Source organism: Pseudomonas sp. Pseusp3, assembly GCF_047304225.1.
Lineage (GTDB): Bacteria > Pseudomonadota > Gammaproteobacteria > Pseudomonadales > Pseudomonadaceae > Aquipseudomonas > Aquipseudomonas fluorescens_CD.
Genome location: NZ_JBGLYV010000011.1, coordinates 1 through 91753 on the forward strand (window position 1 = coordinate 1; position 91753 = coordinate 91753).

A 91753-nucleotide genomic window follows, 5' to 3' on the forward strand; every position below is an offset into this window, starting at 1 on the left:
GTGCCGGCATGGCGCTGACGCTCCAGTCCTCGCCCACCACCTGGGCCAGCGCCGGCCGCAGTCGCTCGGCCTGGGCGAGGATATCGGCCTGTGGCCGGGTCAACAGGCGCAGGCTGGGCAAGCGCTCGGCCAGTCGGTCCGGGTTGCGGTACAAACCCAACACCGCTTCCAGGGCAGCCAGGATCATTTTGTCGACCCGCAGCGCACGCTTGAGCGGGTTTTTCTTGATCCTGGCGATCAGTTCCTGGCGGCCGACAATCAGCCCGGCTTGCGGCCCGCCGAGCAGTTTGTCGCCACTGAAGGTGACGATGTCCGCGCCATCGAGCAACGCCTGACGCACCGTCGGCTCAGCCGGCAGCCCCCAGCGGGTCAAGTCCAGCAGGCTGCCGCTGCCGAGGTCTTCGAGCAGCGGCAAACCGTGCCGGTGGGCCAGTTGCGCCAGTTCGGCGGTCGGCACGCTCGTGGTGAAGCCTTGAATGCTGTAGTTGCTCGCGTGCACGCGCATGATCAATCCGCTGCGCGGGCCGATGGCGGCCTCGTAGTCGCGGGCATGGGTGCGATTGGTGGTGCCGACCTCAACCAGCTTCACCCCGGCACGGGCCATGATGTCGGGAATGCGGAAGGCACCGCCGATTTCAATCAGTTCACCGCGGGAAATAATTCCTTCCTTGCGCGCGCCCAGGCTGTTGAGGGTCAGCAAGACCGCTGCGGCATTGTTGTTGACCACGGTCACCGCTTCGGCGCCGGTCAGTTCGCGGATCAAACCTTCGATCAGGTCGTCGCGGTCACCGCGCTTGCCACTGCGCAGGTCAAACTCCAGGTTGAGCGGATAGCGGGCAGCCATTTGCACCGCTTCAATCGCTTCCTCGGGCAGCAATGCCCGCCCGAGGTTGGTGTGCAGCACCGTGCCGGTGAGGTTGAATACCCGGCGCACATGGCTGCGATGCTCGATTGCCAATCGTTCGCCGACCCTGCCGGCCAGCACCTCAGCGCTGACCTCTACAGGTTCGAGCAAACCGTGCTGCACCCTTTCCCGCAACTCATCCAGCAAACACCGCAAGGCCGTCAGCAGGACGTCGCGGCCATAGCGCTCGGCCAACGGCAGGCACGCCGGGTGACGTAACAAACTGTCGATGGAAGGTAGACGCAGGGGTTGCCTGGCACCGTGTGCAGACATCTGGCGCTCCTGAAAACGAATGACCGTCGCGCCAGAGTGTAGACGCTGCGGTTACTCGTCTCCCGGAGCCAGCAACAGATTCGGTGCCAAACGCTGATAACCGTCCTGGGCCAGGCGCATGTCGAGCATCAGGCTGGACAGGTCTGCCGACAGCGCTTCGGCATCCGCATCGTTTTCCAGATAGAGCAACTTCAGATAGCTGTTGCAACCGGGGCAGACTTCGGCGCGCAACGGCGCCTGGTTGGCGGCATGGCGGTCATCTTCAAGGCTGAGGTACTCCAGGCCTTTGCTCTGCTCGCAATACACGCACTTGACCCGCACCACATGCCACTCGCAGGCGCACAGCGAACAGACCAGATAACGCAAGCCATTGTGCTTGCCGCGATGGCGGATGACCCCGGCCATGGCCGGCGAGCCACAGGCCGGGCACTGGCTGAGGCTGTCGCCGGGAGTCAGGGCCAGGTTTGGCGTACTCAACAGCCAGTGACTCCACGCTGTTTGCAACGCCGCACCGAGAAACGGCACCAGCGCCGCTGGCACCAGCGAATACTGGCCGCTGAGCAACGCCACCGCCCAGGCGCGGCGTTGCCCGGCACCGGCCAGGCGCAAGGTTTCCAAGGCATCGGCCACGGCGCAGGGTTGCGGTGCGCTATAGCGCTGCAGCAAGGCATCGAGGTAAAGCTGCCAATCGTCTTCGCGCGCCAGGCTGTCGGCTGCGAACGGCGGCAAGCCGTGTTGCTGGCACAATTCGATGCGTTGTCGGTCGAGGGGATCGCCAAGTGGCGGGTCGTTAAACACCTGTTGCTGTACCCGGCACAACCCGGCAATCAAATGAAGGTAATCGGCCAACGGATGCCCTTCGGCCAGCGTCTCCAGACGTAAGGCGCGCAGGCTGAACAGGTTATGTGGTGGCATGTACAGAAACGGCGGCGAACTGGCCGCCGCTTCGATTTCTCCGGGTTCGAGGATGGTTGGCAAATGTCAGCCCTTTTTGGTGATCGGACGCTGGGGTGCTTCGTCGCGGGTCTCATCTTGAGTCACTTGGCGATACCAGAGTTCGTGGTGTTTCCTCGCCCAGCCACGGCTGACCCGGCCGTGCAACATGGCGCTGACCGAGCCTTTGATCCAGATCCCGGCATAGATGTGCACGATGATGCTCAGGATCAGCACAAAAGCGGCCAACGCATGCAGCAACATCGCCCAGCGAATCGTGGTGATGCCGAACCAGTCGCTGAAGTACGCACGCCAGATCACCAGACCGCTCAATAGCAGCACCAGCATGCACAGCAGTAAAGTCCAGAACAGCAGCTTCTGCCCGGGGTTGTATTTGCCGATGGGTGGCACGCCCTCCTCTTTGTTCAGCATCACCCGGTCGATGCGCTTGAGCCACAGGCGGTCATTGGCGATGAAGTAATTGGCGCGCCAGAAGCGCAACACCAGGCCGAGGAACAGCACGAACATCAGCACGCCCATGAACGGGTGGAGGATGCGTGTCCACGGTCCACCGCCGAACAGGTTGCTCAGCCAGAACAGCGCCGGATGGAACAGCGCCAACCCGGACAATCCGGCCATGAAAAACAGGATTGCCACCAGCCAATGATTGGTGCGCTGGTTGCTGGTGTAGCGCAGGATCGTCTTGTTGCTCATGGCCTGCCCTCCCCACGGGGATCGAAGGTATGCACCGACGGATCGACTTCGTGCACGGCGTTGTCCGGCGGGGCCGGATGTTCATCCTCTTCGACGATTTGCGGGCCGACGCGCACGTAGTGGAAGAACCCGGCCAGCACCGCTGCGCCCATGGCCAGCAGCGCCAACGGCTTGCTGACGCCTTTCCACAGCCCTACCAGCGGGCTGATTGCCGGGTGATCGGGCAAACCGGCGTACAGTCTTGGCGTATCGGCGTGGTGCAACACGTACATCACGTGAGTGCCTCCGACGCCTTCGGGGTCATACAGACCGGCGTTTTCAAAGCCCCGGCTTTTCAGATCGACGATACGTTCGGCGGCATGCACCTTCATGTCGTCCTTGGAGCCGAACACGATGGCACCGGTCGGGCAGGTTTTCACGCAGGCCGGTTCCAGCCCCACCGCCACCCGGTCCGAGCACAAGGTGCATTTGTAGGCCTTGTGATCCTTTTGCGAGATCCGTGGAATGTTGAACGGACAGCCGGTGATGCAGTAGCCGCAGCCGATGCAATGGTCCTGGTTGAAATCGACGATGCCATTGGCGTGCTTGATGATCGCGCCGGGGCTGGGGCACGCCGCCAGGCAACCGGGCTCGGCGCAGTGCATGCAGCCATCCTTGCGGATCAGCCATTCGAGGTTGCCGGCGTCGGTCTCGTGCTCGGTGAAGCGCATCAGCGTCCAGGTTTCTGCGGTGAGGTCCTGCGGGTTGTCGTAGGTGCCATGGTTGTGACCGACCTCGTCCCGCAGTTCGTTCCATTCCGAGCAGGCGACCTGGCAAGCCTTGCAGCCGATGCATTTGGTGGTGTCGATCAGCTTGGCGACTTCCTCCTGCTGGCGTATTGAGGACGGGGCTGTGGTGGTGGCCGAACGGGCGATGATGTCTTGGCTGGCCATTTAGACTTTCTCCACGTTGACCAGGAATGACTTGGATTCCGGGGTCTGGGTGTTGCCATCGCCGAGGAACGGCACCAGGGTGTTGGTCAGGTAGCCGTGCCGCGTGAGCCCGGTGAACCCCCAGTGCAGCGGAATGCCGATCTGGTGCACCACCTGATTGTTGACCTGCAGCGGGCGAATCCGCTTGGTCACCACGGCCGCCGCCTCAATGAAGCCACGCTTGCTGCTGACCCGCACACGATCGCCGGCGACGATGCCTTTTTCCTTGGCCAGCACCTCGCCGATTTCCACGAACTGCTCGGGCTGGGCAATCGCGTTGAGCTTGCAATGCTTGCTCCAGAAGTGGAAATGCTCGGTCAGCCGGTAACTGGTGGCGGCGTACGGGTAATCCTTGGCCACGCCAAGGGAATCCCAGACCGAATCGAAGATCCGCGCCGCCGGGTTGCTGGTGGCTTTCTTGTTTTGCGGGTGCAGCGGGTTGATGCCGATCGGAGTCTCGAACGGCTCGTAGTGCTCGGGGAACGGGCCTTCGTTCATCTTGTCGACGGCGAAGAATCGCGCCACGCCCTCGGGGTTCATGATGAACGGATTCATCCCGGCTTCCGGCGGCACGTCAGCCTTGTAGTCCGGCACATCGGTGCCGCCCCAGGCTTTGCCGTTCCACCACACCAGGCGTTTTTTCGGATCCCACGGTTTGCCTTGCAGGTCCGCCGAGGCACGGTTGTAGAGAATCCGCCGGTTGGCCGGCCACGCCCAGGCCCAGCCTTGATGCTGGTGCATGCCGTACGGGTCGCTGTTGTCGCGGCGGGCCATCTGGTTGCCCAGTTCGGTCCAGCTGCCACAGAAAATCCAGCAGCCGGACGCCGTGCTGCCGTCATCCTTGAGCTGGCCAAACCCGGCCAGTTGCGAATTGGCCTTGATTGCCGCGCCCGTGGCGTCGGTGAAGTCAGTGGTGGCGTAGCCGTTGATTTCCTTCGCCAGCTCCTCGGGCGAAGGTTCGTTCGGGATCTTGTACGGCCACGACAGTTTGAGCAGCGGATCGGGGAACTTGCCGCCTTCGGCCTGATAGCGCTGGCGCAGGCGCACGAACAGTTCGCTCATGATGCGGATGTCGGTCTGCGCTTCACCCGGCCCGTCGGCGCCCTTCCAGTGCCATTGCAGCCAGCGACTGCTGTTGACCAGCGAGCCATCCTCCTCGGCAAAGCAGGTGGTGGGCAGGCGAATGACTTCGGTCTGGATGTCGGCACTCTTCACATCGTTGTACGACCCGACGTTGCGCCAGAATTCCGAAGTTTCGGTGGCCAGCGGGTCCATCACCACCAGCCACTTCAGTTTGGCCAGTGCCGCGGTCACCCGGTTTTTGTCCGGCAACGCGGCAATCGGGTTGAAGCCCTGACACAGGTAGCCGTTGACCTTGCCCTGGCCCATCAAATCAAACACCTTGAGGATGTCGTATTGGGGAATGTCCAGTTTCGGCAGGTAGTCGTAGGCCCAGTTGTTCTCGGCCGTTGCGTTGGCGCCATACCAGGCTTTCATCAGGCTGACGTGGAATTTGCCGTAGTTCTGCCAGTAGGACAGTTGCCCCGGACGCAATGGTTTCTGCGTGCGCTTGACGATATAGGCGTTGTAGTCCTGTTCGGCATCGCCGGGTAGCGAGAGGTATCCCGGCAGTGAATTGGACAACAGCCCCAGGTCCGTCAGCCCCTGGATGTTGGAGTGTCCGCGCAAGGCATTCACGCCCCCGCCCGGCATGCCGACGTTGCCCAGCAGCAATTGCACCATCGCCGCGCTGCGGATCATCTGCGCGCCAATCGAGTGTTGGGTCCAGCCCAGCGCATAGAGGATGGTCATGGTCTTGCCCGGTTGCGAGCAAGTGGCGATTTCCTCCCATATTTTCTGCATGGCATCGACCGGCATGCCACAAATCTGGCTCGCCAGCTCTTTGCTGTAGCGGCTGTAATGCTGCTTCATCAACTGATAGACACAGCGTGGGTCTTGCAGGGTCGGATCGACCTTGGCAAAGCCGTCCTCGCCCAGTTCATAACCCCAGCCGGACTTGTCGGTGTAGAGGCGTTTGGCCGCATCGTAACCGCTGAAGATCCCGTCCTCGAAGCCATAACCGGCTTTGACGATGAACGATACGTCGGTGTAGTTGCGCACGTATTCGTGCTGGATCTTGTCCTCGGTCAGCAGATAATTGATCAACCCGCCCATGAAGGCGATGTCGGTACCGGTACGGATCGGCGCGTAATAGTCGGCCACCGAGGCGGTCCGGGTAAAACGCGGATCGACCACGATCAGCCGCGCCTTGTTGTGCGCCTTGGCCTCGGTCACCCACTTGAAGCCGCACGGGTGCGCTTCTGCTGCGTTGCCGCCCATCACCAGAACCAGATTCGCGTTGGCGATATCGGTCCAGGTATTGGTCATGGCTCCACGGCCGTACGTCGGGGCAAGACTTGCCACCGTCGGGCCGTGTCAGACACGCGCCTGGTTATCGAACCCCAGCATGCCGAGACTGCGAACCACCTTGTGGGTGATGTAGCCCGCTTCACTGGAGGCCGCCGATGCCGCGAGGAAACCGGTGGTCAGCCAGCGGTTTACCGTTTGGCCCTGGGCATTCTTCTCGGTGAAGTTGGCGTCGCGGTCGGCCTTCATCAGGTCGGCGACGCGATCGAGCGCTTCATCCCAGGAGATGCGGGTCCACTCGGTGCTGCCGGGTTTGCGCGTCTGCGGGTATTGCAGGCGGCCTGGGCTGTGTATGAAGTCCAGCAGGCCTGCGCCTTTGGGGCAAAGGGTGCCGCGGTTGACCGGGTGGTCGGCGTCGCCTTCGATATGGATGATGTTTTGCGCGACATTCTTCGCCGTATCGCCCTGGCTGTACATGATCAAGCCGCAACCGACCGAGCAATACGGGCAGGTGTTGCGGGTTTCATGGGTATGGGCGAGCTTGAAGTGACGCACCTGTTCGGCAAAGGCTGGCGTCGGGGCCATACCCAACGCGCCCAGGCTAGAGCCTGCAAGGCCGATGCCGGCGACCTTGAAGAACTGACGACGGCTGAGATCCATCGTGCACTCCTGATCAGGTGGCGCCCGGTACATGGCCGGGCTTTTTTGAACAACCACGGTCGCGGCAGTCTGGCTGCCGACACTACAAACTGTAGTCAATGCTGTCGAATTCACCATGACAGCCGACCGTCGGCCCTGCAGACATAACCCCCTCTGTAGGAGCGAGCTTGCTCGCGATGGTGTATCAGCTGAGTGAGTGTCGACTGACACTCCATCGCAAGCAAGCTCGCTCCTACAAGGGATTGGCGATTATCATGGCGCCATAACCAACCTGCCGTTACGAGACCCCGCATGACTTTCGATTTTGATCAGGTGTTCGACCGCCACAACACCGGCAGTACCAAGTGGAGCCGCTACCCGGCCGACGTGTTGCCGATGTGGGTCGCCGACATGGATTTCGCTGCGCCGCCGGTGATCATCCAGGCCCTGCAGAAGCGCCTGGAACACCCGATGGTCGGTTACAGCGTGGCCCAGGATGACCTGCGCGAGGCGATCGTTGCCGACCTCTGGAACAAGTACGCCTGGCGCGTCGAGCCCCAGGAGCTGATTTTCCTGCCGGGCGTCGAGTCGGGCTTCAACATGGCATTGAAGGCCCTGGTGCAGCCGCAACAGAACGTCGTCGTGCAGGTTCCGAACTACCCGCCGCTGCGCCACGCACCCGGGCATTGGGGGCTGAACAAGGTCGAGCTGAATTTCGACGCGCAAGCCGATGGTACCTACGTCACGCCGCTGGATTCCTTGAGCCAGTCACTGCAAGGCGGTGGCGCACTGCTGCTGAGCAACCCGCACAACCCACTGGGCAAGGCCTTCCCCCGCGCAGAACTGCAAGCCATCGCCGACATTTGCCTTGAGCATGATGCCTGGATCATTTCCGACGAGATCCACGCCGAGTTGTGCTTCGACGGCCGCACGCACATTCCGATGGCTACCCTGAGCCCGCAAATCGCCCAGCGCACCATCACGCTGATGTCGGCGAGCAAGGCCTACAACATCGCCGGCCTGAAAACCTCGTTCATGATCATCCAGGACCGTCACCTGCGCGAGAAGGTCAACCACGCCCGTTGCGGCATGGTCGACAGTGTCAATCCGCTGGGCATGGAAGCCACCCGCGTCGCCTACAGCGAAGCTGCGCCATGGCTGGCAGCGCTGAAGGTCTACCTGCAGGACAACCGCGATTTCCTCGCCGAGGCCGTGCGCACCCGCCTGCCGGGCATCACCATGAACCTGCCGCAAAGCACCTACCTGGCATGGCTGGACTGCACGGCACTGGGGCTGGACAACCCGCAGCAGTTCTTCCTGGAACAGGCCAGGGTCGGATTGAGCGCCGGTCTGGACTTCGGCGATGACTGCAAGCAGTTCGTGCGCCTGAATTTCGGCTGCCCACGGTCGCTGCTGGAAGAAGGCATTGCGCGGATGGAGCGCAGCTTGCGCAATCTGTAGGAGCGAGCTTGCTCGCGAAGGTGTGTCAGCTGAGTGAGTGTCGACTGACACTCCATCGCGAGCAAGCTCGCTCCTACAGATACCGGGCAATCTGGTCTGCCGCGTCACTTCATCGCCAAGGCAATGACTTCCACCAGGTTGAGTTGGGTAAAAGGTTTCGACAACCGTGGCAGATGGGCGGCAAAGCCTTCCAGCCGTTCGGCATAACCGGTGGCGAGGATGATCGGCACGCCCGGTCGAATGATCCTGATGGCATTGGCCAGTTGCGCGCCATTCATCTGTGGCATGGCCATGTCGGTGATGACCAGATCAATCTCCGGTCCACTTTCAAACAGCTCCAGCGCCGTGGCACCGCAGGCCGCACTGATGACCCGGTGCCCGAGGTCCTCGAGCAGCAGGCTGGTGCTGGTCAACACCAGGCTGTCATCGTCCACCACCAGTACGCACAGGCGAGGCACCGTCACGGCCGATGCCTTGGAAACCGGTTGGACGGCCGAGCCACTGGCGGCGACCGGCAACCAGAGTTCGGCGGTCGTGCCCTGATCCTTCCGGCTCTTGAGGATGAAGCGGCCACCCAATTGCTCGATAAAGCCGTGGACCATCGACAACCCCAGGCCCGTGCCTTTACCCACGCCCTTGGTGGTAAAGAACGGGTCCATCGCCGAGGCCAGCGTGGTTTCGTCCATGCCCTCGCCCGTATCGGCAATACTCAGGCAGACGTAACGCCCCAACGCCAGGGATGAGGTGGAGCTGTCGGTCACTTCATCGGTTCTGGCACTGAAGCTGAGGGTCCCGCCGTGGGGCATGGCATCACGGGCATTGGTCGCCAGGTTCAGGACCGCCAGTTCCAGCTGGTTGAGGTCAGCCATCACGGGTTCGAGCCCCTCGGGAAAACGCGTTTCGATTTTCACCGAAGGCCCGAGGGAGCTGCGCAACAGCCCGGAAATGCCTTCCACCAATGCCGGTATCCGCACCGGTTCCGACTTGAGCTCCTGGCGTCGGGCAAACGCCAGCATGCGCTGGGTCAGGGAAACACCGCGCAAGGCACCTTGGGTGGCGTTGTCGATCAAGCGGGTAATTTTGGGATCGTCCGTCACCCGCTTGCGCAGGATTTCCAGGTTGCCGAGGATCACCGTCAGCAGGTTGTTGAAATCGTGAGCGATGCCGCCGCTGAGCTGACCGATGGCCTGCATTTTCTGCGCCTGGAACAAGGCCTCCCGGGTTTGCTCCAGCGCCTGCTGCGCTTGCGTGACCTCAGTGATATCGCGGGTAATCTTGGCAAAACCGAGCAAGGTGCCGGTGTCGCCCCAGATCGGGTCGACAATGACATGGGCGAGGAACCGCGTACCGTCCTTGCGCATCCGCCAGCCCTTGTTTTCAAAACGCCCTTCACGAACGGCGATGTCCAGCGTCCGTTGTGGCTCGCGGGCTTCGCGATCCTCCGGGGTATAGAACATCGAAAAATGCTGGCCAATGACTTCTTCCGGCAAGTAACCCTTGATGCGCTGGGCGCCAGGATTCCAGTTGCTCACGCGTCCGTCCGGCGAAAGCATATAGATCGCGTAGTCAGTAACGCTCTGCACCAGCAGGCGGAATTGCTGCTCGCTCTGTTTGAGGACTTCCTCGGCCATTTTGCGATCGGTCAGGTCCCGGGTGATCTTGGCGAACCCCAGTAACGTGCCCGACGGGTCGAGAATCGGATCGATGACCACATGGGACCAGAAACGCGTACCGTCCTTGCGCACCCGCCAGCCTTCGCCCTCGAACCGCCCTTCACGAATCGCCGTGTCCAGTGCCCGCTGGGGCAAGCCGGCACGACGATCTTCATCGGTATAGAAACGCGAGAAATGCTGGCCGAGGATCTCGGCCTCCTCATACCCCTTGAAACGCCTGGCGCCGGCATTCCAGCTGGTGATGATGCCATCGGGATCGATCATGTAGATCGCGTAGTCGATCACCGCATCGATCAATAGCCGAAAACGACCGTCTTCGATGGCACTGACCCTGGTTCGATCTTCGCTCATTGATCCCACCGCTTCATTGTTTCTCTGGAGTATGCGTCATACCGGGTTTTTGGAAAGCCCACCAACGCGGCAACAACTGCTTGACCTTGCTCTCGCCAAAACGGTCATCGATCAGCATCACCACCCCTTGGTCCTGTTGCGTACGGATGACCCGTCCAGCGGCCTGCACCACTTTCTGTACGCCGGGAAACAGATACGTATAGTCGTAGCCGGCGCCAAAAATGGCGGCCATGCGCTGCTTCAGTTGCTCGTTCACCGGATTGAGCTGTGCCAGCCCCAACGTAGCGATAAATGCGCCGATCAACCGGGCACCGGGCAAATCGATGCCTTCGCCAAAGGCCCCGCCCAGTACCGCAAAGCCGACACCCTGGCCGTCGGCGTGGAATTGATCGAGAAACTGCTGACGTTGCGCTTCGCCCATGCCCCGGGACTGCGACCACAGGCTGATGTGCGGATGTTTCTCTGTGAGTAACTGCGCCACTTGCTGCAAGTATTCGAAGCTGCTGAAAAACGCCAGGTAGTTGCCGGGACGCTTGCAGAACTGTCTGGCGATCAAATCCACAATCGGTTCGAGAGAGGACTGGCGATGTACGAACCGCGTGGAGATCTGGCTGACGATGTGCACTTGCAATTGATCGGCATGAAACGGCGACTCGACGTCGATACATACCGTGTCCGCCGGTGTTCCCAGTAAATCGGCGTAATAGTGCCGGGGGCTGAGGGTCGCGGAAAACAGCACCGTGCTGCGAGCGGCAGTCAGGCGCGGGCGGATGAACCCGGCGGGAACCACATTGCGCAGGCACAGCTGCGAGAGATTGCGCTTGCGTTCAAGGTCGCGCTTGCTGATGTCGAACAGGAAATTTTCGTCGAAAAGCTCGGCCACCCGGCAAAAATGCAGCATGTCGAAGTAAAAGCCCTGCAGTGTGCTGTCCAGTCCTTGCGGGTGATCGTTCAGGTAGTCACCAATGCTGGCGCTGCACGATGACAGTGCCTGAAGGAGCTTTTCCGGCGCCTTGTCATAAGCCTGGTAGGCGCCGGTTTGCGCGTTATGCAGGGCATTCCACTCGCGGTTGACTCGCTGCATCGACTTTTTCAGCAATTCGGGTGCGGTTTGGCGCACACCGTTGAAGGTCGCCTGATCAAGGCTCGCGCTGTACATCTGCCGGCCGCGTTCCACCAGGTTATGGGCTTCGTCGACCAGCACCGCGACTTTCCAGTTGTTGGCCTGGGCCAGACCGAACAGTAGCGCGCTGAAATCGAAGTAATAGTTGTAGTCGGCAACCACCACGTCGGCCCAGCGCGCCATTTCCTGGCTCAGGTAATACGGACAGACATCGTGTGCCAGGGCGACCTCGCGCAAGGCGCCCTGGTTCAACAGGCTCAGTTGACTGGCCGCCTGCCGTGCGGCGGGCAGGCGATCGTAGAAACCCCGGGCCAGTGGACAGGACTCGCCGTGGCAGGCCTTGTCCGGGTGTTCGCAGGCCTTGTCCCGGGCGATCATTTCCAGCACCCGCAACGGCGGCGCATCGGTGCTGGCCAGAATCACTTGCGCGGCGTCCAGGGCCAGTTTGCGTCCCGGGGTTTTCGCCGTGAGGAAGAACACTTTGTCCAGTTGCTGCGGCGCCAGCGCCTTGAGCATGGGAAACAGGGTGCCCAGGGTTTTACCGATTCCAGTGGGCGCCTGGGCCATCAGGCAGCGCCCCGTGCTGACAGCCTTGAACACCGACTCGGCCAGGTGGCGCTGCCCCGTCCGAAAACCGGCGTGGGGAAACGCAAGATGCTGCGCCGCGAGATTGCGCCCCTCGCGATGGGCGACTTCCTGTTGCGCCCATTGGAGGAAACGCGCGCAGTGCCGCTCGAAGAACTGTTGCAGCTGCGCGGCCTCGAAGGGCTCGACCAGGCAGGTTTCCTTTTCGCTGACGATGTCGAAATACACCAGCGCCAGGTTGATCCGGGGCAGATCCAGTTTCCGGCACATCAACCAGCCGTAGATTTTCGCCTGGGCCCAATGCAATTGACGGTGGTTGGCCGGTTGTTTGCTCAAGTCTCCGCGGTAGGTCTTGACCTCTTCCAGGCAGTTCTGCCCAGGGTCATAGCCATCGGCCCTGCCCTTGACCGTCAAGGTCTGATACTGGCCTTCAAGGGCGACTTCGCTTTGATAGCCCTCGCTGCGCCGTGATGCCACCGTACGGTGCCCGACGATGCCCTCCAGCGCGGTGGGCGACGGTGTGAAGCGCAGATCGAGGTCGCCGGTCTTGGCGGTGAACTCACACAACGCCCGTACCGCAATGCTGTAGCTCAAGCGCCCTGCTCCGCCCATTGCACGTAGCACACGGCAATCGGCATCTGGTGCTCATGGCAGAATTCCAGCCAGCGCAACTGGTTGTCCTGCAGGCGATCGCCCGGGCCTTTGACTTCGATCATGCGGTAGGTCTTTTGCTGCGGCCAGAACTGGATCAGGTCCGGCATGCCGGCGCGATTGGCCTTGATGTCCAGCAACAGGCGGTTGAACCAATGCTTGAGGTGCTCGGCCGGGAGGCAATCCAGTGCTTGCTCCAGCAGTTCTTCGTCGAGCACGCTCCAGAACACGAATGGGGACTGCACGCCCCACTTGGCGGCATACCGTTCGCGGATGGTCTGCCGATAGCGCCCGTCGTCGAGTTCGGCCAGACAAGCCTGAAACAGTTCGGCCCGACGTCCATGGAAGTCTTCGCTGAGCAAATCCACCGGCCCGCGCTGGAACGGGTGAAAAAAGGCCCCCGGCAAAGGCGCGAAAATCGCGGGCCAACACAGCAGGCCAAACAGTGAATTGACCAGGCTGTTTTCGACGTAGTGCACCGGCGCCGAATCTTGCGCCAGATGCGCCTGAACGTGAAGTTCCACCGATACCGCCGGGTCTGTCCTGGGCAATTGCAGGTCCAGACGCTGCATTTGCCGAGGCGCTGCCCGCTTGATCGGCGGCCCGCCGAGCTTGCGCCGCAGGCGTGGCAGTATACGGAGCAACTGCTGGTGTTCTGCGGCACTTTCCGGAGCCTGTTCGGCCTGTGTGGCCAGGTCCATCGCCAACTCAAACTCGCCACTGCGTTCCAGCACGCGAATCAATCGCGAACGCGCGCCCGGATAGGCACATTCGCGGTAGAGGTTCAGGGCCATGGCGAAATCCACGATGCGCTCGCAATACTGCCCCATCTGGAACAGCAGCTTGCCACGCCGCCGTTGCAACCATGGATTGTCCAGCACCAGCCCCTTGATACGCTCGACCACCTCTTCCAGCGCTTCACCGGCCTCGAATTGTTGCTGGTACGCATGCAGGAGGACACAGGCGTCCACGTCTTCCCGGCTGCGTAAGCCACGGGATTCGGCACAGAATTCGACTTTTTCATAGGTATAAATGCCGAGATCGGCCAACACGAATTCCGACCAGTCCTGGTACAGGTTGCCGAAGAACATCAGGCGCAGGCGATCGCACAACTCCATGATGGTCAGGCTGAACAGGCGCTCATCCAGCCACGGGCACCAGGCGTTGAAGCTTTGCGCCTGGGGAAATTGCTCGCAGAGCGTCGGCAACCAATCGGCTTTCTTGCCTTTGGGTTGATCGATGACAGTGGCGAAGGTCTGGAGGATTTCTGCCTTGAGCAGCACCTCGAACAGTTCATCGATGGCGATGGGCATTTGCCCGTCGACCCAACCCAGTTCGAGCAGCGGGCCGGCGGCTATGCCGATATTGCCGATTTCGTCGTAATGCAGCTTGCTCGCCCGGAAATGTACGCCTTTGCGCATCACCATTCTGACCAGCAGTGCCTGCGACTCACGGGGCAACCGCTTAAACTCATCAATAAAGCGCTGCTCTTCGACGCTCAACACATCGCTGGAGCGCTGCTCAAGCCAATCAAGCACTTGCATGAAGTTGTTCAAGTAGTAGAACGGATCGTCGAGGGGATTTGCAGTCACAGGGAAATGGGCCATGGCGAGCGAGTACTGGTTATGCGTACAGATACCAGTTCCGCCCTGCCCGGTGCAATCGGAAAAGGATAAATGGCGGCGCTGTACGGTATTTTTCAGGGCAGTAGAACTTTCTGCGCCCCGGCAGCACCAACCGCCAGAGAGATGCGGTGACAGCCTCGAACTGACGGCACTGCTTCAAAACGTACGGGAGGTGATCATGGACATCAAGACTTTGGGCTTGCCCCTGGCGGCAGCGGCCCTGCTGATGCTGGCCGGCTGCTCGACGCCAACGGTGGTGACCCTGCAGAACGGCACCCAGTATTTGACCAAGGACATGCCGAAAACCAAGACAAAGGATGGCTTCTTCGAGTTCGAAGATATTTCCGGGGCGAAAGTGAAAGTCAAGGCTGATGAAGTGGCCACGATCCGCAAGGAAGACTGAATTTCGCGTTATCGTTCATCGCGGGAAAGCCCGCTCCCACAAGGTATGCGCCAACCTTGCGGGAGCGGGACTGGTCCGGGCGGCGCTCCGACGAAGAGGCCCTTACCGGCGCCAACTCACCATCAGGCGATCACAATCCCCACACCCGACAAACTGTCCAGCCCGACCCCGACCAATGTCACTGAATCATTGCCAAACGTCAGCACGGTATCCTGCCCCACCACGCTGGCATGGGCCCGGAAGTCGTCGTCCGGCGTAACACCCTGTACCCCGAGAAACACCAGTTTGTCGTTCGCCTGATAACCCAGCACCCGGTCGTGGCCAAACGCACCGCTGAACAGGAACGTATCGATCCCGCCCCCCGATTCCAGCAGGTCGTTGCCGGCCCCGCCGATCAACACGTCGTTGCCCTTGCCTGCGATCAAATGATCGTTGCCGTCGAGACCGAACAACCAATCGCCGAGCGCCTGCGCCTTGAGCGTATCGTTCCCCATGCCCCCCTTTATCGACGACTCGTACCGGGTCAGCTGGTTACCGTCCGCCAGCCCGTTGGCGGTGACGCTGTGGGTCACGTCATCCTTGACCAGCCCCCATAAAAAGCCCGGCTCCTTGCTCATGATGCTGCCGATGTCACGGGTGATACTGATGCCGCCATTGGCATCGCGGATGTACAGGTTGCCGGCGCCGTCGTTGGCAAAGTCGAAGTTTTTCACCGACTGCTGCAAGTCGAGCACGTTGTGCCCCTTGCCGCCCAAAAGGACGTTGTAGCCACCGGCATCGCGGAAGGTGTCGTTGCCGTCGCGGCCTTCCAGATAGTCGTTGCCCTTGCCGCCCTGGATCAGGTCGTTGCCGTCACTGCCGATAATGAAAGTGCTGCCTTTGTGGGTGTCGGCATTGCGGTTCAGGTCCTGGACCCAGGTGTTGGCCCGCGCCGGGTCCGAGAGGTTGGCAACAATAATGGTCGAGTCTTTGCTGGTGAGGTCGTAGAACCGCGATTCCAGCACCCGGGTCATGCCGTCGCCGTAACCGGTCGGCAAGTGGGAAATCCAGGTCGGGATGTTGAGGATGGAAAACGGCAGCAGATTCCATGCGGTCGACGCGTAGTGGTCATTGAAGCTGACAATGTTGTTGGTGGCCGAGGCTTGATTGGCATCGTGCACACCGACCGATGCCAGGTTGAACGCCGAACCGTCCAGCGCACGGAACACTGGATCGTTTTCATAGCCGATGTTCAGCACCTTGTCGCTGCTGCCTTGAGTTGGCGAGGCGTAGGCAATGTAGTTGGAGTCCTGGAAGAAGCCGCCCCATTTTTCGCGGCTCAAATCCGCCAGGCTATTGACTGCCAGCCCGCCGAGACTGTGACCGCTGACCAGCACGTCATTACCGGACAGCCCGTTGGCCCGGGCAAACGCCGCGACGTCGGCGAGCAGCTTCCCGAACGCTTCACCCACATAGTTTTTCGCGTAATCCTGTGGACCCAATGCCGCCAACAGGTCATTGATGACATCGCCGATGGAGTCACTGATCTGGTTTTCACGAGGGCCACTGGTGCCGCGAAAGGCGATGCCGATTTCCGTGAGGTGCCCTTGGGCGTCGTATTTACCGAGGATTTCCACCTGGGCGCTGGTATAGCCGGCTTTTTCGCCGAAGAAGGTTCCCCGTGCATCGACTTTGCCGTCATAACCCAACTGCGCGGCGGTGATGGGTGTCCAACCGGCTTTCTGTACCGCCTCCAGTGCAGCTTTTTCCGAATCTGGGTTCCAGGGGATACCGGGAATCACCCCTTGGGAGTCGGTGCCGCCAATCAGCGCGGTCACCAACGTTGCCGGCAGGCCCACGCCGAAACCGTTGTGCTGGTAACCGGTGGCAAAGCCGTTGTCGAGGTTGTGATAGGAGTACAGCGTGATTGCCATCGCGTCGGTGAACAACGCTTTGGCGTCTGCTGTACCAAGGTTCTTGTAGTCGTACACACCCATGGGTATTGCCTCTCTCTTTGTTGGAATTGTCAGAGATAGCTCACTGCCGGGACACCTCGATCGCGAGATGCCCGGAGCCTCCAGTGCTGTTACAAAAATCTGTCAGGCAAACACAAAGCCGGAAGTCGACAGGTTATCCAGCCCCACCCCGACCAGGGTCACGGAAAAGTCGCCAACCTTGAGCACCGTGTCTTGACCGGCCTGGGAGGCATGCTGTCGGTAGTCATAGCCCTGCCCCGCGCCTTCAACGCCCATGAACACCAGGGTGTCGCTGCCCTGGTAGCCATTGATCGCATCAAATCCGAAAGCGCCGCTGAACAGGAAGGTATTGCTGCCGTCCCCGGTGGAATGCATCACGTCGTTGCCGTTGCCGCCGACGAAGGTCACGTGGCCCTTGTCGCTGCGCAATACGTCATCGCCGCCGTTGCCGAACAGCCAGTCACCCTGGACGTCGGCTAACAGCGTATTGCCGAGGGCATCGCCGTTGAGCGAATGACTGTAGCGGGTCAGTTCGTTGCCATTGAGCAGGCCGTTGCCGGTGACGGTCCAGGTGATGTCCCTGGTGCTCCACCATGATCCGGATTCCTGGCTCACCAGCGCGCCGATGTCCCGGGTCATGCTGATGCCGCCATAGGCGTCACGTACGAACAGCGTGCCATCGCCATCGTTGGCGAAGCTGAAGTTCTGCAGTGGCTTGAGCAGTTCGAACGTGTTGTTGCCCTTGCCGCCCAAAAGTATGTTGAAGCCGCCGTCGTCGCGGAAACGGTCGTTGCCGTCCCGGCCTTCGATGAAGTCATTGCCGGCGCCGCCCTTGAGCCAATCGGCGCTGTCGGTGCCGATGATAAACGTGCTGCCTGTGTGCGGCTCGCCACTGCGCCCGAGGTCCTCGACCCAGGTGGCGCCGCGAGTCGACACCGACAGGTTGGAGACGATCAGGGTCGAATCCTTCCCGGTCAGGTCATAGAAGGCAGAGTCGATCACCCGGTTCAGTCCGTCGGCGTAACCCAGCGATCCATGGGCCGACCAGTTCAGCGGGTTGAGAATGCTGAAGGGCACCAGGTTCTGCGCGGTGGAGGCGTACTGATCATTGAAGTTGACGACGTTGTTGGTCGCTGAATCCTGATGACCATCGTGCTTGCCCAGTGAGCCACTGCTGAAGGTAGTGCCGTCGAGCACCCGAAACACCGGGTCGTTCTCGTAACCGATGTTGAGCACGTTGTTGCCGGTGGCGCTTTGGGTTGGCGAAGCGAAGGCGATGTAGTTGGCGTCCTTGAAGAAACCGCCCCAGTTATTGCCACTCAACTCCGCCAGGCTGTTGACCCCCAACCCGCCAAGGCTATGCCCGCTGACCACAACGTCCCTGGCACTCAGGCCGTGGGCGATAGCGAATGCAGCGACGCTCTTGAGCAGGCTGTCGAAAGCGTTTTTCGCGTAGTTGCTCGCATAATCCACCGGGCCGACCGCGGCCAACAGGTTGTTTTTCATGTCGCCAAAGGTGTCGCCGTACCCCAGGCCACCGGTGCCACGGAAGGCGATGCCCAGGCCAATCAGGTTCCCGGCGCCGTCGTATTTACCGAGGATTTCGGCTTCGGCGCTGGTGAAGCCGTCCTTCTCGCCATAGAAGGTACCTTGGGCGCCAACCTTGCCCTGATAGCCCAGCGTCGTGGCGCTTATCGGCGCCCAACCGCCGGCTGGTAGTGGCTGGCCGGTGGGCGTGTACGCATAAAGCGTCAAGGCGATGGCATCGCTGTACAACGCCTTGCCGGCTTCGCTTCCGGCGTTTTTGTAATCAAACAGTCCCATGTCGTTACCTTTCCATTTATTTCCGGCTGTATTTCGCTTTTTGCAGGAGCTGCCGAAGGCTGCGATCTTTTTGCGTCAACGAAAACGCTGAAGATCAGAAGATCGCAGCCTGCGGCAGCTCCTACGGGGGCAATCATCGGGTTTGAAGGCCTTGTCCGAACGCCTCGTCGACCCTGGCCAGATCCTGTTCATTCAAGGTCCCGGCGTAGTAATGCAACTTGGTCCAGGCCATCAGATAGTCGTAGCGCGCCTGGGCCAGATCCCGGCGGGTGGTAAACAATTGTTGCTCGGCATTGAGCGCATCGAGGTTGACCCGCTCACCGCCCAGAATGCTTTGCCTGGTCGAGACCACCAGCGCTTCGGCGGAGGTCAGGGCTTTCTGATAGGCACGCAGCTTGCTCACCCCTGTCAGGCAGGCGCTGAACTGCCGTCGCAACTCGATCAGGGTTTCCCGGGTCTTGCCATCCAGTTCGTACTCGGCCTGCTCCATCGCACGGCTTGCCTGGCGGGTCGATGCAGAAACACCACCGCCGGCGTACAGCGGCACATTGATTTCGATGCCGATGGTGTTGGTGTCGTAGCGCTGGTTGTAGGTGTTGCCGCTTTCCGATTCATTCTGACGCACCGAGGCGTAGGCGCTGACCTTGGGCAGGTGCCCGGCCCGGTTGCGCTCGACCTCGTAGCGCGCCACTTCAAGCGCCTGGCGCTGGGAAGCCAGGTTGGGGTTATTGGCCACGGCCATCTCATGCCAGGTGTCGTAATTGGCCGGCTGCAGGGTGAAGGTCTGGAAGTTTTGATCCAGTGGTGCAAGGTCGGCAATGTCGATCGCCGGCACACCGATCAGCGCGCCAAGTTCGCGCAGAGATGCATCCTGTTCATTACGCGCTTCGATTTCTTCGGCGATAGCCAGTTCGTAGCGCGATTCGGCTTCGAGAATGTCGGTGCGAGTACCTTCGCCCTGGCGAAACATCTGCTCGTTCTGCTGGAACTGCTGCTCGAAAGCTTTCTTCTTGGCCAGGGCGATATCGATCTGGTCCTGGGCGAACAACGCCTTGGTGTAGTTTTCCAGCACCCGCACCAGCAATTGCTGGCTCTTGCCACGAAAATTTTCGTCGGCAAACAGCGATTGCGCGACGCCCTTGCGATAAGCCGCGTAGGCCTCGTAGTCGAGCAACGGTTGTTGCAAGGTCAGGCTGGAACCGTAACTGCTGTAGTTGCGGTCATCGCTCTGGTTTTGCCTGCGCTCGTCGAGGTAGGTGACCTTGGAGCTATTGCGGCCCTTGTTGTAGTTGTAACCCAGTCTTGGCAACAGCCCGGCGCGGCCGATGGCACGGTTCTCAAGGCCTGCATCACGTTCCTTGATGGCGCCGAGGAATACCGGATCATTGCGCAATGCCTGTTCATAGACCTCGAACGGTCCCATGGCCGCCACGGCCTGGTTGCCCGCGAACAACATCCACGCCGCCCCGAGCATCGAAAGCTTATTCATACTGCCGAACATCCTTATTCCTCGGTCAACGCGGAGCCTGCCCGGTCGAGCAGCGGTTTGAACAAATAATTGAGGAGCGAACGTTCACCGGTACGCACGAACATCTCCGCTGGCATGCCGGGCTTGATCACCAGGCCATTGAGTTTCTCCATGGCCTGGTCACTGACGCTGCTGCGCAGCACGTAGTACGGTGCGCCGGTTTTCTCATCGAGCAACTGGTCGGCGGAGACCAGGCTGACTTCGCCCGGTACACGCGGGGTGCGGCTCTGGTTGAAGGCGGTGAACAGGATATCCACCGGCAGGTGCGGACCGACCTTGTCGATCAGGTTGACCGGCAGGTGCCCTTCCACTTCCAGGCGCGTGTCCTGAGGTACGATCTCCAGCAGGTTGTCGCCCTGACGCACCACTGCGCCTACCGTGTGCACCCCCAGATTGACCGCAATGCCGTCAGCCGTGGCAATGATCTCGCTGTGCTGCAGATCGAACCCGGCGGAGTTCAACTGTTCTTCCAGCGTCACGCTTTTGAGCTGCGCTTCGGCCAGTTGGGTGCGTACTTCTTTCTGGTACTCCTCGATATGCTGTTGCAGCTTCAAGCGAGACTCGACAATACCCTGCTCCACCCGGCCGCTTTCGCCGAGATTTTCTGCCAACTGTTGTTGCACTTGCGACAGTTGCCGCTGGTACTCCATCAACCGATTGCGCGGGATGTAGCCGTTTTCCGCCAGTGGCGTCAGATTGCTTAGCTGTTGTTGCAGGGAATCGGCTTGAGCGTTCAAGTCGGTACGGGCGCGGCGCATGCCGGCCAGTTGCGCGCCGGCGCCTTCGATGCTGGCGCGCAACGCGGCCTGCTCGCGGGCGAATGCATCGCGGCGGCTGCTGAACAGCTGGCGCTGGCCTTCGAGCACCAACGCCAGACGCGGGTCGGGGTCGTTGCTCAACTCGGCGGGGAAACTCACCTGCTTGAGGTTGTCCCGCTCGCTTTGCCAACGGGCAAGGCTGGCCCAGGCCATGCGGTACTGCGCTTGCAGCGATTGCACGTCCGCGGCGACCTGAGTCTGGTCGAGCCGGAACAGCGGCTGGCCCTGTTTTACCCGCTGGCCTTCGCTCACCAGTATCTGGCTGACCACGCCGTTGCTCATCGACTGCACGGCCTTGCGCTTGCCCGAGACCACCACTGTGCCCTGTACCGGTATGCCCTGGTCGAGGGGGGCCAGGCTGGCCCAGGTGAAGAAACTGCCAGCGCCGACAATCGCCAGTATCCAGCCCAGGCGAGCGAAGTAACGCGCGTCGCGTTCAGGCTGTCCAGCCAGGTGGTCGTGCTCCATCGTCGCTTCGTTTTGAGGGTTTACCTGGCTACGGCTCATACGCCCGAACTCCTTGTCGCGGGCTGAGACTGCCAGCTCATGCTGAGCCCGCCCGGCGCTTGCGCGGTTTTTTCATGTTGTGCTTGCTGAGCCCCCGAGAGTGCCTTGAGCACGTCCTGGCTCGAACCAAACGCCTGCAAGCGCCCGTCGTTGAGCACCAGCAACTTGTCGGCCTGGGCCAACGCGCAAGAACGATGGGTCACCAGGATCACACTGGTGCCCTGGGCCTTCATTTGCACAATCGCGCTGGCCAACGCCGCTTCACCCACGGTGTCGAGGTTGGAGTTCGGCTCATCCAGCACCACCAGGCGCGGCTGGCCGTACAGCGCACGGGCCAGGGCCACCCGTTGTTTCTGCCCGCCGGAAAGGCCGCTGCCGTCTTCGCCGAGCGTGGTGTCGTACCCCTGCGGCAGGCGCAGGATCAGTTCATGCACCCCGGCCTGCTGTGCGGCGGCCACGACGCTATGTGGATCGGCCTCGCGGAAACGCGCGATGTTTTGCGCGATGCTGCCGCTGAACAACTCGATGTCCTGCGGCAGGTAACCGATGTAAGGCCCGAGGTCGTCGCGGTTCCAGCGATGGATGTCCGCACCGTCGAGCCGCACAGTACCGCCGAGCGTCGGCCAGACACCCACCAGTACCCGTGCCAGTGTCGATTTACCGGAACCGGAAGCACCGAGCACGCCCATTACCTCACCCGCAGCGAGGCTGAAACTGACCAGGTGCAGGGTCGCCGCCCGTTGCCCCGGAGGCGCCGCGCTGACCTGCTCAAAAGTGATCTGGCCCTTCGGCGCCGGCAGCGCCATGGCCTCGTCGCCCGACGGGAAGGCTTGCAGCAAGGCGTCGAGACGGCGGTAAGCCAGCTTGGCGCCGCTCCACTGCTTCCATACGGCGATCAACTGATCGATAGGACTCAACACACGGCCCATCAGGATCGAACCGGCAATCATCATTCCGGCGGTCATGTCACCCTTGATCACCAGCAACGCGCCAAGGCCCAGCACCAACGATTGCAGGCACAGGCGCAGGGTTTTGCTCAAGGAACTGATGACGGCGCCCGTGTCGCTGGCCTGGTTTTGCAGGCCGAGGAACCGTGAATGCACCTGGAACCAGCGATTGCGCAACGCCCCCAGCATACCCATGGCCTGAATGGTTTCGGCGTTATGCAAATGGCTGGTGGCCAATTGGCTGGATCGCTGGGAACACGCGGCGGCTTCACCCAGCGGTTTTTTGGTCATGGACTCATTAAGCCAGGCCAGCGCAATCAGTAACAAAGCCCCCGCCGTGGCAAAAACGCCGAGCCAGATGTTGAACAGATAAATCACCAACAGGTACACCGGGAACCACGGCGCATCGAAAAACGCGAACAACGCAGGGCCGGTGACGAACTGGCGAATATGTGTCAGATCCCCCAGCGCCTGTCCCGCATTGCCTTCGCCTTTGAACAGGTTGCGCTCGAACGCCGCCCGATAGACCCGCAGATTGAACCGTCGCTCCAACTGACTGCCGATACGGATAACGATGAAACTGCGGACAGCTTCCAGCAAACCGATAAAGGCAAAGAACCCGACAATCATCAGCGACAACATGACCAGTGTTGTTTCATTCTGCGAAGACAGTACCCGGTCATAGACTTGCAGCATGTAGATAGAGGGCGCCAACATCAGAATATTGATCAGGGCGGTAAAACAACCGACGCTGATCAAGATGCTCTTATAGTCCCCCAGTGCCTTGATTAATGGTGCGGTGGCTGGGGCCTTCGCCATCTTCATTGGTTATTCCTGAGCTGATATTTATCGCCACGCGTGGGCGAGGTTCCAGTTAACTGTCCACACACGGTCGAGACATTGTTTGCCCGTTATCGTTTACAAATAACGAACAATGTTTTGTGATCGATAAAGTGCCGGGGGATTGCGCTGACTGCTTTTGCGGCTATCGCGTCGACCGCTTGAGGGTAATGGTCTGCCCCGACTGCAAAGTGCCTTGATAAAGCCCTTCGAACTGGCGGCTGAAGAACAGGATTTTTGAGCCTTCCCTGCCGGTGATTGCAATGCCGTCCGGTTCAGGAAACCAGCCGATTGCCTGCTCCCCAAGCCAGGCGGTAAAGCAGTCCGCGCCGGCGCCCAGGGTCTGGTTTGGCTGAAGCTCGATCAAGCAATCATTCGACGCAACGAACGGTGATTTGTCCGTGTCTTGTGCGGCATTCAACGTGGCCAGCCAATTGCCAGCCAACTCCGACGGATCCGCCAGTTTCAGACTGCTTGCCATGGTTGCATCTCCAGTAGAAATCATCAGCGCTGCCAGAAGCCACGCGCTTGCCTTGCGGGAAAAGACGCTGTGCGTCATAGGTTTTTGTACTCCGGGCCGCAACCCTGCTTACGGTAAGAGAGCGGCGCATCGAGCGCCGCCCTCCTTGTTCACCTCACATCAAGCCACGATGTCCGAGTACGCCGCCTGGCCCACGGTACTGACCAGGAAATCAGCCACGCCATGCCCGGAGAAGTCGACCGACAACAAACTGTTGCCGCCCGAGGTGCTGAGCACCGCATCGCCCACCGCCCCGGTGAAGGCGCTGACAAAGTGCAGGCCCGCGCCGCTGGTGATGCCGGTCAGGTCGATCTTGTCCAGACCGCTGACAAAGTCGAGGATCTGGTCGACCGTACCAGGCCTGGAGTCACTGCTGGCCGCAAACACGAAGGTGTCCGAACCTGCGCCGCCCCACAGTTTGTCCGCGCCGCCAGCGCCGTAAAGGATGTCGTTGCCGGCACCGCCTTTGAGCTCGTTGGACACGTTGTTACCGATCAGCAAGTCGTTGCCCGAACCGCCAATGGCGTTCTCGACGGTGACACCCTTGGCGATGGAGACGTTACCCACCAGGCCGCCGACGTCCGAGAACGACGTTTCATTGAGGTTGATCTTCTGGTTCTGGGTAAACCCGGAAAAGTCCAGGGTGTCCTTGCCGCCTGCATCCCAGACCGAAAACACCACCTTGTCCGCCGACGAAGACGCGCCAAGGAAGTCGCGACCGGCGTTGGAGTTGAAACCGTAGGTAGTGTCGCCGGTGCGAGTGGTGGTGTTGGCACCGTAGAGCTGCTGGATGGCAGCGATATCGTCAATCAGCGGGCCGGACGCGTAGGCTTCGACGCCGCCCTTGCTGAAGTTCTGACTGGTGTTGCTTTCACTCCAGTAGCTCATGACGCTGTAGCCGCGGGTGTCTTGCCCGTAGGACGCGTCATTGTAGGTCGGTGCACCCTCGCCGGCGTTGTAGTCGCCGGGGTGGGCCAGGCCCAGGGAGTGGCCGATTTCGTGGGTCAGGGTTTGCCGGCCATAGTTGTTCAGGTCCGGGGTCTTGTTGGGCGTGTAACTGTTGTTGATCAGGTACCAGGAAGTCCCGTCGTAACCGGCCCCGGTACCAGGCAGGTAGGCAAACGCAGCCGCGCCGTCCTGACCGCCGCTGTAGTTGCCGAAGGTCATGTGGCCATCGCCGCCGCTGGCCTTATCTGTGAAGGTAACATTGGCCACGTCGGCCCAGGATTGCATGGCAAGCACGGCCTGGGCTTTCTGCTGCGCGCTGAACTGACTGAACCCGGTAATCCCGTGTTTGTACATCGTGCTGGACGATGCCGAAGTCAGGAAGGTATAGGTCAGCTCTATTTTGCCGCTACCATCCTTGTCCTGGTAAGCAGCGCCGTCGCGCAGCAATTGGTTGGCTGCCTGATCGACGGAGAACGACGGTTTGCCATTGACCGTGAGGTTGCCGCCCCGATCATACTGCTGGCTGAAACTATTGATCTGATTAAATGCAGAACTGCTTGCCGCCAATGCTGACAGTGGCAACAGCACCTGTTCGGCGGAATCAATAGCGTGATCTTTTACTTTCGACATAAACACACTTCCTTGTTTAGCTATGGAACAGTTTTTTGTCAGATAGCGACGATCCCTGGCGAGATCGTCCTATCACTCGCCCATTGAAGGCGTAGGAAAACTGACACAATTAGAAATCAAACGTCCACTACTTTTTTGACGTCAAATTTGTGCATTCAGGAATGTGCCCGTAAACAGTGGGTTTACTGAGAAAGTATCGAGTTGAAAAATATTAGACGGGAGTTATTGTCGGACAATCGACAATTTAATTATTAAATATAGGTAAGTTTCCGGGCACTCGAATCGTCCGACTATTTATGTTTAATCCGTTAAACATTCCAATGAGGTGATCACCTCTGAATACCGGGTTATCGTTCTTCGCGAGCAGGCAACGAATGACCATCAGGCAATAACCATTTCAGCTCCGCAAAGGCTGCACAACCGGCGTTGTCGCCCCACTGGAACCCTCCCCGGTGTGGCAGGTTTTGCACACTGCCTTAAACTGCGATACAGCCCATGAACGAATGACGGTGCAAGGGTTCGATGGATTGCCTTACACCACGGGCCTCACGAAATGATCCGGGTGAAGCCGACATGAAAATGGTCACGCCACTTCTGGTCTCTGTGCTCGCCGTCAGCGCGTGCGTGACGGCGAGCCTGTGTGACGCCGCCACAAAGACAAAGGCCAAGCCAAAGCCCTTGCCAACGTACAAAACCAGTTTCGATTGCGCCAACCCCCAGGCATCCGCCGAAAAACTTGTCTGTCACGACGCGCAACTGGCGCGCATGGACCTGGAACTCGATCGTCTTTATCTCCTGGCGCTCACCGATGACCATTCAGTGCCGCGCCCGGATAAAGTCGAGATTGATCAGCGGTTCTGGATGGAGTCCCGTAACCAGTGTGGTGGCGGGACTCAAGCCAAGGCGTGCGTCATCCGAAGTTATGCCGAGCGTGCGTTCCAGCTGCGCCAGGGCTCGGCCATTGCGAGAACCAAGGACCCAAGCAGGCTCACGGAAGGCCCGGTGGCTTATCGTTGCGCAGGGTTTAACGCATTGGTTGCTGCGACCTTCTTTACGGTCGAACCGGGCGTTGTGTTCCTGAAATGGGCGAACACCTCCATCACCCTGAACCAGGTGCCGAGCCATTCCGGAACCCAGTACACGGGCAAGGATTACAAAGGCAACTACAGCTTCTGGCAAATCGACAATGACGTGTTTTTGCAGATTCCCGGCTCAGGCCAGATGAGTTGTGCAGCCGAGCCGGTCAGTTGATGACGATGGCATCGGGACGTCCGGTCCCGATGTCCGCTCAACGCTTCAGCTGCCGGTACGGATCTTGTTCCAGACCCGGGTACGCACCCGGTCGATGTTCAGTGGCATCGCTTCCAGCGCAAACAGCTTGCCCATCATTTCAGGACTTGGGTAAACCTTGGTGTCGTTCTTGATCGCAGGGTCGATCAGGCTGTCGGCTTTCTCGTTGCCATTGGCGTAATGCACGTAGTTGCTGACGCTGGCCATGACGTCCGGGCGCAGCAGGTAGTCCATGAAGGCGTAGCCAGCCTTGTCGTCCGGGGCGTCGGCCGGCATCGCGACCATATCGAACCAGATCGCTGCGCCTTCCTTGGGAATCGAGTAGCCGATGTCGATTCCATTGTTGGCTTCCCTGGCGCGGTTTTCCGCTTGCAGGATGTCGCCGGAGAAACCGACCGCGACGCAGATGTCGCCATTGGCCAGGTCACTGGTGTACTTGGACGAGTGGAAATAGCTGACATATGGCCGCACTTTCATCAGCAGCGCTTCGGCCTTTTTGTAGTCTTCCGGGTTCTTGCTGTGATGCGGCAAACCGAGGTAGTTCAACGCGGCCGGCAGCAGTTCGGGGCCGTTGTCGAGGATGGCCACGCCGCACTTCTGCAACTTCTGCATGTTCTCGGGCTTGAAGATCAGGTCCCAGGAATCCACCGGGGCGTTGTCGCCCAGCACCGCTTTGACCTTGGCAATGTTGTAGCCGATGCCGGTGCTGCCCCACAGATACGGGAAGCCGTGCTCGTTGCCCGGGTCGTTGGTCTGCAATGCCTTGAGCAATACCGGGTTGAGGTTCTTCCAGTTCGGCAACTGACTCTTGTCGAGCTTCTTCAGTGCGCCGCCTTCAATCTGCCGGGCCATGAAGTGGTTGGACGGAAACACCACGTCGTAACCGGATTTACCGGTCATCAGCTTGCCATCGAGGGTTTCGTTGCTGTCGTAGACGTCGTAGGTGAAGCCGATGCCGGTTTCTTTCTGGAAATTTTTCGTGGTGTCTGGCGCGATGTAATCCGACCAGTTGTAGATTTTGACGGTTTCGGCGGCCTGGCTGATGGATGCAACCAGCATCAGCGGAGCCAGAGTCAGGGTCTTTCGGATCATGAGTCGATTCCTGTAGAGGTTGTTGTTATTGGCAGGCAATCAAAAGATCAGCTTTCAAATTTCAAAAGCATTCAAAAAATCAAAACGTAGGTCTTGCGCACGGTTTCCTGGATGTCCCAGATACCGAGGCTATTGGCTGGCAGCATCAGCGCGTCGCCGGCCTCGATGTGCATCGGTTCGCCGCCGTCGGGTGTGAAGGTGCAGCGGCCCTGGATGAAGTGACAAAATTCCTGGGCGACGATCTGCCGCCGCCAGCGCCCGGGCGTGCATTCCCAGACACCGGTCTCGACGCCGTCGTCGCGTTCGACGCTGATGGTCGAAGCCACGGCCACGGGAGTCCCCAGGGGCACGGCGACCGGGTTGGACTCTTGCAGTTTCAGGGTTGCGGTGTTCTTGAATTGTGTGATGCTCATGGGAATACCTGTCGATGTGGCCTGTAGATGAAGAGCGCGCCGCTCAGTGCATGAAACCTTCCATGAAACCGGCAACCCCGCTGGCCAGCTTGCGCCGCCAGGGTGCAGTGGCCGGGTTGGCCAGGGTCTGGTCCTCATGGACAAAGCTGCGGATGATTGCGTTGTAGCCAAGCCAGCGGATGGGTTCCGGCTCCCAGGCCCTGAGCGCGTCCAGGCCTCGCTGCGGGATGACCCACGGTTGGCGTACCAGATCGGTGTCGCGCCCCAGGATCAGGTCGGCCAGCGTCCGTCCTCCCAGGTTGCTGGCGCCGACGCCCTCCCCGCCATAGCCGCCCGACAAGGCGATGCCGTTGACCCGGTCGCAGAGCATGTGCGGCTTGAAGTGCCGGGACATGCCCAGGTTGCCGCCCCAGGAATGGGTGATCTGCACGTTCTTCAACTGCGGGAACAACTCGCCGAACAGATAGCGCCGCAGCTCTTTTTCATCCGTGGTCAGGTCGAAGTCGTGGCGCAGCTTGCCGGCGAACTGATAGCCGCCCCGGGCGCCAAAGATCAAACGGTTGTCAGCGGTACGCTGGCCATAGGTGACCTGGCGACTGGCCTCGCTGAACGCCTGGCCGCGGTTCAGGCCGATTTCGTCCCAGGTGGCCGCAGACAACGGCTCGGTCGCGACAATCAGGCTCTGCACCGGCATCTGATAACGCCCCAATGGCGGCAAGGTGACGGAGTAGCCTTCTACCGCCGGCACTATCCAGCGGCTGCGCACCGAGGCTTTCGCCGTGCGCAGGCTACCGGACTGCCAATGGGTGACCGGGCTGTTTTCGTAAATGTTGACCCCCAGCCGCTCAACGGCCCGGGCCAACCCGCGAACCAGCCTGGCCGGGTGGATGGTCGCAACGTGCGGTGCGTAGATACCGCCATAGGGTTTGGCGACGCGGATCTGTTGCGCCAGTTGTTCCGGGCTCAGCCAGCGATAGTGGCTGTCGTCGAGGCCCTGGCGGTGAAGATCGTCCAGGTAGCGGCGAAGGCTAGCCTCCTGCTCCGGATAGCGCGCCGCGCAATACAGCACCCCGCCTTTACGGTAATCGCAGTCGATGCCCTCGCGTTTGAGGACAATCTCCACTTCATCCGGAATGCTGTGCAGCAAATCGTAGGAAGCGCGGCGCTCTTCGACCGCAAGATCGGCCAGCAGGCGATCTTCACCCAGCAAATTGCCCATCAGCCAGCCGCCATTGCGCCCCGACGCGCCGAAACCGGCGGTTTGCGCTTCGACGATGGCAATGTTCAGTTCAGGTTTCTGCCGCTTGAGGTAGTACGCAGTCCAGAGGCCGGTGTAGCCCGCGCCGATGATTGCCACATCCACATCCAGATCCCGCTCCAGCGCCGGACGCGCCAATAGCGGCTCGTCGAGCTGGTCCATCCACAAACTGATAGTGCGCCACGCCGGCATGCAAGACTCCGCCACTCAAACTTCGATGACGTCGATCCTAGTGCGTGGGCTCAGGGGCTGTCTTGCGCGCGTGCACGCAAAGAAATTTGTTTGACGTAGGCCTTGGGTGACTGGCCGGTGTGCTGGCGGAAACAGCTGTAGAACGCCGACAGCGAATTGAATCCGGCGGCGAAGGCCAGTTCATCGATACGCAATGGCGGTGTGGCGGCATCCAGCGCTGCAAGCAAATGTTGCAGGCGCGCCTGGTTGACGTAGCGATAGAAACTCTGGCCCAGCACCTGATTCAACAGATAGGAAATCTGATTGCGGCTGTACCCACACTCCTTCGCCACCCGTTGCAGATCGAGCTCCGGGTCAAGGTACGGCTGTTGACCCTGGAAATACTGCTGCAGGTCATCGGCCATGAAGCTCAATTGGCGAGGCGACAGGCCGAGTCGGCTGACCGCCGGACGCTGGTTGCCGGAAGTCTTGCTGCCCGGTTGCTCGTGCACCAGTGAAGCATATTCATTGACCCGCCAGATCAGCCCGTCCTTGACGGTGATCGCTTCGCTGGCGCGGAACGACACCAGGCCTTCACCACCGCGCAAGGTGATTCGGTATTGAATGAACGCGGTATTGCCGTCCAGACGAATGCGGTCGGAGTGCTCCAGTGCTTCATCCGGATCCCGGGGCATGCTGCTGCGCACGTATTCGCGCAGTTCGGCCAGGCCCATGACCCGGTTCTGGAAAAAGTCGTTGTACTGGACTTCGGGGTGATAAAGCGCCATGACGCCGTCCAGATCCCGGTGCTTCCAGCGCAAGTGATAGCGCATGACCGTCTCGCCCGTGGCCTGGGTCTGCAACGGGCCATCATCATCGGCGTGCATGGAAAATCTCGACGGGAAAAAACCGAGCTTGCCCAACTTCCGCTTTGCCTTCAACGACTAAACGGATTATGGCGGGCAACCGGAAATGGCCGATAACAGTGAGCTGAATCAAAACAATGGCGGCAATCGCCAAACGACCTGAAAAATCCACATTTTTTTCACAGCCGGATGCTACTTTTAAAAACTGTCACTGGTTGAACCAATGAAGGTTCTCCCTCCTACCATGAGCTAAGGGAAGCGCTCGAAAATGAAGGCGGGCAACACATGAATAGAGGGTTCAGTAAGGTCACGTTTCCAAACGCCTGCCAGCTGATGCGCTGGCATTTTCATCCCATGGGTTTCGAGGCGAGCATGGACGCGCCGGGCAGCATGATTGCCCGTCTTTTTGACCGTGCCACAGGCGAGACCATGATCGCCATTGCCGGGATTCCTTGCGCCACCGTCATGAATGCCGCGGATGTAGAACGAATAATCGAAGCAGTAGAGGATGAGCTTGAAACCTTCACCCCACCGCAGGCCCTCAGGAGTTACGCCTGAAGGCTGAACGACTCAAAATAGCCCACATATCGTGGGCTTTTTTGTGGACTTTCACTGCATTGAAAGTCACTTCATTTTCAGCGGGATCACGGTCCCTTGTAGGAGCCGGCTTGCTGGCGATGGTCGTTAACGAGAACGCGTGTGAACTGGATAAACGCGGCGCACTTGAGTCCATCGCCGGCAAGCCGGCTCCTACAGGGTCTCGATTCAGGCGGTGATTTGGCTTTTACGCTGGTCGGCAAAAAACGCTTTGCCCTTGCCGATCCGGTCGGATGCCTTGGGCAGGTTCGCGGCCTGGGAGTCCTGCGCATCGACGTACCAGTAGCAATGGCTGACAGCGCGGGTGATACCCACATACGCCAGCCGCAGGATCTCGTCCTTCTGGGCGTTGTCATAGGGTTCGCTGTCACCGGCCTTGCCCAGGCCCGCCATCCGGTACACCTGATTCTTGTAAGGCGAACTGGTGAGGTGCTGGCAGTCGCCGAGCAAAAACACCGCATCGGCCTGGAGGCCCTTGGCGCTGTGATACGTCAGTTGCTTGAGCCTGCGCGCCTCATGCGGCAACCTCGAATCAACATTAACTACAGACTGAATATGCTCTTCTATCAATAACTTATCGCTGCTTTTTCGATAAAGCATCAAGGTTGAATCGCCCTTTCGATAATGCTCCATCAGGCGTTGGGCCATGCCTTGGTCATCGCGATCGAGGACGTTCACTGGCAACAAGGCCTTGGGTTCACCGCTGGCCTTGGCTTTCTTGCCGGCAATCGCCGGTGCCGCGCGCACGATGTGCTCGGCGGCATCAATGATGTGCTGATGGCTGCGATAGTTGTCGCTGAGCATGACCTTGGTGGTACTTGGCGACGGGAACTCCTTGTTGAACTCCATGAAGTAGGTCGGCGAACTGCCGCGCCAACCGTAGATGGACTGCCAGTCATCGCCCACACAGAGCAGCGAGGAACGCTGGGCTGCGCGTCCGACGTGCATGGCCGGTCCGCGACTGCGGATCTCTGCCAGGCTGGCCCTGATCCAGGAGACGATCTGCGGCGAGACGTCCTGAAATTCGTCGATCATCAGGTGTGACAACGGTCGCAGCAGCTCATCGCCGAGCAGTTTGAGATTCTCCGGCGAATGCTCGCTGAACAGGGCAAACATCCGGTTGTAGGTCATGATCGGCGGTTTCTGATCAAGCAAATGATCTTCCAGCGCTCGCCAGTAAAGGCTCAATGCCTCGAAGAAGAACCGGTCGGGATCGTCCTTGGCGAAACTCATCCGGGCCACGGCGTCCGGCACATCCAGCCCGAGGTTCTCGATGAACCCGGCGGCAGCGACAAAGCAATCCAGCAGCGGTGCAGAGGCGAGCTCGCCCTTGACCTTGTAATCGAAGCCCGGTCCGGCGCTGGCATCGCCGGCAAGCGAGGCTAAAACACGTTTTGACGATTCGTAACTATCTAGCCATATCAATGGCTTACGACAGAAAGCTTGAAACAGGGTGCGCTTTACTGCCCACTCTGCGCGCACCGACAGCTTGGCGTTTGGTCGCGTGACCTGCGGGTTTTCCCGAGGATCGAACCCCAGTACAACCCACGCATCCAGAGTCGGGATGTAGCCGTGACAATGGAATTTTGAACCGTTGATATCGAACGACTGACGTTTCGGTTCGATCCCCTTGATGGGCCAGGCACCGGCGCGAAACCACAGGTCTTCAATGGCGTCGCACAGTTCTTCATCGCGCTTGGCCGCCAGTTCGGTGACGCCCATGCGTTTCTGCACATCCGGGTGATCGCGCTCCAGCTCCCTGAGTTGCAAGGCATGCCGGGACAAGGGTTTGATCAACTCGCGAAAACGTTCATTGTCACTGTGCAGGCGGTGATAGCAGGCGTTGAGCTGTTGGCGTTGAGCGTCGTTGATGCGCAAATCGAATGGATTGCTGTCGACCTCCTCGTCCCCCTGCGCTGCCCGCAGGCTGAGGTTTTCGAAGGCCTGCAAACGCTCGAAACCCGGAAGACTGCGCACCATCGGCAGGATCCGAGAGTGGAAGGTGCGCACCAGATCCCGCGCCTCCTTGAAACTGATCGCTCGTCCCCAGAGCGCAAACAGTTCGATCAGCTTGTTGATGAAGTCCTTGCGCGACTCACGGGTGAAGGTCACCACCGTCATCGAGCTCAGCTCGAAGCCAAGATAATGGGTCAGCAGCAGGATACGCAGCACCAGCGTGGTCGACTTGCCTGCGCCGGCACCCGCGATCACCGAAGTGGACGGCGTGTCGCTGAAGATCATTTTCCACTGTGCAGTGCTGGGTTGGGCATGGGCTGGCAACAACCGGGCGACATCAGCCTTCATGCGCTTCTTCAACTCGGCGCTCAACGGCAGGCGCCAATCGTCGAACAACAGGTCGTCGACATTCGGTGGTCGGTGTTCAGTGCAGCGCGAGTCGCGGATCAGCAGGACCTGTCGACCCTCCTCCAGCCCTTCGAGCTTGCCTTCCTTATAGCCGTAATCGACCCCGGCACTGTGACCGCTGCGAAAACCGTCGGCCTGGCCATGCAACCACGACGCCCGATGCTGTGCGTGCAGGCGGGTCAGGCTGTAACCGAAGAATCGGGCGAGCAATCGCTTGATCAGCGGCATCTCGGCCAAGGGGCGAAGTTCGGGCGGGAGATCGGGGGTGTGTTGCGGCACGCGGACTGACTCCAGGGTGTGAGGCTGTTGAGCGCTATGGTGTCTGCATTTGCCGTTGAGTTCTAGTCAATTGCTTATGACTCATTGGCTTATGCGATGAAGTGAAGGTTGGATGAGAAACTTTCGAGGTTATTTCATATCAATCCATTCGATGGGAATGCAGCATTTTTTACGCTTTTTATCGATTGTTGGCTGTTGGATGATGGCTGTCATCACTCACCGGTCTCGCTTCATGGCCCAGGCGCCTCGCACCATGACGAACCTTTTCTGGAGACGATCATGCTTGAACTCAGACCTTTCAACTCGCTCGGCGGTGCTCACCACGGCTGGTTGGATGCTCACCACCATTTTTCGTTCGCCGAATACTACGATCCCAAGCGCATGAACTGGGGCAACCTGCGGGTCTGGAATGATGACGTGATCGCTCCCGGCACCGGTTTCCCGCAACACCCGCACCGTGACATGGAAATCATCACCTATGTCCGCGAAGGCGCAATCACCCACCAGGACAACCTGGGCAACAAGGGCCGTACCGAAGCGGGTGACGTCCAGGTCATGAGCGCCGGTACCGGGATTGCCCACAGCGAGTACAACCTGGAAGCGACGCCGACCACGATTTTCCAGATCTGGATTATCCCGAATGAGTCCGGTCTGGCGCCTTCCTGGGGCGCCAAACCGTTCCCGAAAGGCAACCGCGAAGGTTTTGTCACCCTGGCCAGCGGCAAGGAAGGCGACGATCAAAGCCTGCGTATTCGCGCCGATGCCCGGCTGGTAGCGGCCAACCTGAAGGCCGGCGAAAACGCCGAGTACCACTTGGACAACAGTCGTCGCGCCTACCTGGTACCGGCCACGGGTGTCATTGAGGTCAATGGCTTGCGTGCACAAGCTCGAGACGGTGTAGCCGTTGCCGACGAGCCTGTGTTGCGGGTGACTGCCATCGAGGACAGCGAGATCGTTCTGGTGGACCTGGCTTGACCTGCTGAACGCAACAAAAAAGGGGCGCATCGAATGCGCCCCTTTTTTGTGCCCGAACCACCACCCCTTGTAGGAGCGAGCCTGCTTGCGATGGAGTGTCAGTCGACGCCCATGCAGCTGACACACCTTCGCGAGTAAGCCCGCCCCCACAGGGGTATGTAGTTATTTCGCGGAAATGGCACCATCCACCAGCGTTTGCGCCTCTGCCACCAGTTGCTTGAGGTGGTCGTCGCTGACAAAGCTTTCGGCGTAGATCTTGTAGATGTCTTCCGTGCCCGACGGACGCGCAGCGAACCAGCCGTTTTCGGTCATGACCTTGAGGCCGCCAATGGCCTGGTCATTGCCCGGTGCATGGCTGAGGATGCTCTGGATCGGTTCGCCGGCCAATTGGGTCGAGGTGACCTGTTGCGGCGACAGCTTGCTCAACAGCGATTTCTGCTCCGGGTTGGCCTTGGCGTCGACCCGCACCGAGAACGGCTGACCCAATTCATCGGTCAAGGCACGATACGCCTGGCTCGGGTCGCGACCTGTCCGGGCAGTCATCTCGGCAGCCAGCAAGGCCGGGATCAAACCGTCCTTGTCAGTGCACCAGACGCTCCCGTCCTTGCGCAGGAACGAGGCTCCGGCGCTTTCTTCGCCGCCAAAACCCAGGGAACCATCGAACAGGCCATCGGCAAACCATTTGAAGCCAACCGGCACTTCGTACAGGCGGCGACCCAGGCGCCTGGCCACGCGATCGATCAAACCGCTGCTGACCACGGTTTTACCCACGGCAGCATCGGCGCGCCATTGCGGACGATTCTGGAACAGGTAGTCGATGGCAACGGCGAGGTAGTTGTTCGGCGCCAGCAAACCACCGGACGGCGTGACGATGCCATGGCGGTCGTGGTCCGGATCACAGGCAAACGCCACGTCGAAGCGTTCTTTCAGGCCAATCAGGCCTTGCATGGCGTGGCTGGACGATGGGTCCATGCGGATCTGGCCGTCCCAGTCGACGGTCATGAAGCGGAAGGTCGAATCGACCTCTTTGTTCACCACATCCAGGTCCAGACGGTAATGCTCGGCAATCGCCGACCAGTAGCGCACCCCCGCTCCACCCAGCGGATCGACACCCAGGCGCAGCTTGGCATCGCGGATGGCGTCGAAGTCGATCACGTTGATCAGGTCGGCGACATAGGTGTTGAGGTAGTCGTGACGATGGGTGGTGCTGGCCTTCAGTGCCTGCTCGTAGCTGATGCGTTTGACGCCGGCGAGCTTGTTGGCCAGCAGTTCGTTGGCCTTGGCTTCGATCCACTTGGTGATGTGGGTATCGGCCGGGCCGCCGTTGGTTGGGTTGTACTTGTAGCCACCGCTTTGCGGTGGGTTGTGGGACGGCGTGATGACAATGCCGTCCGCCAGGCCGGTGGTGCGACCACGGTTGTAGCAGAGAATCGCATGGGAAATGGCTGGCGTCGGCGTGTACTCGTCGCCAGCGGCGATCATTACGGTCACGCCGTTGGCCGCCAGTACTTCGAGGGCGCTGGCGCCGGCCGGCGTGGACAGCGCATGGGTGTCGATACCGACAAACAGCGGGCCATCGATGCCTTGAGCTTGGCGATACAGGCAGATTGCCTGGCTGATTGCCAGCACGTGCCATTCGTTGAAACTCAAGTCGAACGAGCTGCCGCGGTGCCCGGATGTGCCAAAGGCAACGCGCTGGGTCGAAATCGACGCATCAGGCTGGCCGGTGTAATAGGCCGTTACCAGTCGCGGGATGTCGACCAACAATTCTGCCGGTGCCGGTTTACCCGCAAAAGGACTGAGTGTCATGCAAAACCTCTGGAATAGAGTGGTTCAGGGATTGGGTCGCAGTTTACTGGCAGTTTGACCGCAACGCGATGGGATCGATCCTACAGAGTGAAGGATGTTATTTCTTGTCTCACTCGATCGATTCCAGACGCAGCGCATCCCCCAACAAGCCCAGTGCGGCCGGCAGGTTGTGATCGCCGCCGAACGTATGACTCAAGCGCAAATGCTGCCCGTGCAGACCGTGGAGGCTGAACAGTTCGCCCGGTGCGATGACCACTTGATGCGCCAGCAGGCGCTGGAACACTCGCCGTACATTGACCCGACGCAACGAGCGCACCCAGATCGTTGCACCGCCTTGCGGCTCGACGAAATGCAAGGCATCAGCCAGGCGCTCCTGCAACAACAGGGTCATTTGACTCTTGCGTTCCTTGAGTAGCCGCCGCAGCACCAGCAGGTGCTGATCGATGCGACCGCTGCTGTACAAACGGGCGATGGCTTTCTGGCGAATCGGCGAGAGACGAAAGGAACGCAGCAGAAAGTGCCGTTGCAGCTCAGCGCTCAAATGCCTTGAAAGCAGGTAACCGAAGGGCGCTTCCGCACCGATGGTTTTCTCGAACGTGGAAAACACCATCAGCCGCTCAGGGTCCAGCAAGTCGCGAAAACGCACACCGCCCAGGTCGAACCCGAGTTCGCCATAACAGTCGTTTTCCAGAACCCAACTGTCATGCGCGGCCAAAAGCCGGGCAATGTCTTGTCTGTTTTCGTCAGACGCCTGGCTGCCACGGGGCATGTTCAGGGCCGATGACAGCATCACCAGCCGCACAGGTTCGGTAGCCAGCAGCATTTTGAGTCGTTCCGGATCGAGGCAGCCATCGGCTTGCACGGGCAACTCGATCACCCGCACGCAGGCGGCTTGAAACAAACGCAGGATCGTCCAGTCGCACGGCGATTCGACCACTACGGTGGCATCTTTCAAGCCCAGCACGGCGATCAGGATTTCCATTACACCGCGAAGGTCGGCGCCGACGTACACATCATCGGCGTGCCAGTAACGCATGGGAGACGTGGTGTAGCGTGCCGCCAGGGCGGTGCGCAATTCAAGCTCGCCGCAGGGTTGCGAAGGCGACTGCGGTTGCCGGGGATACTGGCGCAGCAACTCTCGCTCCAGCAGCAACAAAGGACTGTCGAGCGGCTGCAACAACGCCGGTTCATCGGCGCTCAGGACCAGCATCCCCGGGCGCCTGGCGTTGACATAGACGGCTTCCAGCAGGTCGCTGCCGCTGTCCTGCAGGTTGATTGAGGACACTGGCAACGCGTAGTAGCCGGACTTGGCCACCGAATAGACGCGTCCTTCTTTCTCCAGCAGCGAATAGGCGTACTGGATGGTCGAGATCGACACATTGAGGCGCTCCGCGAGATGCCGCAGCGACGGCAGGCGGATGGGTGTATCCCCTTCCGACTCGTTGATCAGGCTGGCCAGGTATCGATAAACCGCCTGATAGGCAAAATCCGTTTCTCGTGGACCTTTCATCGTTGAAGGCCGACCGCAGTGGCTGAAAATCCGCCCACGTTCAGTGACCCGCTGACCATTCATCCACCAACGTGAGATCAGCGCCAGGATCGTCCGCAGTATTTTGCAATGCAGCCCTCTGGCTGGGTGTTTGAGGTGCTCCGCTTGCGCTTGCGGGCGACCCCTCCATGCGATAAAGCTGGCCAATCAGGCTGACGGGCAATCCGCTCACATCAATCATCCATTGCATGATCTGTTCGGCGACCGGATGCCCCTGCATGGCCCGGTGCAACTCGGGCATGGCCACCAGCATGCCCGGATGGCACTGACGCAGAAAACGCTTGAGCCCCGCACCTTTTTCGACAAAAGGCGCAAAAAGCAGGCACACCAGTTGTGTTTCGCTCAAGCCCAGGTTCTTTTGCGCCTCGGCCGCCGCTCGGGCGCGCCGCTCGCTCATTGTCGCCGGGTTGCCGAACACCTCGATGGCCTGCTCGCACAAACGTTCAGGCAAGCGCTTGCGGCGCATCATCACCAAGGCGTGTTGCAGGTATTGCGCAACGCCGGACTCGTAACTGCGCCCCTGAACGAAGCTTGCCTGCAACCCCCGGACGTGCGCCGAGATCGAAGGGCTGACGAATTCGTTGTCGCTGATCTGCGCGAACATTTCGTCAGGCTGGAACCCGAGAAATTCAGTCAGCAATGGCCAGCGCTCTTCCAGGTTACTGACCAGCAGGTCGTGAATGTCGATGCAAGCCGTACGACGACAGGTCTCAAAGCGCTCTTGCGGACGCCATGGGACCTGGCCGTAATCCACGTAGAACGCCTGATAACAGTCGCTGCCCAGCTCGTCGAGCAATGCGAACAACCCCGCATAACCAGCCTCGCCCGCGTGCGAAGGCTTGAGCCCGGCCTTGATGGCGGCACGCTTCAAACCGTCGATGAACTGTTTCTGCTGACGCGGCGTGTCACTGATGAGCAATGCATCGACACCACCGTCCCAGCGGGCGATTTGTCCGTAGAACTCCCCCGTGGCCAGATAACCGTCATCCCATAGGTCGAACCCTCCACGCCATTCCCGTCGATGGCCGATCAACAGCTGGTTCAGGCGGCTGGACTCGCGAGCGGCGTCGGAGATCGGCGTCAGGTGGTTGAACGGCAAGACTTCGCGATCATCGACCATCAACACCTCGACCCGGGGATCGTCATAGACAAACAATGCGCTGTTGGTCCGGTGCATGTTTTCCTCGGCTGCGCAGCTTGTTCCGTTCAACCGCAACGAGGCGATGCGCAACTGGAATGTCGCTGGCGCCCGCGTGGCAATGGTCAACTGCGCAGCACGCAACAGTGCCAGGGTGTAGCAGTTGTCACGGGCCCCGGACTGGATCGCCAACACCTTGTAATCGCCAATGTGCTCCATGCCCCCCGCCGCTACCGCCAGGCGCTGAATCAACAATTGCAATGCGGTACGTTCGGCGCGCGAGAAATATCCCAGCAATCGCTGCAGCACTTGTTGATAGACATAGTTCATCGCTTGGTCATGGATGCTGGTCATCTTTATTTACCTGATACTCGTAAGTTCAACATCGCGCAGACAGCAAATCCCATTGGACTGTCTGCACGAATGGAGTCATGGACCTTATTGCCAAATGCTAGCACTTGAATTTTCCGGAAATCATTTGAAATGATCGCAGCACCCCCTCGGCTTAATGGCGAAGGCGAGGCTATAGCGCCCGGCTGGCAAGGGTTTTGTCGATTGATTTCGTAGTCCTAGGAAACGTCCGACAAAGTCCCACAGACACTTAACACAAGAAATAAAGAAGAAAGTTGTCATTGTCTTTTTGGCAACTACACAACAACGAACTAATTTGGAGATTTGCACCCACGGCGCACGTTGAAAAGTTACAGCCTGACACCCAGCCATGACTCATTCCTTGAGATGAAAGTAATCATTCAATTATCAGGGCTTAGTGGCTGATTAGAAGCTACAGATTACGAGCAAAAACCAGTTCAGTTGCTGGACCGGTCTGCGGATCGACGGGTTTCGGAGGGCTGAAACGAAAGAGTCCGTGTGGGCACGGACTCTTGAGCGGGGTTACTGGATCGGGTCCTGGATGAGCGTTATGCCGGTTCGACCTGCAGCGCAACCCTTTCGCGACACGGGCATTCGTCCATGTAGCGGTGCGCTTCGACAAACTCGGCAAACGGGAAGACCCGAGTCTTGAGCGGCAGCAGAACGCGATCGGCGGTCAGTTGATTGATGTCGCGCAAGGCACGTTGCAGTGCGGCCTGGTCCTGGGTGATGCCCAGTTCCGGCTTGCCCGTGAAGTTGCCGATACAGTGTACGAAGAACTGAATGTTCTTCTGGAACGCTGCGCAGGCCGGGAACGGCGTCTGGTTGCCACCTTGCAGGCCGTACAGCACCAGGCTGCCGCGCGGCGCCAGCACATCGCCAAGCAACGACATCTGAGGACCGCCCAAACCATCGAACACCACATCCACGCCGCGGTTATCGGTGATTTTGTTGATCCGCATCAGCAGATCCTCTTCCTCGGTGACGATGACTTTCTCGGCACCCAGCGACAGCAGGTAATCACGCTCCTCCGCGCTCTTGGTCGCGGCGATCACTCGAACACCCAAGGCCTTGCCCAGTTGTACGAACGAGGGGCCGGCGCAATGGCTGGCGTCGGTCACCAGGGCAAACTGCCCGGGCTTGACCCGTGCCAGATCCGTATAGCCGAAATAGGCAACCAGCAACGGTGTGTAGTGCACGCTGGCTTCAATCGGGCTGAGCACATCCGGGTAGCGGGTCAGTGCCGAGCGCGGCAGAACGATCTGCTCGCCGTAGACCGGGTAATCGTTCGGGCTTTGGGCCGGAAAGCTGGCAACCTTGTCACCAACCGCCAGGTCATCCACGCCCTCGCCGACGGCGGTGACGATACCGGCCATTTCATGACCAAGGCCTGAAGGCAGGCGAGCATGGGACGAGGCCAGGTTCTGGCGCCAGAGAATGTCATACCAGCTGATGCCGATCGCTTCGACGCGCACCTGCACTTCGCCCGGTGCAGGCAGAGCCGCCGCATGCTCTTCGCATTTGAGCACCTCGGCTGGACCAAACTTGTGAAAACGGATCGTGCGGGACATCGCAAACCTCGCCAAATGAACCTCTAATGCCTTGAACTCTAGCTGGGCTTTCAACCCAACACTATCAGTGGCTATTAATAGTCGACATGCCTGTCATTGATTCCACAGCATCGTCAAATGCCGCAGGAAACTGGCCTCCTTGGCAGGAAATTGGAATTACCCGGTGCAGAGTACCAGCCTTTCCCCGTAATATTCCTGCTGGCCATTGTTCTCATATGGCCGCTCACGTCAAGTTTGCTGACTCTGCCAGGACTCCAGATGAATCGTAATGACCTACGTCGTGTCGACCTGAACCTGTTGATCGTTTTCGAAACATTGATGCACGAACGCAGCGTGACCCGTGCCGCGGAAAAACTGTTCCTCGGCCAGCCAGCCATCAGTGCGGCGCTCTCGCGCCTGCGCGGGTTGTTCGATGATCCTTTGTTTGTGCGTACCGGCCGCAGCATGGAGCCATCCGCCCGGGCGATCGAGATTTTCGCCCTGCTGTCGCCGGCACTGGATTCGATTTCCACGGCCGTCAGCCGTGCCGCCGAGTTCGATCCTGCCACAAGTACCGCCGTGTTCCGCATCGGCCTGTCGGACGATGTCGAATTCGCCTTGCTGCCCATGCTGCTCAAGCGCCTGCGTGCCGAATCGCCGGGGATTGTGCTGGTGGTGCGCAGGGTCAACTACATCCTGATGCCGGGGTTGCTGGCATCCGGCGAGATCTCCATCGGCGTCAGTTACACCACCGACCTGCCGGCCAATGCCAAGCGCAAGGTCCTGCGCCGCAGCAAGCCGAAGCTGTTGCGCGCCGACACCGTGCCGGGGCCGTTGAGCCTGGATGACTACTGCGCCCGCCCCCATGCACTGGTGTCGTTTGCCGGCGACCTCAGCGGCTTCATAGATGAAGAGCTGGAAAAGCTCGGGCGCAAACGTCATGTGGTGCTTGCGGTGCCGCAGTTCAACGGGCTGAGCACCCTGCTCTCCGGCACCGACATCGTGGCGACGGTACCGGACTATACCGCCGAAGCACTGACTGCCGCCGGTGGTGTACGGGCCGAAGATCCGCCGTTGCCGGTACGCAGTTTCGAACTGCACATGGCCTGGCGCGGGTCCCAAGACAATGATCCGGGGGAGCGCTGGTTAAGGTCGCGGATTCAGATGTTCTTCGGGGATCCGGATAGCCTCTGAGAAGGCTTGTAGAATACCTCCAAGGGGACCAGGTTTGGCGCAGGCCTGAATGAAAACGGGCGCCTCAGCGGGCGCCCGTTTTGTTGTAGCGGGTTGCATGACCGACATCGGGTGCATCGACGTCGAACCGGGGAAGATCAGCAAAAGAATTTCGTATACCCTAGCGCTATCTCACTCCAAATGACCGCCGCCGTGAACCTACCCAAACTCAACGCACCCGACCTTGGTAACACGCCTTCGACTTCGGAAATCATCACGCGCCATCTGCGGGATGCGATTGTCGCCGGGCATTTTGCCGAGGATGAGCCGATTCGCCAGGACGACATCGCCCGCCAGTTCAATGTCAGCAAGATCCCTGTGCGCGAAGCCCTCAAGCGGCTGGAGGCCGAAGGGTTGGTGATGTTCCAGCGCAATCGCGGGGCAATGGTCACGCGGGTTTCCGATGCGGAACTGGCGCAGATGTTCGAAGTGCGGATGTTGCTGGAGGACAAGATTCTGCGCCTGGCCATTCCGAACATGACCGAAGAGACCTTCGCCCGTGCCGAGCGCATCTGTCAGGAGTTCATCGGCGAGGACGACGTGGGGCGCTGGGCCGAGCTCAACTGGGAACTGCATTCCTGCCTGTACGAGCCGGCGCAGCGACCGTTTCTGGTGAGCCTGATCCGTTCGGTCAACGACAAGCTGGAGCGTTATCTACGCATGCAGATGAGCTTGTCGGCCGGTAAGGAGCGGGCCGATCACGAACACCGCGAGATCCTGGCGGCCTGCCGCGCCGGGGATGTGGACCTGGCGGTGAAGCTTCTGGACGAGCACATTGCCGGCGTCTGCACGACCCTGTTCGAGCACCTGCCCCACACCCACTGACAGCTGCGGAAGCTGTGCCGATTTCGTCATCGACACAGACTAAATCCATCAAGCCGACACCCGCCGCACGGGCCACTCTTGCGTTCACTCAACCGAATGGACGTGGCCCTCCCATGAAACGCATCTCTGTGATCGACTCCCACACCGGCGGCGAACCGACCCGCCTGGTGACCGCCGGCTTTCCTGACCTGGGCACTGGCAGCATGGTCGAACGGCGCAAGGTATTGAGCGAACAGCATGATCAATGGCGCGCCGCCTGTATGCTGGAACCACGGGGCAGTGACGTACTGGTGGGCGCCCTGCTCTGCGCGCCGGTGGACCCTGGCGCCTGTGCCGGGGTGATTTTCTTCAACAACACCGGTTATCTGGGCATGTGCGGCCATGGCACCATCGGCCTGGTGGCGTCGTTGGCGCACCTGGGCAAGATCGGCCCCGGTGTGCACCGCATCGAAACGCCGGTGGGCACGGTGCAGGCAACCCTGCACGAAGACCATTCGGTGAGCGTGCGCAACGTGCCGGCCTACCGTTATCGCAAAGCGCTGGCGGTGCAGGTGCCGGGCATCGGCCAGGTGGTCGGTGATATCGCTTGGGGCGGCAACTGGTTTTTCCTGATCGCCGAGCATGGCCTGCGGGTGGCCGGCGACAACCTCGAAGCACTGACCGCTTACACCTTCGCCGTGCAGCAAGCACTGGAAGCCCAAGGCATTCGCGGTGAAGACGGCGGCTTGATCGATCACGTCGAGTTGTTCGCCGATGACGATCACGCCGACAGCCGCAACTTCGTGCTCTGCCCCGGCAAAGCCTATGACCGTTCGCCCTGCGGCACCGGCACCAGTGCCAAACTGGCATGCCTGGCCGCCGACGACAAGTTGCAACCGGGGCAGATCTGGCGCCAGGCCAGCGTCATCGGCAGCGAGTTCGAGGGTTCCTACGAACTGCAGGGTGAGCGCATCGTGCCGACCATTCGTGGTCGCGCGTTCATCAGTGCCGAGGCGAGCCTGATCATCGAACAGGACGACCCGTTCGCCTGGGGCATTCGTTCATGAACGAGGGCCAGGTAGCCGATGTGATCGTGATCGGCGCCGGCATTATCGGCGCCGCCTGTGCCCAGGCGCTGGCCCGTCGCGGCTTGCAGGTGCTGGTTTTGGACGCCGGCCTGCACGGCGCCACAGCCGCCGGCATGGGCCACTTGCTGGTACTCGACGACAACCCCGCCGAACTGGCCCTGAGTCAATATTCGTTGCAGCGCTGGCGCGAACTGGGCGCGGACCTGCCCGACAGCTGTGCCTACCGCTGCAACGGCACGCTGTGGCTGGCAGCGAATGTCGAAGAAATGGCGGTGGCCCACAGCAAATTCCTGAACCTGCAAGCCCAGGGCGTGGCGTGCGAACTGATCGGCGCCAATGCCCTGCGCCAGCGCGAACCGGAACTGAGCGAAGGACTGGAAGGCGGCTTGCTGATCATTGGCGACGGCATTCTATACGCCCCGGCCACGGCCGGATGGATGCTCGAAACACCGAACATCCGCCAGCGCCGGGCACGGGTCAGTGCGGTCGATGGCAACCGCGTCTGCCTCGATGATGGTCACTGGTTGAGTGCCGATGCCGTGGTGTTGGCCAACGGTATTCAAGCCAACGAGTTGTGCCCGGAATTGCCCATCGAGCCGAAAAAAGGCCACTTGCTTATCACTGACCGCTACCCCGGCAGAGTCACCCATACGCTGGTGGAACTGGGTTACGTCACCAGTGCCCACAACGCCTCGGGGCCGTCGACCGCCTGCAATATCCAGCCGCGCCCCACCGGGCAACTGTTCATCGGCGCCTCGCGGCAATTCGGCACCACCGACCCGCAGGTCGAAGGCTGGATGCTCGCGAAAATGCTCAAGCGTGCCGCCGAGTACATGCCGGGGCTGGCCCGGCTCAATGGCATCCGTGCCTGGACCGGTTTGCGCGCCGCCAGCCCCGACGGCTTGCCGCTGGTGGGCCAACATCCACAACGTCAAGGCTTGTGGCTGGCAGTCGGTCACGAAGGACTGGGCGTAACCACCGCCCCCGGCACCGCCGATTTACTGGTGGCGCAACTGTTCAACGAAACCCCGCCACTGGCCGCACAACCTTATCTGCCCCAGCGTTTTCTCGGAGAACCGGTCTATGCCTGAGTTGTTGCTGGACGGCCACGTCCTGAAAGTCGCCGAAGGCACCAGCGTCGCCGCTGCCCTGGCGTTGGCCAGTGACGGCTGCACGCGCACCTCAGTCAGCGGTCAGCGCCGTGCGCCGCTGTGCGGCATGGGCATTTGTCAGGAATGCCGGGTGACCATCGATGGCCGGCGTCGCCTGGCTTGCCAGACCCTGTGCCGTGACGGCATGCAGGTGGAGACTCGCCCATGAATGAATACGCTGATCTGTTGATCATTGGCGCTGGCCCTGCCGGGATGGGCGCCGCCCTTGCCGCCGCCCCCAGCGGCGCCCGCATTGTCATGCTCGACGACAACCCGCTGCCGGGCGGGCAAATCTGGCGCGCCGGACCTCAAGCCAACGTGCCCGGTCAGGCCCGGCGCCTGCGCGAGCGTCTGGCGTCGTGCAACAACATCCGCCATCACGCCGGTACCCGGGTGATCGCCGCCCCCGGCGCGAAACAACTGCTGGTCGAAGATGACGACCATGGCTGGTTGATCAGCTACGACAAACTGATTCTGTGCACCGGCGCCCGTGAATTGCTGCTGCCCTTCCCCGGCTGGACCCTGCCGGGAGTCACCGGTGCGGGTGGTTTGCAGGCGCTGATCAAGGCCGGTTTGCCGGTTCAGAACGAGCGCGTGGTGATCGCCGGCAGCGGCCCGCTGTTACTGGCCAGTGCCGCCACCGCCAAACAGCATGGCGCGCAAGTGCAACGCATCGCCGAACAGGCCAGCCGCAGCGCCGTCGCCGGTTTCGCAGCGCAACTGCCGCGCTGGCCCGGCAAATGGCTGCAATCGTTCAGCCTGTTCGACCACCACTACCGCACCGCCACCCACGTATTGGCAGCGCTTGGCACCGACCGAGTGGAAGGCGTGCGCCTGCAACAACAAGGCAACATTGTTGAGTTGGAATGTGATCGGCTGGCCTGTTCTTTCGGGTTGATTCCCAATATTCAGTTGGGTCAGGCACTGGGTTGCGCCATCGAAGATCAAGCCATCACGGTGGATGCCTGGCAGGCCAGCAACCGCGCCGATCATTATGCGGCGGGCGAATGCACAGGGTTCGGCGGCAGTGAACTGGCCTTGGTGGAAGGTGCAATTGCCGGCCACGCTGCGGTCGGCAATCTGGAAGCCGCCAAGCAATTCTGGCCGCGGCGGGCGCGCTGGCAGGGTTTCGCCAAGGCGCTGAACAGCGCGTTCGCCCTCGACCCGCGACTCAAGTCCCTGGCCCAACCCGACACCCTGGTTTGCCGCTGCGAAGACGTGCCCTACGCGGCATTGACCGGTCACTCTGGCTGGCGCGAAGCCAAACTCGCCAGTCGCTGCGGCATGGGTGCCTGCCAGGGCCGGGTGTGTGGCGGCGCAGTACAGCATTTGTTTGGTTGGCAGCCCTCGGCACCGCGCCCACCCTTCAGCCCGGCGCGGATCGAAACCTTGATGTCCCTGGACGATACCCCGTCAGCGTGATGACCACGCCTGGGGTTTCGGCCACGCTGCCGAGTGTCTATGATCCCGGGGGTCCCCCTCAGACCCCCAGCACCATGTATCCCTCGCTCACCACCTTTAAACCATGCGATCTGCCGACGCTGCTTAATAGCCTTCAGCCCATCGCGCTATTGCTCGACACCCTGTCGGACGTGGTGTTTTTCATCAAGGACTGCGAGGCCCGCTACGCCTTCGTCAACCAGACCCTGGCCCGGCGTTGTGGTTTCAAACACAGGGACGAACTGCTGGGGCGCACCGCCGAAATGGTCTTCCCGGAACGCTTCGGTCCGCTGTACACCGAGCAGGATCGGCGAGTGCTGTCCAGCGGTCGCGAACTGGCCGATAAGCTGGAGCTGCATTTGTATTATGGCAATCAGCCGATCTGGTGCCTGACCCACAAACTTGCCTTGAAAAATGAACAGGGTCGAATCGTGGGCCTGGCCTGTATCTCCCGCGACCTGCAATCGCCGCAGTCCAACCATCCCGCGTTCCAGAAACTCGCCGCCGTGGATGCCCATATCCGCCGCCACTTCGCCCGCTCCATCAGCCTCGCCGAACTGACCGCCATCGGTGGCTATTCCGTGGCGCAATTGGAGCGGCATTGCAAACGGGTGTTCCAGCTCACTCCACGGCAAATGATTCACAAGGCGCGCCTGGAAGAAGGTTCGCGGTTATTACTGCACACCGGGTTGCCGATTACCGAGATTGCCTTGCGCTGTGGTTACACCGACCACAGTGCCTTCAGCCGGCAGTTTCGGGCGCTGACCAGTTTGTCGCCGAGTCAGTATCGCGACAACCAGCGTTAGGTTTGGGGGCATATCCGTTTTTGATCTTCAGCGATTGTTCTGACATCGGTGGCTCAAGGCCGCACACAGCATTGACCAGTGTTCCTTAAAGGTGCGCCCACGCTACCGCTGCTCCCAAATGTAACACCTGTCCTCACTGCCTTGGCGTCACCGCGCTACGAGTTGCAGCGCTACAAAACCTCTACGCCAAGGCCTGACAACTAATTCACACCTCGGACTGGAAATAGGCACGTTGATTGCTATTGTTGATATCGTATACGAAATCCCCAATACGATATTCAACAGCACTTCACATCAACGAGGCCTCTATGAAAAACCCCGCATTTGCCGTAGCCCTCAGCGCTGTTCTCAGTACCTCCTTTATCGCCACTGCCCAGGCCGACAAGCTCGACGACATCATCGGTTCGGGCAAGCTGCGCTGCGCGGTGACCCTGGACTTCCCGCCCATGGGCTTTCGCGATGCCAGCAACTCGCCGGCCGGCTTCGATGTGGACTATTGCCGCGACCTGGCGAAGATCCTCGGGGTCGAGGCCGAAGTGGTGGAAACGCCGTTCCCGGATCGCATTCCGGCACTGGTCTCCGGGCGGGCTGACGTGATCGTCGCGTCTACCTCCGACACCCTCGAACGCGCCAAGACCGTTGGCCTGACCGTGCCCTACTTTGCCTTCCAGATGGTAGTGCTGACCCGCGACGACACCGGCATCAACGGCTTCGACGACCTCAAGGGCAAAGCAGTGGGCAACACCAGCGGCACCTATGAGGCCATCGCCCTGGAGAAAGACGTGAAGAACTGGGGCTCGGGCAGTTTCCGAGCCTACCAGTCGCAGAGCGATACCCTGCTAGCCGTCGCCCAAGGCCACATCGATGCCACTGTGGTCACCAACACCGTGGCCGCCGCCACCCTCAAGTCGGGCAAATACAAAAACCTGAAAGTCGCCGGTAACGCCCCGTACGTCATCGACTACGTGTCCCTGGGTGCCAAGCGCAGCGAGTACGGCCTGCTCAACTACCTCAACCTGTTTGTCAACCAACAAGTGCGCAACGGTCGCTACAAGGAGCTGTTCGTTAAATGGGTCGGCACCGAGATCCCGCCGACCAACCTGACCGTGCCTCAGGTCTACTACTGAGATGTCCGGCATGCCTGGGTCAATTTCTCTGACCGGACGCAGCCTGGTGGCGGGTGCCGCGCAAGGCGCCCTGCTGTTCGCCGATGTCGGCTTGAGTTTCTGGGGCGGAGTCGATCCCTGCACGGGTGAAGTCATCGACCGCCATCACCCGCTCAGCGGCCAACACCTGGCCGGCCGCGTGCTGGCGATTCCCAGTGGTCGCGGCTCGTGCACCGGCAGCAGTGTGTTGATGGAACTGATCAGCAACGGCCATGCACCGACAGCATTGGTGCTGGCCGAAGCCGACGAGATCCTGACCTTGGGCGTGCTGGTGGCGCAAACCATTTTTGCCCGTTCCCTGCCGGTGCTGTGCATCGGCAGGGAGGCCTTCGCCGCCTTGCGCGGCCAGGCCTTCGCCCGGGTCGAAAATACAACGCTGAGCCTGTTCGATCACCTGCCGGGCGACGCCTGGCAAGCGCTCGACAGCCCATTACCAAACACTGACAGCAGCGCCTCGATCAGGCTCACCGGGCACGATCGGGCGATGCTCGATGGCCGGCATGGCAAGGCCGCGAAAATGGCCATGCAGATCGTCCTGCGTATGGCCGAACTGCAGGGTGCCGACCAATTGGTGGATGTCACTCAAGCACACATCGACGGCTGCATTTACACCGGACCGGCGAGCCTGCGCTTTGCCGGGCAACTGGTGCAATGGGGAGCAAAAGTGCGAGTGCCCACCACCCTCAATTCAATTTCCGTCGACCAGCGCCGTTGGCGCGAACTGGGTATCGATCCGGCACTGGGTGAACCGGCCAGTGCCTTGGGCGATGCTTATATGGCGATGGGCGCACAGCTCAGTTTCACTTGCGCGCCGTACCTGCTCGACACTGCACCGAAGGCTGGCGAGCAAATCGTCTGGGCGGAATCCAACGCAGTGGTCTACGCCAACAGCGTGCTCGGTGCACGCACCCTGAAATACCCGGATTACCTGGACATCTGCATCGCCCTCACCGGTCGCGCCCCGCTGATCGGCTGCCACCTGGACGCACAACGCAAGGCCCGGTTGCAGCTCGAGTTGCCTGCCCTCGGTGAACTGGACGATGCCTTCTACCCGCTGCTGGGTTACCACATTGGTGCCCTGGCCGGCAGTCGCGTGCCGCTGGTGCTGGGACTGGAAAAACGCAAGCCGAGCCTGGACGACCTCAAAGCCTTTGGCGCGGCCTTCGCCACCACCTCTGCGGCACCACTGTTCCACATCGCCGGGGTCACCCCGGAGGCCATTGACCCGGCGCAGGTGCTGGATGCGGACACTGCCATTGCCGTGGAAAAAATCCGCCTGAAGGACCTGCTGTCGAGCTGGCGCAAACTAAACAGTGCTCGCGATAACCGGGTGGATGTGGTGTCGCTGGGTAACCCGCACTTTTCCCTCAGCGAGTTCGCTCACCTGGCGCAACTGTGCCGGGGACGACAAAGACACCCGGATGTGGTGCTTGCCATCACCTGCGGCCGTGCCGTGCTGGAGCAGGCCCGCGAGGCCGGGCACATCGCCGTGATCGAAGCGTTTGGCGCGACCCTGGTCACCGACACCTGCTGGTGCATGCTCGGCGAACCCGTAATCCCCCTGGCGGCTAAAACCCTGATGACCAACTCGGGCAAATACGCCCACTACGCACCGGGCCTGGTCGGCCGCAAGGTGCACTTCGCCAGCCTTGCCGAATGCGTCGACGCGGCCTGCACCGCAATGGCCAGCGGACGTTTGCCGGCCTGGTTACAACCTGCAGCCCTACTGGAGACCCCTGCGCATGTTTGACTACAGCTTCCAATGGCGCTCCGCCTTGCGCGCCCTGCCGGACATGCTTGCCGGTGCCATCGTCACCTTCGAAACCGCCGCGCTGTCGATGATCTTCGGCGTGCTGATCGCCCTGGTCCTGACGGTGATGCGCGAGGCCAAACACCCATTACTGCGCGGGTTCGGCAACGGTTGGGTATCGATTGCCCGCAACACCCCGTCGCTGTTCCAGATCTACATCCTCTACTTCGGCCTCGGCTCGCTGAACCTGCACGTCAGTTCCTGGTTCGCCCTGCTGGCCGGGATCACCTTCAACAATGCCGGGTATCTGGCGGAGAACTTTCGCGGCGGCCTCAAGGCCGTGCCTGACACGCAGGTGCGTGCGGCGCGTTCCCTCGGCATGAGTGCCTTCCAGGCCTACCGCATGATCATCGTCCCGCAACTGCTGCGGGTCGTGTTCTACCCGCTGACCAATCAGATGGTCTGGGCGGTGTTGATGACGTCGCTGGGGGTGATCGTCGGACTAAACAATGATCTGACCGGTGTGACCCAGGAATACAACGTCAAAACCTTCCGCACCTTCGAGTATTTCGCCATTGCAGCGGTGCTGTATTACTTGATTGCCAAGGCGATCGTCGCGGCAGCCCGGCTGATGGCCTGGCGGTTGTTCCGTTACTGAGGAGCTGTCCATGTTTTCCACCGATTTTTCCTCGAATGACCTGATGTTCCTGCTCAACGGTGCGTGGGTCACGATGCAACTGACGTTCTGGTCGATCATTCTCGGCTCCTTGGCCGGGTTGGTCTTCGGCCTGCTGCGGGCCTTGTTGCCACGGGCCAGCCGGCCGTTGGCCTGGGTGCTGGACGTGTTTCGCAGCGTGCCGTTGCTGATCCAGTTCGTACTGTTCAACTCACTCAAAAGCATCATCGGTTTGAACATCAGCGCCTTTAGCGTCGGCTGCATTGTGTTGGGGGTTTACGCTGCGGCGTACTTCACCGAGATCGTGCGTGCCGGCGTGCTGGCGGTGCCGTTCACAGTGCGCCGGGCCAGCCGTTCGCTGGGGCTGAGCTTCTTGCAGGACTTGCGCTGGATCGTTCTGCCGATGGCCACCCGAGTAGCGTTCCCCGGCTGGCTGAACCTGGTGCTCGGTGTAATGAAAGACACTGCGCTGGTGATGTGGATCGGTATCGTCGAACTGCTGCGCGCCTCGCAAACCATCGTCACGCGCATCCAGGAACCGTTGCTGGTGCTGTGCATCGCGGGCCTTATCTACTACGTCATGAGCCTGGTGGTCGCACGCCTGGGCGCTCGTCTGGAAAGAAGGTGGCAAGAAAATGATTGAGATCGACAACGTACATAAATCCTTCGGCAACCTCGAAGTGGTCAAGGGCGTCAACCTGACGGTGAACAAGGGCGAAGTGGTGTCGATCATTGGCGGCTCCGGCTCCGGCAAATCGACCTTGCTGATGTGCATCAACGGCCTGGAACCGATCCAGAAAGGCAACATCCGCGTTGACGGCGTCGAGGTCCATCACAGCGCCACCGACCTCAATCGCCTGCGGCAGAAAATCGGCATTGTGTTCCAGCAATGGAATGCCTTCCCGCACCTGACGGTGCTGGAAAACGTCATGCTCGCTCCGCGCAAAGTGCTGGGTAAAAGCAAGGCTGAAGCAGAAGAGCTAGCGGTGAAGCAACTGACCCACGTCGGTCTGGGCGACAAGCTCAAGACCTTCCCTGGCAAGCTGTCCGGTGGACAGCAACAACGCATGGCCATCGCCCGCGCCCTGGCCATGTCACCGGACTACATGTTGTTTGACGAAGCCACCTCGGCCCTCGATCCGCAGTTGGTAGGTGAAGTGCTGGACACCATGCGCATGCTCGCCGAAGACGGCATGACCATGGTGTTGGTGACCCACGAAATCCGCTTTGCCCGGGACGTGTCCGACCGTGTGGCGTTCTTCCGCAATGGCCTGGTGCATGAGATTGGTTCGCCGGACCAGGTGATTGGCAATCCGGTGCGTGCGGAGACTGCAGAGTTTCTGAAATCAGTGAAATAGCGACTGAGGCCTTCACAGGCGAAACAAGGAGCAAACCATGCGTTCATCAAAAGTCATTCATGTAGTCAGCTGCCACGCCGAAGGCGAAGTCGGCGACGTGATCGTGGGCGGTGTCGCCCAGCCGCCAGGCGCCACCGTGTGGGAACAGTCACGCTGGATCGCCCGGGACGAAACCCTGCGCAACTTCGTCCTCAACGAACCCCGCGGCGGCGTGTTTCGCCACGTCAACCTGCTGGTTCCGGCCAAGGACCCACGGGCGCAGATGGCCTGGATCATCATGGAACCGGCGGACACCCCGCCGATGTCCGGCTCCAACTCGTTGTGCGTCGCCACCGTATTGCTCGACAGCGGCATCCTGCCCATGACCGAGCCGCAAACACGCCTGGTGCTGGAAGCGCCCGGCGGCCTGATCGAAGCCGTGGCCGACTGCCGGGATGGCAAGGTGAAACGGGTGGAAGTGAAAAACGTGCCGTCCTTCGCTGATCGACTGGATGCGTGGATTGAAGTCGAAGGCATCGGCTCGCTGAAGGTTGACACCGCTTATGGTGGCGACAGTTTTGTGATTGCCGATGCCAAAGGCCTGGGTTTCTCCATCCGCCCGGATGAAGCGGCCGATCTGGTGGCGGTCGGGCTGAAAATCACTCGAGCGGCCAACGAACAACTGGGCTTCGTGCATCCGCTGAATCCCGAGTGGTCGCACATTTCCTTCTGCCAGATCGCCGCGCCGATCGTCAATGAGAACGGCGTCGCCACCGGCGCCAATGCGGTGGTGATTCAACCGGGCAAGATCGACCGCTCCCCCACCGGCACGGGTTGCTCGGCGCGCATGGCGGTGTTGCAGGCCAAAGGCTTGATGCAGGTTGGCGAGCGTTTTGTCGGCCGTTCGATTATCGGCTCCGAGTTCCACTGCCGCATTGATTCGTTGACCGAAGTCGCCGGCCGCGCCGCGATTTACCCGTGCATTTCCGGCCGGGCGTGGATCACCGGCACCCATCAATTGCTGCTCGACCCAAGCGATCCGTGGCCACAAGGCTATCGCCTGTCCGACACTTGGCCCGGCGCCTGATCACGCAATCCCTGCCCCCCCAGACCATCGGCCAGTAAAAACCCCTGAAAACCAGAAAAAGCACTGGCCGAGCATTGTCATTTTAAATGTCGTATACGAAATACTATTAACGAATCGGAGACAACAATGAGCAAGCGCATTAACTGGAGTGGCGTCTTCCCGGCGGTGACCACTCAATTCAACGATGACTACTCTATCAACCTGGAAAAAACCCATCAGGTGATTTCCAACGTGATCCGCGACGGCGTGTCGGGCCTGGTGGTCTGCGGCTCGGTGGGTGAAAACACCTCGCTGACCGCCGAAGAGAAAATCGCCGTGACTGAAGTCGCTGTCGATGCCGCCCGTGGTCGCGTACCGGTGATTTGCGGCGTGGCCGAGTTCACCAGCCTGCAAGCGGCCAAGGTCGCCAATGCCGTACGCCGGGTCGGCGTCGATGGCGTGATGCTGATGCCGGCGCTGGTCTACGGTTCCAAGCCGTTCGAGACCGCCGAGCATTACCGCTACGTGGCGAAAAACGCCGACGTGCCGCTGATGGTCTACAACAACCCGCCTATCTATAAGAACGACGTCACCCCGGACATCCTGATTTCCCTGGCCGACTGCGACAACGTGGTGTGCTTCAAGGATTCCTCCGGCGACACCCGCCGCTTCATCGACGTGCGCAACGAAGTCGGTGACCGTTTCGTGCTGTTCGCCGGCCTCGACGACGTGGTGCTGGAAAGCATCGCCGTGGGTGCCGAAGGTTGGGTCTCGGGCATGTCCAACGTGTTCCCGAAAGAAGGCGAAACCATCTTCCGCCTGGCCAAGGCCGGTCGTTTCGCCGAAGCCATGCCGATCTACGAATGGCTGATGCCGATCCTGCACCTCGATGCCCGTGCCGACCTGGTGCAATGCATCAAGCTGTGTGAAGCCATCGCCGGTCGCGGCAGCGCCTTGACCCGTCCGCCACGCCTGGCCCTGCCGGAAGCCGACCGCGTATTTGTCGAGCAAATCATGGCCAAGGCGTTGGCCAACCGCCCGGAACTACCGGACGTCGGTCTCTGAGTGATTGCCGGGCGGGCCTTTACTGGCCCCGCCCGGCTGCCCGTTTTTTTTGCGTCTTAACAAGGTACGTCAGCATGTCGAATCCTCAACACACGCAAAGCGCAACCACGCCCTCGGGACTCAAACGCGTAGTGGCCGCCGCCATGGCAGGCACCGTCGCCGAGTGGTATGAATTCTTTCTCTACGGCACCGCCTCGGCATTAGTTTTCGGCAAGCTGTTCTTCCGCCAGACCGACAACCCCATCGACGGCATCATCGCCGCCTTCGCCTTGTACGCGGTCGGCTTTCTCGCCCGGCCGCTGGGCGGTCTGGTATTCGGTCACTACGGTGACAAATTCGGCCGCAAACGCCTGCTGCAACTGAGCCTGGTAGTGGTCGGCATCACCACCTTCCTGATGGGTTGCCTGCCTGGCTTCGACCAGATCGGTTACGCCGCGCCGGTGCTACTGGTGCTGTTGCGGTTGATCCAAGGCTTCGCTTTCGGTGGCGAATGGGGCGGCGCGATTCTGCTGGTGTCCGAACACTGCCCGGACAATCGTCGGGGTTTCTGGGCCAGTTGGCCGCAAGCCGGGGTGCCGGCCGGCAACCTGGTGGCCACGGTCGCCCTGCTGCTGTTGTCGTCGAACCTGTCAGAGCAACAGTTCCTTGCCTGGGGCTGGCGCGTGGCGTTCTGGTTCTCGGCGGTAGTCGTGTTGATCGGTTACTGGATTCGCACCAGCGTCGATGACGCGCCGATCTTCAAAGAAGCCCAGGCTCGTCAGGCACAGACCAAACAGCAACAGCTCGGTGTGGTGGAAGTGCTGCGTCATCACTGGCGTTCGGTGCTGGTGGGAATCGGCGCACGCTTTGCCGAGAACATCCTCTACTACACCGTGGTGACGTTCTCGATTACCTATCTGAAACTGGTGGTGCACAAGGACACTTCGCAAATTCTGCTGCTGATGTTCGGCGCGCACCTGGTGCACTTTTTCCTGATCCCGCTGATGGGCTATCTGTCGGACATCGTCGGGCGCAAGCCGGTGTACCTGACCGGCGCGGTGCTCACCGCGTTCTGGGGTTTCATCGGTTTCCCGATGATGGACACCGGCAACAACTGGCTGATCATGGCCGCCATCACTCTGGGCCTGGCCATCGAGTCGATGACTTACGCGCCTTACTCGGCGCTGATGGCTGAACTGTTCCCGACCCACGTACGCTACACCGCGCTGTCCCTGTGCTACCAGGTGGCGCCGATCTTCGCCGGTTCCCTGGCACCGCTGATCGCCATCACCTTGCTCAACAAGTACCAGAGCTCGACTCCGATCGCCTGGTATCTGGTGGGCGCCGCGCTGATTTCCGTGGTGGCTGTCGGCCTGACCCGCGAGACCCGTGGCAAATCATTGCGCCAGGTGGATGCCGAGTCGGCGGCGCGGGTTGCTGCGCTGGACCCAGCCTCGACTAGCCCACGCCGAGCCGACTCTCTGGCCTGAGTAAATCCCTGTAGGAGCGAGCTTGCTCGCGATGGACGTCAACGATAACGCGTGTTGCCTGAATGGAAACGTTGTCCTTGCGTTTTTCGCGAGCAAGCTCGCTCCTACTGAATCAGGCGAGCAAGGCCTTGAGGTCGTTGTACAGCGCCTCGGGAATTTGCACGCCCTCCACCAGGCTGCGTACCCGCGCCGCGTAACGTCGTTGCGACGGTAAGCGTGCGCCCTGCCCTTCAATGCCCTGGAACAACGTTTCGGCCCGGGCCAAATGTTCTTCAGTGGCGTCCCCCAGAAAGCGCCGAGGGTCCAGGGCGATGATCAACTCGCCATGGTACGGCGACGACTTGCTGCCCCCGTCGTAAGTCAACGACTCGGCACTGGTCAGGTCACCAATCAGCGGCCCGGCAATCAACTCCACCATCGCCGCCAGCGCCGAACCCTTGTGCCCGCCGAACGTCAGCATCGCGCCGCTGTCGAGCACCACGTTGGCATCGGTGGTCGGCCGGCCCTGGGCGTCGACGCCCCAACCTTCGGGAATCGCCTTGCCGGCACGCCGGTGCAGTTCGATATCACCACGGGCAATCGCGCTGGTGGCGAAGTCGAACACAAACGGATCCTGCCCCGCACGCGGCCAACCGAAGGCAATGGGATTGGTGCCGAACACCGGCAGTCGTCCTCCGGCCGGCGCCACCCAGGCGTGGCTCGGATTACACGCCAGTGCCACCAGACCGGCAGCAGTCAGTTGCTCGATCTCCACCCACAGCGCCGAGAAATGTACACAGCGGTTGATTGCCAACGCCGCAATGCCGTTGGCCCGGGTTTTCTGCGCCAGCAACGGCAACCCCGCCTGAAACGCCAACTGCGAAAAGCCACCGCCAGCATCCACCCGCACAATCGACGGCGCCTGGTCGACCACCTGCGGCTCGGCATCGGCTGACACCTTGCCGGCACGCAGGGAATTCACACACCCCAGAATCCGGTACAAACCGTGGGAGGCACAGCCATCACGTTCGCCAGCAATCACCGTCGCCGCCACCGCTTGTGCGTGGGCCAGATTAAAACCGTTGTGCAACAAGATCGATTCGGCCAACTCACGGGCTTCGATCAGGGTCAGTCGGATCATGGTCATCTCCTTGGACAGACCGGTCAGAGTGGTCCGTCCGAGGCGTTATGGCTTGATGGGTTTGGGCCTTGGCGGTGACGAAATTGGCACAGCGCAGGCAAGCCCACAGCGATTTGGGAACGACAAGGATCCCTGTAGGAGCGAGCCTGCTCGCGAAAGCCGCAACACGGTTCCAAGTCTGACTATTGCATCCAATGCAACACACAATTGTCATCAATCCAGTTGATGACAACCGAACGCAAGGCGCAGGCTAGAGGGCTGGCTTGGGCCTCATATCATTCCGAATGATAGTTACCTTCGCCCCATTCGATTCGTGAGATACAAACCCGCCGCGCATCATTCGCCAATCTCAACACATTGGCGGATGCATCCATGGAACAGTCACTCAAACATTTGCGCTTCCCGTTGGCTTTGTTGGCCGTAGTGGTGATCAGCGCTTGCGGCAAGGCCCCGCAAACTGCCGCCAGCATGCCCGCAGCCAAGGTCAGCGTGGCCAAGGTGCTGGAACAACCGGTCAACGAATGGGACGAATTCACTGGTCGCCTCGAAGCGCCGGAAACCGTCGAGATTCGTCCACGGGTCTCCGGCCAGATCGATGAAGTGGCCTTCACTGAAGGCGCCCTGGTCAAGAAAGGCGACCTGCTGTTCCAGATCGACCCGCGTCCGTTCCAGGCTGAGGTCCGCCGCCTCGAAGCACTGGTTGCTCAATCGCGCGCCAATGCCACCCGCAGTGAAAACGAAGCCCAGCGCGGTGAGCGCCTGCGCACCAGCAACGCCATTTCCGCCGAACTGGCCGATTCGCGTACCAGCGCCGCACAGGAAGCCCGCGCCGCCGTCGGTGCCCTGCAAGCGCAGCTTGATCTGGCTAAATTGAACCTGAGCTTCACCCGCGTCACCGCACCGATCAGCGGCCGCGTCAGCCGTGCGGAAATCACCGCCGGCAACCTGGTGACCGCCGACACGACCCCGCTGACCAGCGTGGTCTCCACTGACAAGGTGTACGCCTACTTCGACGCCGACGAACGTGTGTTCCTCAAGTACACGGAGCTCGCTCGCCAGGGCAAGCGCGGCGCCACCACCCCGGTTTACATGGGCCTGTCCAACGAGGACGGCAACCCGCACCAGGGCGTGATGAACTTCGTCGACAACCAGGTCAACCCGAAAACCGGCACCATCCGTGGTCGCGCCGTATTCGACAACAGCGATGGCAGCTACACCCCGGGCTTGTATGCACGCCTGAAACTGGTGGGCAGCGGTACCTACAGCGCCATGCTGATCAACGATGAAGCGGTCGGCACCGACCTGGGCAAGAAGTTCGTGATCGTGATGGATGGCGACAACAAGACCGCCTACCGCGCCGTGGAACTGGGTCCGAAGATCGAAGGCTTGCGCATCGTGCGCAACGGCCTGAACAAGGACGACACCATTATCGTCAAGGGCCTGCAACGGGTACGTCCTGGTTCACCGGTCACCCCTGAAGTGATTCCGATGGCCAGCGAACAAACCCTCGCGGCACTCGCACAACAACGCCAAGCGCTGGAAGCCAGCAACCTGCCCCAAGTCGCGCCTGCCAGGGTTGCACCGGGTACGGCTGTGAAACTGGCTGCCACGACCCCACGCGGTTAAGGGATTTCCAAGATGAATTTTTCCCAATTCTTCATTTCGCGGCCGATCTTCGCAGCGGTGCTGTCGCTGCTGATCCTGATCGCCGGTGCGATCTCGCTGTTCCAGTTGCCGATCAGCGAATACCCGGAAGTCGTGCCGCCCACCGTGGTGGTACGCGCCAACTTCCCGGGTGCCAACCCGAAAGTCATCGGCGAAACCGTGGCCGCTCCGCTGGAGCAAGCCATCACCGGCGTCGAGAACATGCTGTACATGTCCTCGCAATCCACCGCTGACGGCAAGATCACCCTGACCATCACCTTTGCCCTGGGTACGGACCTGGACAACGCACAGGTACAGGTACAGAACCGCGTGACCCGGACCGAGCCGAAACTTCCCGAGGAAGTGACGCGCATCGGTATCACCGTGGACAAGGCGTCGCCCGACCTGACGATGGTTGTGCACTTGACCTCGCCGGACAAACGCTACGACATGCTCTACCTGTCCAACTACGCGATCCTCAACATCAAGGACGAGCTGGCGAGGCTGGGCGGTGTCGGTGACGTGCAACTGTTCGGCATGGGCGACTACTCGCTGCGAGTCTGGCTCGACCCGAACAAAACCGCTTCGCGCAACCTGACCGCCACTGACGTGGTAACGGCCATTCGTGAACAGAACCGCCAGGTGGCCGCCGGTGCATTGGGCGCTCCCCCTGCCCCGAATGCGCAAAGCTTCCAGCTGTCGGTCAACACCCAGGGCCGTCTGGTCAGTGAGGAAGAGTTCGAGAACATCATCATTCGCTCCGGCGAAAACGGTGAAATCACTCGCCTCAAGGACATCGCTCGCGTCGAGCTGGGCTCCAGCCAGTACGCCCTGCGTTCGCTGCTGAACAATCAGCCGGCGGTGGCGATCCCGATCTTCCAGCGCCCTGGCTCCAACGCCATCGAGATCTCCAATGAAGTGCGGGCCAAAATGGCCGAACTGAAGAAGAGCTTCCCCGAAGGCATGGACTTCAGCATCGTCTATGACCCGACGATCTTCGTGCGCGGCTCCATCGAGGCGGTGGTCCACACCCTCTTCGAAGCGCTGATCCTCGTGGTACTGGTGGTGATCCTGTTCCTGCAAACCTGGCGCGCCTCGATCATTCCGTTGGTGGCTGTGCCGGTCTCGCTGATCGGTACCTTTGCCGTGATGCACCTGTTTGGATTCTCGCTCAACGCCCTGTCGCTGTTCGGCCTGGTCTTGGCGATCGGTATCGTGGTGGACGACGCCATCGTGGTGGTGGAGAACGTCGAGCGCAACATCGAACTCGGACTGACCCCGGTGGAAGCCACCAAACGCGCCATGCGTGAAGTGACCGGTCCCATCATTGCCACGGCGCTGGTGCTGTGTGCGGTGTTTGTTCCGGCGGCGTTCATCTCCGGCCTGACCGGGCAGTTCTACAAGCAGTTCGCCCTGACCATTGCGATTTCCACGGTGATCTCGGCCTTCAACTCCTTGACCCTGTCGCCGGCGCTTGCCGCGGTATTGCTCAAGGGCCACGACGCGCCGAAAGACCGTTTCTCCAAGGTGCTGGACAAGATTTTTGGCGGCTGGCTGTTCCGCCCGTTCAACCGCTTCTTTGAAAAGGCCAGCCATGGTTATGTCGGCACCGTTGCCCGTGTGATCCGCTCCAGCGGCATCGCCCTGCTGCTGTACGCCGGCCTGATGGTCCTGACCTTCTTCGGTTTTTCCAGCACCCCGACCGGTTTCGTACCCGGCCAGGACAAGCAATACCTGGTGGCCTTCGCGCAATTGCCAGATGCCTCGAGCCTGGATCGCACCGAAGACGTGATCAAGCGCATGTCCGAGCTGGCGCTGAAACAGCCTGGCGTGGAAAGTGCGGTGGCCTTCCCTGGCCTGTCGATCAACGGGTTTACCAACAGCCCGAACGCCGGCATCGTGTTCGTGACCCTCAAACCGTTCGACGAACGCAAAGACCCGAGCATGTCCGCAGGGGCCATTGCCGGTGCCTTGAACGGCCAGTACGCGAACATCCAGGAAGCCTACATGGCGATCTTCCCGCCGCCGCCGGTACAAGGCCTGGGCACCATCGGCGGTTTCCGCCTGCAGATCGAAGACCGGGGCAACCTGGGCTACGAAGAGCTGTACAAGGAAACCATGAACATCATTGCCAAGAGCCACAGCGTTCCGGAACTGGCCGGTCTGTTCACCAGCTACACGGTGAACGTGCCACAGGTCGATGCGGCTATTGACCGCGAAAAAGCCAAGACCCACGGCGTGGCCGTCAGCGACATCTTCGACACCCTGCAAATCTACCTGGGCTCGCTGTATGCCAACGACTTCAACCGCTTCGGTCGCACCTATCAGGTCAACGTCCAGGCCGAACAACAGTTCCGCCTCGAATCCGACCAGATCGGCCAGCTGAAAGTGCGTAACAACAAGGGCGAGATGATCCCGCTGGCGACCTTCATCAAGGTCAGCGACACCTCGGGCCCGGACCGCGTGATGCACTACAACGGCTTCATCACCGCTGAAATCAACGGTGCGGCAGCCCCTGGCTACAGCTCCGGCCAGGCCGAAAAAGCCATCGAGAAACTGCTCAAGGAAGAACTGCCCAACGGCATGACCTACGAATGGACCGACCTGACCTACCAGCAGATCCTGTCCGGCAACACCGCGCTGTTCGTGTTCCCGCTCTGCGTGCTGCTGGCGTTCCTGGTACTGGCGGCTCAATACGAAAGCTGGAGCCTGCCACTGGCGGTGATCCTGATCGTACCGATGACCCTGCTGTCGGCCATCACCGGTGTGATTGCCTCCGGCGGTGACAACAACATCTTCACCCAGATCGGCCTGATCGTACTGGTGGGCCTGGCGTGCAAGAACGCGATCCTGATCGTCGAGTTCGCCAAGGATAAACAGCTCGAAGGCCTCAACCCGCTGGCTGCGGTCCTCGAAGCCTGCCGCCTGCGTCTGCGGCCGATCCTGATGACCTCCTTCGCGTTCATCATGGGTGTCGTGCCTTTGGTGTTCTCCAGCGGTGCCGGTGCCGAAATGCGTCATGCCATGGGTGTGGCGGTGTTCTCCGGGATGCTCGGGGTGACCTTCTTCGGCCTGTTGCTGACGCCAGTGTTCTACGTATTGATTCGTAACTTTGTCGAGCGCGGCCAGACACGCAAAGCTGCCAAGGCCAACCTGAAGCTGGAGTCGCACTGATGAGTTTGAAAGCGTTCCTGCCGAGCCTGCTGGCACTGGCCTTGAGTGCCTGTGCCGTGGGCCCCGACTACAAGACTCCAACCACCGAGGCGGCCAACATCACGGCCGCCACCGATGGCGCCGCCGGCCAGAAGAACTTTGACCGTTCACATTTCGAAGGCATCTGGTGGCAACAGTTCGAAGACCCGACCCTCAACCAGTTGGTGACGCAATCACTGCAAGGCAACCGCGATCTGCGCGTTGCCTTCGCCCGCTGGAAAGCTGCGCGGGCGATCCGCGATGACGTCAGCAACGACGCCATGCCGACCATCACCAGCCGCGTCAGCAGTGACCTGGGCAAAGGCCAGATCCCGGGCCAGACCACCAAGCGGGTCAACAGCGAACGCTATGACCTGGGCCTGGACATGGCCTGGGAGATTGATCTGTTCGGTCGCATCCAGCGCAACCTGGAGTCGGCCAACGCCGAGCAACAGGCGTTCGAAGCCGACCTGTACCAGCTGCAAGTGACCATGATTGCCGAACTGGTGGACTCCTACGGGCAACTGCGCGGCGCGCAACTGCGGGAGAAAATCGCCCTGGCCAACCTGGAAAACCAGCGCGAGTCGCGCAAGATCACGGTCAGCCTGCGTGATGCCGGCGTCGGCGACCAGCTCGATGTGGAGCGTGCCGACGCGCGACTGGCGTCGGTTGAAGCCAGCGTGCCGCAACTGCAGGCCGAACAGGTGCGGCAGAAAAACCGTATCGCCACCCTGCTGGGTGAACGTCCGGACAAGCTGACCGTGGACTTGAGCCCCAAAGACCTGCCGGCGATTGCCAAGGCCTTGCCGATCGGCGATCCGGGCGAGCTGCTGCAACGCCGTCCGGACATCCTCAGCGCCGAACGCCAACTGGCTTCGGCCACCGCGCGTATCGGCGTGGCCAAGGCGGATCTGTTCCCTCGGGTCAGCCTCAGCGGCTTCCTCGGCTGGACCGCCGGACGTGGTTCGCAGATTGGTTCTTCGGCGGCCAACGCCTGGGCGCTGGGCCCGAGCATCACCTGGGCCGCGTTTGACCTGGGTAGCGTAAAAGCCCGCATACGTGGCGCCGACGCCGATGCCGAAGGCGCCCTGGCGACCTACGAGCAGCATGTGTTGCTGGCCCTGGAAGAATCGGAAAACGCCTTCAGCGACTACGGCAAACGCCAACAGCGCCTGATCTCGCTGATCCGTCAGAGCGAGTCCAGCCGCTCGGCCGCCGACCTCGCGCAAATCCGCTACCGCGAAGGCACGTCCGATTTCCTCGTGCTGCTCGATGCCCAGCGAGAACGCCTGGCGGCCGAAGACACTCAGGCCCAGGCTGAAGTGGACCTGTATCGCGGCATAGTCGCGATCTACAAGGCCCTCGGAGGTGGCTGGCAGCCGGAGACGGTCGCGAGCAACTGACCCGATGCCTTAAAGCGCTCCTTTGGTTGGCCGCAACCAACCAATTTCCTTGCCCTGCGTCTCATTCGGTCGCGGGGTTTTTTTTGCCTTTGCAGACAACGCAAATCCCTTGTAGGAGCGAGCTTGCTCGCGAAAAACTCGAGGGCGCCGCGTTTTTTCAGGGCTCCCGCGTCATCGTTGTCGACCATCGCGAGCAAGCTCGCTCCTACAGGGTTGGCCGCAACTAACCAATTCCTTAGCCCTGCGTCTCATTCGGTCGCGGGGCTTTTTTTTGACTTTGCAGACAACGCAAATCCCTTGTAGGAGCGAGCTTGCTCGCGAAAAACTCCAGGGCGCCGCGTTTTTTCAGGGCTCCCGCGTCATCGTTGACCACCATCGCGAGCAAGCTCGCTCCTACAGGGTTGGCCGCAACCAACCAGTTTCCTTGCCCTGCGTCTCATTCGGTCGCGGGGCTTTTTTTTGCCTTGTCCAGGCAACGCATATCTCTTGTAGGAGCGAGCTTGCTCGCGATGGACTCAAGAGCGCCGCGTTTAGTCAGTTAACACGCGACATCGTTAACGACCATCGCGAGCAAGCTCGCTCCTACAGGGATCAGGGGTGTTCCTGGACGGTCACCGTCGCGGTGGTCCCGGCGCGCAATTTGTCTTTACCGGCATAATCGGCATCGATCTCGATCCGCACCGGCACCCTTTGTGCCAGTTTGACCCAGGTGTAACTGGGGTTGATATTCGCCAGCAATCGTCCGCCCGGCAGGTTTTCCCGGTCGGCGATGGCGAAGGCAATGCTCTGCACTTTGCCGCCGAACGTTTCGCCACTCATCAACTCGATCTTGACCCGGTCGCCCTCCCCGATCCGCGGCAGCTTGGTTTCTTCAAAGTAACCACTGACATAGAACGAATCGCTGTCCACCAGTGCCAGCAATGGACCGCCGGCCGAAGCGTAGTCGCCCTCCCGGGTCAGCAGATTGGTGACGTAGCCGGTCACAGGGGAGACGACGTGGGTACGCTGCAAGTCGAGCTCGGACTGGGTCAGTGCCGCGATGGCCAGTTGCACGTTGGCCTGGGCCAACACCAGATTGGCCTGATTACGCAGCAGGTCAGCCTGGGCCACCGACACATCGGTGTTGGCTTTTTCCCACTCTTCGCCGGAAATCGCCGAACGATCCTTGAGCGTGCGCCGCCGTTGTTCCTCGCTCTGACGTTGCTTGAGCAAGGCTTCGCTGGCGGTAATGTTCGCCTGGGCCTGCCCGAGCGAGGCTTTCGACACCTCAACCGCACGTTTGGCATGTTCCACTGCCAGCGTGTAACGCGCCGGATCGATCTCCAGCAGCGCCTGGCCTTTGTTCACGTGTTGGTTGTCCTGCACGGCCAGGCTGACGATCCGCCCGGAAACATCGGCGGACAAGGTCACCACATCGGCACGCACCCGGGCATCCCGGGTCCAGGGCGCACGGGTGTAATGCTCCCAGGCGAACCAGCCCAGGATGAGCGCCAGCAGCACCACCGCGACCGTCGTGAGTCGGGAAAGGATGTTCTTCAAGGCATCAGGCTCCCATCACCAGTATCAACGTGGCGCAGACACAAACGTACAACGCGCCTTCGAACAGTGCCTCATGCCAGACAAACTGCAGCACACCGAGACGGCGCAACGTCCAGTCCAGCAACAGGAAAATCGGCAGGCCCAACAGCAGCGCCTGAGCAATCGGGGGCAGATAGGCACCACCCACTTCCAGATCAATGGGCAAGGACAGGGTCTCCTTCAAGGCCAGCGGGTTGAAAGTAGCCGCGATACCGCTCGACGAACGACACCACGATCAGCAGCGCCACACGCATGCGGAACACCGACCACAAGCGCTCATGAACATCGGTATGCAGGGCATCCAGTTCGTCGCCCAAGGCGCGCAGGTTGTCGAGTACCTGCGCCACTTCGACTCCGGGCCGGCCGGCAACCAGCCTTCCGGTATCCCGGACGGTCGAAAACAGCCGACTTTGCAGATCCGCACTCAACAGTGCGTTGTTCTGCCCCTGCTGCCGCAGCTGATTCAAGGCAATACCCAGTGCCATGCAGCCCAGGCTGGTTTGAAACCGCTCACGCGATTGTGGCTCCTGGGTCGCTGGCAGCAGCCCCAGCATCATGGTCAGGCGATCAACCATTCGACTCTCGAAAGCAAACTGCTGTTCATCGGTTGCCGAGGTTTTCAGCAAGGCATACACCTGCTCGCAGTTCTCTCTATGCAGCCGGCGCATGCGCAAGTCCGGCATGAACGGAAAGATCAGCACATACACACTCAACGCGAGCACGGTCGCGCAGGTATAAGCCCCGGCAAATTCGAACCACTGGGTCGCGGTGTTTTGACCGATCCCCACGTTCAACGGTCCGAGCAGCAGAAAAGTCGTGAGCCCCAGGCCCATGCCGGTACCGGTAGTGGGTGGACTGGCCAACCCCACTGCAACGGCATAGAGCAAGGGTGCCAGCAGCAAGGCAAGCATCTCGAAATTGCTGATCATCGGAACAAACATGAACTGAAGGAGCGCCGAGGCCACCAGCGCCAGCACGAATCCCCGCGCATAGCTTTGAACGGCCAGCAGCGGCCGGGGAAACGTCGACATCAGCGAGCACAGGATACCCAGCAGCACCATGCCGGCTCGTGCACCGTCCCAGCCGGTTTCGATCCAGATCAGGCCGGCGATCAACAGCGCGGAAAAGGCCCGGATGGCATTCATGGTCGCCAGGGTGAAGTCCAGGTGCAGCGGATTTTCGCGCCCGCGAAACACGCTGCTGGCGGGTCGTCCGCTCTGGATGGCATCACTCAACTCCAGAATCTGCTCAAGCTGCTGTAGCAGGCGTGCCTGCTCCCAGCGCAGCGACCAGGCCAGCGAGCGCAAGGTGGCCGGCAGCGGCTCGGTCAATTGTTCGGCTCTGTAGGCCAGCTCATCAAAGCGTTGTTGCAACGACGTGAAGTAATGGCGCTGTTCACTGGACAGCGATCGCCCCTTACGCGCCAGTTCATCGAGAAAGGCCAGTTCCTCGGCGCGCAACCGTTGAATTTCTTCAGGCAGTTCGCCCTCCCAGCGCTCGGTCAACAGCAGGCGCTGGTGGCGCAGAGCTGTCAGGCGCGCGGTCAACAACACCAATTGGTTACCCAACAGTTGCACCAGGCCGTTGGCACTGCGTAACCGTGGCGCATCGAAGTACATGTGTCGGCGTACGCCCTCCAGGCCGCTGATCTGGCCCAGCAGCTGCATTTGCCGCAGCTGAAAGTCAGCTTCGCTCTCTTCAGTGCGGATGACCGCGCTGGCATGGGTGGCCAGCAACCGGGTGATCTGATCGATCCTGGCGAAGTAATCCCGGGCCACGGCTTCCGGCCTGGCGGTGAGCAGGCTGACCACACACACGCAGGCAACCGCCAGCAAGGTTTCGGTGAGGCGGGTCACCGCCAGCAAAAAGGTACCGTCCTGATCGGGAATCGCCAGCAACGCGATGACCACGGCGGTGTAGCCACTGAGCACGAACGCCCCGGAACTGGTGTAGCGCAACAGCGTGCCACCGGCGGTGCACAGCGCCAGCCACAACGCCAGGGTGGTGATGAACGGCAGCGGCGCCTGGGGAAAGATCGCCATGATCAACACCGCCACGGCCGCGCCCGCCGTGGTGCCGATCACCTGGCCAAAACTGCGGGCCAGCACCATGCCGCCCAGTGGCTGGCTGATGATGACCACGGCCATGATCGACCACTTGGGTTGCTCCAGATCGAACAAAAACGCCAGGTACAGGGTCAACAACCCGGCCGCCATGGTTCGCAAGGCAAACAGCAATACCCCGGGGCCGGGGTTGAGAATGGCCTTGAAGTACTGCAACAACGCTTGCATGGGAACACTCGTCGAGACGCCTCCAGCAAGCGTAGTCACTGCAGCGGGGCCTCGACAGGTTTTGCCGTCGACACCGCTTGCAGGCCCATTGAATCGTCAGTGAACGTCGTCAAGGTTTGACTCAAAGCCCGGCCTGACCGAAGCTGGCGCCTTTGCAAAAGTTAGCCAGCTTCCGGATTCCTGCATGCCCAAGTCCCGCCGCTATCTGTTTATCAGCCTCTTCGCCCTGCTCGTCATCGGCCTTGCGTGGTTTTCCCTGCGCGATACCACCCCGGTGGTTCCCGAAGCCATCCAGCATGGCTACAGCGAAGCGCTGGCTGCTGCCCGGGCCGGTCAACCAGGTGCCGCGCGCGTGCTCTATCAACAGTTGGGCCGTCCGGACCTGTCCCCCAAGCGGCGTGTCTGGTTGCATGCCGAGTTGCCCAACTATCCAAGCTCGGTGGCCCTGAAACTGGCGGATGCCGACTTGCAGGACGAGTCGCCCGAGGTGCGTATCGCCGCGATCAAAAGCATCAGCGGCCTGGTACCGAGCGGCCAGCGCAGTTTATTGCTGGGGCCATTGCTCGATGACAGCGAACAAAGCGTGCGGCTGGCCGCGATCAACGCGCTGCTGGGTTTGTCCCCGGATGATCTCGGTTTGTATTTCGGGCCGCTGGAGCAAGCCATCGATGCCTGGGAGCAAGTGCTCAAGAGCGAGCCGCAAAACGCCGAAAACCAATACCAACTGGCCCGGCTGCACCTGCACAACGCCGAACTCAAGGAAGCGCAACAGGCGCTGGACAACACCCTGCGCCTGGCGCCGGACAACTTGCCGGCGCTGGTGCTGCAAATCGAAGTACTGGATAAACAGGGCCAGAACGACGCCGCCCGGCAGCTGCTGGCCAGACAACTCCAGGCGCAACCCGACTCGGCCTACCTGCAACATGCCCTGGGCCTCTGGTTACTGCATCACGACCAAAGCGAGTTCGCCCTCCTCGGCCTGTCCAGGGCCGTTGAACTCGAGCCGAACAACCGGGATTACCGCTACGACCTGGCCACCACGTTGCATGTCGAGCAGGAACTGGATGCGGCACAGAAACAGTTGCAGGAAATCGTTCAGCGCCATCCGAACGATCGCAAGGCCCGGGTGCTGCTGATCAATTACTGGAAGGAAAGCGGGCAGCTGCAAAACGTGCAGATCCTGTTGGCCCAACTCGAACAGATGAACCCCGATGATCCGGCGTTGCAACAAGGGCTTTGACCTCGACTGACATTTCGTTGAGCCGATGTCTCGACCAAGGGTCAAGTGAACAGGCAGCTCGTCGCAGCAGCGCGCGGCGGCTTCCTCGATCCGGAAATGCAGATGATCACCAAGCCATTTACCTTCGATCTGTTGACAGCGAAAGTGCGGGAGATAATCAGCGCCTGAATGCGAGTGATGGACTTCTCAATGTTCCCGCCGTCACACCTGCATTGTCGTACCGGATACTTTTTTATGCGCCGCGATCACCTGCCCGTTTTGTTGTTCGTTGTATAAGTAGATCCCCACAGCGCTGACCTCATTAGCGGGTTTCAACTGCCTGATCCCGGCCCGCCATGCCGACTCTGAGGTCTGCAACCCCAATACAGCGGTCAGCCCTTTGTCGACTTCGGTATTGCCCAGCTTGTAAACCGACTGCACCGCCGTTTCGTGAATCAACGATTTTCCGGCGTCGATCAACTCCCCGCCTGTCGGCACGGTCATCAATTGGTGATGCCTACTTTCCTTGAGTCGAGAGCTCACACCGCCAACAAAGCGAATCGCATCGCTCACTGCAGTTTTCATCACGATACCGGCGACAGAGTTCAGTATCGGATGAACGCCTTCAGGCGCGCTTGCGGACCACATACCCTTAGCCATATTGCCGCTCAAATTGGCAATCGTATTAACGGCCAGCGCACCTCGCGTGCTGATATCCGGAGCAATGCTGGGACCTATCCTGGAAACTACCCGCCCAACCGCCTTCGTCCCCATTGATTTGACAACCCCTTCAACCATACTGATTGGGTCGGGTGCTGTTAAACCAAGGGTGAATCCCACACCAAAGCTGAGAATTCCCACACCCGCGACGGTCAGATTTTTGCGGATAACGCTGTAATCTTCGCGTTCCAGAACATGGGCCACAGTCGAGCCACCTACATAGCCCGCCGCCATGCCTGACATTATTGCGACGGGGTAACTTGCCATTCGCCCCAGCGATGCTTTCAAGGCCTTTCTTACCAGTTGCTTTGCGCCATATCCTGCGGCCGCCTTGACAGTTCCCCGGCCAATTGCAGCGAGGGTCGCAGTGATGCGCTTCACTTTGCCAATCCGGGTTTTGGCCAATCCGAGCCAGTCGACATGCCCGAGTGGATTGCCCCCCACCATCCGATACAGGTTCAACCCATCTAGCGTTCCCGCCGGATCGGCGTTCAACCAACGCTGTCGCCACGGCATGTAATACCGAAATCCGTAGTAATACAGCCCCGTTGCGTCCCGCTCCTTTCCTGAATACCGAATCGTCTTGTAGCTGGCCTCAACCTTGTCCCTACCCGCCCACCAGGCTGTGCCGCCGTAGGGATAGTAGCTTTCCTGGCTGATGAGTCTGGCGTCTTTATCCAGTTCCAGCGTGCAGGATTCCAGATGATCGGCAAGGCAGTAACGCAACTGATGCCGGGCACCTTCCGGTGACGAGCCCCTTTCCCAGTGAAGGATCCGCACGGTGCATCTACCGCACTGGACACTGATGACATGCAGAGTCTCATCGGGACTTGTACGAATCTCCACACCCGGCAAGTAGCGGGTTTCATGGGTACGGGTCAATGTGCCGGTGTAAGCCGTACGGATTTTTCGCACACGTTGGTCATCGCCGTCATAGACATAAACTTCCATGTCAGCAGGTTCGTCCTCGCGCACCACCTGATCGACCTGACGCAAGCGGTTGCGTGTATCCCAGTGCAGTGTCTGTCCCCGTTGAAGCACCTTGAGATTGCCGCAGGCGTCATACGCAGCAGCAATTTCACTGTCCCCTGGTGATTCGATGCCATCGCCCCACGGCAGGCTTCGGTTGCTCAAGGTTGCAACAGCCGTTCGCTCGGATCGATTTGCGCTGTCAGCGTAGTGATGCAGGGTATCCAGATTGCCACTGGCGTCGTAGTTGAACGTCTGGAGATAGTTCTCCAGTTGGCCAGGGTCCGGTGGCGAAACGAATGCCGGCAAATGGGGGCCGCCCGAGGCATTGCAACGTTGTCGACCGCTGGCTTCGATGAGTTGACCGAGGGTGTCGTACTGCCAGGTACTGATCGCGGCAACGCGTTGATTGCGCGAGTAGCGGATCGACTGGGTGTTGTCAGTGATACGAATCGGGTTACCGACTGGATCATAGGCATACGTCAGACTCTGTAACGGTGGCTGACCTGCCAGTTGCGCTTGCAGCGTTGCCAGCCGCCCATCCTCGGGATCGAAAACGGCGCGAGTGACTACGCCGTTACCGGCGGTTTGCTGCACGATTTGTCCGAAAGCGTTGTATTGAATGTCACCCATCAGGGTGATTTCATCATCGGCGTCAGCCAGCTTGATGCGGGTTTCGAACAATTGACCGGCAACGGTCTGACGCTGGAGTTGTTCGTTGCCCAAAGCATCAATATGCCGTACCCACTCGCCGACACTGTTAAAACCTATTTGTGTGAGCGCCCCTTGAGGCTCGAGCAATTTATCGCGCTCGGTTTCGTTCACTGGCCAGTCAGGCAATTGAACTTGCGCCAGAAAGCAACGAGTCTGCTGCAAACATGCACCGAACAAACTGAATTCGCTGAAGTGCTGAGTACCCGCACCGTCATCGTGACGGATCAACTGACCGCAGCGATTGTGCCTGGCGGACTCTGGCGAATCGTCGCCATACACAAAACAAGCCGTGCGCTGCTCTTCACCTGTCGCCGATTCAAAAACGCCCTCCGGGCGCAAAGAGAAATCGTAGGTCATGCGCAGGTGATTAAGTTTCTGGTCCCAATTTTCCAGCCTTTGCTGGGCAGCACCGTAAATACTAACCCGCCATCCGGCGTCCAGATTCACAGAGAGCAAAGGCTGCCCGGTGAGAGTGGTGACTGTGGTTTGATTGGCGGGTGCGGACCCATCGTGATCATGAAGAGCAAAAAGCCGGGGATCGCGGCTGTGACTGGCGCGGTTGCGGATGCTGTAGATATGTTGGGTGATGCGTGCTTGAGGGGCTTGGCTGACCGAGCACCGATGATAGGCAATTTCACGTACGACGGAGCGACGCGGATCAATCACTGAAAGTGTTGGTGTATGACGGTGCATTGCGCTCGCTCCGGATCACATGACGTCCGAAACGTTTATCTGCTGATACAACACCACCGTCAACTGTCAGAAACTACAGGTACGCGCATGACCAACACGCTTACGAAAGCATGTCCTGCATCAGTTCCTGCAACTTATCCAGATCGAATGGCTTGTCCAGGATCGGCGCCTTGCGGGTGATCGGGCTGTCGGTCTCGCGGATTTCCTGGGCATAGCCGCTGATGAAGATCACCTTGAGCTCCGGTCGCAGCTTCACGGCGGGCTCGGCGATCTGCACGCCGGAGATTCCACCGGGCAGGCGGAAGTCGGTGATCATCATGTCCAGGTGCGGCTTGCTCGCCAGGATCTCAAAAGCCTGCTCGCCGTTTTCGGCCTGCAATACGCGGTAACCCTCGCCTGACAGATAAGCGGACAGCACCATCAGAATCGACGGATCGTCCTCGACGACGAGTACTACATCTTGTGCATCTTCGCTCATGGGAAGCCTTTGTTCGGTCGTTTGCTGCTGATACGACCGTGGGGTCGATCAGAGGTTGCGTTTGGCTGGCTGTTTTCCTGCAGCGGCAGACAAACGCGAAACAAGGCGCCTTCGCCAATCCTGCTCTGGACCGTAATAGTACCGCCATGGGCGGTGACAATCTGTTCTGAAATAAACAATCCCAGGCCCAGTCCGGCAACGGCGTGCCTGGCCGATATCCGTTCGAACTGCTGGAAAATCCGCTTCTGGTTTTCCTCGCCGATGCCGATCCCCTGGTCCCGCACGTCCACCAGCGCCGTGCTCCCTTCACTGTAGACCTTCACCGAGACCGGGCTCTTGGCCCCATAGCGCAAGGCGTTGGTCAACAGGTTGGAAATGACCTGTTCAATACGAAATTCATCCCAGTTTCCGATCACCGGCTGCTCGGCATCCAGCGTGACCGACGCCTCGGCGGCGTCGATTTGCCGGGAAAAATTATGCAACAGGTCGCGAATCAACGCGCAAAGGTCGAACCGTGTCGGCCGGATCGACAACTTTCCGGTGCGAATGCGCGAAACATCGAGCATGTCTTCGATCAAGCGAATGAGGCTTTTGATCTGCCGTTCGTCGCGGTCGACCATGGCGTGCATCTTGTCCAGGGTGAAGGCGGCGGCGTTGTCCCGGGCCAGGTGCATCTTGCGCAACTGGGTTTCAAGGATCAGGCCGTTGAGCGGCGTGCGCACTTCGTGGGCGACGACAGACATGAAGTCATCGCGCATGCGCACCGCCTGTTCCAGTTCCAGCCGGGTGTTTTGCAGTTGCTCGAGCAATGCCTCCTGCTCTCGGCGGCTCTGCTCCAGGGCCAACACCTGTTCCTGCATCGCCTTGCTCTGGCGATACAGGTCGACGAACACATTGACCTTGCTCTTGACCGCATGGATGTCCAGCGGTTTGTGCAGGAAGTCCACGGCACCGCTTTCATAGCCCTTGAACGCGTAGTTCCGTTCACGCCCGGCGGCGCTGACGAAAACAATCGGGATGTTCCTGGTTTTTTCCGTGCCACGCATCAGCTCGGCCAACTCGAAGCCATTCATGCCGGGCATCTGCACATCGAGGATGGCCATGGCGAATTCGTGTTGCAACAGCAGTGACAAGGCTTCGTCGGCGGACAACGCCTTGTACACGATCCGGTCCTCACACTTGATCAGCGCTTCGAGCGCCAGCAGATTCTCCGGCAGATCGTCGACGATCAGCAGTTTGGCCGGGATATTACTCAGCATGCGATTCGTTCCAGCTCGACAAGCAGACGGCCAATGCCGCGTACGAGGCACCGATCACGATCGCTTCGATAACTGTAAGGTTCGTTGCACTGCTCATGATTTTCGGTAGATCCGTTCTTGTTTGACCAGCGGCTCGAACTGATTGCCGAAGGCTGAAAAACTCGGGGTTTCCTTACTGCCCAACACCAGAAAACCGCGATGGCAGAGGGATTCATAAAACAGTCCGAATGCCCGATTCTGAAGTTTTTTATTGAAATAAATCAGTACGTTACGACATGAAATTAATTGAGTTTCTGAAAATACGCTGTCCGTCGCCAGGCTGTGATCGGCGAAGGTCACGTTCTCGCTCAGGGTCTTATCGAAAATCGCGTACCCATAGGCCGCCGTATAGTAGTCGGCAAACGAACACTGGCCACCGGCCTGCTGATAATTAGCAGTGTAGGCGCGGACATTCTCCATCGAGAAAATCCCTTGCCTGGCTTTTTCCAGGGAGCGCGGATTGATGTCGGTGGCATAGATGATCGTGCGGTCGAGCAGGCCCTCTTCGCGCAGCAGAATGGCCATCGAATACACCTCTTCACCGGTGCTGCATCCGGCGATCCAGATCTTGATCGAAGGATAGGTTCGAAGCAGCGGCACCACTTCCTTGCGGATGGCCATGAAGTGCGAAGGGTCGCGAAACATCTCGCTGACCGGAATAGTCAGCAATTGCAGCAATTGCATGAAGGCCGTCGGATCGTGCAGGACCTTTTCCTGCAGCGCCGAGATGGTACTGCACTCGAACTGACTCATCGCATGGTTGACCCGGCGCTTGATTGAAGCGCCGGAATAATCACGAAAATCGTAGCTGTACTTGAGGTAGATCGCCTCGATCAACAATCGCAATTCGATATCGCTGTTTCGCTCCACTGAAAAACTGCGCTCCACTAGATGCGTTCCATCTTCGGTAACCACACACGAATCAGCGAAAACAGTCGATCCAGGTCGATGGGCTTGGCCAGGTAATCGTTGGCGCCGGCTTGCAGGCACCGCTCCTGATCGTCCTTCATGGCCTTGGCGGTCACCGCGATGATCGGCAGCTTGCGCCAGCGCGGGTCCTTGCGGATTTCAGCCGTGGCTTCAAAACCATCCATCTGCGGCATCATCACATCCATCAACACCAGATCGATGTCCTCCACTTCATTCAATCGTTCAATCGCTTCAAGGCCGTTGCGGCCAATGACCACAACTGCGCCCTTTTGCTCCAGCGCGCTGGTGAGGGCGAAAATGTTGCGCACATCGTCGTCCACCAGCAGCACCTTGCGGCCTTCGAAGACCTTGTCGCGGCTGCGGGCGACCTTGAGCATCTGCTGCCGCTCATGGGACAACCGTGATTCGATTTTGTGCAGAAAAAGCGTCACCTCGTCCAGCAGCCGCTCCGGAGAGCGTGCGCCCTTGATGATGATCGAACGCGAATACTTGCGCAGCTCGGCCTCTTCATTGCGGGTCAGGTTGCGCCCGGTATAGACGATGACGGGCGGAAATGAGCAGATGTCTTCGGTGGACATGCGCTTGAGCAAGTCATTGCCGAGCATGTCCGGCAGTTTGAGGTCGATGATCATGCAATCGAATACGCACGTGCGCAGCAGGTCCAACGCCTCCTGTGCCAGGCCAACGGCAGTGATCTCGATGTCATCGTCGCCGATCAGGCGGGCAATGCTGTCGCGCTGCAAATCGTCGTCCTCGACCAGCAGCACGCGCTTGACCTTCTGGGTCAGCTTGGCCTCAACGCGGGCAAATACATCCTTGAGTTCCTCGCGGGTGGTCGGTTTGACCGCATAGCCAATGGCGCCCATGTGCATAGCCGCTTCGACCCGGTCTTCGACCGAAATCACATGCACCGGGATATGCCGGGTTTCGGCGTGTTCCTTCAGGCGTTGCAGCACGGTCAGGCCGGAATGATCCGGCAGGCGCATGTCCAGCAGAATCGCATCGGGGATGAACGTCCTGGCCAGGTCGTAGCCTTCGTCGGCGCCATGGGCCACCAGGCACTGATAACCCAGTTCATGGGCAAGGTCGTAGAGGATGTGCGCAAAGTTCGCTTCATCTTCCACCACCAGAATACAGCGACTGCTGAACGGGCCGTTGTGGCGATCGTCGTCGAAACGCGGAATCTCGACTTCGGTTATCAGTGGCGACAACGTGGGCGGCGATACACTCGGCGCAGCCGCCACAGGAGCGGCTCGCATCGGTTCAACAGGCGCTTCACCGGGTTCTGCGTATTGCTGTGGCAAGACCAGGGTAAACACACTGCCCTGCCCCGGCGTACTGGTCACACTGATGGAGCCGCCGAGCAAGGCCGCCAGATCACGGGAGATCGACAAACCCAGCCCGGTGCCGCCATAACGCCGATTGGTGGTGCCATCGGCCTGGCGGAACGCTTCGAAGATGCTTTCGTGCTGGTCTGGCGCAATGCCAATCCCGGAATCACGGACGCTGAACGCGATGCCGTCGTTCAGCACAGGGGCGACGGACAGGCTGACACTGCCGCTTTCCGTGAATTTCAGCGCATTGGACAGCAGGTTCTTGAGGACTTGCTCCAGACGCTGGTGGTCGGTGAACAGTATCTGCGGCGCACCCTCCTGCATATCCACCTGGAAATCCAGCTGCTTGTCCGTGGCCAATGGCTGGAACAGGCCATGCAGGTTATCCACCAGGCGCGCCACGCTGGTGTTCTCTGGACGGATTTCCAGTTTCCCGGCCTCGACTTTGGAAATATCCAGAATGTCGTTGATCAGGTGGAGCAAGTCATTGCCGGCGGAGTAGATCGACTCGGCGAACTTGACCTGCTCGGCGCTGAGGTTTTGTTCCGGGTTTTCCGCCAACAGCCTGGCCAGGATCAATGAGCTGTTCAGCGGAGTGCGCAGCTCGTGGGACATGTTGGCGAGGAATTCGGACTTGTACTTGCTTGAGCGCTGCAACTCGACCGCGCGTTCCTCAAGCTGAATCTGCGCCTGGCTGAGCTCGGTGTTCTTCAAGTCCATGGCATCACGCTGATCGGCCAGCACCTGCGCCTGCTCGGCGAGTTGTTCATTGGTTTGCTCAAGCTCCAGCTGCTGGGTTTCCAGGTGAGCTTGCGATTCCTTGAGAGTCCGCGACTGCTCTTCGAGTTCCTCGTTGGCGGTCTTGAGCTCTTCTTGCTGCACTTGCAGTTCTTCGTTGAGCTGTTGGGTTTCGGCCAGCACTTCCTGCAGACGCTGACGATAGCGCGCCGCTTCGATGGAGGTGCCGATGTTGCCGGCTATCAGTTCCAGCAGTTCGGTGTCGCGGTCACTCAGAGGGCGCAGAAAGCCCAGTTCGATCACGCCGTTGACCCGCTCGTCGTCACTGGTCGGCACCACCAGCACGCTGCGTGGCAAACCTTCGCCGAGGCCGGAGCTGACCTTGAAATAATCGCCCGGCACCTCGTCGAGACGAATCAGCCGCGCCTGTTGCGCCACCTGGCCGACTATGCCTTCGTCGCTGTAGATCTGTTGTTCAAGGGCTTCCTGTTCACGGGAGAAACCATAGGAGGCAATGCGTTTGAGGCCTCCATGATCTTCCCGGAGATAAATCGCCCCCACGGCGGTGCCCAGGTACTGCGCGCAAAATTGCAGGATGTTGCGTCCCAGCAGGTTAAGGCTCAATTGCCCCAGCACCTGCTCCGCGAGCTCGGTCTGGCCGTTGCGCAGCCAGGCCTGCTGCTCCAGACGATGGGCGCTGGCTTGTTGGGCAGCGAGATTGACGCTGTAACTTTGCGAAAGATTGAGCAGATCGCGGCGTCCGACATACGCCAGCAAGCCGCTGACGCCGGCAATGAACAACAGATAGAGGCTGATGCTCCAGACTGTGCTCTGCCTCACCTCTTCATTGCGAGCGGTGCGCAACTGCTGTTCGGTGTCGATCACTTCCTCGAACTGCTTGCGAATTTCATCGGTCAGGCGCTTGCCGCGTCCGGCCTTGACCACGGCGCGATAGTCACCGCTGCTGCGCTGCAAATCGATCATCGATTGCGCATAGTTGGCCCATTCCATCTGCAATGCCTGCAACCGCAGCAGCCGGTCGGTTTGCACCGGATTATCGGCAGTCAGCTCGAGCAAGGTGTTGAGGGCCACGGCAATTCGCGGCTTGGCGGTTTCGTAGGGATCGAGGAAATGTTCGTCGCCACTGAGCAGGAAGCCGCGCATCCCGGTTTCCAGGTCCACGGTCAGCTTGACCGCTTCATTGGCGTTGTTGATCACCCGGTCGGTATGTTCCACCCACTTGATGGTCGACAGCAGATAGGTGATCAGCGAAACGAAGAACACCGCGCTGATGAGGCCCAGCCCCAATGGCAGGCTGATGTTGCGGCTCAGGAGTTTACGAAATCGTTGTTCATCAACCGAGGACGCTGAGGGCATGGGGCAGGCCTTGTCGAGCTGTCAGAATGCAGGGAGTTTGCCCCAGATCTGGCACATTGATCCAATTTTCTGACATGGCTGCACGCAAGGTCCTACATTCCGCTGCTCCCGTTCAGGCGCACGAGTTATCCTTGCGCGACCTGCAGTGCAATTCTTTTTCACGACGCCGGGAACTTGTCGGGATCCGCCACTTACTCATGCAAGAGGCCGACGACTTCACTCACCAGAAAACCCATCATTTTTCAGGAAAGCCATCATGTCCTCCGCCAACGTGCCCATTATCCTCGTCGTCGAAGACGATGCCATTGTGCGCATGCTGATCGTCGACGTACTGGAGGAACTGGAATTCAACGTGCTGGAAGCCGAGGGCAGCGAACAGGCGCTGGAGATGCTCAGGGACTCGAACCGGCACATTGATCTGATGATGACCGATGTGGGCCTGCCGGTCATGGACGGTCGCGAGCTGGCCAATGCAGCACGTGCTTTGCGTCCAGCCTTGCCGATCCTGTTTGCCAGCGGGTATGCCGAAAACATCGAAGTGCCTCAAGGCATGCACGCGATCGGCAAACCGTTCTCCATCGATCAGTTGCGGGACAAGGTCACAAGCATCCTGGGGTGACCCTGCGCCCGGCTGTGGTTTAATGCGCGCCTTTTTCGTCCCCGCCCTGTCTCCGCTTCAAGGAATTCCCGTACATGAATCAGCCCCGCGCAACCAGAGTCCTGGTCATTGGTTACGTCTGGCCCGAGCCCCGCTCTTCCGCGGCCAGCGGGCATGTCATGCAAATACTCGAGGTGTTCCTGCAACAAGGCTGGGACATCACGTTCAGCAGTCCGGCCAGCTATGGCGAGCAACGCGCGGACCTGACGTCGCGGGGCATTCGCGAAGTACCTATCGAGCTGAACAACAGCAGTTTCGACACATTCATCAGCGAACTGGCGCCGGACATCGTGTTGTTCGATCAATTCATGATGGAGGAGCAGTTCGGCTGGCGGGTCGAGAAGCATTGTCCCGATGCCTTGCGCGTGCTCGAAAGTTGCGACCTGCAAAGCCTCAGGCAGGGTCGGCATCAACGCCTCAAGGAGCGCTTGAAGGCCAGTGAGGACAACAATGACTTCAGCGGCCTGTTCGCCCCGGCGTCGCGTGAAGAATTTGAACACATGGCCGATACCGACCTGGCGAAGCGCGAGATCGCCTCATTTTATCGTTGTGATTTGACGCTGATGGTTTCCGAAGTGGAAATCGAATTGCTGGTCGAGCAGTTCAGGATCCCGCGTAACCTGTTGCACTGGTGCCCATTGATGGTCGATCTGCCGACCAGCGCGCCAGTGGAGTACGAAGATCGCGCGCACTTTCTGCACATCGGCAATTTTCGCCATGCGCCCAACTGGGATGCCGTGCTCTGGCTGAAAACCGCGATCTGGCCGCTGATTCGCGCGCAACTGCCTGATGCGCAGTTGCACATCTATGGCGCGTATACCCCGCCCAAGGCCACCGCCCTGCACAACGCGGCACAGGGCTTTCATGTGATGAACTGGGCGGAAGATGCCTTGCACGTGATGTCGAAGACGCGGGTGTGCCTGGCACCGCTGCGCTTCGGTGCAGGTATCAAAGGCAAGATCGTCGATGCGATGCTCTGCGGCACGCCCAATGTCACCACGCCGGTCGGCGCGGAAGCCATGCACGGCGAAGAGCCCTGGCCCGGTGCCGTAACCCGTACGGCACGCGAGTTCGCTGAGAGTGCCGTGCAACTTTATCAAGACAAGACTCAGTGGCTGGCTGCCCAGGCGCAGGCCCGGCACTTGTTGGCCAGCCGCTACCCGCAGTCCATCCATGGTCCTGCGTTGATCGAAAGGCTGGTCGAATGCCAAAGGAATCTGCCACATATCAGGCGCGATAACTTCACCGGCAGCATGTTGCGCCATCATCAGCACAAAAGTACCCAGTATATGGCGCAATGGATCGAGGCGAAAAACCGAAACCAACATTCCGAATAAAGTTGATTATTGACCGCGTACATCCAATGACAAAATAATTGATCACCGTCAACTAACACTGCTTTGGCGCAACTTGTTATTCATCAATCAATGCAAGGATGCATTAATGAACAATACAACCGAAGACAATTACGCACTCAATAACTGGATGAGCGCTACGCCGGCAATCGATAACCTGTCGCTTGGCGAGCTTACACTACCCGGCACGCACAATGCCGGGTGCGACTTGCAAGCGACCTATTCATTGATCCCCGGCGCACACTGGCTGGCTTGCCAGCACGATTCGTTCGCCGCTCAACTCAACAATGGTTCGCGCGTACTCGATTTACGACTGGACTTTGACGAGCCGGCCATGGAGTTTGAAAAATTCCGTTTCCAGCACAATGGCTTTCGCTCATCTCGTAACGTGCTAGGTTTATTTGCGGCTGTGAATCTGTTTTTGCGCGCCAACCCTGACGAGTTTGTGATTCTGGATTTCCATGAACTCAAGGATGGACAACAATCGTTCGACTACGCACTCTTCAACGAGATGATGCTCCGTTATCTTGGCCAGAGAATAATCCCTGCCGACAATAGAGGCCTGCCACTTGGCGTGCTTAAGAAAATCAGCGGCGAGCAACGAGTTCTGGTAACTGCCGAACAACATCCGGAGTTGGATCCCGCCTGGTTCTGCAAGAAAATCGAACACAAATGGAGCGGGATTGGCGACACAAATGTCCAGGAACTGGAGCAGCACATCACGAACGTATTGAAGGCTCCACCTCCGCGCACCACCTTGTGGTCACTGTCCGCCACAAGCTACTCGAAGCTGGGAGGCCCCGTCGATATCCATGATGAACTGGACACCTGGTTTGATCCCGTCACCCACTCCAGAAGCGAAAGGTGCAACATTATCAATGTCGATTTCATGGAAGAATCGAAACTGGTTTCCTGTTGCCGAAGCGCAAGCTTGATAAATGCCAGAAGAGCCAGAAAAGCCGGATAGTCCCGAAAGCCGAGAAGGCTCCCGTCAGGTTGCGCGACATCGACAACTGGCATTAGCCTCCCCACAAGAGGCATGATCAGGGCGCGATAACAAGAAAAGTGTATCGACATGCCCCGTATTGCCAGAATCACCGACCCTTCCTATGAATTGATGGACGACCACAACGGCTTGTCCATCATTTACCGCCAGCACGGTTTTCCCTGCCCGCTGGTGCGCTGGCATTTCCACAAGGAATACGAACTGCACCTTATCGTCGCCAGTTCCGGCAAGGTGTTCATCGGTGACTACATCGGCAACTTCTACCCGCATACCCTGTTCCTGACCGGCCCCAATCTGCCCCACAACTGGATCAGCCAGGTGGCCGAGGACGAAGTGGTGCCCAAGCGCGACATGCTGGTCAATTTCACCGACGAGTTGTTCGATAGCGGTTATCAGGTATTCGCCGAACTCAAGACCCTGGCACCGTTGCTGGAACGCGCGCAGTACGGCATCGAGTTTCGCTGCAAGCACACCATCGGCAAAGCGACCGAGCTGATGCAGCGCATCGCCGATACCAGCGGCATCACCCGGCTCGGGCACTTTTTCATTCTGCTGGAGTTGCTCGCGGCCACCGACGACTACCAATTGCTCTCTGGCGCCACGACCCCGCAACTGGCCGACGAGCACAACATCGATCGCACCAACCGCGCAGTGGATTACATCTTCGCCCATTACGCCCGGGAACTGCCGCTGGAAGAAGTTGCCGAGCACCTGGACATGAAGCCCACCTATTTCAGCCGCGTATTCAAGCAGGCCACCGGGCGCAATTTCATCGAGTTCGTCAATCGCCTGCGCATCAGCAAGGCCTGCGAGTTGCTGGCCGACGGCGACAAACCGGTCACTGACGTGTGCTTCGAATCGGGCTTCAACAATATTTCCAACTTCAACCGGCGCTTCCAGCAACTAAAGGGCATGACGCCTTCACACTACCGGCGGTTGGTGGTGCAGCGGTTGACCGAGCAAAACCTCGGTTAAACGCGACCCGATGTGGGAGCGGGCTTGCTCGCGAAAGCGCAGTGTCAGGTTGAGAAATATCGCCTGGCACTACGCTTTCGCGAGCAAGCCCGCTCCTACAAGAGGTCGTAGCCAAGCCTGAAACCTGTACGTATTCGATATCGTTTCCTCGCTGAAAAGCCCTTCCCAGCGTCTAGCGCCCTAAAGCCCAGTGCAAAAAAGTATCGAAACAAGTGCGATGGATGATTTGTTTCGCCCTCCATTGAAGGATGTAATCAGTGCACATTCTTCCTGCCTTCGGAAGACACAAAAACAATAACTGTCCTTCTGTACCCCGCCGGGTGCAGAAAAGGAGTGCACGATGCAACCTTCGGTAAAAACCCTGCTTGCCCTCACCTGCATGACCCTCAGCAGCGTCAGCCTTGGCGCCCAGACCCTGACCATTGCCACCGTCAACAACAGCGACATGATCCGCATGCAAAAGCTCTCGAAAACCTTCGAGGCCGAGCACCCGGACATCAAGCTCAACTGGGTGGTCCTCGAAGAAAACGTCCTGCGCCAGCGCCTCACCACCGACATCGCCACCCAGGGCGGACAGTTCGACGTGCTGACCATCGGCATGTACGAAGCCGCACTCTGGGGCGCCAAGGGCTGGCTGGAGCCGATGAAGGATCTGCCGGCCGGTTATGCCCTCGACGACGTGTTCCCGTCGGTGCGCGAGGGCCTGTCGGTGAAGGGTTCGCTGTATGCCCTGCCGTTCTACGCCGAAAGCTCGATCACCTATTACCGTACCGACCTGTTCAAGGACGCCGGCCTGAACATGCCCGAGCGCCCGACCTGGGAACAGATCAGCGAATTCGCCAGCAAACTCACCCACAAAGACAAAGAACAGTACGGCATCTGCCTGCGCGGCAAGGCTGGCTGGGGCGAGAACATGGCGTTGGTCACCACCGTTGCCAACGCTTATGGCGCGCGCTGGTTCGATGAACAGTGGCAACCGGAATTCAGCGGGCCCGAGTGGAAAAATGCGCTGAACTTCTACGTCGACACCATGAAAAAATCCGGTCCGCCGGGTGCCTCGAGCAATGGTTTCAATGAAAACCTGGCGTTGTTCAACAGCGGCAAATGCGCGATCTGGGTCGATGCCAGCGTCGCCGGCTCGTTCGTCACCGACAAGACCCAGAGCAAGGTCGCCGATCACGTCGGTTTCACCTTCGCGCCGCATCAAGTCACTGACAAGGGCTCGGCCTGGTTGTACTCCTGGGCGCTAGCCATTCCGACCAGTTCCAAAGCCAAGGACGCAGCGAAAACCTTCAGTGCCTGGGCCACTTCCAGGGAATACAGCGCGCTGGTCGCGGAAAAGGACGGCATCGCCAACGTGCCGCCGGGCACCCGGGCCTCCACCTACAGCGAGACGTACATGAACGCAGCGCCGTTCGCCAGGGTCACGCTGGAGTCGCTCAAAGCCGCGGACCCGGGCAAGCCGGGGGCCAGGCCGGTGCCTTACATCGGTATTCAGTTGGTGACCATTCCCGAGTTCCAGGGCATTGGCACGCAGGTTGGCAAATCCTTCTCTGCGGCGCTGATCGGCCAGACCACGGTCGACCAGGCCTTGGCGGCGGCCCAGCAAACCACTGAACGCGAAATGAAGCGCGCGGGTTATCCCAAGTAACCCCGTACCCAATGTGGGAGCGGGCTTGCTCGCGAAAGCGGCATACCAATCGCAAAAATTGTGTCGGATGTACCGGCCTCTTCGCGAGCAAGCCCGCTCCCACAGTTGATCTTCATATGCCTGTAATCAAACGGTTCTGATCACCATGAATACTTCAACTGCCAAAGCTCACATGGACATTGTCCAACCCCGGCGCAAAAGCCGCATGGCCAACCCCGGCTGGTTTCTGGTCAGCCCTTCGGTGGCATTGTTGCTGCTGTGGATGATCGTGCCACTGGGCATGACCCTCTACTTTTCGATGATCCGCTACAACCTGCTCAATCCCGGTGAAAACGAGTTCGTCGGGCTGGAAAACTTCAGCTATTTCCTGACTGATTCCGGGTTCCTGCCCGGCGCCACCAACACATTGTTGCTGGTGGGCAGCGTGCTGCTGATCAGTGTGGTGTTCGGCGTGCTGATCAGTGCCTTGCTGGAGGCCAGCGAATTTTTCGGTCGCGGTATCGTGCGGGTGATGCTGATCTCGCCGTTTTTCATCATGCCCACCGTCGGCGCGCTGATCTGGAAAAACCTGATATTCCATCCGGTGTCGGGGATTCTTGCCTACGTCTGGAAGCTGTTTGGCGCGCAACCGGTGGACTGGCTGGCGCACTACCCGCTGCTGTCGATCATCGTCATTGTCTCGTGGCAATGGCTGCCCTTCGCGATCCTGATCCTGATGACCGCCATGCAGTCCCTCGACCAGGAACAGAAGGAAGCCGCGCGCCTGGACGGTGCCGGGCCCATCGCGATCTTCTGGCACTTGACCCTGCCGCACCTGGCGCGGCCGATTGCGGTGGTGGTGATGATCGAAACCATCTTCCTGCTCTCGGTGTTCGCCGAAATCTTCACCACCACCAACGGCGGCCCCGGCTACGCCTCGACCAACCTCGCCTACCTGATCTACAACCAGGCGCTGGTGCAGTTTGACGTCGGCATGGCTTCGGCGGGCGGTTTGATCGCCGTGGTCATCGCCAACATCGCCGCGATCATTCTGGTGCGGATGATCGGCAAAAACCTGACCGACAAAGCCTGAGGCCTGCCATGACTCTTCAACAATCCCGTCGCTTGCAAAGCCTGTTGCTCGGTACGTTGGCCTGGGCCATTGCGATCCTGATTTTCTTCCCGATCTTCTGGATGGTGCTGACCAGTTTCAAGACCGAAATCGATGCCTTCGCCACGCCGCCGCAGTTCATTTTCATGCCGACGCTGGAGAACTACCTGCACATCAACGAGCGCAGTGACTACTTCAGTTTTGCCTGGAACTCGGTGGTGATTTCCTTCAGCGCCACGGCCCTGTGCCTGCTGATCGCAGTGCCCGCGGCCTACTCCATGGCGTTCTACGAAACCCAACGCACCAAAGGCACGCTGCTGTGGATGCTCTCGACCAAAATGCTGCCGCCGGTGGGCGTGCTGATGCCGATCTACCTGCTGGCCAAGAGTTTCGGCCTGCTCGATACGCGCATTGCCCTGATCGTCATCTACACGCTGATCAACCTGCCGATCGTGGTCTGGATGATTTACACCTACTTCAAGGACATTCCCAGGGACATCCTCGAAGCCGCAAGGCTGGACGGCGCGACGCTGGCGCAGGAAATGCTCCGGGTGCTGCTGCCAATCGCCAAGGGCGGCCTGGCGTCCACGGTGCTGCTGTCGCTGATCCTGTGCTGGAACGAGGCGTTCTGGTCGCTGAACCTGACCTCGTCGAAAGCCGCGCCACTGACCGCGTTGATCGCCTCGTATTCGAGCCCCGAAGGGTTGTTCTGGGCCAAGTTGTCGGCGGTCTCGACCCTGGCCTGTGCGCCGATCCTGATCTTCGGCTGGATCAGCCAGAAACAGCTGGTGCGCGGCCTGTCGTTCGGCGCAGTGAAATGAAAATCGACTCGATTGCTGTAGGAGCGAGCTCGCTCGCGATGGACGTGAACGATGACGTGTACCACCTGGATGAACGCGCCGCCCGCAAGTTCATCGCGAGCAAGCTCGCTCCTACAGGTTCAACCGAATAACGAAAATGGAGGCCCATCACCATGGCCAACCTGAGAATCAAGAATCTGCAAAAAGGCTTCGAAGGCTTTTCCATCATCAAGGGCATCGACCTGGAAGTGAATGACAAGGAATTCGTGGTTTTCGTCGGTCCTTCGGGCTGCGGCAAATCCACCCTGCTGCGTTTGATCGCGGGGCTGGAGGAAGTCAGCGGCGGCACCATCGAACTCGATGGCCGCGACATCACTGAAGTGAGCCCGGCCAAGCGCGATCTGGCGATGGTGTTCCAGACCTACGCCTTGTACCCGCACATGAGCGTGCGCAAGAACATGTCGTTCGCCCTCGACCTGGCGGGTGTAGCAAAAACCGAAGTGGAGAAAAAGGTCAGCGAAGCGGCGCGCATCCTTGAGCTGGGGCCGATGCTGGAGCGCAAACCCAAGCAACTCTCCGGCGGCCAGCGCCAGCGTGTGGCGATTGGCCGGGCCATCGTGCGCAATCCGAAAATCTTCCTGTTCGACGAACCGCTGTCCAACCTCGATGCCGCCCTGCGCGTGCAGATGCGCCTGGAGCTGGCGCGACTGCACAAGGAGCTGCAGGCGACCATGATCTACGTGACCCACGATCAGGTCGAGGCCATGACCCTGGCGGACAAGGTCGTCGTGTTGAATGGCGGCAGGGTCGAACAGGTCGGCTCGCCACTGGAGCTGTATCACCAGCCGGCCAACCTGTTTGTCGCGGGGTTTCTGGGCACGCCGAAAATGGGCTTTCTCAAAGGCAAGGTCACCCGCACCGATAGCCAGGGCTGCGAAGTGCAACTGGACGCCGGAACCCGCATCAGCCTGCCATTGAACGGCGGCCGTCTGAGCGTCGGCGGTGCAGTGACGCTGGGTATCCGCCCGGAGCATCTGGAACTGGCCAAACCGGGTGACTGCACCTTGCAGGTCACCGCCGATGTCAGCGAACGCCTGGGCAGCGACACGTTCTGCCACGTCCTGACTTCGTCCGGTGAACCCCTGACCCTGCGTGTTCGCGGCGATCTGGCCAGCCGCTACGGTGAAACCCTGAGCCTGCACCTGGATGCGCAACACTGCCATTTGTTCGATGCCGACGGCGTGGCGTTGACCCGCCCGTTGCGCATTGCTGCCTGACTTCAGAGAGCACGCGATGAAACTCAACAAACACAACCTCAACCGCCTCGCGCCCGAAGTGGTCCTGCCCGCCTACGTGTTGGGCGACACCCGCCAAGGCATCGCGCACATCGGCGTCGGCGGTTTCCATCGCGCCCACCAGGCGTTTTACACCGATGCGCTGATGAACACCGGAGACGGTCTGGACTGGGCCATTTGTGGCATCGGCTTGCGCGCCGAGGACCGCCGCGCCCGTGATGAACTCAAGGATCAGGACTGCCTGTTCACCCTGTTCGAACTCGGCGATGGCGACGACACCGAAGTCCGGGTAATCGGGGCCGTCCGCGACATGCTGCTGGCTGAAGACGACGCCCAGGCGTTGATCGACAAACTGGCCAGCCCCGAGATCCGCATTGTCTCGTTGACCATCACCGAAGGCGGTTACTGCATCGACGACAGCACCGGTGAGTTCATGGCGCACTTGCCGCCAATCCAGCATGACCTGGCGCACCCGGACACCCCGAAAACCGTGTTCGGCTTCCTCTGTGCCGCGCTGGCCAAGCGCCGCGCCTCCGGCACAGCGGCCTTCACCCTGATGTCCTGCGATAACCTGCCGCACAACGGCGCTGTCACCCGCAAGGCCTTGCTGGCATTCGCCGCGTTGCGCGATGCCGGTCTGCGGGACTGGATCGAGCGCAACGTGAGCTTTCCCAACGCCATGGTCGACCGCATCACACCGATGACCAGCACAGAACACCGCCTGCAACTGGCCGACAAACATGGGGTGGACGATGCCTGGCCGGTGGTCTGCGAACCCTTTGTGCAATGGGTGCTGGAAGACAAATTCGTCAACGGTCGCCCGGCCTGGGAAAAGGTTGGCGTGCAGTTCACCGACGACGTTACGCCCTACGAAGAAATGAAGATCAAGCTGCTCAACGGTAGTCATCTGGCGCTGACGTACCTTGGATTCCTGAAGGGTTACCGTTTCGTCCACGAAACCATGAACGACCCGCTGTTCGTGCGTTACATCCGCGCCTACATGGACCTGGACGTGACGCCACAACTGTCGGCGGTGCCGGGAATTGACCTGACCGAGTACAAAAACACCCTGGTGGCGCGTTTCTCCAATCAGGCGATTGCCGATCAACTGGAGCGCGTTTGCTCGGACGGTTCGTCAAAGTTTCCTAAATTCACCGTACCCACCATCAACCGCCTGATCGCCGATGGCCGCGAGACCAAGCGTGCGGCCTTGGTGGTGGCGGCGTGGGCACTGTACCTCAAGGGCGTGGATGAGCATGGCGAGACTTACTCGATCCCGGACCCACGGGCGGCATTCTGCCAGGTGCTGGTGGCCGATGATGTGCTGATCACCCAGCGCTTGCTGGCGGTCGAGGAGATTTTTGGTACGGCTATTTCGCGTTCGCCGGAGTTTGTCGCGGCGTTCGAGTGGTGCTGTAACAGTTTGCGCGAAGTGGGTGTGACAAGAACTCTGGAGCGGGTCTTGGCGTAGTGTCGGTGGTGTGGCTACTGCCGTCTTCGCGAGCAAGCCCGCTCCCACAGGGTTTGGTGTTCCTTGTGGGAGCGGGCTTGCTCGCGAAGGCGGCCAGACAGGCACCGGTGATACTGAATCCAGACTTGTATCAAGCTGACGACCAAGGATCCTCCATGACAACCCGACAACTCTTCCTCGGCATCGACTGCGGCACCCAGGGCACCAAAGCCATCATCCTCGACGCGGCCACTGGTGAAGTGCTCGGCCAGGGAGCTGCCAGCCACAGCCTGATCAGCGCTGCCAATGGTCGCCGCGAACAGGACACCCAGCAGTGGCTGGAAGCCTTCGCCAGCGCCACCCGCCGCGCCTTGCTCGCGGCCAGCGTCGATGGCCAGTCGATCCTCGGCATTGGTGTGTCCGGCCAGCAACATGGCCTGGTGCTGCTCGACGAGCATGGCAAGGTGCTGCGGCCGGCCAAACTCTGGTGCGACACTGAAACCACCCCGGAGAATGACCGCCTGCTGGCCCACCTGGGTGGCGAAAAGGCTTCGCTGGAACGCCTCGGCGTGGTCATCGCGCCAGGCTACACCCTGTCCAAGCTGTTATGGACCAAAGAGCAGCACCCCGAGATTTTTCCCCGCATCGCCCGCATTTTGCTGCCCCACGACTACCTCAACCATTGGCTCACCGGCCGCAGTTGCAGCGAATACGGTGATGCCTCGGGCACCGGGTATTTCAATGTGCGTACGCGCCAGTGGGATGTGCACTTGTTGCGTGACATCGACCCGAGCGGACGCCTGCAAGCCGCCCTGCCGGAGCTGATCGATGCCCACCAGGCGGTCGGCACGATTCTGCCGGGCATTGCCGAACACCTGGGTATCAACCCACGGGCACTGGTGTCCAGTGGCGGCGGCGACAACATGATGGGCGCCATCGGCACCGGCAATATCCAGCCCGGTGCAATCACCATGAGCCTCGGGTCGTCAGGCACGGTGTACGCCTATGCCGATCAGCCGATCGTCGCCCCAGATGCTGCGGTTGCCACGTTCTGTTCTTCAAGCGGTGGCTGGCTGCCTTTGATCTGCACCATGAACCTGACCAATGCCACCGGACTGATTCGTGACCTGCTGGACCTGGACATCGACCAGTTCAATACGCTCGTTGCCAAGGCCCCCATCGGTGCCGAAGGTGTGAGCATGCTGCCGTTCTTCAACGGCGAGCGGGTGCCCGCCCTGCCCCATGCCAGCGCCAGCCTGTCGGGCTTGACCATGACCAACCTGACCCGGGCCAACCTGTGCCGCGCGGTGGTCGAAGGCACGACGTTCGGATTGCGATACGGACTGGACCTGCTACGCCACAATGGCTTACAAAGCCGCAGCATTTGCCTGATCGGCGGCGGCTCGAAAAGTGCGGTCTGGCGGCAAATCATCGCCGACACCATGAATACACCGGTGATCAGCACCGAACAAAGCGAGGCCGCGGCCCTCGGCGCAGCGATTCAGGCGGCCTGGTGCGTAGCCCGGGCGAACGGACGCGAAGACAGCCTGGCGGACTTGTGCGAGCGCTGCGTGAAACTCGACCCTGCCAGTGAAACCCTGCCGGTCGCCGACAATGTGCAGGCCTGTCAGCAGGCTTATGAACGCTATCGACAGCATGTCGCAACCCAATTTGAAGAGTGAACAACTATGTACCTGGTGTGTGGCGAAGCGCTGTTCGATTTTTTCAGTGAAAACGACGCCAGCGGTATGGCTTCCAAAGTGAGTTTCAAAGCCATTGCCGGCGGCTCGCCGTTCAACGTGGCAGTGGGATTGCGCCGGTTGGGCGTGGACGCGGCGCTGTTTGCCGGGTTGTCCACCGACTACCTGGGCCGGCGCTTGCTGCAAGTGTTGCAGGATGAAGGCGTGCGCCAGGAATTCCTGCTCGACTTTGCCGCGCCGACCACCCTGGCGATGGTCGCGGTCGGGGCCAATGGCTCGCCGCAGTACAGCTTCCGTGGCGAAGGCTGCGCGGATCGGCAATTGCAACCGGAGCACCTGCCGGCACTCGGGCCTGAAGTGCGCGGCTTGCATATCGGCTCGTTTTCCCTGGTGGTGCAGCCGATCGCCGACACACTATTGGCATTGGTGCGCCGGGAAAGCGGCAAGCGCCTGATCAGCCTCGACCCGAACGTGCGTCTGAATCCGGAGCCGGACATCGAACTATGGCGCACGCGGATCGCGACGCTGGTAGAACTGGCTGACCTGATCAAGGTCAGTGACGAGGACCTGCATCTGTTGTATCCCGGCCAGGACCCGGCGCAGGTGATCGAAGGTTGGTTGCAGCACCGCTGTCAGCTGGTATTCCTGACCCGGGGCGGCGAAGGCGCGACCGTGTTCAGCCGGGCCCATGGTTCGTGGTCGGTTCCCGCCTGTTCGGTAAAGATCGCCGACACCGTGGGCGCGGGCGATACCTTTCAGGCGGCGCTGATTACCTGGCTGACCGAACAGCAGCTGGATTCGGTGGAGGGTGTGAAGCAACTTGGCCGCGAGCAGATCGACCGCATGCTGAGGTTCGCCGTACAGGCGGCCGCGTTGACGTGCAGCAAGACCGGGCCGGATTTGCCTTATCGGCAGCAGTTGGAGATGAGCTGACACTGATGCCCTCATCGCGAGCAAGCTCGCTCCCACAGGGTTGCGGGTCGTTCACAACATTTGTGTCGACGCTCGGGCATTGTGGGAGCGAGCTTGCTCGCGATGACTTTCTATCAGGCGCCCGATGGTCTTAACTAATACACAGGATCGCGCAATCGCGGCAGGCGGCGTTCAACCGGGTTAACCCTCGCTTAACCGTGCGGTCCAACACTTCACTGGACCGCACGCCCTCAGACTGTTCTGACGCCCAGTGCGGCAGGTTCGACAAGCCACACATCGAACTGACATTCCGTTCGCACCGGAGATCGCTGATGAACACTCGCACCCTGCTGGTTACCACCGCCCTTGCCTGCACGGCGTTTGCCGGCCTGGCTCAGGCCAATGACACCACGACCTCTCAAGCCGTGCCCTATCACTACGGCATGCCATTGCATGTCAGCAAAGTGATTTCACTGACCGAGCCCGACACCCTGGAGTGCAAAGTGGTGAAGGCCGAAATGAAGTACATCGATGACACGGGAAAACCGGCAGAAATCACCTACCGTAAACTTTCCGACGCCTGCGAGAACCAAGGCTGACCGAAACGTCCGTTGGGGATTGGCCATGCCGGACCGGGCATTTTACTGGCCGTCGAGCTTGAACTGGCGCTGGGCCTGGGGTTCTTCCAGACCCGGCGTGTATCGGTGGAACTCGAAACCGCAGGTTAAAGCGCCTTGCCCAGCATGGAGTGCGGCTCGACCTCCATGTGGTGCTGTCTGGACCGCAGTTGGGCAATCAACTCGTTTATTTCCCGACAACCATTGAGCCCGGAGGCATCGATGCCGGTGACCAATAGATCCAGGTGATCGGTTTGCCCGTCGGCATAGACCTTGACGGTCATCGATAGATCCGGTGACAGCGTGCACTGGCAGCGCTTGGGTAGAAAACTGCTTTCGATGATGTTTCGAAGTTCCAGGGCAGAAAGAAACATGGCGACTCTCTCCTTTGTGAGACTGCCAATAACGATCAATGCTCGCTCCTATGAGATCCCGGCAAGCTTCGAGGACAGGTACAGCATAAAACATACCGTGGATTTCGCTGTGCAGCTCATCGGCAATTCAAGGGTTTAGACCAATCACCGGTAAAGCCTGCCGTGCAGTTTGCAATAGTTGCCGCTGGCGCCCCTGCAATTTGCACAC

At 60.1% G+C, this 91753-nt stretch carries 72 protein-coding genes; 38 read left to right on the plus strand and 34 right to left on the minus strand.

Going from position 1 to position 91753, the window contains the following annotated elements; translation table 11 throughout:
- From selA to fdnG, 5 genes are all read right to left on the minus strand, one after another.
- Positions 1-1177 (minus strand): L-seryl-tRNA(Sec) selenium transferase (gene selA / locus ACCD00_RS05845; RefSeq protein ID WP_413422741.1); only part of this gene is annotated, 1177 nt, incomplete at its 3' end.
- Between the two features lie 51 nt (positions 1178-1228).
- Complete coding sequence (fdhE, locus tag ACCD00_RS05850; RefSeq protein WP_413422743.1) at positions 1229-2155, minus strand: formate dehydrogenase accessory protein FdhE; 927 nt, start codon at positions 2153-2155, stop codon at positions 1229-1231.
- A 3-nt stretch (positions 2156-2158) separates the two neighbouring features.
- Positions 2159-2824 (minus strand): formate dehydrogenase subunit gamma, encoded by a 666-nt coding sequence (locus ACCD00_RS05855; protein ID WP_413422745.1) that lies wholly within the window; start codon positions 2822-2824, stop codon positions 2159-2161.
- A complete protein-coding gene (gene fdxH, locus ACCD00_RS05860; RefSeq protein ID WP_413422747.1) occupies positions 2821-3756 on the minus strand; it encodes a formate dehydrogenase subunit beta in 936 nt (311 codons plus the stop codon). The genes ACCD00_RS05855 and fdxH overlap by 4 nt, the downstream gene beginning before the upstream one ends.
- Entirely contained in the window at positions 3757-6822 is a 3066-nt protein-coding gene (gene fdnG, locus ACCD00_RS05865) for a formate dehydrogenase-N subunit alpha (protein WP_413422749.1), read from the minus strand.
- A gap of 291 nt (positions 6823-7113) precedes the next feature.
- On the opposite strand from fdnG, the gene ACCD00_RS05870 reads away from it, so the two are divergent.
- Positions 7114-8262 (plus strand): MalY/PatB family protein, encoded by a 1149-nt coding sequence (locus ACCD00_RS05870; RefSeq protein WP_413422751.1) that lies wholly within the window; start codon positions 7114-7116, stop codon positions 8260-8262.
- A gap of 104 nt (positions 8263-8366) precedes the next feature.
- Here ACCD00_RS05870 and ACCD00_RS05875 read toward each other — a convergent pair whose 3' ends face one another.
- From ACCD00_RS05875 to ACCD00_RS05885, 3 genes are read right to left on the minus strand one after another with little or no spacing between them, the layout of a single operon-like run.
- A complete protein-coding gene (locus ACCD00_RS05875; protein ID WP_413422753.1) occupies positions 8367-10286 on the minus strand; it encodes a PAS domain S-box protein in 1920 nt (639 codons plus the stop codon).
- 13 nt (positions 10287-10299) lie between these two features.
- Entirely contained in the window at positions 10300-12588 is a 2289-nt protein-coding gene (locus ACCD00_RS05880) for an ATP-dependent DNA helicase (protein ID WP_413422755.1), read from the minus strand.
- A complete protein-coding gene (locus tag ACCD00_RS05885) occupies positions 12585-14252 on the minus strand; it encodes a VRR-NUC domain-containing protein (RefSeq protein WP_413422757.1) in 1668 nt (555 codons plus the stop codon). Before ACCD00_RS05885 ends, ACCD00_RS05880 begins: the two co-directional genes overlap by 4 nt.
- Positions 14253-14448: 196 nt before the next feature.
- Between ACCD00_RS05885 and ACCD00_RS05890 the strand changes: the two genes are divergently transcribed.
- Positions 14449-14673: a YgdI/YgdR family lipoprotein gene (locus ACCD00_RS05890; protein WP_413422759.1), complete on the plus strand. Its 225-nt coding sequence runs from the start codon at positions 14449-14451 to the stop codon at positions 14671-14673.
- Between the two features lie 122 nt (positions 14674-14795).
- Here the strand turns inward: ACCD00_RS05890 and ACCD00_RS05895 are convergent, their stop codons facing one another.
- From ACCD00_RS05895 to ACCD00_RS05925, 7 genes are all read right to left on the minus strand, one after another.
- Positions 14796-16649 (minus strand): polyurethanase, encoded by a 1854-nt coding sequence (locus tag ACCD00_RS05895; protein ID WP_413422761.1) that lies wholly within the window; start codon positions 16647-16649, stop codon positions 14796-14798.
- Between the two features lie 102 nt (positions 16650-16751).
- Positions 16752-18452 carry a polyurethanase gene (locus ACCD00_RS05900; protein WP_413422763.1) on the minus strand — a complete coding sequence of 567 codons (1701 nt, stop codon included), beginning with the start codon at positions 18450-18452 and terminating at the stop codon, positions 16752-16754.
- Positions 18453-18585: 133 nt separating this feature from the next.
- Positions 18586-19953 (minus strand): TolC family outer membrane protein, encoded by a 1368-nt coding sequence (locus tag ACCD00_RS05905; protein ID WP_413422765.1) that lies wholly within the window; start codon positions 19951-19953, stop codon positions 18586-18588.
- 2 nt (positions 19954-19955) lie between these two features.
- Positions 19956-21266: an HlyD family type I secretion periplasmic adaptor subunit gene (locus ACCD00_RS05910; RefSeq protein WP_413422869.1), complete on the minus strand. Its 1311-nt coding sequence runs from the start codon at positions 21264-21266 to the stop codon at positions 19956-19958.
- Between the two features lie 35 nt (positions 21267-21301).
- Positions 21302-23077 carry a type I secretion system permease/ATPase gene (locus ACCD00_RS05915; protein WP_413422767.1) on the minus strand — a complete coding sequence of 592 codons (1776 nt, stop codon included), beginning with the start codon at positions 23075-23077 and terminating at the stop codon, positions 21302-21304.
- A 160-nt stretch (positions 23078-23237) separates the two neighbouring features.
- Positions 23238-23651 (minus strand): AprI/Inh family metalloprotease inhibitor, encoded by a 414-nt coding sequence (locus ACCD00_RS05920; protein WP_413422769.1) that lies wholly within the window; start codon positions 23649-23651, stop codon positions 23238-23240.
- An 81-nt stretch (positions 23652-23732) separates the two neighbouring features.
- Positions 23733-25190, minus strand: coding sequence for a serralysin family metalloprotease (locus ACCD00_RS05925; protein ID WP_413422771.1), 1458 nt, complete (start codon positions 25188-25190; stop codon positions 23733-23735).
- 573 nt (positions 25191-25763) lie between these two features.
- Here ACCD00_RS05925 and ACCD00_RS05930 point away from each other — a divergent pair.
- Positions 25764-26441, plus strand: coding sequence for an MliC family protein (locus ACCD00_RS05930; RefSeq protein ID WP_413422773.1), 678 nt, complete (start codon positions 25764-25766; stop codon positions 26439-26441).
- A gap of 45 nt (positions 26442-26486) precedes the next feature.
- On the opposite strand, the gene ACCD00_RS05935 is transcribed toward ACCD00_RS05930, so the two are convergent.
- From ACCD00_RS05935 to ACCD00_RS05950, 4 genes are all read right to left on the minus strand, one after another.
- Entirely contained in the window at positions 26487-27572 is a 1086-nt protein-coding gene (locus ACCD00_RS05935; protein WP_413422775.1) for a polyamine ABC transporter substrate-binding protein, read from the minus strand.
- A gap of 71 nt (positions 27573-27643) precedes the next feature.
- The gene (locus ACCD00_RS05940; RefSeq protein ID WP_413422777.1) at positions 27644-27985 is read right to left on the minus strand and encodes a cupin domain-containing protein; all 342 of its coding nucleotides are present in this window, start codon (positions 27983-27985) and stop codon (positions 27644-27646) included.
- Between the two features lie 43 nt (positions 27986-28028).
- Entirely contained in the window at positions 28029-29435 is a 1407-nt protein-coding gene (locus ACCD00_RS05945) for an NAD(P)/FAD-dependent oxidoreductase (RefSeq protein WP_413422779.1), read from the minus strand.
- Positions 29436-29485: 50 nt separating this feature from the next.
- A complete protein-coding gene (locus ACCD00_RS05950; protein WP_413422781.1) occupies positions 29486-30301 on the minus strand; it encodes a helix-turn-helix domain-containing protein in 816 nt (271 codons plus the stop codon).
- 264 nt (positions 30302-30565) lie between these two features.
- On the opposite strand from ACCD00_RS05950, the gene ACCD00_RS05955 reads away from it, so the two are divergent.
- Positions 30566-30838: a DUF1652 domain-containing protein gene (locus ACCD00_RS05955; protein ID WP_413422783.1), complete on the plus strand. Its 273-nt coding sequence runs from the start codon at positions 30566-30568 to the stop codon at positions 30836-30838.
- A gap of 207 nt (positions 30839-31045) precedes the next feature.
- Here the strand turns inward: ACCD00_RS05955 and ACCD00_RS05960 are convergent, their stop codons facing one another.
- A complete protein-coding gene (locus ACCD00_RS05960; protein WP_413422785.1) occupies positions 31046-33520 on the minus strand; it encodes a UvrD-helicase domain-containing protein in 2475 nt (824 codons plus the stop codon).
- A 279-nt stretch (positions 33521-33799) separates the two neighbouring features.
- Between ACCD00_RS05960 and ACCD00_RS05965 the strand changes: the two genes are divergently transcribed.
- Entirely contained in the window at positions 33800-34495 is a 696-nt protein-coding gene (locus tag ACCD00_RS05965) for a pirin family protein (RefSeq protein WP_413422787.1), read from the plus strand.
- A 162-nt stretch (positions 34496-34657) separates the two neighbouring features.
- On the opposite strand, the gene pgm is transcribed toward ACCD00_RS05965, so the two are convergent.
- From pgm to ACCD00_RS05985, 4 genes are all read right to left on the minus strand, one after another.
- The gene (gene pgm, locus ACCD00_RS05970) at positions 34658-36304 is read right to left on the minus strand and encodes a phosphoglucomutase (alpha-D-glucose-1,6-bisphosphate-dependent) (protein ID WP_413422789.1); all 1647 of its coding nucleotides are present in this window, start codon (positions 36302-36304) and stop codon (positions 34658-34660) included.
- Positions 36305-36413: 109 nt separating this feature from the next.
- Positions 36414-37814 (minus strand): PLP-dependent aminotransferase family protein, encoded by a 1401-nt coding sequence (locus ACCD00_RS05975; protein ID WP_413422791.1) that lies wholly within the window; start codon positions 37812-37814, stop codon positions 36414-36416.
- Between the two features lie 40 nt (positions 37815-37854).
- On the minus strand, positions 37855-39345 hold the full coding sequence (locus ACCD00_RS05980; protein ID WP_413422793.1) for a hypothetical protein: 1491 nt from the start codon (positions 39343-39345) through the stop codon (positions 37855-37857).
- 566 nt (positions 39346-39911) lie between these two features.
- Positions 39912-40934, minus strand: a complete 1023-nt coding sequence (locus ACCD00_RS05985) for a zinc-dependent alcohol dehydrogenase family protein (RefSeq protein WP_413422795.1) — start codon at positions 40932-40934, stop codon at positions 39912-39914.
- Positions 40935-41192: 258 nt separating this feature from the next.
- Between ACCD00_RS05985 and ACCD00_RS05990 the strand changes: the two genes are divergently transcribed.
- The 15 genes from ACCD00_RS05990 to abaF all read left to right on the plus strand — a co-directional run bounded on the left by ACCD00_RS05990 (position 41193) and on the right by abaF (position 55964).
- The gene (locus tag ACCD00_RS05990) at positions 41193-42107 is read left to right on the plus strand and encodes a LysR family transcriptional regulator (RefSeq protein ID WP_413422797.1); all 915 of its coding nucleotides are present in this window, start codon (positions 41193-41195) and stop codon (positions 42105-42107) included.
- Positions 42108-42287: 180 nt separating this feature from the next.
- On the plus strand, positions 42288-42971 hold the full coding sequence (locus tag ACCD00_RS05995; RefSeq protein WP_007994315.1) for a GntR family transcriptional regulator: 684 nt from the start codon (positions 42288-42290) through the stop codon (positions 42969-42971).
- Positions 42972-43084: 113 nt separating this feature from the next.
- Positions 43085-44017 carry a 4-hydroxyproline epimerase gene (locus ACCD00_RS06000; protein WP_413422799.1) on the plus strand — a complete coding sequence of 311 codons (933 nt, stop codon included), beginning with the start codon at positions 43085-43087 and terminating at the stop codon, positions 44015-44017.
- The gene (locus ACCD00_RS06005) at positions 44014-45129 is read left to right on the plus strand and encodes an NAD(P)/FAD-dependent oxidoreductase (RefSeq protein ID WP_413422801.1); all 1116 of its coding nucleotides are present in this window, start codon (positions 44014-44016) and stop codon (positions 45127-45129) included. Before ACCD00_RS06000 ends, ACCD00_RS06005 begins: the two co-directional genes overlap by 4 nt.
- Positions 45122-45358: a 2Fe-2S iron-sulfur cluster-binding protein gene (locus ACCD00_RS06010; RefSeq protein ID WP_413422803.1), complete on the plus strand. Its 237-nt coding sequence runs from the start codon at positions 45122-45124 to the stop codon at positions 45356-45358. The genes ACCD00_RS06005 and ACCD00_RS06010 overlap by 8 nt, the downstream gene beginning before the upstream one ends.
- Positions 45355-46611 (plus strand): FAD-dependent oxidoreductase, encoded by a 1257-nt coding sequence (locus ACCD00_RS06015; RefSeq protein ID WP_413422805.1) that lies wholly within the window; start codon positions 45355-45357, stop codon positions 46609-46611. Before ACCD00_RS06010 ends, ACCD00_RS06015 begins: the two co-directional genes overlap by 4 nt.
- A 74-nt stretch (positions 46612-46685) precedes the next feature.
- A complete protein-coding gene (locus ACCD00_RS06020; RefSeq protein WP_413422807.1) occupies positions 46686-47435 on the plus strand; it encodes a helix-turn-helix domain-containing protein in 750 nt (249 codons plus the stop codon).
- Positions 47436-47743: 308 nt separating this feature from the next.
- Complete coding sequence (locus ACCD00_RS06025) at positions 47744-48562, plus strand: transporter substrate-binding domain-containing protein (RefSeq protein WP_008018651.1); 819 nt, start codon at positions 47744-47746, stop codon at positions 48560-48562.
- A gap of 10 nt (positions 48563-48572) precedes the next feature.
- Positions 48573-50351 carry an aconitase X gene (locus tag ACCD00_RS06030; RefSeq protein WP_413422809.1) on the plus strand — a complete coding sequence of 593 codons (1779 nt, stop codon included), beginning with the start codon at positions 48573-48575 and terminating at the stop codon, positions 50349-50351.
- The gene (locus ACCD00_RS06035) at positions 50344-51009 is read left to right on the plus strand and encodes an amino acid ABC transporter permease (protein WP_413422811.1); all 666 of its coding nucleotides are present in this window, start codon (positions 50344-50346) and stop codon (positions 51007-51009) included. The genes ACCD00_RS06030 and ACCD00_RS06035 overlap by 8 nt, the downstream gene beginning before the upstream one ends.
- 10 nt (positions 51010-51019) lie before the next feature.
- Positions 51020-51670 (plus strand): amino acid ABC transporter permease, encoded by a 651-nt coding sequence (locus ACCD00_RS06040; protein ID WP_008018647.1) that lies wholly within the window; start codon positions 51020-51022, stop codon positions 51668-51670.
- A complete protein-coding gene (locus tag ACCD00_RS06045; RefSeq protein ID WP_008018646.1) occupies positions 51663-52385 on the plus strand; it encodes an amino acid ABC transporter ATP-binding protein in 723 nt (240 codons plus the stop codon). Before ACCD00_RS06040 ends, ACCD00_RS06045 begins: the two co-directional genes overlap by 8 nt.
- A gap of 37 nt (positions 52386-52422) precedes the next feature.
- On the plus strand, positions 52423-53451 hold the full coding sequence (locus tag ACCD00_RS06050) for a trans-3-hydroxy-L-proline dehydratase (protein ID WP_413422814.1): 1029 nt from the start codon (positions 52423-52425) through the stop codon (positions 53449-53451).
- Between the two features lie 126 nt (positions 53452-53577).
- The gene (locus tag ACCD00_RS06055) at positions 53578-54495 is read left to right on the plus strand and encodes a dihydrodipicolinate synthase family protein (protein ID WP_095942202.1); all 918 of its coding nucleotides are present in this window, start codon (positions 53578-53580) and stop codon (positions 54493-54495) included.
- Positions 54496-54569: 74 nt separating this feature from the next.
- Positions 54570-55964: a fosfomycin efflux MFS transporter AbaF gene (gene abaF, locus ACCD00_RS06060; RefSeq protein ID WP_413422816.1), complete on the plus strand. Its 1395-nt coding sequence runs from the start codon at positions 54570-54572 to the stop codon at positions 55962-55964.
- Positions 55965-56076: 112 nt separating this feature from the next.
- On the opposite strand, the gene ACCD00_RS06065 is transcribed toward abaF, so the two are convergent.
- Positions 56077-57084 carry an Ldh family oxidoreductase gene (locus tag ACCD00_RS06065; protein ID WP_413422818.1) on the minus strand — a complete coding sequence of 336 codons (1008 nt, stop codon included), beginning with the start codon at positions 57082-57084 and terminating at the stop codon, positions 56077-56079.
- 372 nt (positions 57085-57456) lie between these two features.
- On the opposite strand from ACCD00_RS06065, the gene mexE reads away from it, so the two are divergent.
- From mexE to ACCD00_RS06080, 3 genes are read left to right on the plus strand one after another with little or no spacing between them, the layout of a single operon-like run.
- The gene (gene mexE, locus ACCD00_RS06070) at positions 57457-58710 is read left to right on the plus strand and encodes a multidrug efflux RND transporter periplasmic adaptor subunit MexE (protein WP_413422820.1); all 1254 of its coding nucleotides are present in this window, start codon (positions 57457-57459) and stop codon (positions 58708-58710) included.
- A 12-nt stretch (positions 58711-58722) separates the two neighbouring features.
- On the plus strand, positions 58723-61902 hold the full coding sequence (locus ACCD00_RS06075) for an efflux RND transporter permease subunit (RefSeq protein WP_413422823.1): 3180 nt from the start codon (positions 58723-58725) through the stop codon (positions 61900-61902).
- Entirely contained in the window at positions 61902-63323 is a 1422-nt protein-coding gene (locus ACCD00_RS06080) for an efflux transporter outer membrane subunit (RefSeq protein WP_413422825.1), read from the plus strand. Before ACCD00_RS06075 ends, ACCD00_RS06080 begins: the two co-directional genes overlap by 1 nt.
- Before the next feature lie 591 nt (positions 63324-63914).
- On the opposite strand, the gene ACCD00_RS06085 is transcribed toward ACCD00_RS06080, so the two are convergent.
- Genes ACCD00_RS06085 through ACCD00_RS06095 form a run of 3 tightly spaced genes read right to left on the minus strand, consistent with a single transcriptional unit; the run spans position 63915 to position 67192 of the window.
- Positions 63915-64862, minus strand: a complete 948-nt coding sequence (locus tag ACCD00_RS06085) for an HlyD family secretion protein (RefSeq protein WP_413422827.1) — start codon at positions 64860-64862, stop codon at positions 63915-63917.
- Between the two features lie 4 nt (positions 64863-64866).
- Positions 64867-65067 carry a DUF1656 domain-containing protein gene (locus ACCD00_RS06090; protein ID WP_008001544.1) on the minus strand — a complete coding sequence of 67 codons (201 nt, stop codon included), beginning with the start codon at positions 65065-65067 and terminating at the stop codon, positions 64867-64869.
- A complete protein-coding gene (locus tag ACCD00_RS06095; RefSeq protein ID WP_413422829.1) occupies positions 65057-67192 on the minus strand; it encodes an FUSC family protein in 2136 nt (711 codons plus the stop codon). Before ACCD00_RS06095 ends, ACCD00_RS06090 begins: the two co-directional genes overlap by 11 nt.
- A gap of 184 nt (positions 67193-67376) precedes the next feature.
- Between ACCD00_RS06095 and ACCD00_RS06100 the strand changes: the two genes are divergently transcribed.
- Together ACCD00_RS06100 and ACCD00_RS06105 are read left to right on the plus strand one after the other, a co-directional pair.
- Positions 67377-68432: a tetratricopeptide repeat protein gene (locus ACCD00_RS06100; protein ID WP_413422832.1), complete on the plus strand. Its 1056-nt coding sequence runs from the start codon at positions 67377-67379 to the stop codon at positions 68430-68432.
- Positions 68433-68477: 45 nt separating this feature from the next.
- Positions 68478-68600: a hypothetical protein gene (locus tag ACCD00_RS06105; protein WP_413422871.1), complete on the plus strand. Its 123-nt coding sequence runs from the start codon at positions 68478-68480 to the stop codon at positions 68598-68600.
- 33 nt (positions 68601-68633) lie between these two features.
- Here ACCD00_RS06105 and ACCD00_RS06110 read toward each other — a convergent pair whose 3' ends face one another.
- The 5 genes from ACCD00_RS06110 to ACCD00_RS06130 all read right to left on the minus strand — a co-directional run bounded on the left by ACCD00_RS06110 (position 68634) and on the right by ACCD00_RS06130 (position 77662).
- Positions 68634-71507 carry an RHS repeat-associated core domain-containing protein gene (locus ACCD00_RS06110; RefSeq protein WP_413422834.1) on the minus strand — a complete coding sequence of 958 codons (2874 nt, stop codon included), beginning with the start codon at positions 71505-71507 and terminating at the stop codon, positions 68634-68636.
- 100 nt (positions 71508-71607) lie between these two features.
- Positions 71608-71985, minus strand: coding sequence for a response regulator (locus ACCD00_RS06115; protein ID WP_007970583.1), 378 nt, complete (start codon positions 71983-71985; stop codon positions 71608-71610).
- The gene (locus tag ACCD00_RS06120) at positions 71982-73244 is read right to left on the minus strand and encodes an ATP-binding protein (protein WP_413422837.1); all 1263 of its coding nucleotides are present in this window, start codon (positions 73242-73244) and stop codon (positions 71982-71984) included. Before ACCD00_RS06120 ends, ACCD00_RS06115 begins: the two co-directional genes overlap by 4 nt.
- Before the next feature lie 93 nt (positions 73245-73337).
- Positions 73338-74171, minus strand: coding sequence for a CheR family methyltransferase (locus ACCD00_RS06125; RefSeq protein ID WP_413422839.1), 834 nt, complete (start codon positions 74169-74171; stop codon positions 73338-73340).
- Positions 74171-77662, minus strand: coding sequence for a response regulator (locus ACCD00_RS06130; RefSeq protein WP_413422841.1), 3492 nt, complete (start codon positions 77660-77662; stop codon positions 74171-74173). Before ACCD00_RS06130 ends, ACCD00_RS06125 begins: the two co-directional genes overlap by 1 nt.
- A 256-nt stretch (positions 77663-77918) precedes the next feature.
- Between ACCD00_RS06130 and ACCD00_RS06135 the strand changes: the two genes are divergently transcribed.
- The 13 genes from ACCD00_RS06135 to ACCD00_RS06195 all read left to right on the plus strand — a co-directional run bounded on the left by ACCD00_RS06135 (position 77919) and on the right by ACCD00_RS06195 (position 91153).
- Positions 77919-78281: a response regulator gene (locus tag ACCD00_RS06135; protein ID WP_413422843.1), complete on the plus strand. Its 363-nt coding sequence runs from the start codon at positions 77919-77921 to the stop codon at positions 78279-78281.
- Positions 78282-78355: 74 nt separating this feature from the next.
- Positions 78356-79657 carry a glycosyltransferase gene (locus tag ACCD00_RS06140; protein ID WP_413422845.1) on the plus strand — a complete coding sequence of 434 codons (1302 nt, stop codon included), beginning with the start codon at positions 78356-78358 and terminating at the stop codon, positions 79655-79657.
- A 106-nt stretch (positions 79658-79763) separates the two neighbouring features.
- The gene (locus ACCD00_RS06145) at positions 79764-80642 is read left to right on the plus strand and encodes a phospholipase (RefSeq protein WP_413422846.1); all 879 of its coding nucleotides are present in this window, start codon (positions 79764-79766) and stop codon (positions 80640-80642) included.
- Positions 80643-80750: 108 nt separating this feature from the next.
- The gene (locus ACCD00_RS06150; protein ID WP_413422847.1) at positions 80751-81656 is read left to right on the plus strand and encodes an AraC family transcriptional regulator; all 906 of its coding nucleotides are present in this window, start codon (positions 80751-80753) and stop codon (positions 81654-81656) included.
- Positions 81657-81996: 340 nt separating this feature from the next.
- Complete coding sequence (locus tag ACCD00_RS06155) at positions 81997-83307, plus strand: ABC transporter substrate-binding protein (protein WP_413422849.1); 1311 nt, start codon at positions 81997-81999, stop codon at positions 83305-83307.
- 145 nt (positions 83308-83452) lie between these two features.
- On the plus strand, positions 83453-84379 hold the full coding sequence (locus ACCD00_RS06160; RefSeq protein ID WP_413422851.1) for a carbohydrate ABC transporter permease: 927 nt from the start codon (positions 83453-83455) through the stop codon (positions 84377-84379).
- Between the two features lie 8 nt (positions 84380-84387).
- Positions 84388-85218 carry a carbohydrate ABC transporter permease gene (locus ACCD00_RS06165; RefSeq protein WP_413422854.1) on the plus strand — a complete coding sequence of 277 codons (831 nt, stop codon included), beginning with the start codon at positions 84388-84390 and terminating at the stop codon, positions 85216-85218.
- Positions 85215-85349 (plus strand): hypothetical protein, encoded by a 135-nt coding sequence (locus ACCD00_RS06170; RefSeq protein ID WP_413422856.1) that lies wholly within the window; start codon positions 85215-85217, stop codon positions 85347-85349. The genes ACCD00_RS06165 and ACCD00_RS06170 overlap by 4 nt, the downstream gene beginning before the upstream one ends.
- Positions 85350-85370: 21 nt before the next feature.
- Positions 85371-86474, plus strand: coding sequence for an ABC transporter ATP-binding protein (locus tag ACCD00_RS06175; RefSeq protein WP_413422857.1), 1104 nt, complete (start codon positions 85371-85373; stop codon positions 86472-86474).
- Between the two features lie 16 nt (positions 86475-86490).
- Positions 86491-87963, plus strand: a complete 1473-nt coding sequence (locus ACCD00_RS06180; RefSeq protein ID WP_413422859.1) for a mannitol dehydrogenase family protein — start codon at positions 86491-86493, stop codon at positions 87961-87963.
- Between the two features lie 155 nt (positions 87964-88118).
- Complete coding sequence (xylB, locus tag ACCD00_RS06185; RefSeq protein WP_413422861.1) at positions 88119-89624, plus strand: xylulokinase; 1506 nt, start codon at positions 88119-88121, stop codon at positions 89622-89624.
- A gap of 6 nt (positions 89625-89630) precedes the next feature.
- Entirely contained in the window at positions 89631-90575 is a 945-nt protein-coding gene (locus tag ACCD00_RS06190) for a carbohydrate kinase family protein (protein WP_413422863.1), read from the plus strand.
- A 311-nt stretch (positions 90576-90886) separates the two neighbouring features.
- The gene (locus ACCD00_RS06195) at positions 90887-91153 is read left to right on the plus strand and encodes a DUF2790 domain-containing protein (protein ID WP_413422865.1); all 267 of its coding nucleotides are present in this window, start codon (positions 90887-90889) and stop codon (positions 91151-91153) included.
- A gap of 125 nt (positions 91154-91278) precedes the next feature.
- On the opposite strand, the gene ACCD00_RS06200 is transcribed toward ACCD00_RS06195, so the two are convergent.
- Positions 91279-91545, minus strand: a complete 267-nt coding sequence (locus tag ACCD00_RS06200) for a DUF1652 domain-containing protein (RefSeq protein ID WP_413422867.1) — start codon at positions 91543-91545, stop codon at positions 91279-91281.
- Positions 91546-91753 lie beyond the last annotated feature (208 nt).

Excerpts from the sequence above, each read along its gene's own strand:
- ACCD00_RS06080 (WP_413422825.1), top strand. The coding sequence starts at position 61,902 with ATGAGTTTGAAAGCGTTCCTGCCGAGCCTGCTGGCACTGGCCTTGAGT.
- ACCD00_RS06065 (WP_413422818.1), bottom strand. The coding sequence starts at position 57,084 with ATGATCCGACTGACCCTGATCGAAGCCCGTGAGTTGGCCGAATCGATC.
- ACCD00_RS05885 (WP_413422757.1), bottom strand. The coding sequence starts at position 14,252 with ATGGCCCATTTCCCTGTGACTGCAAATCCCCTCGACGATCCGTTCTAC.
- ACCD00_RS05975 (WP_413422791.1), bottom strand. The coding sequence starts at position 37,814 with ATGAAAGGTCCACGAGAAACGGATTTTGCCTATCAGGCGGTTTATCGA.
- ACCD00_RS06140 (WP_413422845.1), top strand. The coding sequence starts at position 78,356 with ATGAATCAGCCCCGCGCAACCAGAGTCCTGGTCATTGGTTACGTCTGG.
- ACCD00_RS05940 (WP_413422777.1), bottom strand. The coding sequence starts at position 27,985 with ATGAGCATCACACAATTCAAGAACACCGCAACCCTGAAACTGCAAGAG.
- ACCD00_RS06035 (WP_413422811.1), top strand. The coding sequence starts at position 50,344 with ATGTTTGACTACAGCTTCCAATGGCGCTCCGCCTTGCGCGCCCTGCCG.
- ACCD00_RS06110 (WP_413422834.1), bottom strand. The coding sequence starts at position 71,507 with ATGCACCGTCATACACCAACACTTTCAGTGATTGATCCGCGTCGCTCC.
- ACCD00_RS06145 (WP_413422846.1), top strand. The coding sequence starts at position 79,764 with ATGAACAATACAACCGAAGACAATTACGCACTCAATAACTGGATGAGC.
- ACCD00_RS06025 (WP_008018651.1), top strand. The coding sequence starts at position 47,744 with ATGAAAAACCCCGCATTTGCCGTAGCCCTCAGCGCTGTTCTCAGTACC.
- ACCD00_RS05955 (WP_413422783.1), top strand. The coding sequence starts at position 30,566 with ATGAATAGAGGGTTCAGTAAGGTCACGTTTCCAAACGCCTGCCAGCTG.
- mexE (WP_413422820.1), top strand. The coding sequence starts at position 57,457 with ATGGAACAGTCACTCAAACATTTGCGCTTCCCGTTGGCTTTGTTGGCC.
- ACCD00_RS05925 (WP_413422771.1), bottom strand. The coding sequence starts at position 25,190 with ATGTCGAAAGTAAAAGATCACGCTATTGATTCCGCCGAACAGGTGCTG.
- ACCD00_RS06115 (WP_007970583.1), bottom strand. The coding sequence starts at position 71,985 with ATGAGCGAAGATGCACAAGATGTAGTACTCGTCGTCGAGGACGATCCG.
- ACCD00_RS06175 (WP_413422857.1), top strand. The coding sequence starts at position 85,371 with ATGGCCAACCTGAGAATCAAGAATCTGCAAAAAGGCTTCGAAGGCTTT.
- ACCD00_RS06155 (WP_413422849.1), top strand. The coding sequence starts at position 81,997 with ATGCAACCTTCGGTAAAAACCCTGCTTGCCCTCACCTGCATGACCCTC.
- ACCD00_RS06170 (WP_413422856.1), top strand. The coding sequence starts at position 85,215 with ATGAAAATCGACTCGATTGCTGTAGGAGCGAGCTCGCTCGCGATGGAC.
- ACCD00_RS05950 (WP_413422781.1), bottom strand. The coding sequence starts at position 30,301 with ATGCACGCCGATGATGATGGCCCGTTGCAGACCCAGGCCACGGGCGAG.
- ACCD00_RS06150 (WP_413422847.1), top strand. The coding sequence starts at position 80,751 with ATGCCCCGTATTGCCAGAATCACCGACCCTTCCTATGAATTGATGGAC.
- ACCD00_RS05990 (WP_413422797.1), top strand. The coding sequence starts at position 41,193 with ATGAATCGTAATGACCTACGTCGTGTCGACCTGAACCTGTTGATCGTT.
- ACCD00_RS05895 (WP_413422761.1), bottom strand. The coding sequence starts at position 16,649 with ATGGGTGTGTACGACTACAAGAACCTTGGTACAGCAGACGCCAAAGCG.
- ACCD00_RS06180 (WP_413422859.1), top strand. The coding sequence starts at position 86,491 with ATGAAACTCAACAAACACAACCTCAACCGCCTCGCGCCCGAAGTGGTC.
- ACCD00_RS05935 (WP_413422775.1), bottom strand. The coding sequence starts at position 27,572 with ATGATCCGAAAGACCCTGACTCTGGCTCCGCTGATGCTGGTTGCATCC.
- ACCD00_RS06200 (WP_413422867.1), bottom strand. The coding sequence starts at position 91,545 with ATGTTTCTTTCTGCCCTGGAACTTCGAAACATCATCGAAAGCAGTTTT.
- ACCD00_RS05930 (WP_413422773.1), top strand. The coding sequence starts at position 25,764 with ATGAAAATGGTCACGCCACTTCTGGTCTCTGTGCTCGCCGTCAGCGCG.
- ACCD00_RS06130 (WP_413422841.1), bottom strand. The coding sequence starts at position 77,662 with ATGCCCTCAGCGTCCTCGGTTGATGAACAACGATTTCGTAAACTCCTG.
- ACCD00_RS06160 (WP_413422851.1), top strand. The coding sequence starts at position 83,453 with ATGAATACTTCAACTGCCAAAGCTCACATGGACATTGTCCAACCCCGG.
- ACCD00_RS06030 (WP_413422809.1), top strand. The coding sequence starts at position 48,573 with ATGCCTGGGTCAATTTCTCTGACCGGACGCAGCCTGGTGGCGGGTGCC.
- ACCD00_RS05855 (WP_413422745.1), bottom strand. The coding sequence starts at position 2,824 with ATGAGCAACAAGACGATCCTGCGCTACACCAGCAACCAGCGCACCAAT.
- ACCD00_RS05980 (WP_413422793.1), bottom strand. The coding sequence starts at position 39,345 with ATGACCAGCATCCATGACCAAGCGATGAACTATGTCTATCAACAAGTG.
- ACCD00_RS05900 (WP_413422763.1), bottom strand. The coding sequence starts at position 18,452 with ATGGGACTGTTTGATTACAAAAACGCCGGAAGCGAAGCCGGCAAGGCG.
- ACCD00_RS05870 (WP_413422751.1), top strand. The coding sequence starts at position 7,114 with ATGACTTTCGATTTTGATCAGGTGTTCGACCGCCACAACACCGGCAGT.
- ACCD00_RS06100 (WP_413422832.1), top strand. The coding sequence starts at position 67,377 with ATGCCCAAGTCCCGCCGCTATCTGTTTATCAGCCTCTTCGCCCTGCTC.
- ACCD00_RS06015 (WP_413422805.1), top strand. The coding sequence starts at position 45,355 with ATGAATGAATACGCTGATCTGTTGATCATTGGCGCTGGCCCTGCCGGG.
- ACCD00_RS06195 (WP_413422865.1), top strand. The coding sequence starts at position 90,887 with ATGAACACTCGCACCCTGCTGGTTACCACCGCCCTTGCCTGCACGGCG.
- ACCD00_RS05965 (WP_413422787.1), top strand. The coding sequence starts at position 33,800 with ATGCTTGAACTCAGACCTTTCAACTCGCTCGGCGGTGCTCACCACGGC.
- abaF (WP_413422816.1), top strand. The coding sequence starts at position 54,570 with ATGTCGAATCCTCAACACACGCAAAGCGCAACCACGCCCTCGGGACTC.
- ACCD00_RS06120 (WP_413422837.1), bottom strand. The coding sequence starts at position 73,244 with ATGCTGAGTAATATCCCGGCCAAACTGCTGATCGTCGACGATCTGCCG.
- ACCD00_RS05945 (WP_413422779.1), bottom strand. The coding sequence starts at position 29,435 with ATGCCGGCGTGGCGCACTATCAGTTTGTGGATGGACCAGCTCGACGAG.
- ACCD00_RS05875 (WP_413422753.1), bottom strand. The coding sequence starts at position 10,286 with ATGAGCGAAGATCGAACCAGGGTCAGTGCCATCGAAGACGGTCGTTTT.
- ACCD00_RS06050 (WP_413422814.1), top strand. The coding sequence starts at position 52,423 with ATGCGTTCATCAAAAGTCATTCATGTAGTCAGCTGCCACGCCGAAGGC.
- xylB (WP_413422861.1), top strand. The coding sequence starts at position 88,119 with ATGACAACCCGACAACTCTTCCTCGGCATCGACTGCGGCACCCAGGGC.
- ACCD00_RS05890 (WP_413422759.1), top strand. The coding sequence starts at position 14,449 with ATGGACATCAAGACTTTGGGCTTGCCCCTGGCGGCAGCGGCCCTGCTG.
- ACCD00_RS06040 (WP_008018647.1), top strand. The coding sequence starts at position 51,020 with ATGTTTTCCACCGATTTTTCCTCGAATGACCTGATGTTCCTGCTCAAC.
- ACCD00_RS06000 (WP_413422799.1), top strand. The coding sequence starts at position 43,085 with ATGAAACGCATCTCTGTGATCGACTCCCACACCGGCGGCGAACCGACC.
- ACCD00_RS06055 (WP_095942202.1), top strand. The coding sequence starts at position 53,578 with ATGAGCAAGCGCATTAACTGGAGTGGCGTCTTCCCGGCGGTGACCACT.
- ACCD00_RS06165 (WP_413422854.1), top strand. The coding sequence starts at position 84,388 with ATGACTCTTCAACAATCCCGTCGCTTGCAAAGCCTGTTGCTCGGTACG.
- ACCD00_RS06075 (WP_413422823.1), top strand. The coding sequence starts at position 58,723 with ATGAATTTTTCCCAATTCTTCATTTCGCGGCCGATCTTCGCAGCGGTG.
- ACCD00_RS05985 (WP_413422795.1), bottom strand. The coding sequence starts at position 40,934 with ATGTCCCGCACGATCCGTTTTCACAAGTTTGGTCCAGCCGAGGTGCTC.
- ACCD00_RS06020 (WP_413422807.1), top strand. The coding sequence starts at position 46,686 with ATGTATCCCTCGCTCACCACCTTTAAACCATGCGATCTGCCGACGCTG.
- ACCD00_RS05905 (WP_413422765.1), bottom strand. The coding sequence starts at position 19,953 with ATGTTCGGCAGTATGAATAAGCTTTCGATGCTCGGGGCGGCGTGGATG.
- ACCD00_RS05910 (WP_413422869.1), bottom strand. The coding sequence starts at position 21,266 with ATGGAGCACGACCACCTGGCTGGACAGCCTGAACGCGACGCGCGTTAC.
- ACCD00_RS05995 (WP_007994315.1), top strand. The coding sequence starts at position 42,288 with ATGACCGCCGCCGTGAACCTACCCAAACTCAACGCACCCGACCTTGGT.
- ACCD00_RS05915 (WP_413422767.1), bottom strand. The coding sequence starts at position 23,077 with ATGAAGATGGCGAAGGCCCCAGCCACCGCACCATTAATCAAGGCACTG.
- fdxH (WP_413422747.1), bottom strand. The coding sequence starts at position 3,756 with ATGGCCAGCCAAGACATCATCGCCCGTTCGGCCACCACCACAGCCCCG.
- ACCD00_RS05920 (WP_413422769.1), bottom strand. The coding sequence starts at position 23,651 with ATGACGCACAGCGTCTTTTCCCGCAAGGCAAGCGCGTGGCTTCTGGCA.
- ACCD00_RS06095 (WP_413422829.1), bottom strand. The coding sequence starts at position 67,192 with ATGCAAGCGTTGTTGCAGTACTTCAAGGCCATTCTCAACCCCGGCCCC.
- ACCD00_RS06190 (WP_413422863.1), top strand. The coding sequence starts at position 89,631 with ATGTACCTGGTGTGTGGCGAAGCGCTGTTCGATTTTTTCAGTGAAAAC.
- ACCD00_RS06135 (WP_413422843.1), top strand. The coding sequence starts at position 77,919 with ATGTCCTCCGCCAACGTGCCCATTATCCTCGTCGTCGAAGACGATGCC.
- ACCD00_RS06010 (WP_413422803.1), top strand. The coding sequence starts at position 45,122 with ATGCCTGAGTTGTTGCTGGACGGCCACGTCCTGAAAGTCGCCGAAGGC.
- ACCD00_RS06005 (WP_413422801.1), top strand. The coding sequence starts at position 44,014 with ATGAACGAGGGCCAGGTAGCCGATGTGATCGTGATCGGCGCCGGCATT.
- pgm (WP_413422789.1), bottom strand. The coding sequence starts at position 36,304 with ATGACACTCAGTCCTTTTGCGGGTAAACCGGCACCGGCAGAATTGTTG.
- ACCD00_RS06045 (WP_008018646.1), top strand. The coding sequence starts at position 51,663 with ATGATTGAGATCGACAACGTACATAAATCCTTCGGCAACCTCGAAGTG.